Annotated in this window: 103 protein-coding genes, 5 tRNA genes, 1 pseudogene and 1 riboswitch (2 of these 110 cut by a window edge); of the genes and pseudogenes, 36 read left to right on the forward strand and 73 right to left on the reverse strand. The window is 55.5% G+C overall.

Going from position 1 to position 115,343, the window contains the following annotated elements; genetic code table 11:
• Both O146_RS0106475 and O146_RS0106480 read right to left on the reverse strand, forming a co-directional pair.
• Positions 1 to 331 carry the 5' portion of a DUF6912 family protein gene (locus O146_RS0106475; protein ID WP_021353662.1) on the reverse strand. The gene continues 176 nt to the left of window position 1, outside the view, so only the first 331 of its 507 coding nucleotides appear in the window; the start codon lies at positions 329 to 331; the stop codon falls past the left edge of the window.
• Position 332: 1 nt separating this feature from the next.
• A complete protein-coding gene (locus O146_RS0106480; RefSeq protein WP_023018248.1) occupies positions 333 to 743 on the reverse strand; it encodes an HAD family hydrolase in 411 nt (136 codons plus the stop codon).
• A gap of 150 nt (positions 744 to 893) precedes the next feature.
• On the opposite strand from O146_RS0106480, the gene O146_RS0106485 reads away from it, so the two are divergent.
• On the forward strand, positions 894 to 1,319 hold the full coding sequence (locus O146_RS0106485) for a hypothetical protein (protein ID WP_027017988.1): 426 nt from the start codon (positions 894 to 896) through the stop codon (positions 1,317 to 1,319).
• On the opposite strand, the gene secA is transcribed toward O146_RS0106485, so the two are convergent.
• The 8 genes from secA to O146_RS0106525 all read right to left on the reverse strand — a co-directional run bounded on the left by secA (position 1,316) and on the right by O146_RS0106525 (position 10,904).
• Positions 1,316 to 3,910: a preprotein translocase subunit SecA gene (secA, locus tag O146_RS11340; RefSeq protein WP_023018250.1), complete on the reverse strand. Its 2,595-nt coding sequence runs from the start codon at positions 3,908 to 3,910 to the stop codon at positions 1,316 to 1,318. The genes O146_RS0106485 and secA overlap by 4 nt on opposite strands.
• Positions 3,911 to 4,082: 172 nt before the next feature.
• Positions 4,083 to 4,760: a ribosome hibernation-promoting factor, HPF/YfiA family gene (hpf, locus tag O146_RS0106495; RefSeq protein ID WP_021353658.1), complete on the reverse strand. Its 678-nt coding sequence runs from the start codon at positions 4,758 to 4,760 to the stop codon at positions 4,083 to 4,085.
• Between the two features lie 136 nt (positions 4,761 to 4,896).
• Positions 4,897 to 5,544, reverse strand: a complete 648-nt coding sequence (locus O146_RS0106500) for a ComF family protein (protein ID WP_051619308.1) — start codon at positions 5,542 to 5,544, stop codon at positions 4,897 to 4,899.
• A gap of 24 nt (positions 5,545 to 5,568) precedes the next feature.
• The gene (lpqB, locus tag O146_RS0106505) at positions 5,569 to 7,407 is read right to left on the reverse strand and encodes an MtrAB system accessory lipoprotein LpqB (RefSeq protein WP_021353656.1); all 1,839 of its coding nucleotides are present in this window, start codon (positions 7,405 to 7,407) and stop codon (positions 5,569 to 5,571) included.
• Complete coding sequence (gene mtrB / locus O146_RS11345) at positions 7,397 to 9,016, reverse strand: MtrAB system histidine kinase MtrB (RefSeq protein ID WP_024272876.1); 1,620 nt, start codon at positions 9,014 to 9,016, stop codon at positions 7,397 to 7,399. Before mtrB ends, lpqB begins: the two co-directional genes overlap by 11 nt.
• Before the next feature lie 108 nt (positions 9,017 to 9,124).
• Entirely contained in the window at positions 9,125 to 9,829 is a 705-nt protein-coding gene (mtrA, locus tag O146_RS0106515) for an MtrAB system response regulator MtrA (protein ID WP_021353654.1), read from the reverse strand.
• Positions 9,830 to 9,858: 29 nt separating this feature from the next.
• Positions 9,859 to 10,500, reverse strand: a complete 642-nt coding sequence (locus O146_RS0106520) for a dTMP kinase (protein ID WP_021353653.1) — start codon at positions 10,498 to 10,500, stop codon at positions 9,859 to 9,861.
• Positions 10,500 to 10,904 carry a DUF4259 domain-containing protein gene (locus tag O146_RS0106525; protein ID WP_021353652.1) on the reverse strand — a complete coding sequence of 135 codons (405 nt, stop codon included), beginning with the start codon at positions 10,902 to 10,904 and terminating at the stop codon, positions 10,500 to 10,502. Before O146_RS0106525 ends, O146_RS0106520 begins: the two co-directional genes overlap by 1 nt.
• Before the next feature lie 340 nt (positions 10,905 to 11,244).
• Between O146_RS0106525 and O146_RS0106530 the strand changes: the two genes are divergently transcribed.
• On the forward strand, positions 11,245 to 12,261 hold the full coding sequence (locus tag O146_RS0106530; RefSeq protein WP_027017992.1) for a hypothetical protein: 1,017 nt from the start codon (positions 11,245 to 11,247) through the stop codon (positions 12,259 to 12,261).
• A gap of 81 nt (positions 12,262 to 12,342) precedes the next feature.
• Here the strand turns inward: O146_RS0106530 and manA are convergent, their stop codons facing one another.
• From manA to O146_RS13010, 3 genes and pseudogenes are all read right to left on the reverse strand, one after another.
• A complete protein-coding gene (gene manA / locus O146_RS0106535) occupies positions 12,343 to 13,608 on the reverse strand; it encodes a mannose-6-phosphate isomerase, class I (protein ID WP_027017993.1) in 1,266 nt (421 codons plus the stop codon).
• A gap of 108 nt (positions 13,609 to 13,716) precedes the next feature.
• Positions 13,717 to 15,099 (reverse strand): phosphomannomutase/phosphoglucomutase, encoded by a 1,383-nt coding sequence (locus O146_RS0106540; RefSeq protein WP_027017994.1) that lies wholly within the window; start codon positions 15,097 to 15,099, stop codon positions 13,717 to 13,719.
• A gap of 408 nt (positions 15,100 to 15,507) precedes the next feature.
• Positions 15,508 to 15,933: pseudogene (locus tag O146_RS13010) on the reverse strand (DUF3499 domain-containing protein); the annotation flags it as partial.
• A gap of 107 nt (positions 15,934 to 16,040) precedes the next feature.
• On the opposite strand from O146_RS13010, the gene O146_RS0106550 reads away from it, so the two are divergent.
• On the forward strand, positions 16,041 to 16,514 hold the full coding sequence (locus O146_RS0106550; RefSeq protein ID WP_023018258.1) for a metallopeptidase family protein: 474 nt from the start codon (positions 16,041 to 16,043) through the stop codon (positions 16,512 to 16,514).
• 39 nt (positions 16,515 to 16,553) lie between these two features.
• Here O146_RS0106550 and O146_RS0106555 read toward each other — a convergent pair whose 3' ends face one another.
• The 3 genes from O146_RS0106555 to O146_RS0106565 all read right to left on the reverse strand — a co-directional run bounded on the left by O146_RS0106555 (position 16,554) and on the right by O146_RS0106565 (position 19,342).
• Positions 16,554 to 16,880 (reverse strand): WhiB family transcriptional regulator, encoded by a 327-nt coding sequence (locus tag O146_RS0106555; protein WP_021353645.1) that lies wholly within the window; start codon positions 16,878 to 16,880, stop codon positions 16,554 to 16,556.
• 280 nt (positions 16,881 to 17,160) lie between these two features.
• The gene (gene manB, locus O146_RS0106560) at positions 17,161 to 18,231 is read right to left on the reverse strand and encodes a mannose-1-phosphate guanylyltransferase (RefSeq protein WP_023018259.1); all 1,071 of its coding nucleotides are present in this window, start codon (positions 18,229 to 18,231) and stop codon (positions 17,161 to 17,163) included.
• A gap of 208 nt (positions 18,232 to 18,439) precedes the next feature.
• Positions 18,440 to 19,342 carry a glycosyltransferase family 2 protein gene (locus tag O146_RS0106565; RefSeq protein ID WP_023018260.1) on the reverse strand — a complete coding sequence of 301 codons (903 nt, stop codon included), beginning with the start codon at positions 19,340 to 19,342 and terminating at the stop codon, positions 18,440 to 18,442.
• 53 nt (positions 19,343 to 19,395) lie between these two features.
• On the opposite strand from O146_RS0106565, the gene O146_RS0106570 reads away from it, so the two are divergent.
• The 4 genes from O146_RS0106570 (at position 19,396) to O146_RS0106585 (ending at position 25,393) form a co-directional block, all read left to right on the forward strand.
• Entirely contained in the window at positions 19,396 to 20,991 is a 1,596-nt protein-coding gene (locus tag O146_RS0106570; protein WP_023018261.1) for an LCP family protein, read from the forward strand.
• 90 nt (positions 20,992 to 21,081) lie between these two features.
• The gene (locus O146_RS0106575) at positions 21,082 to 21,792 is read left to right on the forward strand and encodes a TIGR03089 family protein (RefSeq protein WP_023018262.1); all 711 of its coding nucleotides are present in this window, start codon (positions 21,082 to 21,084) and stop codon (positions 21,790 to 21,792) included.
• A gap of 128 nt (positions 21,793 to 21,920) precedes the next feature.
• Positions 21,921 to 23,099, forward strand: coding sequence for an acetyl-CoA C-acyltransferase (locus O146_RS0106580; RefSeq protein ID WP_023018263.1), 1,179 nt, complete (start codon positions 21,921 to 21,923; stop codon positions 23,097 to 23,099).
• A gap of 2 nt (positions 23,100 to 23,101) precedes the next feature.
• Complete coding sequence (locus O146_RS0106585) at positions 23,102 to 25,393, forward strand: 3-hydroxyacyl-CoA dehydrogenase/enoyl-CoA hydratase family protein (RefSeq protein WP_023018264.1); 2,292 nt, start codon at positions 23,102 to 23,104, stop codon at positions 25,391 to 25,393.
• Between the two features lie 96 nt (positions 25,394 to 25,489).
• On the opposite strand, the gene O146_RS0106590 is transcribed toward O146_RS0106585, so the two are convergent.
• Positions 25,490 to 26,665: an acyl-CoA dehydrogenase family protein gene (locus O146_RS0106590; protein ID WP_023018265.1), complete on the reverse strand. Its 1,176-nt coding sequence runs from the start codon at positions 26,663 to 26,665 to the stop codon at positions 25,490 to 25,492.
• A gap of 167 nt (positions 26,666 to 26,832) precedes the next feature.
• On the opposite strand from O146_RS0106590, the gene O146_RS11355 reads away from it, so the two are divergent.
• Entirely contained in the window at positions 26,833 to 27,477 is a 645-nt protein-coding gene (locus O146_RS11355) for a TetR/AcrR family transcriptional regulator (protein ID WP_081820600.1), read from the forward strand.
• 100 nt (positions 27,478 to 27,577) lie between these two features.
• Here O146_RS11355 and O146_RS0106600 read toward each other — a convergent pair whose 3' ends face one another.
• The 4 genes from O146_RS0106600 to lepA form a co-directional block, all read right to left on the reverse strand.
• Positions 27,578 to 28,459, reverse strand: coding sequence for an HpcH/HpaI aldolase/citrate lyase family protein (locus tag O146_RS0106600; RefSeq protein WP_027017998.1), 882 nt, complete (start codon positions 28,457 to 28,459; stop codon positions 27,578 to 27,580).
• A 97-nt stretch (positions 28,460 to 28,556) separates the two neighbouring features.
• A complete protein-coding gene (locus tag O146_RS12615) occupies positions 28,557 to 28,715 on the reverse strand; it encodes a hypothetical protein (RefSeq protein ID WP_153246426.1) in 159 nt (52 codons plus the stop codon).
• 27 nt (positions 28,716 to 28,742) lie between these two features.
• Positions 28,743 to 30,194 (reverse strand): M20 metallopeptidase family protein, encoded by a 1,452-nt coding sequence (locus O146_RS11360; protein WP_081703829.1) that lies wholly within the window; start codon positions 30,192 to 30,194, stop codon positions 28,743 to 28,745.
• A gap of 225 nt (positions 30,195 to 30,419) precedes the next feature.
• Positions 30,420 to 32,267, reverse strand: a complete 1,848-nt coding sequence (lepA, locus tag O146_RS0106615; RefSeq protein ID WP_021353631.1) for a translation elongation factor 4 — start codon at positions 32,265 to 32,267, stop codon at positions 30,420 to 30,422.
• 104 nt (positions 32,268 to 32,371) lie between these two features.
• On the opposite strand from lepA, the gene O146_RS0106620 reads away from it, so the two are divergent.
• From O146_RS0106620 to O146_RS13100, 4 genes are all read left to right on the forward strand, one after another.
• Positions 32,372 to 32,908: a type II toxin-antitoxin system PemK/MazF family toxin gene (locus O146_RS0106620; RefSeq protein WP_021353630.1), complete on the forward strand. Its 537-nt coding sequence runs from the start codon at positions 32,372 to 32,374 to the stop codon at positions 32,906 to 32,908.
• A 271-nt stretch (positions 32,909 to 33,179) separates the two neighbouring features.
• A complete protein-coding gene (rpsT, locus tag O146_RS0106625) occupies positions 33,180 to 33,446 on the forward strand; it encodes a 30S ribosomal protein S20 (protein ID WP_021353629.1) in 267 nt (88 codons plus the stop codon).
• 296 nt (positions 33,447 to 33,742) lie between these two features.
• The gene (locus tag O146_RS12620; protein ID WP_021353628.1) at positions 33,743 to 33,907 is read left to right on the forward strand and encodes a hypothetical protein; all 165 of its coding nucleotides are present in this window, start codon (positions 33,743 to 33,745) and stop codon (positions 33,905 to 33,907) included.
• A gap of 316 nt (positions 33,908 to 34,223) precedes the next feature.
• Positions 34,224 to 34,358 (forward strand): hypothetical protein, encoded by a 135-nt coding sequence (locus O146_RS13100; RefSeq protein WP_021353627.1) that lies wholly within the window; start codon positions 34,224 to 34,226, stop codon positions 34,356 to 34,358.
• A gap of 302 nt (positions 34,359 to 34,660) precedes the next feature.
• Here O146_RS13100 and O146_RS13105 read toward each other — a convergent pair whose 3' ends face one another.
• The 19 genes from O146_RS13105 to O146_RS11370 form a co-directional block, all read right to left on the reverse strand.
• On the reverse strand, positions 34,661 to 34,792 hold the full coding sequence (locus O146_RS13105; protein ID WP_274542794.1) for a hypothetical protein: 132 nt from the start codon (positions 34,790 to 34,792) through the stop codon (positions 34,661 to 34,663).
• Positions 34,793 to 35,281: 489 nt separating this feature from the next.
• Entirely contained in the window at positions 35,282 to 35,932 is a 651-nt protein-coding gene (locus O146_RS0106645) for a LysE family translocator (RefSeq protein ID WP_027018000.1), read from the reverse strand.
• Complete coding sequence (locus O146_RS0106650; RefSeq protein ID WP_051619309.1) at positions 35,929 to 36,360, reverse strand: ankyrin repeat domain-containing protein; 432 nt, start codon at positions 36,358 to 36,360, stop codon at positions 35,929 to 35,931. Before O146_RS0106650 ends, O146_RS0106645 begins: the two co-directional genes overlap by 4 nt.
• Before the next feature lie 12 nt (positions 36,361 to 36,372).
• A complete protein-coding gene (gene holA / locus O146_RS0106655) occupies positions 36,373 to 37,329 on the reverse strand; it encodes a DNA polymerase III subunit delta (RefSeq protein ID WP_021353623.1) in 957 nt (318 codons plus the stop codon).
• Positions 37,330 to 37,348: 19 nt separating this feature from the next.
• Complete coding sequence (locus O146_RS0106660; RefSeq protein WP_027018002.1) at positions 37,349 to 39,079, reverse strand: ComEC/Rec2 family competence protein; 1,731 nt, start codon at positions 39,077 to 39,079, stop codon at positions 37,349 to 37,351.
• 7 nt (positions 39,080 to 39,086) lie between these two features.
• Complete coding sequence (locus O146_RS0106665) at positions 39,087 to 39,935, reverse strand: ComEA family DNA-binding protein (RefSeq protein WP_027018003.1); 849 nt, start codon at positions 39,933 to 39,935, stop codon at positions 39,087 to 39,089.
• A 167-nt stretch (positions 39,936 to 40,102) separates the two neighbouring features.
• A complete protein-coding gene (locus tag O146_RS0106670; RefSeq protein WP_023018275.1) occupies positions 40,103 to 40,912 on the reverse strand; it encodes a DegV family protein in 810 nt (269 codons plus the stop codon).
• Complete coding sequence (locus O146_RS0106675; RefSeq protein ID WP_021353618.1) at positions 40,913 to 41,590, reverse strand: histidine phosphatase family protein; 678 nt, start codon at positions 41,588 to 41,590, stop codon at positions 40,913 to 40,915. It abuts the gene before it with no gap.
• A complete protein-coding gene (gene rsfS, locus O146_RS0106680; protein WP_021353617.1) occupies positions 41,587 to 42,045 on the reverse strand; it encodes a ribosome silencing factor in 459 nt (152 codons plus the stop codon). Before rsfS ends, O146_RS0106675 begins: the two co-directional genes overlap by 4 nt.
• 197 nt (positions 42,046 to 42,242) lie before the next feature.
• Positions 42,243 to 42,887: a nicotinate-nucleotide adenylyltransferase gene (gene nadD / locus O146_RS0106685; RefSeq protein WP_244266815.1), complete on the reverse strand. Its 645-nt coding sequence runs from the start codon at positions 42,885 to 42,887 to the stop codon at positions 42,243 to 42,245.
• Entirely contained in the window at positions 42,880 to 43,032 is a 153-nt protein-coding gene (locus O146_RS12625) for a hypothetical protein (RefSeq protein ID WP_155896244.1), read from the reverse strand. Before O146_RS12625 ends, nadD begins: the two co-directional genes overlap by 8 nt.
• A gap of 26 nt (positions 43,033 to 43,058) precedes the next feature.
• The gene (locus O146_RS11365; RefSeq protein WP_027018005.1) at positions 43,059 to 43,508 is read right to left on the reverse strand and encodes a hypothetical protein; all 450 of its coding nucleotides are present in this window, start codon (positions 43,506 to 43,508) and stop codon (positions 43,059 to 43,061) included.
• Between the two features lie 53 nt (positions 43,509 to 43,561).
• Complete coding sequence (locus O146_RS0106700; RefSeq protein ID WP_021353614.1) at positions 43,562 to 44,863, reverse strand: glutamate-5-semialdehyde dehydrogenase; 1,302 nt, start codon at positions 44,861 to 44,863, stop codon at positions 43,562 to 43,564.
• Between the two features lie 95 nt (positions 44,864 to 44,958).
• Positions 44,959 to 45,867 carry a D-isomer specific 2-hydroxyacid dehydrogenase family protein gene (locus tag O146_RS0106705; RefSeq protein ID WP_027018007.1) on the reverse strand — a complete coding sequence of 303 codons (909 nt, stop codon included), beginning with the start codon at positions 45,865 to 45,867 and terminating at the stop codon, positions 44,959 to 44,961.
• A gap of 74 nt (positions 45,868 to 45,941) precedes the next feature.
• Positions 45,942 to 47,180, reverse strand: a complete 1,239-nt coding sequence (proB, locus tag O146_RS0106710; protein ID WP_021353612.1) for a glutamate 5-kinase — start codon at positions 47,178 to 47,180, stop codon at positions 45,942 to 45,944.
• Positions 47,181 to 47,236: 56 nt separating this feature from the next.
• Entirely contained in the window at positions 47,237 to 48,766 is a 1,530-nt protein-coding gene (obgE, locus tag O146_RS0106715) for a GTPase ObgE (RefSeq protein ID WP_027018009.1), read from the reverse strand.
• A gap of 131 nt (positions 48,767 to 48,897) precedes the next feature.
• Positions 48,898 to 49,176: a 50S ribosomal protein L27 gene (rpmA, locus tag O146_RS0106720; RefSeq protein WP_023018278.1), complete on the reverse strand. Its 279-nt coding sequence runs from the start codon at positions 49,174 to 49,176 to the stop codon at positions 48,898 to 48,900.
• 20 nt (positions 49,177 to 49,196) lie between these two features.
• A complete protein-coding gene (gene rplU, locus O146_RS0106725; RefSeq protein WP_021353609.1) occupies positions 49,197 to 49,502 on the reverse strand; it encodes a 50S ribosomal protein L21 in 306 nt (101 codons plus the stop codon).
• A gap of 242 nt (positions 49,503 to 49,744) precedes the next feature.
• Positions 49,745 to 53,341: a translation initiation factor IF-2 N-terminal domain-containing protein gene (locus tag O146_RS11370; protein WP_051619310.1), complete on the reverse strand. Its 3,597-nt coding sequence runs from the start codon at positions 53,339 to 53,341 to the stop codon at positions 49,745 to 49,747.
• 297 nt (positions 53,342 to 53,638) lie between these two features.
• Here O146_RS11370 and O146_RS0106740 point away from each other — a divergent pair, with 297 nt between their 5' ends.
• Complete coding sequence (locus tag O146_RS0106740) at positions 53,639 to 54,364, forward strand: hypothetical protein (protein WP_027018010.1); 726 nt, start codon at positions 53,639 to 53,641, stop codon at positions 54,362 to 54,364.
• A gap of 302 nt (positions 54,365 to 54,666) precedes the next feature.
• On the opposite strand, the gene ndk is transcribed toward O146_RS0106740, so the two are convergent.
• The 4 genes from ndk to O146_RS0106760 all read right to left on the reverse strand — a co-directional run bounded on the left by ndk (position 54,667) and on the right by O146_RS0106760 (position 59,968).
• On the reverse strand, positions 54,667 to 55,077 hold the full coding sequence (ndk, locus tag O146_RS0106745; protein WP_021353603.1) for a nucleoside-diphosphate kinase: 411 nt from the start codon (positions 55,075 to 55,077) through the stop codon (positions 54,667 to 54,669).
• Between the two features lie 93 nt (positions 55,078 to 55,170).
• Positions 55,171 to 55,536: a DUF4233 domain-containing protein gene (locus tag O146_RS0106750; protein WP_081703827.1), complete on the reverse strand. Its 366-nt coding sequence runs from the start codon at positions 55,534 to 55,536 to the stop codon at positions 55,171 to 55,173.
• Between the two features lie 86 nt (positions 55,537 to 55,622).
• The gene (folC, locus tag O146_RS0106755; RefSeq protein WP_023018282.1) at positions 55,623 to 57,221 is read right to left on the reverse strand and encodes a bifunctional tetrahydrofolate synthase/dihydrofolate synthase; all 1,599 of its coding nucleotides are present in this window, start codon (positions 57,219 to 57,221) and stop codon (positions 55,623 to 55,625) included.
• Positions 57,221 to 59,968: a valine--tRNA ligase gene (locus O146_RS0106760; RefSeq protein WP_035000637.1), complete on the reverse strand. Its 2,748-nt coding sequence runs from the start codon at positions 59,966 to 59,968 to the stop codon at positions 57,221 to 57,223. The genes folC and O146_RS0106760 overlap by 1 nt, the downstream gene beginning before the upstream one ends.
• A 104-nt stretch (positions 59,969 to 60,072) precedes the next feature.
• On the opposite strand from O146_RS0106760, the gene panB reads away from it, so the two are divergent.
• From panB to O146_RS11375, 3 genes are read left to right on the forward strand one after another with little or no spacing between them, the layout of a single operon-like run.
• Complete coding sequence (panB, locus tag O146_RS0106765; RefSeq protein ID WP_027018014.1) at positions 60,073 to 60,903, forward strand: 3-methyl-2-oxobutanoate hydroxymethyltransferase; 831 nt, start codon at positions 60,073 to 60,075, stop codon at positions 60,901 to 60,903.
• Positions 60,904 to 61,797, forward strand: coding sequence for a pantoate--beta-alanine ligase (gene panC / locus O146_RS0106770; RefSeq protein ID WP_081820602.1), 894 nt, complete (start codon positions 60,904 to 60,906; stop codon positions 61,795 to 61,797).
• Positions 61,790 to 62,521, forward strand: a complete 732-nt coding sequence (locus tag O146_RS11375) for a hypothetical protein (protein WP_021353596.1) — start codon at positions 61,790 to 61,792, stop codon at positions 62,519 to 62,521. Before panC ends, O146_RS11375 begins: the two co-directional genes overlap by 8 nt.
• A gap of 140 nt (positions 62,522 to 62,661) precedes the next feature.
• Here O146_RS11375 and clpX read toward each other — a convergent pair whose 3' ends face one another.
• On the reverse strand, positions 62,662 to 63,996 hold the full coding sequence (gene clpX / locus O146_RS0106780) for an ATP-dependent Clp protease ATP-binding subunit ClpX (protein ID WP_027018016.1): 1,335 nt from the start codon (positions 63,994 to 63,996) through the stop codon (positions 62,662 to 62,664).
• A 178-nt stretch (positions 63,997 to 64,174) separates the two neighbouring features.
• Between clpX and O146_RS0106785 the strand changes: the two genes are divergently transcribed.
• Positions 64,175 to 66,598, forward strand: a complete 2,424-nt coding sequence (locus O146_RS0106785; protein WP_027018017.1) for a sensor histidine kinase — start codon at positions 64,175 to 64,177, stop codon at positions 66,596 to 66,598.
• Between the two features lie 66 nt (positions 66,599 to 66,664).
• Here O146_RS0106785 and O146_RS0106790 read toward each other — a convergent pair whose 3' ends face one another.
• From O146_RS0106790 to O146_RS0106810, 5 genes are all read right to left on the reverse strand, one after another.
• Positions 66,665 to 67,336 (reverse strand): response regulator transcription factor, encoded by a 672-nt coding sequence (locus O146_RS0106790; RefSeq protein ID WP_021353593.1) that lies wholly within the window; start codon positions 67,334 to 67,336, stop codon positions 66,665 to 66,667.
• Positions 67,337 to 67,671: 335 nt separating this feature from the next.
• Entirely contained in the window at positions 67,672 to 68,301 is a 630-nt protein-coding gene (locus O146_RS0106795) for an ATP-dependent Clp protease proteolytic subunit (RefSeq protein ID WP_021353592.1), read from the reverse strand.
• A gap of 38 nt (positions 68,302 to 68,339) precedes the next feature.
• Positions 68,340 to 68,942, reverse strand: coding sequence for an ATP-dependent Clp protease proteolytic subunit (locus tag O146_RS0106800; protein ID WP_023018287.1), 603 nt, complete (start codon positions 68,940 to 68,942; stop codon positions 68,340 to 68,342).
• 198 nt (positions 68,943 to 69,140) lie between these two features.
• Entirely contained in the window at positions 69,141 to 70,529 is a 1,389-nt protein-coding gene (gene tig / locus O146_RS0106805) for a trigger factor (RefSeq protein ID WP_027018018.1), read from the reverse strand.
• A gap of 92 nt (positions 70,530 to 70,621) precedes the next feature.
• Positions 70,622 to 70,695 (reverse strand) — tRNA-Pro (locus tag O146_RS0106810).
• Positions 70,696 to 70,845: 150 nt separating this feature from the next.
• Between O146_RS0106810 and O146_RS0106815 the strand changes: the two genes are divergently transcribed.
• Positions 70,846 to 73,155, forward strand: coding sequence for an NADPH-dependent 2,4-dienoyl-CoA reductase (locus O146_RS0106815; RefSeq protein ID WP_027018019.1), 2,310 nt, complete (start codon positions 70,846 to 70,848; stop codon positions 73,153 to 73,155).
• A gap of 11 nt (positions 73,156 to 73,166) precedes the next feature.
• Here the strand turns inward: O146_RS0106815 and O146_RS0106820 are convergent, their stop codons facing one another.
• The gene (locus O146_RS0106820; protein WP_027018020.1) at positions 73,167 to 74,912 is read right to left on the reverse strand and encodes a pyruvate dehydrogenase; all 1,746 of its coding nucleotides are present in this window, start codon (positions 74,910 to 74,912) and stop codon (positions 73,167 to 73,169) included.
• Positions 74,913 to 75,090: 178 nt separating this feature from the next.
• A tRNA-Gly gene (locus tag O146_RS0106825) sits at positions 75,091 to 75,165 on the reverse strand.
• 225 nt (positions 75,166 to 75,390) lie between these two features.
• On the opposite strand from O146_RS0106825, the gene O146_RS0106830 reads away from it, so the two are divergent.
• Positions 75,391 to 76,215, forward strand: coding sequence for a hypothetical protein (locus O146_RS0106830; RefSeq protein ID WP_051619311.1), 825 nt, complete (start codon positions 75,391 to 75,393; stop codon positions 76,213 to 76,215).
• Positions 76,216 to 76,312: 97 nt separating this feature from the next.
• On the opposite strand, the gene O146_RS0106835 is transcribed toward O146_RS0106830, so the two are convergent.
• From O146_RS0106835 to O146_RS0106850, 4 genes are all read right to left on the reverse strand, one after another.
• Entirely contained in the window at positions 76,313 to 76,507 is a 195-nt protein-coding gene (locus O146_RS0106835) for a PspC domain-containing protein (protein WP_021353174.1), read from the reverse strand.
• Between the two features lie 12 nt (positions 76,508 to 76,519).
• A complete protein-coding gene (locus O146_RS0106840) occupies positions 76,520 to 76,996 on the reverse strand; it encodes a ribose-5-phosphate isomerase (protein WP_021353173.1) in 477 nt (158 codons plus the stop codon).
• An 83-nt stretch (positions 76,997 to 77,079) separates the two neighbouring features.
• Positions 77,080 to 77,352: a hypothetical protein gene (locus O146_RS12840; RefSeq protein ID WP_021353172.1), complete on the reverse strand. Its 273-nt coding sequence runs from the start codon at positions 77,350 to 77,352 to the stop codon at positions 77,080 to 77,082.
• 2 nt (positions 77,353 to 77,354) lie between these two features.
• A complete protein-coding gene (locus tag O146_RS0106850; protein WP_018120926.1) occupies positions 77,355 to 77,966 on the reverse strand; it encodes a mycothiol-dependent nitroreductase Rv2466c family protein in 612 nt (203 codons plus the stop codon).
• Between the two features lie 274 nt (positions 77,967 to 78,240).
• Between O146_RS0106850 and pepN the strand changes: the two genes are divergently transcribed.
• Entirely contained in the window at positions 78,241 to 80,796 is a 2,556-nt protein-coding gene (pepN, locus tag O146_RS0106855; RefSeq protein WP_027018022.1) for an aminopeptidase N, read from the forward strand.
• Here the strand turns inward: pepN and O146_RS0106860 are convergent, their stop codons facing one another.
• The gene (locus tag O146_RS0106860) at positions 80,797 to 81,543 is read right to left on the reverse strand and encodes an SDR family oxidoreductase (RefSeq protein WP_051619312.1); all 747 of its coding nucleotides are present in this window, start codon (positions 81,541 to 81,543) and stop codon (positions 80,797 to 80,799) included.
• A gap of 45 nt (positions 81,544 to 81,588) precedes the next feature.
• Positions 81,589 to 82,833, reverse strand: a complete 1,245-nt coding sequence (locus O146_RS0106865) for a cystathionine gamma-synthase (protein ID WP_242722571.1) — start codon at positions 82,831 to 82,833, stop codon at positions 81,589 to 81,591.
• Positions 82,834 to 82,971: 138 nt separating this feature from the next.
• Between O146_RS0106865 and O146_RS11380 the strand changes: the two genes are divergently transcribed.
• The 4 genes from O146_RS11380 (at position 82,972) to O146_RS12185 (ending at position 86,709) form a co-directional block, all read left to right on the forward strand.
• On the forward strand, positions 82,972 to 84,021 hold the full coding sequence (locus O146_RS11380; protein WP_021353168.1) for a mechanosensitive ion channel family protein: 1,050 nt from the start codon (positions 82,972 to 82,974) through the stop codon (positions 84,019 to 84,021).
• On the forward strand, positions 84,002 to 84,490 hold the full coding sequence (locus O146_RS11385; protein WP_051619313.1) for a globin domain-containing protein: 489 nt from the start codon (positions 84,002 to 84,004) through the stop codon (positions 84,488 to 84,490). The genes O146_RS11380 and O146_RS11385 overlap by 20 nt, the downstream gene beginning before the upstream one ends.
• Before the next feature lie 147 nt (positions 84,491 to 84,637).
• Positions 84,638 to 85,447, forward strand: a complete 810-nt coding sequence (locus tag O146_RS11390) for a hypothetical protein (RefSeq protein ID WP_155896245.1) — start codon at positions 84,638 to 84,640, stop codon at positions 85,445 to 85,447.
• Positions 85,448 to 85,704: 257 nt separating this feature from the next.
• Positions 85,705 to 86,709 carry a hypothetical protein gene (locus tag O146_RS12185; protein WP_051619314.1) on the forward strand — a complete coding sequence of 335 codons (1,005 nt, stop codon included), beginning with the start codon at positions 85,705 to 85,707 and terminating at the stop codon, positions 86,707 to 86,709.
• Between the two features lie 105 nt (positions 86,710 to 86,814).
• Here O146_RS12185 and ald read toward each other — a convergent pair whose 3' ends face one another.
• Positions 86,815 to 87,903: an alanine dehydrogenase gene (ald, locus tag O146_RS0106895; RefSeq protein ID WP_027018025.1), complete on the reverse strand. Its 1,089-nt coding sequence runs from the start codon at positions 87,901 to 87,903 to the stop codon at positions 86,815 to 86,817.
• A gap of 242 nt (positions 87,904 to 88,145) precedes the next feature.
• Positions 88,146 to 88,258, forward strand: a riboswitch (TPP riboswitch).
• On the opposite strand from ald, the gene thiC reads away from it, so the two are divergent.
• From thiC to O146_RS0106910, 3 genes are all read left to right on the forward strand, one after another.
• On the forward strand, positions 88,246 to 90,087 hold the full coding sequence (thiC, locus tag O146_RS0106900; protein WP_208853944.1) for a phosphomethylpyrimidine synthase ThiC: 1,842 nt from the start codon (positions 88,246 to 88,248) through the stop codon (positions 90,085 to 90,087). (Overlaps the previous riboswitch by 13 nt.)
• 167 nt (positions 90,088 to 90,254) lie before the next feature.
• Positions 90,255 to 90,503, forward strand: a complete 249-nt coding sequence (locus O146_RS11400) for an antitoxin VbhA family protein (RefSeq protein ID WP_023018302.1) — start codon at positions 90,255 to 90,257, stop codon at positions 90,501 to 90,503.
• A gap of 155 nt (positions 90,504 to 90,658) precedes the next feature.
• Positions 90,659 to 91,243 carry a Fic/DOC family protein gene (locus O146_RS0106910; protein WP_255342460.1) on the forward strand — a complete coding sequence of 195 codons (585 nt, stop codon included), beginning with the start codon at positions 90,659 to 90,661 and terminating at the stop codon, positions 91,241 to 91,243.
• A 66-nt stretch (positions 91,244 to 91,309) separates the two neighbouring features.
• Here O146_RS0106910 and O146_RS11405 read toward each other — a convergent pair whose 3' ends face one another.
• The 8 genes from O146_RS11405 to O146_RS0106950 all read right to left on the reverse strand — a co-directional run bounded on the left by O146_RS11405 (position 91,310) and on the right by O146_RS0106950 (position 100,868).
• Positions 91,310 to 92,242 (reverse strand): trypsin-like serine protease, encoded by a 933-nt coding sequence (locus O146_RS11405; protein ID WP_023018304.1) that lies wholly within the window; start codon positions 92,240 to 92,242, stop codon positions 91,310 to 91,312.
• A 63-nt stretch (positions 92,243 to 92,305) separates the two neighbouring features.
• Positions 92,306 to 93,370, reverse strand: coding sequence for a DUF418 domain-containing protein (locus O146_RS0106920; protein WP_021352964.1), 1,065 nt, complete (start codon positions 93,368 to 93,370; stop codon positions 92,306 to 92,308).
• 196 nt (positions 93,371 to 93,566) lie between these two features.
• Positions 93,567 to 94,268, reverse strand: a complete 702-nt coding sequence (locus tag O146_RS0106925) for a DUF8185 domain-containing protein (protein WP_027018027.1) — start codon at positions 94,266 to 94,268, stop codon at positions 93,567 to 93,569.
• Complete coding sequence (locus tag O146_RS11410) at positions 94,268 to 94,876, reverse strand: acyl-CoA thioesterase (protein ID WP_023018306.1); 609 nt, start codon at positions 94,874 to 94,876, stop codon at positions 94,268 to 94,270. Before O146_RS11410 ends, O146_RS0106925 begins: the two co-directional genes overlap by 1 nt.
• A 53-nt stretch (positions 94,877 to 94,929) precedes the next feature.
• The gene (gene ettA, locus O146_RS0106935; protein ID WP_021352961.1) at positions 94,930 to 96,600 is read right to left on the reverse strand and encodes an energy-dependent translational throttle protein EttA; all 1,671 of its coding nucleotides are present in this window, start codon (positions 96,598 to 96,600) and stop codon (positions 94,930 to 94,932) included.
• 118 nt (positions 96,601 to 96,718) lie between these two features.
• On the reverse strand, positions 96,719 to 97,279 hold the full coding sequence (locus O146_RS12190) for a single-stranded DNA-binding protein (RefSeq protein ID WP_023018307.1): 561 nt from the start codon (positions 97,277 to 97,279) through the stop codon (positions 96,719 to 96,721).
• 241 nt (positions 97,280 to 97,520) lie between these two features.
• Positions 97,521 to 98,522, reverse strand: coding sequence for a GDSL-type esterase/lipase family protein (locus O146_RS12195; RefSeq protein WP_051619315.1), 1,002 nt, complete (start codon positions 98,520 to 98,522; stop codon positions 97,521 to 97,523).
• Positions 98,523 to 98,588: 66 nt separating this feature from the next.
• Complete coding sequence (locus O146_RS0106950; RefSeq protein WP_027018028.1) at positions 98,589 to 100,868, reverse strand: bifunctional copper resistance protein CopD/cytochrome c oxidase assembly protein; 2,280 nt, start codon at positions 100,866 to 100,868, stop codon at positions 98,589 to 98,591.
• A gap of 109 nt (positions 100,869 to 100,977) precedes the next feature.
• On the opposite strand from O146_RS0106950, the gene O146_RS0106955 reads away from it, so the two are divergent.
• Positions 100,978 to 101,051 (forward strand) — tRNA-Arg (locus O146_RS0106955).
• A gap of 153 nt (positions 101,052 to 101,204) precedes the next feature.
• Here O146_RS0106955 and O146_RS11425 read toward each other — a convergent pair.
• Entirely contained in the window at positions 101,205 to 101,687 is a 483-nt protein-coding gene (locus tag O146_RS11425) for a DUF3800 domain-containing protein (RefSeq protein WP_051619316.1), read from the reverse strand.
• 277 nt (positions 101,688 to 101,964) lie between these two features.
• On the opposite strand from O146_RS11425, the gene cmrA reads away from it, so the two are divergent.
• The 5 genes from cmrA (at position 101,965) to O146_RS11430 (ending at position 105,822) form a co-directional block, all read left to right on the forward strand.
• The gene (gene cmrA, locus O146_RS0106965; protein WP_027018029.1) at positions 101,965 to 102,762 is read left to right on the forward strand and encodes a mycolate reductase; all 798 of its coding nucleotides are present in this window, start codon (positions 101,965 to 101,967) and stop codon (positions 102,760 to 102,762) included.
• Between the two features lie 83 nt (positions 102,763 to 102,845).
• Positions 102,846 to 103,526, forward strand: coding sequence for an oligoribonuclease (gene orn / locus O146_RS0106970; protein ID WP_051619317.1), 681 nt, complete (start codon positions 102,846 to 102,848; stop codon positions 103,524 to 103,526).
• A gap of 49 nt (positions 103,527 to 103,575) precedes the next feature.
• Positions 103,576 to 103,651: transfer RNA gene (locus tag O146_RS0106975), tRNA-His, on the forward strand.
• 307 nt (positions 103,652 to 103,958) lie between these two features.
• Positions 103,959 to 105,482 carry a molybdopterin-dependent oxidoreductase gene (locus tag O146_RS0106980; protein ID WP_027018031.1) on the forward strand — a complete coding sequence of 508 codons (1,524 nt, stop codon included), beginning with the start codon at positions 103,959 to 103,961 and terminating at the stop codon, positions 105,480 to 105,482.
• A 70-nt stretch (positions 105,483 to 105,552) separates the two neighbouring features.
• Positions 105,553 to 105,822 carry a hypothetical protein gene (locus tag O146_RS11430; protein ID WP_051619318.1) on the forward strand — a complete coding sequence of 90 codons (270 nt, stop codon included), beginning with the start codon at positions 105,553 to 105,555 and terminating at the stop codon, positions 105,820 to 105,822.
• Between the two features lie 3 nt (positions 105,823 to 105,825).
• Here O146_RS11430 and O146_RS0106990 read toward each other — a convergent pair whose 3' ends face one another.
• Together O146_RS0106990 and brnQ are read right to left on the reverse strand one after the other, a co-directional pair.
• A complete protein-coding gene (locus tag O146_RS0106990) occupies positions 105,826 to 107,076 on the reverse strand; it encodes an NAD(P)/FAD-dependent oxidoreductase (RefSeq protein WP_027018032.1) in 1,251 nt (416 codons plus the stop codon).
• Between the two features lie 51 nt (positions 107,077 to 107,127).
• Positions 107,128 to 108,510, reverse strand: coding sequence for a branched-chain amino acid transport system II carrier protein (brnQ, locus tag O146_RS0106995; RefSeq protein ID WP_027018033.1), 1,383 nt, complete (start codon positions 108,508 to 108,510; stop codon positions 107,128 to 107,130).
• Between the two features lie 159 nt (positions 108,511 to 108,669).
• On the opposite strand from brnQ, the gene O146_RS0107000 reads away from it, so the two are divergent.
• Positions 108,670 to 109,659, forward strand: coding sequence for an ornithine cyclodeaminase family protein (locus O146_RS0107000; protein ID WP_027018034.1), 990 nt, complete (start codon positions 108,670 to 108,672; stop codon positions 109,657 to 109,659).
• A 23-nt stretch (positions 109,660 to 109,682) separates the two neighbouring features.
• Complete coding sequence (locus tag O146_RS0107005) at positions 109,683 to 110,351, forward strand: GntR family transcriptional regulator (protein ID WP_027018035.1); 669 nt, start codon at positions 109,683 to 109,685, stop codon at positions 110,349 to 110,351.
• A gap of 3 nt (positions 110,352 to 110,354) precedes the next feature.
• Here O146_RS0107005 and hrpB read toward each other — a convergent pair whose 3' ends face one another.
• Complete coding sequence (gene hrpB / locus O146_RS0107010; protein ID WP_027018036.1) at positions 110,355 to 112,781, reverse strand: ATP-dependent helicase HrpB; 2,427 nt, start codon at positions 112,779 to 112,781, stop codon at positions 110,355 to 110,357.
• 115 nt (positions 112,782 to 112,896) lie between these two features.
• A complete protein-coding gene (locus O146_RS0107015; RefSeq protein WP_155896248.1) occupies positions 112,897 to 114,045 on the reverse strand; it encodes a L,D-transpeptidase in 1,149 nt (382 codons plus the stop codon).
• A 396-nt stretch (positions 114,046 to 114,441) separates the two neighbouring features.
• On the opposite strand from O146_RS0107015, the gene O146_RS0107020 reads away from it, so the two are divergent.
• A tRNA-Lys gene (locus O146_RS0107020) sits at positions 114,442 to 114,514 on the forward strand.
• A 149-nt stretch (positions 114,515 to 114,663) separates the two neighbouring features.
• Here O146_RS0107020 and O146_RS0107025 read toward each other — a convergent pair.
• Positions 114,664 to 115,343 carry the 3' portion of an enoyl-CoA hydratase-related protein gene (locus O146_RS0107025; protein WP_035000638.1) on the reverse strand. It continues 112 nt past the right edge of the window, so the window shows 680 of its 792 coding nt (coding positions 113-792); its start codon lies off the right edge, out of view; its stop codon occupies positions 114,664 to 114,666.

The following is a 115,343-nucleotide window of genomic DNA, read 5'->3' on the forward strand; positions in this document are numbered from 1 at the left end:
CTGCGAAATCCCGAATCTCGATAGTTGCGGGATCCAGTTTGACGACTGGTTCCCCCATCTCGGGGTCCGGTGTACACGACGAGTCTGGGACATCTGCAGAAATCACCACCCGGCGATGCGGGAGTTCGGAGTCGCCGGTAGTCAGCAAGCGTAGGGAAGCTTCCGCGGCGGAATCAAAAGCGATCATCGCAATCTCTTCTTCTTCACCGGAGTCGAAAAAATCCCGCAATGCGTCCGTTACGGCAAACGCCCAACCGCCTTGGGCCGGGAATTCGCCTTTCTCAGCGCACTGCTTAAGCAAGCTAAACGTTGCAGGCAGGTAGATGCGCATTCTAGAATTCTCCGTCGATATCGAAAATTGCCTGTACTTCTACACCTGAGCGGTCGAACTGGGTATACAGCACGCCCACCATGCCGTAGCCGACCGAGGCACGCACGTTATCGATGCCGTCATCGACCATCACGCAGTCATTCAGAGGTAGATCCATAGCAGCAGCAGCATGTTGGAATGCGCCCATTTCCGGTTTTTCCATGCCGATCTCACCGGACAATAGGACAGCATCAACGATGCCGCGGTATTCCCATTCACGAATAGCCTCTGCCTCTGGCCCTCCTGGGTGATTAGACAGAATTGCAGTGGCAACGCCGTTTGCACGGGCTGCGCCTAATAGGTTGCGCCAGCGGCGCTGATCTTCTTCGGAGCCATCCAAAACTCCAGAATAATCCAGGATTAATCCACGCATATATTCTTCCTTTTGCCCAGGTTATTTCGTTGTTTCGCCCTAGGATTCGGGCAGTGTTGGCATTTTTTGCCGATACTTCCACACAGGTCGTCGTCGACCAGGCACACTGGATACCATACCTGTTTCACATCTTTTTCGGGGAGGGAAAGCATGCTCGCTGCGATACCGGGCTATGCGCACCTGCGAGTGCATATTCCAGATGAGCCAGAGCACAATGGAGACAATGACGGTACCACTATCGACGTTTTGCACCAGTATGCACCGTTGTTGCAAATTGCCTTGGAAATTTTAAGCGGGGTACGCCCGCCGCATCAAATACGTAGCATGCGTTTCGGTGCGGCGGTGCGCATCCATATCGGCGCGCAGCAGCGCAGGGCACGGGCTGAGCAAAAGAACAAACTTTCTGGCCCGGTGGCGGTTAAGTCCTTACACAGCAGACCATCGTCTACCCAACCCGATGGTTGGGAACTATTTGGTACTGCCTTAATTGGGGACACCACGACCCGCCGCCGTTACGGGTTTACCGCGGTGTGCGGCGACGATCAGTTGTTAAGCCTTCGGGTACTGGCTTCTTAACCACCCATGATGCTGTTGGTGGCGCCGCCACCGGCAGATTGAATCGGGGTGCCAGGATCATTATTTTGCTCGCTCTGTTGGGCGAAACGTTTACGCAGCATGAACAATTGGCGCACGGTTTCTTCCTTAATGCCTTCATTCATGGCGTTAAACATGTCGCCGCCTTCTTTCTGGTATTCCACCAGGGGATCGCGCTGAGCCATGGCTCGCAGGCCAATTCCCTCTTTGAGGTAGTCCATCTCATAGAGGTGTTCACGCCATTTCTGATCAATAATCGGCAAGATGATCATGCGCTCGGTGTTGCGCATTTGTTCATCACCACCGATTTCGGCGACTGCTTTTTCCAGCTCGTCATATTCCTTCTGCGCATCGGCGGTCACGGCTTCGCGAAGCTGTTCTGCGCTGAGTTCGCCCTTAGAGCCATATTCACTGCCGTCGACAAGTGCTTGCCAAGCAATCGTCGGCTCGTACAGGGTGTTCAAGGCATTCCACAGCTCGTCGAGATCCCAGTCTTCGACGTAGCCAACCGCCGTAGCGCCGGTAACATAAGCGCTGATGGTGTCGTCAATCATTTTGCGCACGTGAGCAGAGATGTCCTGTGAGGTCAGAATCTCGTGACGCGTTTGGTAAACCACCTTGCGCTGCTCGTTGAGCACCTCGTCGTACTTCAACACGTTTTTGCGCATTTCGAAGTTCTGGTTTTCTACCATCGCCTGCGCGCCCTTGATGGAGTTCGAGACCATCTTCGCCTCAATCGGAACGTCGTCTGGCACATTGAGGCGATTCATCATGTTTTCCATGGACTGGCCGACGAAGCGCACCATCAGCTCATCACGCATAGACAGGTAGAACCGAGTTTCACCTGGATCACCCTGGCGGCCGGAACGACCACGCAGCTGGTTATCAATACGGCGGGATTCGTGGCGCTCGGTACCCAGCACGTACAAGCCACCGGATTCACGGACCTCGTCGCCGCGGCGTTTACTCTTCGCCTTTTCGTCTTCGATTTCGTTGTCCCAGGCCTCCTGGTAGGCCTCTTCGTCGTCGAACGGATCCAGGCCGCGCTGACGCAGACGCATATCGAGAATGACCTCGGGGTTACCGCCCAGCACGATGTCGGTACCACGGCCAGCCATGTTCGTCGCGACGGTAACGTTGCCCGGCAGGCCCGCACGCGCGATGATATTGCCTTCTTCTTCGTGGTACTTCGCGTTCAAGACGTTATGCTCGATGCCCTTACGAGTGAGCAGCTGCGACAAATATTCAGAGCGCTCCACCGAGGTAGTACCCACCAGGACGGGTTGCCCGGCAGCAACGTGTTCGGCGATGTCTTCCACGACTGCGGAGAACTTTGCTTCCTGCGTTTTGTAGATGCGGTCGGAGTGATCCACACGCTGGTTTGGTTTATTCGTCGGGATCGGAACAACGTCCAGCTTATAAATCGAGTTCAGCTCGGCGGCTTCCGTTTCTGCAGTACCGGTCATGCCGGAAATCTTGTCGTATAAACGGAAGTAGTTCTGCAGTGTGACTGTGGCCAAGGTTTGGTTTTCGTTTTTGATCTCGACGTTTTCTTTTGCCTCGATCGCCTGGTGCATGCCTTCACTGAAACGGCGGCCAGCCAAGACACGGCCGGTGAAGCCGTCGACGATCATGACTTCACCCTCGCGGACGATGTAGTCCTTGTCGCGCACAAATAGCTCTTTGGCTTTCAGCGCGTTATTCAAAAACGACACCAGCTGCGCGTGCTCTGGAGCGTAGAGGTTGTCGATACCCAGCTGGTCTTCGACGTATTCGACGCCGTCTTCACTGATACCGATGGTGCGCTTGCGGTGATCGACTTCGTAGTGCTTGCCTTCGCGCATGCGTGGTGCCAACTGGGCGAACACGGAATAGAACTGGGAACTGCCATCAACGGGACCGGAAATGATCAGCGGGGTGCGGGCTTCGTCGATAAGAATCGAGTCCACCTCGTCGACGATGCAGAAATTGTGTCCGCGCTGCACGGCATCTTTCAACTGGCGCACCATGTTGTCGCGCAAGTAATCAAATCCAAGTTCGTTGTTGGTGCCGTAAGTGATATCGGCGGCGTAGGCTTCACGGCGTTCTTCGGGGCGCATCTGTGAAAGGATCACGCCAACTTCCAGGCCCAACCAGCGGTGTACACGGCCCATCATTTCGGCGTCACGTTTGGCCAGGTAGTCGTTGACCGTGACGACGTGGACGCCTTTGCCTTCCAGTGCGTTGAGGTAGGCCGGGAGTACGGAGGTGAGGGTTTTACCTTCACCGGTGCGCATTTCTGCGACGTTGCCGAAGTGCAGGGCGGCGCCGCCCATGATTTGCACTAGGAAGTGCTTCTGGTCCAATACGCGCCAAGAGGCTTCGCGGGCCACCGCGAATGCTTCCAGCATGATGTCGTTGAGGTCTTCGCCGTCGGCTAGCCGTTTGCGGAATTCGCCCGTTTTGTCCTTCAGTGCCTCGTCAGACAGTGCGGCGTACTCGTCTTCGAGGGCCATGACGTCTTGGGCGATTTTCTTCAGGCGTTTGACGGTCTTGCCTTCACCAGCCCGGAGAAGCTTAGAAAGTCCAAACACAGGTGTGCCATCCTTTAAAGTCACGAATAGGTTTTGCTCTGAGCTATTCTACGCGCGCAGCAACAAAAAATTGCCCTAGGCCGATGTTAATGAGCAACACACTTGGGAATCATCGGCCTGGGCGGGCAAGGTAGCTGGCGATGCGCCAGCCATTAATACGCTGTGGTAGCGATTAGCTCTCGTCGCCTTCGGTCAGAGAGATCAAACCGTAGTCAAAGGCGTGACGACGGTAAACTACCGACGGGCGGTTGTTTTCGGCGTTGATGAACAGGTAGAAATCGTGTCCTACCAGCTCCATTTCGGATAGAGCATCGTCGACGCTCATTGGAACAGCGGCGTGCTCCTTCTCGCGAACGACCTGGCCCGGCTCAATGTCCTCGACGGAATCAGCGTATGGGTCAATATCGTACTTCGACTGCTGAGCCTGTTCTTTAGCTTCAGCTTTCGCCGCTGCAACCATCTCAGCTGCTAGTTCACCGGTACCTTTTGGTGCGCGGTGACCGGACTTAGCGGCTTCGCGACGGACCTTCACCTTACGCAGGCTGCGGGACATCTTCTGAATAGCGGTTTCCAGAGCCGCGTAGAAGGAATCTTCCTTGGCCTCAGCACGCAGCAGGTGACCCTTGCCCGTGGCGGTGATCTGAATGCGGGAGCCTTGATCCTCACGACGAGGGTTCTGCTCTTGCTTCAGCTCCACATGGAAGAACGTCAGCGTGGGGTCCAGCTTTTCGATGCGGGAGAGTTTTCCGTTAACGCGCTCCGCGAAGTGCTCCGGCACCTCAACATTGCGGCCAGTGATGGTGACCTGGGCTTCTGGGGCTTGAGCGTCGTTGTTTACGTCGAAAGTCATAACTGTAATCTTTCCCTTTCATCTCGGTTGCTCTACTTTTATTGTATCAACCGCGAACTAGTTTGACCTGGGTTTGGACTGGGAATTAGCACTTAATTGGAAAAAGTTTTCAGAGCTTTCCTGGCTTCTCCTAGCTTTACGCAGCCGCCAAAACCACACACCCAGCAACGTCTGCACCAGCATAAGTAAGCGTGTCGACAGTCGCGGCCAGTGTTGCCCCGGTGGTTATCACGTCATCCACAACCACCACCTCGGCCCCGCGTGGCACAGAGCGCACCAGCTGAACATTGCCGCGGACGTTGTGCAACCTGTCGTCGCGGTTGAGCCCAGACTGATCCGGCATCGACGACGCGAGGCGCACTGCTTGTCGCGTCGGAAAGCCGCTAGCTGTGCATAACTGGGTGATTGGATCACCACCACGTAGTCTCGCGGAGTGAGTTCGTGTGGGCGCCGGGACGAGTGTTAATCGATGCGAGAATTCGCCGCGCGCCTGCAAGGTTTCTACCGCTGCCCGTAAAACCGCAGCAATATACGGACGGATTGCACGATTATTGCGTTCTTTCATTTCTAAGATGACTTCGCGGTGCGGGCCACCATAGCCACCACAAGCATAGACAGGCGCGAGCACATCAGCTTTCGGGGCGATACGACGAGGCGGCTGGGCCAGCAGCGTACGGCATTGCCGACACAGTAGCTGCCCAGGCACACCACAGCCAGCACACGCGCGTGGCAAGACCAATTCAATAAAACCGGCACGACCAGCACGACGACGAAATTTCGACATGATCCCCCCATTATTGTCAGCCGGCTAGTTCGCCACCACAGGAACCGAACGCTGCCCCTGCAAACCAGGTACTTCCCGCCAGAACGATGTCTCGCTGCCACTGGCTGGAAGCTGCAGCGTCGCATGCGCATCAGTGATATACAGCGTTGAACCAGAAGCCGCTACGGCCACCACCGGTGCGGTCACATTGCCCGAAGGCAACGACGACACCGCCGAGCCATCCTGTTCTACACGCCACACCGGCGTATCAGCCGCAGACGTCCCCACCAACAACGAGCCATCCGGCTGCCAATCCAAACTCAACGCGGTACCACCGATTTCGGTGGCCATCTCATGCACATTCACGATCTTGCGCTCACCAGAAGTCGTGTGCTGTACAACCCCGGTATACACATGGCCATCGATAATCATTGCCGCAACTGCACCACTATTAGACAAGCGCAATACGGAAATCTCGCCGTCTATATCATCCAAGGCTGAGGTATCCACGCTGCTGGTAGTCAGCTCGCCAGAGCTCGTAGCACGCACCACACGCACAACTTTTTTGTCCTGCGTAGACACCCACACCGCGCCGCCGGTCCGCTCCAATGTTGGGCGAGTAATGAACTCACTAGACAGCGCTTTTTCCAGCTTGCCGTCAAGCTCACCGATAAATAGCTGGGATTCGCCACGGCCTGCAGAGTGCGCCACCCCGGTGTTCTTTGCTCGCACCACGGCAACCGTTCCATCAACCCCGATATCGGCGGCACTGATATCCCGTAATTCGCCTGCTGCGTCGTCAAGCGGCACGCGCTGATCTGAAGCAACACGCACCAAAGAACCATTTGCTAAAGCATATAGCGAGCTCACTCCATCGGTCGATGATTTGGGATTCAACCCCGCAAAATCATCGGTCGACAAAGTTTCCAAACCATCAGCCACCGGAACATCATCAATCAAGACTGAATATGGCCCGGGAACCGAAGCTCCCGCCAACGTCCACACCAATTGTGCGGCAAATTGCATACGCTGCTCAGAGCTCAACGAGGACATGCCGGAGAAATTATAAGTGCCCTCATCAATCCCCAAAAAAGTGGCATCTTCCGGCAGATAATCTTTCGTCGCTGGGGCCAAACGTGAGCTAGCACCTTCTACTAGCATCGTTGCCAACGACGCGCCCAGCGATTCTTGCTGCGAATACAACCAGCGCCGATCAGAAACCAGCACGCTGGCAGTGGAATCAAAAAAGTACAGCGACTGCGGCTGATACTGGTTCCGCAGCTCATTACGCTCAATCACTACTCCGGATGGCAGTGAGGAAATCCGCCACTGATTGTCCACCAGCTCCATTTCCACGCTAGTCTCATACAAACCATCTTCGGGCAGATACTTTCCGCCATCACCTAATTTGCCAATGACAGTACCGCGCACGTCGAACTTCCGCTTCGTGGAATCCGCTGGCCCAGACGCAGTGTTGAATTCGATTCGGTCCACAATCAACATGTCGTCGTGGTGTGGCTGCCAGTTGCCCTCGGCATTCTCGGTGAGGTACCGCTTGGCGGCCCGGTAATCACCTTCTGGGCTAGCCGAGGCCCGATAAAATTCCCGTAATAATAAATCTGGTTCTTGCCCATCAGTCGGACCAACATTCATATCATCATCCGGGTTGGAAGACGCCTCAAACGGGCGCAACGCTTGCGGGCCGGTATCACGTGGCAATGAACTACATGCCGCCACAAACCCCAGGCTGCTTGCCACTATCAGCGCAAGGCTTCCACGTCGGAAAACCTGCACACCGCGCTTGCCGACGCCACCATGCTGGGTATCTGCGGAACTCCGTCCAAAGACGCCACATTGGTGGGTACGTCGCTGCTTATTCTGCATTACCATCACCACCAGTACCAGCGCCAGAATCAGCCTCAGCACCAGCGTCGTCTACGTCGTCAGTTAATTCCGGTTCGTCGGCGCCCAGCATCACCGCCAGCTCCAAAGGAGCAGGGTCGACTGGACCACGCGGAGTACGTGGCAAAACTAACCGAAACGTCGACCCCACACCCAGCTCACCGATGGCATCCAAAATACCGCCATGCAACTGGGCGTCCTCGCGAGCGATTGCTAAGCCCAAACCGGTGCCGCCAGAATGGCGCTTCCTGGAAACATCTGCTCGCCAAAAACGGTGAAAGACTAAATCCTCCTGGCCTTCTTTCAACCCCACTCCGCGGTCGGCGATGGTAATTGCGATAGCGTGATCATTTGCCGCAGCATTCACCAGCACCGGATTGCCCTCCGAATGGTCTATCGCATTCGCCAACAGATTCCGCAAAATCCGCTCGATACGCCGAGAATCACCAGCAATCGTCAATGGCTCATCCAGCCCGGTAAACCGCACACGAACATTCAACTTATCTGCTAAATGCTCCACCTGGTTCCAGGCTGATTCCAAGCTAGAACGCACATCAATCTGCGTTTCCGACAAATCCGCGACCCCGGCATCATGGCGTGAAATCTCCAACAAATCGCCCAAGAGATCTTCGAACTTGTCCAGTTCGCGAGTCATCAGTTCCGACGCGCGCCGGGTGTGCGGGGCCAGCGATTCAGAATCGGAAGCGATCATATCCGCGGCCATGCGCACCGTCGTCAAGGGTGTACGCAATTCATGGGAGACGTCGGAGGTGAATTGTCGCTGAAGATTGCCGTATTCTTCCAACTGATTAATCTGGCGCACCAATTTGTCCGCCATGTCATTAAACGACATCGCCAACCGCGCCATTTCATCCTCACCTTCGACCACCATTCGCTCACGCAGGTGACCTCCCGCTAGTCGCTGCGCAGTGCGTGAGGCGGAACGAATCGGCAAAATCACCTGTTGCGTAGCCAACCAGGCAATCCCCACCAGCAACACCAACACAACCACGCCGGCCGTGGATAGCAATCCGCGCAACAGGGCCATCGTGGATGCTTCCGATTCCATGGACAGCGCCAAATACACCTGTGCACCCGGGATATCAGATTCTGTCGGCGAACCAATCAGCAACGCATCATAGACGGTGCCATCGGCACGTTCGACGGGCGTGAACTGATAAGAAACTTGCCCTTCAGAGACGTACCTGCGCAATTCTGCAGGTACCCGAAAACCTTCCGGTGCCGTGGTCAAAGAGCCATCACCGTTATCGACGACGATGATCGTGTCGTAAATCGTGGCTAAATCGGTAGATTCGCTACTCGAATGCGAAATCGACGCGCGCGCAGAGGTAATGCGCACTTGCACGCTGTTTGCTGAACCAGTGGCGTTGATCTGTTGTTCCACAGCAAAGCGTGCACGATCAATCTCCTGGCTAGCGACGTCGAGCTTCTGATCCACCAATCGTTGCGTGATCACCGAGATCAACGCAAAAGCCAGCACCAGCATAACGACCAATGAGGAAACGAAGATAGATACAATTAGTCGCACCTGCAACGAGGTACGCCAAAACTCCACCAACCTGATGCGCAGGTGGCGGAACCGTTTCTTGGCTGCAAACAAAGATTTCTCGGAGTCAGCAGGCTTAACCGGCTTAACCGCCTCAGCGGGCTTTGCGGATTCGTTCACGCTCCTTCACGCCTAAGCGGTAGGCTTCTTGCCCGTTTTATAGCCCACGCCACGTACCGTCAATACAATCCGCGGATCCTCGGGGTCTTTTTCAATCTTCGCCCGCAAGCGCTGTACGTGTACATTCACCAACCGGGTATCCGAGGCATGCTTATAACCCCAGACCTTTTCCAGCAATGCTTCCCGGGTATGTACTTGGCCAGGCTTACGCGACATTTCCAGCAGCAAATCAAATTCGAGTGGAGTCAGCGAAATCTCTTCACCGTTTCGGGTCACCGTGTGTTCACTGACATCAATGTGTAGATCACCCACGACGATTGTCTCCGGAGAATCCGCTTTTGGCTCCCCAGGTTCTACCGCTGGGCGCAAGCGAGCACGGATACGCGCAATCAATTCTTTATGTTTAAACGGCTTAGTGATGTAGTCGTCAGCACCCGATTCTAAGCCCAACACGACATCAACGGTGTCGGTTTTTGCTGTCAGCATCACGATCGGCACAGACGACTCGGTACGGATCGTGCGACAAATATCTACCCCGTTCATGCCCGGCAACATCAGATCCAGCAGAATCAAATCCGGTTCGTGCTCACGAAACGCCGGCACAGCCTCGTTACCGTCAGTCACCGCGATAGGATGAAAGCCTTCAGATTCCAGCACGATAGTCAACATTTCGGAAATCGCGGGGTCATCGTCAACTACCAGAATGGTTGCTGCCATCGTCGTGTTCTTCCTCCGAGAGTGGTGTTTCAGGCCAGTTCGGCCCGGCGCGCTTCGATCGTTGCCATTATCTTATCGATGTCTTCGCTGACTAGCCATTGACTTGCCCAATTTGTCGCAGCAAGTTTGTGATATGCGGCATTTGTTTTGGTTTGTAGGCTGCTATCGCGCTCATAGTGATCACGTTCGCGGCTGGCATCCGCCTGCGCTCGGGAATGTGCGCGCGCAGCAGCGACGTCGACTGGAACATCCAACAGAATCTGTAAATCTGGTTTCGGCAAACCCAAGCGTCCGAATTCGAGTTGTGCGACCCAGTCCGTCACTGTTTCTTCGCCTGTACGCGCCCAGCTATAAGCCGCACTTGAGGCGACGTATCGATCGAGTATCAACACCGAATCGCGGTGGGTACCGTCGGCAAGGTAGCTCCGCAATTTCTCGCGGCTAGCCGCGCGATCCAGAGCGAAAAGGGTGGCCATGGCATAGACGGAATCACTGAGATCACCCATCCGCCCATATAAAGCCTCGCGAGCCAACTGCGCATGGATGGAGTTGTCGTAATCTGGGAACCCCCAGACATCCACGCTGATGCCGCTTTGTCGGAAACGACGGGTTAGCTCTGTGACTGCGGTGTTTTTCCCGGCACCATCGATGCCTTCGATCGCGATAAGCATTAAGACAGAGCTTCCAAAAATGGGTCGAGGTCGAAGTCGACATCCAGCTCGCCCAACAGTTCTGCGGCGGCTTCAGTGAGTTGTTCGTCGCTGCTCCCCACCAATTCGCGAACGAACGGATAAGCAGAGACTATTTCGCCGGCGAAAAATGGTGCACCGCTCCAGATTGCAGCGATCGTGGCAGCTGCATAGCCGTTACTAATTTCGACGTTGTTGGCGTTGTTGCCTGCAGCTAACAGGCAGGCATCGCGGACCGACTCGACTACATCTTCGTCGTCAAGATCTACGAGTTCATCAAGGAAATCCTGATTGTTTTCGTCAGAGAAGATTGCTTCGTCCCAGGATTCTGCATCCTCCCACGATGCGGGCTGTTCCCATGCTGCCGGTGTTGTTGAAGAGGCCACTGCTTACTCCATACCTTTGTGATGTTGTGTCGAACTGATTCAGCTGATCTAGTCTGGTTCAGCTGATCTAGTTTGGCATATTTACTCAACATTTCAGCAACGCAAGCACTGTCTGGGTCACCGGAGTACATCTGAGTTGCCGAAATGCACCTGCGTCGCGGGAGTACATATGAGTCGCCGGAATACATAAGGGGAGGGCGCATATAAAAGCCGACCCTGAACTATCGAGTATAAGCTGTCTCACAATATCGACTTTGCGACGCCAAGGCCTTACTACTTTGGAATGAAGCTGTTATGGTTTGTTATCAAGTTGCAATCAACGCGGAAGGTCATGTGTCCCATGAGCCAGGAAACCCGTAGGGCCATCGCTTTCATCGGTAGTGGCTGTCTTGCTGCGGGCATAATTGGTTTCGGAGTCTGGCAGTTTTCAGAACCGGCAAACTTTTCGACGGCATCACAAGTACAAGAAGCAGGACACACGCAAACTTCGACGACTACCATCACAGAATCTGCCAGCCCAGCCGATTCCACTACAAACTCCGCATCCCAAGACGACGGAAACGCCTCGCGTCAGACTCTCCCTGGCTCGGATTCGACCCTCGGCCAACGGCCTGTCGCACCACAGAACCTTGCCGAAGCCAACGAGCAGGTACTAGCACCACGGGGCACAAAGCCCTCCCGCCGAGCCCAGATTGACGCTGCCGACCCCTTTCTACCCCCTCACGCTGTTCTCCAAGAAAACCCAGACCCGGTCCAGCCGACAGTTGTTTACCGGCCCCGCGGGTTTGAGGCTCTGCAGCCGCAGCAACAACAGGGTACCCAGGGTGGCTCCGGCAGTCGCGAAAACCAAGAGCCACAAGAACCCCTCGTAATCGCAGAACCAAAGCCGGCACAGCAGCAAGCACCAAAGCCGAACTCTCCAGCAGATAACGTCGCCGGCGCAATCCCAAAATTGGCAGATCTTGATCCGCAGCCTCTGATCAACGAGACCCTAGATCGGGCAGGTCTAACGCCCAACAATAAGCAACAGCCCGGAAATCAGCAGCCCGCAGAAAGCACGGGCACTGATGCACGGGTTGCAACCGATCCACAGGCTGCACGCGTACAAAGAGCCCAAAACCAGCCAGCCCAACCAGATCCGGTGGCTCCCCCCGCTCCCGGCGCAGAAACGCAACGCCACCAGCAGGGTAACCATGCCAGCAACCACGCAAGCGATGGCCCCCATGATGCAGTCGGTTCTAATAGCGCGAGCGCAGCTGGAGAAAACCACCCACAACCGCAGGGGCTGCGCGATGCTATCAGTGAAGCTCTAAAGAACTCAGGCTCGTCCCTTAGCTCGTCTTGGTTGAGCAACTAACCTGGCCCACTACCTGAGCCACAGCCTGGGCTGCAGCCGCTAGCTGTAACCTAGCCACACTAAAAAATCCTCGCTACCGGATCAAACGCGGGCGATAAACAACTCGGCACCGGATTCAGCACCGGCGCGCGTTCCGTCGTGAACACTCTCATCAGCATCCACGAGGACAAAGCCATTGTCAGCCGCCCCCGCCGGTAGCCACACCGCTTCTGTCGGCCGCAGCATACGCCCGTTGCATTCCACCGCACCGCGGGTCACTAAAGCAATCGCCGGCCCCCCATAGTCACACCGTACCCTGGGGTGCTGGCTGGTTAACTGGACGCGTTCCAGCAAAAAATCTTCCGTATGCGAGGGATAATTGTACTGCCCCTCAGCAATGAGTTCCGGTTCCATGATCGGATCCCGCACACTGGAAAATTGCAACAATGACAACAGCTCCGGCACATCAACGTGCTTTTCTGTAAGCCCTCCACGCAACACATTGTCCGAACTAGCCATGATCTCCACACCCAAGCCAGACAGGTAAGCGTGTAATTGCCCCGCTTCCAAACGCAGTGCTTCCCCTGGTTGCATGGAAACATGATGCAATAACAGAGCGCTTAGCACCCCAATATCACCCGGGTAGCGACGCTGCAAGTCCACCACCGTGCGCAGGCTGTCAAGCATCCACTCGGAGTAGGATTGCCAGCTAGATTCGTCGGCAAGTACCTCGCAGGCTTTATCCACGATCGCGCTTATCAAGTGCTTACGTTCATCTTCGGCAAGCGTCACCCAACAGCGAAACAGCGTATGTAGCTGTGCTGCTTCGTTGTCCTCTTCCACGTTCTCCAACAGCTCGGCATATGGCTCCAGCTCAGGACAATTCAAAACAGAAAACAGTTTATGGGTGGAGCTCGCTTTCCGGAATCCCGCTAATCCACGAAACGGAGTCAACGCGACAATAAGCTCAGGCTTGTGGTTGGCATCCTTATAATTACGCCGCGGATCATCCAGGGCCAGGCCAGCAGCGTTTTCTCGCGCAAACCCCTCTTCGGCTTCTGCCAGACTAGGGTGTGCCTGCAGCGAAAGCGGCTCACCGGCCGCCAACAGCTTCAGCATGAAAGGCAATCGGGAACCCCATTGTTTTTGCACGCGCGCGCCCAAATGATACTCAGGATCTGCCGCGATTATCTCATCCAAGCCCTTAAGCGCACCGTCAGGCTGCGCCACGTAAGCAGGGCCGGTCGCATGCGCTCCAAACCAAAGTTCGGCCACTGGATCACCGGTGGCTGGTTGCCCAGCCAACTCTGGGATCAAGGTAGTCGAGCCCCAAGGGTAATGGCGAATAGCCGGTCGAAGTGGCTGCATAGATCGAAAATTTTCCTTCTACTGCGGGGTGGTAACTGAGGTCCTGCTACAGGCTAAAGCTGCGGTGAGAAAAGCTGTTGTAACGAAGCTGCTGTTCCGTAACCGTGGCTAGGACACCAACCCAGAGATTTCGTCGACAAGCGCGGAAACTTGCTCGGGTGTTTCCGCCTCTACGTTTAGACGCAGCAGGGGCTCTGTGTTCGACGCACGCAAATTGAACCAGGCAGCGCTACCTTCTAAATCCACAGTCATACCGTCCAATTCGTCGATCTCAGCGGCCCGGTCCGCGAAAGCCGCGCGGACTTTCTCCCGGGCAGCTGCTTGGTCAGTAACCGTGAAATTGATCTCCCCGGAAGCCGAATAGTGCTGATACGACTCCATCAGCTCCGAAAGCGTACCCTCATAGGTGGCCAACGCCGCAAGCATGTGCAACGCAGCCAGCATGCCGGAATCAGCATTGAAAAACTCACTGAAATAATAATGGGCAGAGTGCTCGCCGCCGAAAACAGCATTGTGCTCCGCCATTTCCGCTTTGATAAATGAGTGCCCCACCTTTGTGCGCACCGCGGTTCCGCCAGCTTTCTCTACCAGCTCCGGGACCATCTTCGAGGTAATCAAATTATGGATGATCGTCGCCCCTGGGTAGCGCTGTAGCATACGTTCAGCAATCAGGGCACAAATAGCTGAAGGTGAGACCGGCTGCCCCTTTTCATCAACCAAAAATACCCGGTCGGCATCGCCGTCAAAGGCCAGCCCTAAGTCCGCGCCCTGTTCAATGGTGAAACGCTGCAAATCTACGAGGTTTTTCGGGTCCAGCGGGTTGGCCTCGTGGTTCGGGAACGTGCCATCGAGCTCGAAATACAAAGGGCAGATATCAATCGGCAGATCAGCAAACACCGCAGGCACCGTGTGGCCTGCCATACCGTTTGCTGCATCAACGGCCACCACCAACGGACGGGTGCTAGAAAGCGGCACGAGTTCGTTGAGATAACGCGCGTAATCATCCAGAATCTCGTGCTTGCTAATGGTTCCCCGTTGTTGCGCCGGGGCACCGTTGGTGCCGTCGTCGGTGTGGTTCGCCAAATAATCAGTAATGATTCCGAGCCCGGTATCTTGCCCTACTGGTTTGGCTCCAGCCCGACACAATTTGATGCCGTTGTAGGAAGCTGGGTTATGCGAAGCAGTAAACATCGCTCCAGCACACTCCATTTTTCCAGCCGCGAAATACAATTCATCGGTAGAAACCAGCCCCAAAGCCGTAACATCCAAGCCGGATTCTGCTACTCCTTCAGCAAAAGCCTCTGCCAATTCTGGGGAGGACGGGCGCATGTCGTGGCCAACCGCGACACGAGTCTCGTTGCCGTGGTTTTTCAGGAAATCTGCAAACGCGCGTCCAACGTTACGAACGAAATCCGCGGTAATCTCGGATTCCACCAAGCCGCGAATATCGTAGGCCTTAATGACAGAGTTGAGGAATTGTGCAGAATACATATAGGCCATTCTAACGGTCTCGCCGAGAAGCGTGCCGATGACTAGCCAGAATTAAGCCCGCGGTTCCTCCGAGGAATCGTCGGGCCACAACGCTGCAAAATCTGTCGTCGAAGAGTCACGCAACTCCGCCAGCATGGAATCAACGGGGTCCCCACCATTTTCGCTGGTGGATTGCTCAACAGCGCCCTGGCCATCCACAAAATCAGCAGCTTCGTCGGCAGCGTCTACCTTGTGGCCAGCGCCCGAATTGTCTGTAGATTCTGTAATTTCTGTGACCTCGGCTGCACTTGCGTCATGGATGAGATCTTGCTTGCCGACGCCCGCCCGCTGGCTTAGCGCGTGTCGGCTGCCATTCACGTTTACAGAAGGAGCGGTTGCCTCACTAGCGGAATCTTCGACAGAGTCAGTTTCTGGAACCACTTGCAAGTGCGCACGGCGCTGCTGTTTTTGTTCCACCACCCGTGGAACTCGGTGCACCGGGTGATTAGAGCGCTCCGGATCTGCCGCATCTGCGAATGCCGAAGTATGCGCAACCGGGCTCGCGTCCGGGTCTTCCACCAGACCACTAGTAACACGCCCGTTTTCCCGTACTGCCGCGGCAAGAGCGACCAGATCTTCTTCGTCGTCAATATCTATATCCCCGACGCGCACAATCTCCCACCCGATTGGCGCAGTGATTTTTTCCGAATGTTTCTGACATAAATCCCAACTATGTGGGTCAGGTTGCGAGGTCAACGGGCCAACTACCGCCGTAGATTCGGCATACGCATACGTCAGGGTTGCGAGTGCAGGCTGACCACAGCCAGGACGGGAACAGCGACGAATCTGGTTCACGCTCCCAAGTTTAAAGACTCATCGATCACACACGCAAACGGTAGTTCCGCAAGAATTTTCGGCGTGGCGCAACTAGTGCGCAAGCACACGAGTTCTATGCTGATTCCATGAGCAACAGCGCACAACTACGCCCCTACCGCAACCGCCATGGCCGTGGCTTGCGTGGCGTGGTGTTGCCGCAGCAAACCCCACGGTTTCGTTCACGTAGCCAGCAATTCGACATGGCTGCATTGGATGCCTTTAGCTCCATCCATGCTGCGTTCGCCCCGCAGCTAGAATCATTAGATCTTGCGGTTGATACCGTGCCACGAATGAACCTGGGCTCCGACTTAGCGCTGATCGATGATGAAATCTTCAGCGATGGGCCGGTGCCACTGGGACGGGTGCTACAACCAGGAATTGATGCACAGGGGCAACCCACGCGTGCACGCATTGTGCTATTTCGCAAACCCATAGAACAACGCGCAGCCACCAGCGAACAACGCCAGCAATTGCTACAAGAAATTCTGACGGTGCTGGTGGCGACTTATCTCAACCTTGATCCACACGATGTGGATGCACGCTACCCCTGGGGGGATTAACTCAGATACGGCCACACGGGCCATATAACCGCGAAAATGCTAGCCGATATCTCGCTTCAAGCGGCGACGCTCACGGTCAGATAGGCCACCCCAGATACCGAAGCGTTCATCGTGCTCTAAAGCGAACTCCAAGCACTCATCACGCACCGGGCAGGCCTGGCAAATACGCTTGGCTTCGCGGGTAGACCCACCTTTTTCCGGAAAAAATGCTTCCGGATCCGTCTGCGCGCACAGCGCCTGGTCTTGCCATTCTTGTTCTACCGCACCGAAGAGCTCTTCGATCGATAGAGCTGCCGCGCCGCCACGGAGAATGGCGTTTTTAGCCATATCGTCCACGCCGTGTCCTTTCTCCGTAGTTCCGTTCATATACTTCCAAAGATTAGACAATGAGACACTAAATATCGTCAACCCAGAATCCACTATCAGAACAGAAACCAGCAGAAAACCCCTGCAAAAGACCTCACCAGTCACAGCAGTAACAAAACCGCGACAAAGGGGGTAAATTGCAGGGGTACTATATATAGAGCCGGATCGGTTCTGAAAAACTAATCGGCAGGTGGGCGTTCATTCGTCACACAGAAGCAGAGCTTCTCTTCAGGCGTCGGCGTGTCGCTACCAGAGCATTCAGAAAAAAGTCGGAAGCGTTCTAAGCATCAGAGCTGAAGCGAATCCCAGTGTCCGGAATAATCACACCCGGCCACACACGCATGCCCGGCGCCAGTTCACACCGCGCACCGATCTGCGCTCCCTCTCCGATCACGCAGCCATCGACAATCGCATTTGCCCCAATATGTGCCCCATCTGCAATGATCGAATTCCGAATACGAGCACCCGGCTCAATTGTGGCACCAGCGAAAATCACCGAAGAGTCGATACGGCAGCCACCGCCGATTTCAGCCCCGCGCCCCACTGTGGTTCCTCCGAGCAACAGCACTCCTCCTGCCACTCCAGCGGCCGGATCTACCAGTGCCTCACCAGTCCGGCCTTCCAGTAGCGGTGAGCCCACGATTCCACGCACCAAATCCGACGAGCCCTGCACAAAATCATCCGGACGGCCCATATCTCGCCAGTACGCGGCATCAACATGGCCAACGACACTGCGGCCTTCGTCGAGAAGCCGCGGGAACGTTTCGCGTTCCACTGAAACATTGCGCCCGGCGGGAATCGAAGTGATCAAATCTTTCTTAAAGACGTAACAGCCCGCGTTGATCTGATCAGTCGGTGGATCTTCCGTTTTTTCCAAAAATGCCGTCACCTGGCCGTTGGCGTCCGTCGGCACGCAGCCGAAAGCACGAGGATCTGATACTCGGACCAAATGCATGGTCAAATCTGCATTCTTTTCTTCGTGCGTACGCAAAATTCCGCGCAAGTCGGTAGCTGCCAATACATCGCCGTTGAAGACCATGACGTTATCGCCACGCAGCTTGTCATAGACATTGCGGATACCTCCGCCGGTACCCAAAGCTTCTTCCTCAACGACGTATTCAATTTCTAATCCGAGTTCAGAGCCATCACCGAAATATTCCTCGAAAACCTCGGCCCGAAAGGACGTCGACAAGATCACGTGGTTGATTCCAGCAGCCTTGATGCGCGCCAATAAATGCTGCAGGAAGGGGTATCCGGCAGTCGGCAGCATCGGCTTCGGCGTATTGATGGTCAACGGACGCAGGCGCGTGCCCCGCCCGCCGACCAGAATCACGGCGTCGGTATTGCTCATGGCCCAAAATATATCTGTTGCGTGCGTCGATTCTGTGCTCACACACCGGGGCTCGCCCGATCAGACTCGAGGCCACATCTTCAAGGCTTCACAGCCAGGGATTCACAGCCAGGGGTTCACGGCCAGGGCCGACTGCGGCTGACTGCGGCCGGTTGCGGCTAGCCAGGCCCGAATGGCAGGACCGAATGGCGGGGCTGGGTGGAAAGTTTTAACCACGCGTCAAAATTTTGGCGCGCAAATACAACCCAGCGCGCAGGACTGCCCGCACCGGAGCTTGATACCAGTGTGGCAGTCGGTCGCAAAGATAACGGGCAGCCGATTGATGGTGCACGCGCAACATCGTCGCGGATACGCTTTCAGCCTCGGTGGAATGGCCTTGTGCATGACTGATCCGCGCCTTCGGACAATACACGTTGCTGTAGCCGGCACGGGCGAAGCGATCGCCAAGGTCAGTGTCTTCAAAATACATGAAATAGCGCTCGTCAAAGCCCCCAACCCGGGCGAAAGCTTCTCGCCGCACTAATAAGCAGGAACCAGACAGCCAACCAGCTTCGCGTTCCGTTTCCATATCCTCGCCTTGCCGGTAGCGCGCAGACCACGGGTTTGCAGGCCAGATATCCGCGAAAATCGCATGCCCAATGCCGTCTAGCAGGCTCGGTAATGCGCGAGCCGAAGGGTAGGTGCTCCCATCGCTTTCAATGATGCGTGGTCCGATAGCAGCAGCGTTCGGGTGCCGAGCAGCGCAGAGCAGAAGTTCGTCAATCGCTCCATCGTGGAACACCACATCTGGGTTAGTCAGCAGCACGAAATCGTCGGCAAGCGGAACTGGTTGTGTGCCACCAAGCGGAACACTCCCCACAGCCTGCACCCCGGCATTCATACCCGCGCCATAGCCTAGATTGCCACCAGTGGGATAAAACACCACATTTTCAAAGTCTGTAGCGGCTTGTTCAGGTGCGCCGTCGGTGGAGCCATTATCAGCCAGCACCACTAGAACTTGACGCTCGGTGGCCCCCGACAGTGAGTCCAACAGAGCGCGCAGGTGCTTACCTGGCGAATAAGTCACGGTGATTACCGGCAAACGGGATGCATGGTTTATTTGTTCAGACACAATGCGCTTTATGGTAACGGAAATGTGGCAGTTATGCCCTAAGCTTGAACAGCGTGAATGATCGTAATCGCTCCAGCAGAGAGATTCAGCCCGCCCCGAAATCCCGCTCAACAGTTAAACAGCGCGGTCCCGGTGGGCTTAAGGTCATTATCGCGTTGCTATCTGCCATCACGGTGTTAATCACCGGAGTGGGCTATTGGACGGTCGGTCGCGTTGGTTCCACTCTGACTTCTGCCGGCAACTTGGGGCTGAGCGATACCTCGCAGGGTTCCGGGGAACAAGCCCCTGATGGCGCAGTCGATATTCTCCTGGTCGGTTCCGATTCTCGCACAGACGCACACGGCAACCAGCTCAGCCGCGAAGAACTCGAGCGTCTCAATGCGGGCGAGTTTGCTGGCGAAGACAACACCGACACCATCATGCTGATCCGGGTGCCGAACGACGGATCCCAAGCAACGGCGATTTCCCTGCCCCGCGACACCTACATTCACGACGACGAGTTTGGCAACATGAAACTCAACGGGGTGTACAGCGCGCACAAGCAGGCATACGAAGAATCCGTTCCTGATACTGAGCACGATATCGATCAAGAACGGGAGGCTATGGCAGCCGGACGCTCCGGGCTGATCTCCGCAGTAGCAGATCTCACCGGCATTCAAGTTGATCACTACGCTGAAGTCGGTTTGCTGGGCTTTGTGCTTCTTACCGATGCTGTTGGCGGCGTCGATGTGTGTTTGCAAGAGCCAGTTGATGACCCCATGTCCGGAGCACATTTTCCTGGAGGAACTTCCACTTTGGATGGTCGCGACGCCTTGGCCTTCGTCCGTCAGCGCTACGGACTACCGCGTGGCGATCTCGACCGTATTGTGCGTCAGCAGGCGTTTATGGCCTCCCTAGTCAACAAGGTGTTGGAAACCGGCACATTGACTAACCCATCTACTCTGAACAAAATCTCAAACGCGGTGGAGCGCTCGGTCGTTATCGACGAGGACTGGGACGTCATGAGCTTTGCCACCCAACTATCAAATTTGGCCGGCGGCAATGTCACGTTCACAACCATCCCGGTGACCTCAATTGATGGAGTTGGCGATTTCGGCGAATCCGTCGTGACCGTTGATACCGAGCAAGTCCACGCGTTCATGGACCATTTGCTTGCCGACGATACGGCCGACGAAGAAGGCACCGACGATGATCCTGCCGGTGGTGGCCACGAATCCGTAGACGAAGGCGGCGAAGCACTCGTCGAGATGGTAGCTGCGGGGGCCCAGCTGCACATCCTGAACGCCCAAGCTCCAGCCGGAACTGCTGCAGCGACCGGTGCATGGCTGGACCAGCACGGGTATACCGTGGTTAATACTGCTAATGCGAATGAAGGGTTGTACTCGGTCTCGCAGGTTGTAGCCGCCAATCCGAGTGATCCACGCGCCCAAGCTCTCGCGGATCAACTGGGTATTTCGACGATAACGTCGAATGCGAACCTGGAACCAGATTCCATCGTCGTGGTGGTTGCACCGGATTACAACGGCCCCCTGCTTGAGGAAAAACTGGGGCAAGACGATGCCGACGCCGCTGTGGGCGAAGACTTCGGCAGCGTCGTCGATGCACCAGAAATCGATGCCGGCGGTAACGGCCCACGCTGCGTTCATTAGCAGCAGATCTGTCATAATTCAGCGGAATCTCCACCGGCGATACACAGCTAGCACACTGCATGCCCGCAGCCTGATCCCTAGGATGGGGGCATGGATATGTTGTCTCATTTGCTTGCCGATGACCCCGCGAGCCCACGGCTGACCGTCTATAACGAAGCCGATGACACCCGCATGGATTTTTCTGCTCAAACCACCGAGAATTGGGCATCCAAAATAGCGAATTTCCTGCGCGAAGAATTAGATCTCGACGAAAGCTCGGTAATCCTGTGCGACCTCCCAGTTTCCTGGCACACCGCGATGATTGCCTTGGGCGCGTTGGCTGCGGGAATTTCCGTACGCTTCGCTACTGACGACACCGCAGCCGACCATGCAGCCGCAGACACGACAACTGATTCGGTGACTGATTCGGGTGCCGAACCTGCAGTGTTTTTCACCAGCGCTGAAAAGGTAGCCGAATACGCTAATCATGGGGATGTAGTCGTCGTCACGAACGACCCCTTTGGACGCGGCTTGGAAGAAATGGGTGAACCGGTCCCAGAAGGCGTCATTGATTTCGGCCCAACGGTGCGTTTTTATGGCGATTTTTACCCTGGCCCCACCCGCCCGCTGGCAGAGATCGTGCGTCCCACTAGCGATGCCCAGCGTTTGCTGTCGACCGGTTGGACCGATTGGGATTCCTTCACCCGCCAGGTGCTTTCTCCCTTGGCCGCTGGCGGCTCCGCCGTGGTGGTGGCGGGCATGGCCTCTACGGATCGGCTAGCCGAGATCGCCGAGAATGAAAAAATCACCGCACGGGATTAGCCCTGATCGTTGCCGAAACCTGATTTGTGACATAGACTACGCTCCATAACGAATAACCATTCGTAAACGCTGTTTCAGCTGTTTCAGTTAATTCAGATGTTTCAGATGTTTTAACCGCGAGGAGTCGCATGTCAGAGATCTATATCGCCAGTGGTGCCCGCCTTCCGATTGGAAAGTTCCAGGGCTCACTCTCCAAACTCTCTCCTACCGAAATGGGCACCATTGCTGCAAAAGAAGCAATTGCGCGTGCCGGAATCGACCCCACTGCCGTTGAATCCGTGGTGGTGGGCAACGTAGTTCCCAACGTCCCATCAGATGTTTATCTTTCCCGCAAAATCGGCATCGAATCCGGGCTGAAAGATTCCTCCATCGCCTTCAACGTCAACCGCTTATGTGGCTCCGGCGCCCAGGCCATCATTTCTGCTAGTCAGCAAATCCTCACCGGCGACGCCGAACTAGCTCTGGCGGCAGGCGTGGAACACATGAGTTCTGCACCATACTCCGTCGAAGGCATGCGTACCGGTGGCCAAAAAATGGGGGACGGCCGTTTGCAAGACTGGATGCTCGGCGCGTTGTCTTGCCCATTCGGCACCGGCCACATGGGCGTGACTGCAGAAAACGTCGCCAAGGCCTATGGCATCTCCCGGGAGCGCCAGGACGAATTCGCTGCGGAATCTCAGCGTCGCGCCGCCGCTGCCCGCGATAACGGCGTGCACAAAGAAGAAATTGTGCCAGTCACCCTGCACACCCGCCAGGGCGAGGTCACTTTCGACTTTGACGAACACGTACGCGAAACCTCACCAGAAGCCCTGGCCAAACTGAAGCCGGCTTTCCAAAAGGACGGCACCGTCACGGCTGGTAACTCCTCTGGCATCAACGACGGCGCGGCTGCCCTGCTCCTGGGCACCGAGTCCGCCCTGAACCAGCACGGTTCTCAACCACTAGGTCGCGTGGTCTCTTGGGGCATCGGTGGCGTCGACCCCACCAAGATGGGCTTGGGCCCAATCACTGCCGTACCCAAGGCACTGCAGAAGGCCGGTTTAAGCCTGGACGATATCGACCTTATTGAATCCAACGAGGCATTCGCGGCACAAGCCATCGCCGTACAAGATGAACTGGGCTTCGATCCAGAAAAGACCAACGTGCACGGCGGCGCTGTAGCCCACGGACACCCGGTAGGCGCATCCGGTGCAATCTTGACTGTCAAGATCCTGCACCACCTGCGTGCGACCGACAAGAAATACGGTCTGGTCACCATGTGCATTGGTGGCGGACAAGGAATTGCACTGATTGTGGAGGCTGTATAAACATGACCACCAAGATCATCACGAACCCAGAACCAACCACCGTAGATGCCCCAGTGAAAAAAGCTGCCGTCATCGGCGCCGGCTCCATGGGCGCAGGCATCGCGGCTCTGATGGCCAGTGCTGGAATTCAGGTCACTCTGCTGGACATGGCCGACGAAGGCGATTCCCATGAGGAGCGCAGCGCACGAGCCTACAAAGGGATTGAAACCCAGAAAAATCGCAAAGGCTTTGTGCACCCCAAGTTCGTGGAAAATATTTCCGCTGGGAACACCACCGAAGACCTGGACAAGCTGCATGAATGCGACTGGGTTGTCGAGGCCATTTTCGAGGATCTCGACGCCAAGCGCTCGCTGTATGAAACCGTCGCCCCTCATTTGAACGAGCACGCGCTGCTGTCGTCAAATACTTCCACCATCCCCTTGGCAGAACTAACGGCAAAGCTGCCTGACGTCCTGGCCAGCCGTTTTGCCATCACACACTTTTTCAACCCGCCACGCGTGATGCGCCTGGTCGAAATCGTCGAGGGCGAAAAAACCAGCGCAGCTACCCTGCAAACGTTGAATACCGCTGCTGAGCAGCAACTGGGCAAGGTCGTGGTTGACTGCCGCGATACCCCTGGTTTCATCGCCAATCGTCTGGGCTGTTTCTGGTTGGGTTCCGGCGCAGAACTGGCGATGGAACAAGGCATTTCTTATGAGCTTGCCGACGCCGTATTCTCCAAACCTTTCGGCATTCCTCGTACAGGTGTTTTCGGTTTGTTGGACTACATCGGCCTCCAGCTGGTGAAACCAATCTGGTCCTCGCTGACCAACGCGTTGCCAGAATCCGACCGGCTGCACCAGTTCAATCTGGGAAAAAACGATGTCATCAATGGTCTCGTGGATCGCGGACTCACCGGGCGTACCGGTGATGGCGGCTTCTACCAGGGCCGGGACAAGGTGATCCAAGCAGACTTCAGCTATGGCGAGCGTGAGACCCCAGAAGATCCTGCTACAAAGCACAAGGATGCTGCCGCAGTCATCACCGAAGATAGCCCCGGTGGCCGCTATGCCCGCGATCTATTCGCTGCGACACTAGGCTACTGCTTGGAAACAGCAGAAGAAATCGCCGATACCGTCGAGCTAATGGATAAGGCCATGGTTTTGGGCTACGGCTGGAAGCAGGGCCCTTTTGCTTTGGCAGATTCAATCGGTCTAGAAAAGGTGGCAGAACTTTACGACGAAACACCTTCCCTGCTGCAGGCTGCCATCACAGCCGGAGGTTTCTACCCAGAAGTCGGCAAGGTGCTGGCCACCGACGGATCTGTTGCAGAGACCAAAGATCGCACTGGTGTGGTCACCGTTAAGGAATTGCTCGCCTCAGGCCAAGCCAAGACCGTGCGCGAAGCCGAAAAAGTCCGAGTGCATCTGTTAGATAATGGCGTCGGCATTCTGGACCTGCAGACCTCGCTAAACTCACTAAGCCAGCCAGCTCTGAACTCGATTCGTTCGATCGTGGACGATGCCGACCAGCTGGGTATCCAAGCATTGGTTGTGGGCAACGACGAGCAACGTGCATTTTCTGCGGGGGCAGACCTGACATCCATTGCCAAAGCAGGTGAAAGCGACGATACCCAGCGCATTGATGATCTAGTGCGCAATGGCTCGCAGGTAATGCGTATTCTGCGTAATGCACCATTCCCCGTCGTTGGTGCAGTCCGGGGAGCTGCCTTAGGTGGTGGCTCTGAGCTTTACCTGTCCTGTGACCGCGTCGTCGTCCATGCAGATACCAAGGTGGGCTTCCCGGAACGCAACGTCGGCTTGTTCCCGGCTTGGTCCGGTACCGTCTCCCTACTGGAACGCATGCAGTGCCTGTACGACGATTACCACCAGCGTGCGTTTGACGTGATCACCGATGCTAAACCACTACCAAATATGTATTTTGCAGCAGAATACGGCTTTATCCGGGAAGGCGATGCCATCTTGATGTCGCCGGATCACGTACTGGGTTATGCCATTGAGCAGGCCGCAAGCATGATCGACGGCTATCAGCCACGTGAGGACACCACGATCGCTTTGTACTCTGGCGCTACCCCGCTGGATGAGGGCTGGCCGATTGCGGGAATGACAGACAATGATCATGTCATTGCCCGCCAGCTGGCGAAGCACTACACCGCCGCTGACGGTGTCAGTGAACTAGGCTTCGACGAATTCGCTGACCGGGAAGTCGAGCACGCCGTACCGCTGATTGCACTGCCAGCAAACGTGGAACGCGCTATGCACATGGCGAAAACTCGCAAGCCGCTGAACAACTAGGCCTGGATAGCACAGGCACAGCGCCGTTCTTGCTAAGGGCTACACCTACTACACCGTAGTAGGTGTAGCCTCCCGAGGTAGCTAGCGTTAAGCACGTTATTTAAACGCGCCCACGCCAGTGATCTTTTTACCAATGATGAGTGACTGCACCGTGTCGGTGCCTTCGTAGGTGTGATAAGCCTCGATATCAGCAAAATGACGGGCAATATTATTATCTAACAAAATGCCGACGCCACCGAGCATGTCACGGGCATCAGCAGCGACTTTGCGAGCGCCACGAGTACAACGCAACTTGTTAAAGGAAGCCTGTTCGCCGGTGAGCTTGCCAGAGGCATTGAGTTCAGCGATGTGACGATTCAACAGCATCATTTGGCTGATCTCCAACTGCATATCTACCAAACGCTGCTGAATGATCTGGCTTTCAGACAAGCGACGCCCAAACTGGATACGCTCGTCTGCGTATTCTCGCGCTTTTTCATAACACGCAATGGCCGCACCCAACGCAATCCAAGCCACCCCAGTACGCGTAGCCATCAGCACGGCTGCGGTGTCTTTGAACGTTTTCGCGTTTTGCAGTTGGTTTTCTGCGGGAATGCGCACATCCTTGAGCTTGATGTGTGCCTGGTGGATAGCGCGCAATGAGATCTTATTTTCGATAACCTGCGCGTCGTAGCCCTTCGCATCCTGTGGCACGATGAAACCAGAAACCTCGCCGTCTTCAGTGCGGGCCCACACTACGGAAATGTCCCCGCCCTTACCCAGGCCGATCCATTTCTTCTCCCCGTTGAGCACCCACTCATCGCCATCGCGGGCAGCCGTGGTCTCTAGAGCAATCGAATCCGAACCGTGGTCTGGTTCCGTCAACGCGAAAGCACCCAGTAGCTCACCCTTGGCCATCTTCGGCAAATATTTATCTTTTTGTTCCTGCGAGCCACACATATCAATTGAGCGCATCGCCAACCCCGCTTGCACCGCCAGAATCGTGGCGACGGAGCCATCGATACGGGCGACTTCCATCAGCGTTAAGCCAGAACCCAAATGCGACAAAGTTTCATGACCGGGCACATCCAAGCCGTCGGTGAGCAGATCGCGTTCTACGATTTCTGGAATCAAATCAAACGGAATTTCTGCACGTTGCCAGTAATCGTTGATGACAGCCTCAACCGGTTCACGCAAGCTTGCTGCCCGCTTCCAGGCGTTGAGGTCGGCTTCTGGGATATCGTTGAATACACCGAGCAGGTCTGTGCCTGTCGCAAGCGGGTTGGTGGACATGGTTCAGTCACTCCTTAAAGCGAATCATCGTTAGTATTAAGAGTGACTCACATCGCACTAATAGTCAAGCGGAATGCTCGTAACATTTTCTGGCATGCTTAACTAATAGTGCGTCGTCACCAATAGTGCGTCGTCGCCAACCAGACTGACTAGGAGGCATATACCTCATGGCAAATCCAAAACGTCGAGCACAAATTGCCGAAGCCGCAATGCAGCTTTTCGACGAGCGCGGTTACCACGCCACCGGCATGGAAGACATCGCCACGGCCGTCGGCATGCGGGCCTCCAGCCTGTATAACCACTACAGGTCAAAACAAGAAGTACTGGCGGATATCGCGATTAGCTCTATGGAGGCATTGCTGCGCTTCCATGCGACTGGCTATTCGCCTATGAAAACCAGCGCCGACAAGCTTTTTGCCAGCATGAAATATCACACCATATTCCATGCAGAACAAGCTCAGCGAGCACGCATCGTCAATAACGAAATCCGTGCTTTGCAAGAGCCTTCACGGTCCATCGTCGTACAGATGCGACGTGATTATGTGGCCCGGTGGATGGCGATTGTGCGCGAAGGTATCGATTCTGGGGTCTTTGTTGCCGACGACATCAAGATCGTGTCCTGGGCGCTCATTGATATGGGCATCGGTGTCTCGCAATGGTACGCCGATGGTGGGCGACTCAGCAGTGAAGAGCTCGGCGATATGTACGGCCGCATCGCCTTACGTCAGCTGTGCAAGCCCAGCGCGCATAACGTCCACGACACCTCCAGTCCCAATAGCCAATCCCCGATCACGGACAATGAGCACGACTAAATCCCGCGCCCAGGTCTACAGCGGCTTAAATATTTAAGCTTGCAGCCTTGTGCGCGGGACTCCTTAGCCCTGAAAATTCTTGCCGACTATTACTTACCTACTACTGCTTACCGGCCTTAGCCAGCAAATCCAGTGCACGACGATAGATCGGGGCATCAACATAGTTACCGGATTCTAGCTCTACCGAAGATTCCTTACGCGCTACAGCTTCTTCAAATTTCTCCACGGCCTCACGTGCCCAGGCGATAGCGCTATCTGATGGCTTAAACGCCGCAGTAACAATCTTGCACTGCGATGGGTGGATACACAATTTGCCGCTAAAGCCCAACGCACTGGCGTAGTGGGTGGCATCCACCAGCCCATCTTCGTTAGCAACGTTGAAATACGGAGTATCCACCGGTGGCGATAACCGGAAAGCGACGGAGGCGGTGGCCAGCGTCGAACGGGCGAATAGCAAAGCATCCCGGTTCGAGTGGTTCACACGTAGCTGCTCGGAATAATCGCCCGCACCAAAGGCCAACTGGGACACTCCACGGGTGGAAGCAATCTCCGCAGCGTTAACAATGCCGCGGGCGGTTTCTACCAAAGCCACGATTGGTACCGGAGCGCCGTCCGAGTCTTTCAATAACTGCTTGGTTTCTGTCATCGCCTTGGACTCGTTAACCAGCGGCTGCATAACAAAATCCAGTTGATCAGATACCGCCTGAAGTGCTTCCAGGTCCTTCGGATACTCCTGCGAGTTCACGCCATTAATACGCACACCAATCAACACCGGCTTATGCGCGGCAATGATATCTGAGCTCTGGCCAGAAGAGTATTCCTCGATAAACGAGACAATATTCTGCCGAGCACGCGCCTTGTTCTCTGGTGCACAAGAATCTTGCAAGTCGAAAACGATCGAATCGGTCCCACAATCTACAGCCTCTTGGAAGCTATCAGGGTGGTCACCGGGAACAAACAGAGGCGAAACGAGTGAAATCATATCTTTGAGTCTACGTGAGGAAGATCAACAATACGGCTTTAGGATTCAGATTTCCCGTCCCTGACTTAACCAGGCACATACCAAAATTCGCAGGCCGCTAGTGCGCGTGAATCATCCGGATCAAGCCACCATCCACAACATGTTCATCACTGCGTTCTGGTTGCAGCGCATACGCGGTTAGCTGCTGAAATTGTGCTTCTTGTTGAGCGGAAAGCCCGCAGCCCGGTGCGGGCTGCTGCGAATCTGCGTGCCACATGGCTAACAGCATAACGGGCCAGGCGGGTTAACGGCCATTCCGGATAGCACTCGCTCGTCCTTTCGCTTCCCGCGCGGCGCGCACGCTTGCGGAAGGATGCTTATCTTCTGTCGCCAAACGTTCAAACGCCAAGGCAGCTAATGCCGCGGCCTGATCCCCCAGGATCGAATCATTGAAATTAATCTTCGGTGAGTGATTCCAATCGCGCAGATGCTCCGGCTTGTCCGGATTTGCGGTACCCAAGAACATGAAAGTTCCTGGCACCTGGGCCAACACAAAACCGAAGTCTTCCGAGGCCATCATCGGCGCCTCAAAGGGTTGCACGGCCTCTTCCCCGAACATTTCGCCCCATACAGAGGCCGCGAATTTGGTTTCCCGAGGATTAGTCTTCGTCGTTGGGTACAGCACCTGGAAATCAATATCTACAGAACAGCGATGCGCGGCGGCGACGTTACCGGCTACCTCGGCAATCATTTGGCGTACCGCATCAATCTTTTCATCACGCAGCACCCGCACGGTCGCACCCAAAGTTGCGGTGTCTGGAATCGCATTAAACGCTCCTTCTCCGGCTCGCACGTTGGTCACCGTCACCACAATGGGATCCAGCGCATCAAAACGACGGGTGATAGCCAGCTGCAAGGACGTCTGAATCTCTGCCAACGCTAACACAGGATCAATAGCATCATGCGGGCGAGAGCCATGCCCGCCTTTACCAGTGACAGTAATGGTCAAGTTCGATGATGAAGACATCATCGGCCCTGGCACATAGTGGAAAGTGCCGTAATCCTGCGGGCCAACATGGATACCGTAGGCCGCAATTGGGCGCCGACCAGCAGCATCCAGTACGCCTTCTTCAATCATGGGCGCTGCCCCACCCGGGCCTTCCTCGCCCGGCTGGAACATGAAAATCACGTCACCGGCTAGTTCTTCCCGGTAGCGGCACAGGATTTTCGCTGCTCCGACCAAACCTGCGGTGTGTAAATCGTGGCCACAGGCATGCATGTAATCATTTTTCGAAGCAAAAGGCAGGTCCAGACGCTCACGTACTGCCAAAGCATCCATGTCGCCACGCAGCAACACGGACACGGGGTGCTCGCCTCGCTTCCCGCCACGCAACACCGCGATCACAGAAGTCAGTTCCCTGCCAGTGGTAATTTCCAACGGCAAACCCTCTAGCTCACGCAGTACCTTTTCTTGGGTGCGTGGTAGATGCAAGCCGATTTCTGGATGCTCGTGGAGGTCGCGGCGTAGTTCTTGCAGCTCACTGATGATTTCGCTGGCGGCACCACGGAATAATTCCCCGACCGGTTGGCCACCAACAGTAGCCCGCACGAATTCCAAAGGGTCTTGTGCCTGTGCCGCGCGCTGCGGAAGCCCTTGCCCCTGAGCCTGTGGCTGCCCAGGGCTAACTGGGCGCCCGACGCGCCCTGGGCTGGCGGAACGGCGATTGTTTAGCGGATTAAACTCTGGCTGTTGCAATTCTGGGCCGGGCACGTGAAGTAACACTTCCTTCGCTAAGAAACCACACCGCGCACAAGACGTCTCAGGAAACTACGCGTGCGCGACGCGAGTCGGTAAAACACTTATGCCCTTCCACAATAGTGAATTTTGGGAGCAGTTACCGACTGCGTCTCATTAGCACCAGCCATCGGTCACTAGACGCGACTAATAGCAGTGCCTAACAGCGGCACCTAATGGCAGCACCTAATCACCATCAGTCGACAGTGCCGCCACGAAAGCTTCCTGTGGCACGTTCACCGACCCCAGTGACTTCATGCGCTTTTTACCGGCTTTCTGCTTTTCCAACAGCTTCCGCTTACGCGAAATATCGCCGCCATAGCATTTCGCCAACACGTCCTTACGCATCGCACGAATGTTTTCACGGGCAATAATCTTCGCGCCAATAGCCGCCTGCACCGGCACTTCGAATTGTTGGCGCGGAATAAGTTCTTTCAGCTTCTTCGTCATCTTGTTGCCATAGTGATATGCATGCTCGCGGTGCACGATTGCACTGAAAGCGTCGACAGGATCACCCTGCAACAAAATATCGACCTTAACCAGATCCGCCAACTGCTCACCGGCCTCCTCGTAGTTCAACGAGGCATAGCCTTTGGTGCGAGATTTCAGCATGTCGAAGAAATCAAAGATGATCTCACCCAACGGCATCGTGTAGCGCAACTCGACTCGGTCTTCAGAAAGGTAGTCCATGCCACCCATTTGTCCACGCTTGGACTGGCATAGCTCCATGGTCGGCCCGACGAAATCCGCTGGCACAATGATGGTCATTTTCACGATCGGCTCATAGACCGCATCGTGCTTACCCTCTGGCCAGTCCGCAGGATTGTGCACATACTGCTCGGTGCCGTCTTCTTTGACCACGCGATAAGTCACCGAAGGCGCGGTGGAAATCAAGTCCAGGTCGAATTCACGTTCCAGACGGTCGCGGGTAATTTCCATGTGCAGCAGCCCCAGGAATCCGCAGCGGAAGCCGAAGCCCAGCGCGACGGAAGTTTCTGGTTCAAAGGTCAGTGAGGCGTCGTTAAGCTGGAGTTTTTCTAGCGCATCACGCAGGTCAGGGAAATCTTCCTGCGAGATCGGAAACATGCCCGAATAAACCATCGGTTTGGGTTCGTCATAGCCCTGCAGTGGTTCCTCGGCTCCTTTGTTGGCCCAGGTAATGGTATCGCCAACTTTGGTCTCACGAACGTCTTTTACACCCGTGATGACGTAGCCAACTTCACCAGGGCCTAAGCCTTTACAAGAGGTTGGCTTTGGCGAAACGATGCCCATATCCAGAATTTCCAGGTCTGTCCCGGTATTCATCATGCGTACTTTTTGCCGTGGCTTCAACTGGCCATCGACCACCCTGATATAGGTAACGACACCACGGTAGACGTCGTAGACAGAGTCGAAGATCATTGCGCGGGCGGGCGCGTCGTCTGGATAATCTGTGTGTGGTGGCGGTGTCAGTTCGACGACTTTGTCCAGCAGCTCAACCACACCTTCGCCGGTTTTTCCGGAAACATGCAGGACATCTTCTGGTTCACAACCGATGATGTTCGCCAGCTCTAGGGCATATTTCTCTGGATCTGCGGCAGGCAAGTCAATCTTGTTGAGAACTGGAATGATCTCCAGCTCGTGTTCCATTGCCAAGTACAAGTTCGCCAAAGTCTGCGCTTCGATGCCTTGGGCTGCGTCGACAAGCAAAATGGCTGCCTCACAGGCATCCAGGGCCCGGGAAACTTCATAGGTGAAGTCGACGTGGCCGGGAGTGTCATTCATCTGCAGCACGATTTCTTCACCCTTATGCGGGCCGGACGTCGGTACCCACGGCAAGCGCACAGACTGCGCTTTAATCGTGATGCCACGCTCACGCTCAATGTCCATGTTGTCGAGGTACTGATCGCGCATATCACGCGCATCAACGACGTTGGACAATTGCAGGATGCGGTCCGCCAGGGTGGATTTACCGTGGTCAATATGCGCAATGATGCAGAAGTTGCGCAGGCGCTCGGTTTCGGTGAACGTCTGCGCTGCAAAATTTTTCGACATTACTTCCTCGGACTACCTCTCGTTGTAAACTCCCACCAGCCTACCGAACCACGCCGCAAGGAAAATAGCCAGGACAGCTAAGCGCAATAGCTAGGATGACTAGTATGTCTGCAGCACGGCGGAAAAATAAACGCTGGTCGCCATCCAGCCCCAACGAAGACCTGTTGGAAAAAGGTCTGGCACTAATTAACCAGCGCCTAGGCATGCAGAACACCGTGTCGCGCTCAGTGGCGCGTGCCGCAGCAAAAATTCAAGTATGGAAATCCCGCGCACTGACCCGCACAATTTTCTACGCCCCCGATATGGATGGACACGCTGATTCCGGCGAGGTCGTATGGGTTTGGACACCCACCGACGGCATCGATTCCCCACCACGCGAACGCGCAGTGTTGATTGTTGGGCGGACGAATAGCAGCGTGCTGGCCTTGTTAATCTCGCCGAATCCTACGCATGATCACGATCCGCGGTGGACCAGCATCGGCACCGGGGAATGGGATGAAGCAGGTCGGCCCTGTTGGATTCGGGTGGATCGCGTGCTCGAGATCCAAGAGCAATATTTGCGTCGGCAAGGCGTGTTATTTCCTAGACGACGTTTTGAACGGATCGCCAACCGGCTGCGCAACGAACATCAATGGAATTAGTCGGTACGCGATACAGCGTGACGTGGCAAGGCAATAGACAAGACACGGCGAAGTGAAATGAAGTGGGATTATCGGCCTAATTCTGCTAGGCTCTACAGGGTTGCTCGTCTGTCGAGCTGCACCAAGCGGGGCGGTCAGGACCTTGGGTCCGCCCGATAACGGTTTGGTGACGCGCATCTAGGGTCAGTTTCGGCTGATCGTAATGCTGGAAATGCTTAGGCAGAATGAGTTTTCACGTCAATGTCTATCGACTATAAGAGGTATCTTCACCATGGCAAACATTAAGTCCAAGCAGAAGCGCGTAATCACTAACGAAAAATCGCGCCGTCGCAACCAGCACGTTCGTTCCCGCGTTCGCACCATGATGCGCAACTTCCGCTCCGCTGTTGAAGCTGGCGACAAGGCCGTCGCGGAAGAGAAGCTGCGCGTAGCTTCCCGCGAGCTGGACAAGGCTGTTTCCAAGGGCGTTTTCCACCGCAACACCGCCGCTAACAAGAAGTCTGGCATGGCCAACCTTTTCAACAAGATGGAAGGCTAAGCTAGTTTCTAGCTCAGTCAGTTTCTCACTGAATAGCTGCTAGTCTTGCGCGGTCACCAAAAAGAACCGGCCTGGGTTACTGCACACCCGGGCCGGTTCTCTAGTTTTACAGTCACAACGCTTGAAACTATCCTTAACTTTAGCGGTTAACCTTAGTTTTGCACATGATACGTAAAACATATTTGATATTTCCCACCAAAAGCCCTTAAAATTGGGAGCGCAATGCAAGGATAAACCCGTCTATCTCCGGGATTTTGAATTGCGCAACATTCATAAGGACATCAAGGAGAAGACTTATGCCTTTGCCTAAAGTAAACCCAATGGACCCAACCAACCCACTCGTTGCCGATGCACAGGCATCCAGCGTCGGTAACTTCATCGAGGCTATCGGCGTTAACATCGCCAATGTAATCTCTGGCTTCGCCGAGGCTTTCATTCAGGCCTTCGGCTCCAGCTTCTAATTTAGGCAAATAAGCCTAATGCCTTGGTCTAAATTCACTTAGACCAAATCTGCCCGTCAGCGCTTAAGCGTTGGCGGGTTTTTCCTATTCACGGCATTTTTCTACTTCTTATGTAAATATTAAATTAGCAAAGCATAATATTACTAGATTGCGGTTTTTATCACAGTAGAATCTTTCGACCTGGGATTTTTCAGTTTCTTACTGGGAATCATTTGCTCAATATATTTCCCTGCCCCTAGAGTTGGGGGCGCAATACAGGGCGAGCCTAGAACAACAAGCGTTCGACCTGATTCATCTCTACATTTAAGGAGTCCCCATGGACAAGCTTCCTGCAGACGCACCAACCACCACCGGCATCCTGGCTTTCATCGAACAGATCGGCGTGGGCATCGCATCCGTCATCTCCGCTATCGCTGAGCCTTTCATTCAGCTTTTCGGCTCCAGCATCTAATTTAGGCCAAGGCCAAAACAACCGATTGGGAACCCCTACCCCAGTCAATGCCTAAGGCGGCTAACACAACAGTGTTAGCCGCCTTCACAATTACCCAGCAAGCAACTCAACTTGCCCATCGCGCCAGCCCCTGGGTCAACAACTCCAGGTACAACAACACATTCCTAAAGGAAAGTGTTGCAACGACTCTCTGAACTCACGGCGCAGCCTTAAATGCAAAAACTCCCCAGCGGAAAACCGCTGAGGAGATCTCAAAGTAACGGCAGGAACTTAGAGCCCCACCGCAGCTGTTAAACAGTCAATTACTTGGAGGAGCTCAGAACGTTGGTGAAAACGCCGGAAACGCCAGCGAATACGAACTTAGCAGCCTCGATGAGGTAACCAGCAACGCCGCTAGCGGTGGTGGACAGGTTAACTAGAACATCGTTGATCATGGTCAACAATCCTTTCATATGAAACGAACGGTACGTGACATAGCTTAACAAGCTACAGTCCACCGCCCATAACCCAACGAAAATATATAAATCCATAAGGCTCGCGTTAAACAAAAAGGTTTTTCTGCAAGTAAATGCGAAGAAATCAAATTAACTGCGCTAAAAATCCCGTTTGAACTGTATGAACTCGAACGTAATATTTTTTGTTTTCCACTTTTTATTTTCGTTACAAGCTACCCCCAGATTAGTGCGTTACAGATTCAGATGCCCCATATTTTTGGGGCATAGTACGCTGTCTAAAAGAATCCTATCCCCCGATAGAAATCGGTTTTAGTTACGATCTCACTGCTTATTGCTTAAAAAGGCATGAAAATGCACCCAACCAATCCAGATTGGGCGCATCCAGAGTATTTTCAACGGCTTCCAAGCATTACTTGGCTCCAGATTTTGCAGGTGCCCTATGCCCTCTTTCGCTCTTGGCTCTATAGCCTAAGCCCAAATCATTGTCACAAGCCCGTTAATAGCCAGAGAGCCGCCAATAACCATAAACAGCACTCCAGAAGCAATATCAATCCACGGCCCGGCGGCTAATACACGACGACGTACTGCCTTCGTCGACAAGAAGAATGCCACAACCACAAACAACAAAAACGCTGAAAGTGTCAACGCCGCAATCACAGCAATGGACAAACCAATCGATGGGCTTTGCGGCAACAACGGCGCCACAATTGCCGCTAGGAACAGTACAATCTTCGGGTTCGCGATATTCGTCAACCAGCCAGTTTTAAACGCAGACTTTAACGAGCCCAAACGTAGCGCAGCGTCGGCCAGATCCACCGGCTTGGTGCTACGGTCGCGCCAGCCGGCCATAGCCATATTCCGCCCCATCCAGATCAACGCGATACCACCAATCAGCTGTACAAAGGCCAGCACAGACGGATAGGCAGTCAAGATCGCAGCCGCCCCAAACACCGTCAGGCTAGTCCACATCACCACCCCCAGCTGAATGCCTAGCGCAGCAGCTAATGCGTGCGTCCGCGATCGCGTCGCCAAGCGCATGATCAAAATCATGTCCGGACCGGGGCTGGCAGCTCCAGCGAGATTCAGCGCTAACAGGCTAGCCCACTGTGCCAGCGTCACTTGGTATTCTCAAAACGCTCGAGCAAGTCCGCACGCTCAAACATGCGCGCAGTATCCACCGCCGTCGGGTACCCGTGGTTCGGATCTGCCCCGGCTGCGAGCAACGCGTCTACCACCGCATCTTCCTTCTTGAACACCGCGCCAGCTAATGGAGATTGGCCGCGGTCATTGAGCTTGTCGACGTCTGCCCCACGCTCAGCCAAGCCACGCACCAAATCAGCGTGACCATGATAGGCAGCCATCATCAGCAGGCTGTGGCCTTCATGATTAACCAAATCCGCGTTCAGACCATGCTCAATGTATTCGAGCAACGTGGTATCACCGGCTCGTGCGAAATCAAAAAGCTTAGTGGCGAATTCCTGCAACTGCAGATCATCTGCTGGTTCCGGTTGTTTCGTAGCGTCTTTTTCTGTGTCTTTTTCAGTCATAGCGCCACAATTTTAGCGCGCAAGCTCCGAAATTTTCCGCACCGCTGATTCCAACGCGTACTCGGCGTCGCCTCCCTGGCCTTTCACCTCAGCATCCAACTCAGCAATAATCATCACCGCCTGCGATACATTTTCGCCCCGCCACCGGCGCGCCACCTTCAATGATTTATCCACCAGCCACGGAGGCATTCCCAATTGTCCAGCGAGTTTTTGCGCATTACCGCCATGCTCTGAATACAAACGCGCCACCGTACCCACCTTGCTCGCCAACGCATAGGCCAGTTTCACCGGTGGTTCTCCCAACTGCAGGGCGCGTCGCACCGAAGCCACTGCTTGGGAAGTGTGGCCGGCTACTGCAGCATCTGCGATATCGAAACCGGATACCTCTGCCACGCCTTGATAATACTCGCGTACTGCGGCCTCGGTGACGTTTCCATTGGTATCGGCAACCAGCTGACTCACCGCCGAGGCAAGTTCACGTAAATCCGATCCCACCCCTTCCAACAGGCTGTGAGTAATTTCCGGGCCCACCCGCACGTTGTGTCGCCGGAATTCCTGGGTCAGCCAATTGGCACGCTCAGAGGGCTTTAGCTTGGCCACGCGATGAGTCTGCGACAATTTTTCAATCTTTTTCATTATCGCCTGATTTCGCCCACCACCGGCATAGACAATGATGATGGTGACCGAAGGCGCTGGGTTCACACACGCATCCAACAACAAATTCAATGGTTCTTTTCCAGCGGTTTCTGCATTGGTGACCACCACAATCCGCTCATCGCCAAATAACGACGGGCTGGTGGCTTCAATAAGCTCCGGGCCGGTAATATCCCCGGCGCGCAACGTAGTTTGGTGAACCTGCTCGCCATCAGCGGCATTATTGCGGACTTCCGCCGTCAAGTCTAAGCGCACGCGCTCCGCCAAAAATTCTTCGTCTCCAATAATTAACTGGACGCTGGAATTCAATGCCATGCTTCCTATCGTGCCACAGCTAGAACTTGCCGCTTTCGGCGCGCTGTGAGCCATCGACGTACACGGTTACTGGACCGTCTCGATTGGGGAACATAATCGGGATGCCCGCAGGGGTTGCGGTCGGCCGATCGGCCTTTCTTCCCGACGGATCGGTAACCACAATAGCTTCTGTGTTGCCGGGAATAGTCTCTGCAGCAATCTGGCCGGAATAATCTGTGATTTCTGCAAGTTCATCAATTACCAGCACGTTATCCGGAGAAATTTCTGCTGGCGCCGGTGGACGTTGGAGCCAGCCCGCAAACAACATGCCCGTAATACCGACAGCAATGGTGGTCCGCACCAAGCCCGCCAGCAAGGCTACGATTATCCAGCCATATGTAATCGCAGCGGCCCACGGAGTGACCTCGATGGTTGCCAATGGAAGGTCTTGTGCCCAGCTCGCAACGCGGTAAATCCACCACACAACGGGTTCTGCGAGTTTCAGGGCAACAGCTTCTGCTGGAAAAGGTAGTGGCAACACGGCCAGAATGGTGGCAGTCAACCCAAGCAATAAGGCGATGCTGACCACGGGGGTAACCGCAACATTGGCGAGCACACTCACCACCGAGACCCGGCCGGCCATGAGCGCCACGAGGGGCATGGTCACAATATCCGCGGCAATAGAAACCGCGAAAGCCCGGACGACCACATCAGGTAGTCGAATTCGCGCCAACGGCCGGTACAACAAGGGCACTAACGCGATGATTCCCGCGGTCGCTGCCACCGACAACGCAAAACCGAAAGTCACTGCCAAATCGCTGTCAATAAGCAAAAGAGTGATCACCGCAATGCTCAAAGCATGAATCGGTGGCATGCGGGAGGAATTCACAATGGCCGCAACTCCGACGAGACCGGTGATGCTTGCGCGCAACACAGATGGTGCCGGCCCCACCACACTGGCGTAGAAAGCCAATACCACTAGCGCTGCAATCGATTGGCCTACCGGACCACACCGTGCGACACGGGCGAGTATTACGGCAGCAGCCACAATCGTCGCCACATGCAAGCCACTCACTGCGGTGAGATGGCTTAATCCAGCATCGATATACATTTGGCGTTGCTGATCTGTCTGCGCACTTCTATCCCCCAGTACCATTCCCGGAACCAGGGCCGCGGTATGTTCACCGAGAAATTGTTGACTAGCTGCTTGCAAAGAATCAGAGATATTAGCCGCAAATTTGGCAAAACCGGTAGGAGGTTGTACTTCCAGGATCTCGCCACGGGCTACCACCGGGGCTAATCCAGGACGAGCAGATTCTTGATATGTAGCATCAACCAATATCTGGGATCCGGGAGCTATTCCAGCTGGCTGTTGTGCTGTTTGTCTGGCGGTTTGTTGCACGGTGTCTGCATCCATGCCGGTGGTAGCCGGTTTAGTGAACAAAGCCAAGTTTGGCGCAAGACCATCTACCTTGACTGGAAAATAGTATCCGCCAAATTCTAGTGCCGTACCACGCCCGGCCACCGTGGCCGACAATTGCTCCGGATAAGAAAAAGCTGCTGCGCGACGCTGGCGGGTGGCTGCCATAAACAACGCTGCACCAGCCGCGGCTACTACCAGCATTGCGTGTTGCCAGTGCCCAGTGAATATGCACACCGCACCAACCACCACGAGTAATACAACCGCCCAACCTGGGCCTCCGGTTAAGATCACCAACAGCGCAACCGCCCAACTCGTCAGTGCACTAGGCAGCAAACGCAGATCTTGCATGGCTGGTTTATACCGTTACTTCATCTTTTAGCCGGGAAAACTTCGCCGGACCAATCCCGGGCACCTCTAAAAGCTGATCTACAGCAGCAAAGCCACCATTCGCATCCCGAAACTCTATGATCGCAGCAGCTGTAGCTTCGCCTACGCCATGTAACGACGTCAGCTCAGCAGCCGAGGCAGTATTCAATGGAATCGGACCAGTATTTGCACCTGGCCCTGTACCGGTGCTGCCGTTTCCTCCGCTGCTCTCGCTGTTCGGTGCAGCAGCTAAAGGAACAGGATCATTCGGACCAAGCACTACTAACTGTTGGCCATCACTGAGTCGTTCTGCATGATTGATGCGAACCAAATCTGCTTCCGGCAACACACCCGCCACCGCCAGCGCGTCAGCGGCACGGGAACCTTCGGGAAGGGTCATTATTCCCGGGTTATGCACTAACCCCACTACCGAGACCACGATCTCTTCAACTCCGTGGGGACCCGCGGTGCCATCACCGGAAGTCTTGGCGCCTGCTGAGGCTTCCCCGGTTGTATCGTTCCTTGCAGTGGCATCACCCGCTGCTCCAGATCCTGCAGTGTCATCCCCTGCAGAGTTCCCACCGGAGGCTGCAGCAGACCCTGCTGCCAGCGCAGCGAAATCCGGCTGCTCCGAATCCGACTTCCCCGAACCTAGTTCATCCGAGCTCAACGCCCACCACAGCACGCAGCCAATCAGCGCAAACACTGCCGCGGCAATCGCTGCGGTTTGCGACAAAGAAAACCGTGGTTTGGGATAATCCACCGCCATGAGGTCTTCTTCTCCAGTCGGGCGGGTTAATTCCGCAATACGTTCTTTTAGGCGTGCTGTTGGGCTCATGGCCGCGATATTAAAAGTACAAAAGAAGAAAAAGAATACGGCCGCCAACAAGCCTGTGAAAAATTACCTGACAGGTCAACACGCTGCAGCGTTCTGTGGATAACTAACGCACAAACAACGCTATTCTTATAAAACCGTGCTAGTAAAAGCGAGCTAATAAAAACAGGCTAATCTGCCACGGTAAAAACAGCAGAAACCCCGATCGCGCCGGTGCCGACATGCACTCGCAACACTTCACTCATCTCCATGACCATCACCGAAGAACCAGGAGCTAAGGCGTCGACAAGCAAGTCATATAACGTCTCTGCTGCCTCTTCTGCCTCGCTATGCTGCACCGCGATAAACGCCGGCTCGCCAGCAGCCTGCTGAGAAATCAGCTCAACCAACTTGTTAAAGGCTTTGGTTTGGGTGCGGGTTTTCCCAACCAACTCCAACTTGCCTTCCTTAAACTGCATAATCGGCTTCGTCGCCAACAATGCGGTCGACAACATTGCCGTTGTCGTCGACAAACGACCTGAACGGCGCAGATCATCAATCCGGTGCAAATACACCCAAGTAGCAGAACGCGACAGGACCCCCAACGCAGCGTCATGACATTCATCGAGGTCAGCGCCCTGTTGTGCGAGTTTCGCGGCCGTCATCACTGCCGCGCCCATTGCCATCGCGATCGCCGGTGAATCGATAAGGCGGATCTCATCATCGTCGAAAAGCCCCACTGCCGTCTGCGCAGAGTTCCACGTTGCAGACAACTCTTTTGGCAAATGCATCACCAGCACGCCGTCCCCCCGGCTGCGCTCTACCAACCGACCATAAGTTGCCGCCAACTCCAATGACGACAACCCCGCTGTGGAACGCTCTACCGAACCATCCTTGGCAGTTTTCTCCATCACGTGCAGATCCAACACAGTGATGCCAAGTTCTGCGATAACGTCCTCGCTCAAACTAGCTGAGGAATCCGTAACCACCTGAACCGCCATTTAGTCCCCTCGACCCATATTCCAGCCTTCAAGAAACCACCGGGCACTACGCGCATCAGCCGTAGTCGAAAACCGCGGACTAGACTTCGCAGCATCCGAGTGCAATCCCGGGCGCGCGACCAGCTTGGCCCAATGTGTATTCTTCAGGCTCGTCAGCATGGGGAACTGCTCCACTTGCAAATCCAATAAAGCACAAGCCAACGCGGAAATCGCGCCATTGTGAGCAACCAACAACACCCCACCGTCGTCCCAGTCGGAATACTCTTCCATCAGCTCGTCAACAACCGGACGGATACGCTTGGACACATCCACGCGAGATTCGCCTCCCGGTGGAGTCCAGCGAGCATCATTGCGCCATTGCGCACGCGCTCCCGGATACTGCTCGTCAACCTCGGTACGAGCCAGACCTTGCCAGTCACCCAAATGAGTCTCGCGCAAGCGTTTATCGGTAGTGACTTCCAGCCCCAAACGATCAGCAATATGACCGGCAGTGGTGGCCGCACGGCTTAAATCTGAAGCAACGATACGCGTGATGCGGACGTCGGCAAGCGACTCCGCTGCCTGGCGTGCCTGGGCGTGACCGCGTTCAGAAAGCTCGGTGTCCAACTGGCCCTGCATCCGCCCGCTGGCGTTGTAGGTCGTCTCACCATGGCGGACGAGATACAGAGAGCGGGTCATGAGCGCTCCTCGCCCACCACCGGAATATCATCGATAGCCTGGGCAGAACGCACCTGCGCACCGTCGAACTCAGAATAAGTACCCGGACGTGAATATTCCACGCCATCGACTTCTACCAGTGGGCAATCGCCATACAAGCGGTCCAGGCCATAAAAATCGCGTTCATCATTGTGCTGGACGTGCACGACAATATCGCCATAATCCAGCAACACCCAGCGATAATCACGCTGGCCTTCCCGACGCAACGGCTTCCGGCCAGCGTCTTTCAGGTCTTCTTCAATCTCGTCGACGACAGCCTTAACCGCGCGCTCCGTATCCGCCGAAGCAATAATGAACACCTCGGTAATGCCCAGGACATCAGAAACGTCCATGGCAACGATATTGGCCGCAGATTTCTCATCAGCGGCGCGAACGGCCACACTCGTGAGTTCGCGAGCGGTATCAGTAGCGGTCAATGCGCACCTTCCTCTTTCTGGCAATAATTTCTTCTGACAGTAGTTAGCTCTGGCAGTAGCTTGTTCTGGCAGTAGCTTGTTTTGGGAATAACTTGTTTTTGACAGCGCACAGCTTCGTGGACTGTGCAGTGAGCGCCAAAGTTGGTCAAGCCCATGAATGGTCTAGTCACAGTTTCGCACGAACTAGCCGGTTTGGGCTAGTTTTCCGCATATAAATTGTTCTTCGAGATATACTGCACCACCCCATCCGGAACCAAATACCACACCGGGCGGCCCTGTCCAGCGCGCTCGCGGATATCGGTAGACGAGATCGCAAGCGCCGGTACATCCACCAAATCTATGCGACGCTCATGAATATCCGGCAGCATCGCCTCAGACAACTCGTAGCCCGGGCGGGTTACCGCCACAAAACGCGCCATCTCGAACATCTCCTCCCACTTATGCCACGACACGATATTCGCCATGGCATCAGCACCCGTGATAAAAAACAGCTCGGCTTCCGGGTATTTTTCCCGCAAATCCCGCAGCGTATCGACGGTATAGGTAGCGCCAACACGGTCAATATCGACGCGGCTCACCCCAAAGCGCGGATTCGACGCAGTAGCAATCACCGTCATCAAATACCGCGCCTCTGCCGGGGTGACTTGCTTATCTGCTTTTTGCCAGGGCTGACCAGTAGGCACGAACAAGACGGTGTCCAAGCAAAACTGGTCCGCCACCTCACTTGCAGCAACCAAGTGACCGTTGTGGATCGGATCAAAAGTACCGCCCATGACGCCAATGCGCTGACGGGAACCGAGCATGCTAGCACGACAAACACCGCGATTATGAGGTTTAGCCATGCACAATCCATTCTGCTAATTCATCGACCACGAGGCCATCGTTCGGATAATCAATGAGGAAATAATCACCGTGAATACCAGCTTCATCCCGCAAGGCAGCTACTGCAGAGAGCGGGGTGAGATCACAGGCGAAATCATCAGTCATACAGTAATTAATGCGCCGCACCGGAGCTAATTCCGGGCGTAACGACGGCGGCACCACTGCGAACCAGCAATGAGCCCGTTACCAACCCGTGGACTGCCCACGATAGAAGGATCGTCAGCGCCTAATTGCGGATTTCCAATATAAACCGCCCCGCGTAATTGGTTTTTCTGGTGCAAATATTTTTCCAGGTGGCTGAGCACAATCGAACCTTGCGAATAACCAAACACAATATAATCCGGGTGGCAGCCTGTGGAATCCTCAAAATCTTCCACGAAACCAGGTGCCTCGTCGATACCTGACCGCAAGCTCCCCACCACACCAGAAATTGCTTCATGCGCGATTACGCGCGGCGGGGTTTCCCGCAAAGTTTCTCCAAGACTGGCGGAAAACTCGAACGCATTCGGGTCACTACCGCGCTCAGCGAGCCCCGTGCAGCAGTAATCGCCAGCCTTGTTGCAGCACGGACTCGTAAGCATGAGGCAGTCATACCGGGGATTATTCCAGCTCACATAATCAAATGCGAGCTGACTTATGGGCGGGTGTGACCAGTGCCCTGCAAAATCCACTTGCTAGAGGTCAGCTCCGGCAAAGCCATGGGGCCGCGAGCGTGCAGTTTCTGGGTGGAAATACCAATCTCTGCACCCATGCCGTAAACCTCACCATCGGTGAAGGCAGTGGATGCATTCAGCATCACTGCAGCGGCATCGACCTCATTGGCGAACTTCTGCAAAATATCTGCATCTTGCGCGGCAATACCTTCGGTATGTCCGGTGCTCCACTTCTGAATGTGCGCGATAGCACCATCGACACCACCGACAACCTTGGCGTTAATGTCCATGGACAGGGATTCTTCTGCCCAATCTTCCTCAGTAGCTTGCACCGCGTTTTCCACACCGAAAGCGGAGAGCTCTTCGACATCACCATGAATAGTTACTGCAGCATCCTGTAGTGCGCGTACAACCTGTAGCTTGTCTTCATCACTCAATGCGGAATCCAGCAGTACAGTCTCGGTGGAGTTACACACCGAGGTACGACGGGTCTTTCCGTTAACCACCATCGCGATGCCCTTGTCAAGATCTGCCGATTTATCAATATAAAAATGGCAGTTCCCAGTACCGGTTTCGATGGTCGGTACAGTAGCACCCAACACAACCGCGTTAATCAGGCCAGCACCACCGCGTGGAATAACGAGATCCACAAGGCCACGAGCAGTAATCAGATCCTGCACGGAGTCACGGGTCTCACAAGGCAAAAGCTGCACGGCTTCACGTGGGTGACCCAATTTTTCCAGAGTGTCCTGCAAAAGTTCCACCAACTGCTTGTTGGACTCACGAGCGGACTTTGAACCGCGCAACAACGGCACATTACCTGACTTAATGGCCAGGCCAAATGCATCCACAGTGACGTTAGGACGAGCCTCATAGACCATGCCCATAACACCAAGCGGGACACGCACCTGCTTCATCTCAATGCCGTTGTCCATGGTGGAACCTTGCAGAATCTCGCCTACCGGATCCTGCAAGCCAGCGACCAGACGCAAGCCATTAGCGATACCCGCGATGCGCTCTTCATCCAAACGCAAGCGATCTAACAGCTGATCACTCAGGCCAGCTTCTTTACCATTGACGATATCGCGCTCATTAGCGCCAAGAATAATAGAAGTGTTATCCAGCAAATGCTGGGCCGCAGTTTCCAAAATTTCATTCTTCTGCGGAGTTGAAAGTTGGGCAATCACCGGGGCCACGTCCTTAGCGGCACGGGCCTTGGTGAGAACCTCTTCGCGCTCCTGGGCGCGTTCGGGCGACAAGTTTTCTGTAGCTTTGTCAGTCATGTCGCCCAGTATACGTATTTAACAGCCTGCTTCCAGGCTTAAATAAAACGGCTGTCCGGCTTAGTAGGCCGCTGAAATTATGAAGGCTGCTGAAATTAATAGCCTGCTGCAACATCAACTTCCGTCGGCATCTTCTCGCCAGCCGCGAAAGCTTCCATATTTTTCAGCATGTGCGCGCCGATGCGCTTACGCACCGAATACAGCGGGTTCGCCAAATGTGGAGTGATGACGCATTCCGGGATCTTCCACAACGGGTGCCCATCCGGCAATGGTTCAGGTTCAGTGACATCCAAACCAGCACCAGCGATGACACCATCACGGAGTGCGTCGACAAGATCATCGGTGTTGACCAAAGGTCCACGACCCACATTCACGACGACGGCGCTATCTTTCATCTTCGCAAAAGCATTGGCATCCACAATATGGTGGGTTTCCTCGGTCAACGGCATCAGCAGCACAAAGTAGTCCGCGCGCGGCCACACCGAATCCAACTCAGTGCTTGGCACGGTCTCATCCGCACCTTCAACGGGGTTACCGGAGCGATTAACCGCAATAATCTCCGGGCCAAAGCCAGAGAGCATGTTAATTAATTCCGCGCCAATTCCACCCGCACCGATAATGGCAACGGTAGAATCTTCGCACAAAAATCGCGTCTTAGCTTCTAGCTCCTCCTGCAACCAAGTTTCCGCCTGCGTGGACGGTTTGTGTGCATGCAGTTGCGCCAAAAGAAGCGCAATCGCAGACTCTGCCACGGTCTTGTCGTACAGGCCGGCAGCATTTGCCCACCGGGCCGACGACGCCTTCATCTGGTCGACGAAAGCATCCACGCCGGCCAGGTGCAGCTGCACAAAACCAAGGGATTCTGGAATCTCCGGCAGCTCATCCGGCTTACCGTTAAACAACATGCAGTCCGCGTCGTCGATGTCGTCGACAAGCGTGTGGCCGGCGTCTTCTAGGGTCTTTTGTACTTTATCCCAGCTGTGCGGGTACATAAGAAACTTCATGGCCCCCAGGTTACCGGGATTTTCGGCGAAGCAACCAATCCTAGCTTCTTCGCCACAACTTCAAGACACCAGTTTTACAGACGCGAAGCGTAGTTCGAGAGGTAGTCAGCATGCACAACCGGACGTTGCATTTCCTCCGGCATGTCTTCGGTCTTCTTACCCATGATCGACTTCAACGCCGACGACGAGTAGTTGACCTCGCCACGGCCGACGACCTCAGAATTCGGTCCAACGATATCCACAATTTCACCGGCACGGAATTCACCATCAACATCGGTGATACCGACTGCCAGCAGCGAATTACCGCCACGAGTAACTGCCTTGAGCGCACCTTCGTCCAAACGCAAAGTTCCACCGGAATCGGCAGAATAGAGTGCCCAGAATTTCCAAGCGGACAAACGGCGTTCTTCACGAGTGTGGAATACGGTACCAACTCGGGCATCTTCCAACGCCGGGCCAATATTATCCGCCGACGTGAGCAGCACCGGCACGCCGCCGCGCGCTGCCAGGCGAGCTGCCGATACTTTCGAGGCCATTCCGCCAGTACCAACCTTGCCGCCGTCACCAGCGGCAACGCCTTTCAGGTCTTTACCAGTGACAACTTCGTCGACGAAGTTAGCATCTGGCTCCGCCGGATTCTTGTCGTACAAGCCATCGACGTCGGAAAGCAAAAATAGCGCATCCGCGCCAGTCAAGTGGGCCACGATTGCCGATAGGCGGTCGTTATCACCAAAACGCATTTCGGAGGTCGCCACCGTGTCGTTTTCATTCACGATCGGTACCGCACGCAAAATACGCAAACGATCGATAGTACGCTGCGCGTTCCGGGTGCGGTCGCGTCGGCCAGCATCCGAGGCAGTCAACAAAACCTGCCCGCACGTACGGTTGTAGCGGGCGAAAGAGCGCGACCACTCATAAGCCAAATGCACCTGGCCAACCGCAGCAGCTGCCTGCTTGGTGGCAAGGTCCTGTGGACGTTCCGTCAAGCCCAGCGGCTTCATGCCAGCGGCGACAGCTCCCGAAGAGACCACAATAACGTCGGAGACTTCCATACGCGCCTGCAACGCATCAACAATGTGATCGATCTTTTCCGGGGAGACGGAAAAATCATCCGTCAGCGAGGAAGAACCGATCTTGACGACGACGCGCTTGGCTTTCGTAATCTGCTCACGCAAAGCAGATTCGTGGCCCATGGCCAAGCTATCTTGTGCTTCTTCCGGCGGATCCGGGAACTTCGCTTCCGGCGAATTATCCTGGTACGGATCCAACGGGAGGTGGGCATGAATGTCACGGTCATGGGCGTTGTGAGGCATACTGCTTAGTCTACAAAAATCCGCGCGCGATCTCACCCATCACACGATCTGAATGCTTAACCCTGCCAACGCTCGCGATCTGATTGTTCTTCGTCGACGTCTCCATAAACCAGTTCGTCGATCAGGCCGCGTCGCGCCTGCGAAGCACGCTTACGCTCTGCCGCGGTAGCACGATCCGTGGTTTCCAATCGAGCATCACGTCCACGACCAGCCAAAGTTGGATCGCCGCCGATCATCGGTTCCCACTCGAAAGTGATCTCGCCGATGGTCACCGGGCAGCCTTCCACCGCGCCTCTGCGGAAAAGCTCTTGTTCCACACCGGCGCGAGCTAAACGGTCAGACAAATAACCAATCGCTTCGTCGTTTTCGAAGTCCGTCTGGGAAATCCAACGCTCAATCTTCTTGCCTTCGACGATGAAGCCACCTTCCACCTGTGGGTCTTCGCGCACTGTGAAATCAGCATGATGGCCGCCCTGTTTCGCACCACGCCCCATAACAGCCTGCGGGCGGATAACTTCTGGCGCCGGTTTTTCTTCTCCAACTGGGCGCTCTGCCCGGTCTGCATCCACAATTTCTGCGAGTTTATAGCGCAATGCATCCAAGCCCTGCCGCGCGACAGCTGAGATGATGAACACCGGCCAACCAAACTGTTCTTCCAGGTCCTCTCTGACAAATTCTGCCAACTCACGGGCTTCTGGCACATCGGCTTTATTAAGCACAATCACTCGTGGGCGTTGCATGATATCGCCCAAACCTGTGTCTTCTTCCAAAGCATCTTGATATTGCGCTAGTTCATGTTCCAAGGCTTCAATATCCGATACCGGATCACGACCTGGCTCAATAGAAGCTGTATCGACGATATGGGCTAGTACAGCGGTACGCTCAATGTGGCGCAAAAACTCCAGACCGAGGCCTTTGCCCTGGGAAGCACCGGGAATTAGGCCGGGCACATCAGCAATAGTAAATACACTGTCACCAGCAGTAACCACCCCTAGGTTCGGGCTCAAAGTGGTGAATGGATAATCACCAATTTTCGGCTTTGCTGCAGACAGAACGGAAATCAGAGACGATTTACCGGCCGACGGGAAACCTACCAGCCCCACTTCGGCAACCGATTTCATTTCTAAAATCAGATCATGTTCCTCCCCGGGCTCGCCTTTCAGCGCGAAACCGGGCGCTTTCCGGGAGGCATTAGCAAGAGCCGCGTTACCCAGGCCGCCATATCCACCTTCCGCAGCCATGAACCGGGTGCCAATTGTGGTCAAGTCCGCCAGCATCTCGCCTTTCGCATTGCGCACGACCGTGCCCACGGGCACCTCCAAGACTAAGTCTTGGCCACGCTTACCCTGGCGATGATCTCCTTCACCGTTGCCGCCGCGTTCTGCCTTGATGTGCGGTCGGAAATGGAAATCTAACAGTGTGTGCACCTGGTTGGAGACTTCCAGGATAATGTCGCCACCATGGCCGCCATTACCGCCGTCGGGGCCACCGAGAGGTTTAAATTTTTCGCGGTGCACCGAGGCACAGCCGTGCCCGCCGTCGCCTGCAGATAGGTGCAGGGTTACTCGATCGATAAAACGAGACATGGCGCGGGCCCTTTCTAGAAAAATGTTGGCGGTGCGTTAGACCATTATTTAAGCAAAAAACGCGCAGCCCCACATTCAGGTGGGAACTGCGCGTTGGAACCGTGTCGGTTCCGACGAGAAGCTCAGGCTATTTATGCGCTGGCTTCTGCGGCTACTTCTTGTGCCGGAACGATGTTGACGACCCGACGTCCGCGCTTAACACCGAAGCTGACGGATCCAGCTTCGAGAGCGAACAAGGTATCATCGCCACCACGGCCGACGTTCTCACCTGGGTGGAACTTGGTGCCACGCTGGCGAACGATGATCTCACCAGCGTTCACTTTCTGTCCGCCGAATCGCTTAACGCCGAGACGCTTGGCCTCGGAATCGCGACCGTTCGAGGTGGACGATGCGCCCTTCTTGTGTGCCATTGTGCTATCCCCTTAGTGCTTTACTTAATTCCGGTGATCTTGACGACGGTCAGTGGCTGACGGTGGCCCTGACGACGCTTGTAACCAGTTTTGTTCTTGTACTTCAGGATCCGGATTTTTGGACCCTTGGTCTGTTCTACGATTTCAGCGTTGACAGATACACCGCTGAGCTCATCAGCCTTGGTCTTGACGGTTGCGCCATCGGCGAGCAGAACCGGGGTAAGAGCCACGGCATCGCCTGGCTCGCCCTCAAGCTTCTCAACCTTGACGAGGTCACCTTCAGCAACCTTGTACTGCTTTCCGCCGGTCTTGACGATCGCGTACATGGAGGGTTACCCCTTATCTATACTCGACTCGGAACATACCCACCGCACACTGCCAAACAGCCGCGGTGCGTAAGCCCCAAGATGGACTTTAATTACTTAAGCGTTACTTGCCACGCTATCCATGTGCCAACTAGATAGCCACCTAGATACGGCTATCTAGCAGCTGTCTGGATAATGATGCGCAGGCTCATAACAGCGACTGTCCAAGACTACCGTGCACACACCCAAAAAGACAAACCCAACTATTTCTTTACTGGGCGTCGCACAACCCGACGCCGCCGTGTGCTTTTGCGCACAGCCGCGTCTTTAGCACTGTGTTGATGTTTCTCACCACCGGTGCGGTGCGTGCTATCACTCGCGTCGCCAGCCTGCTGCTGCGTCGCTGTCGCCTGCGAGTCATCGCCTGATTGGGAAGCCACCGCAGAAATCCGCCGCACTACTCGACGACGCTTCATAGACTTACGCACTGCCTCCTCAGCAGCCCCTACAGCCCCTGCTGTTTCTGTAGCCTGTGCAACTGTGTCCTCGTGCTCCTTGCGGTTCGTGAGGATTCTCTTGGTCGGCGCTGTCTGATTGCTTCCCTGGGTGTCATCCCACCGGAAATCCGCCCTGCGCGGACGGTGATCAGAACGGGAATTACCACGAGTACGACGGCGGCGGCGCGGACTGGACTCAAACTCTGCAACCGCTTTCTCGTAGGCGTTCTTATCACCTACAGGTTGCGTGTCTCCGACGTTTTGCTTCTCAGCGCCGTTCTTTGCCTCAGCGCTGTTTTTTGCCTCAGTGTCGATTTGTTTCTCAGCGACGTTACGTGTCTTAGCGCCATCTTGTGCGGCAACCGAAGCTTGCGACACAACATCATGAGCACGCTTGTTCCTACGATTCTTGCCACGCTTAGCACGGCCAGATTTCGCCGAGCCAGTTGTTGGCTCATCCGAACGATCCGAAGTTCGAGCCTTTGGCTGTTGCTTGCCAATCACGCTAGCCGCCAAATTTTCAAATTCTGCGGCTGCAGCACGCTCTCGTTCGCGTTTGCTCTTCGGGCTCTCGTCCTCATGCACGTCTACTGAAGTCGACGCAGTCACGTCCTCATCATCAGCCGCATCCGCATCATCACTTGCGCTAGCACCATCCGCGCTAGCGTCAGAGCCTGCCAACAGTACGCGATCACGACCATAGCCATTGTCTGGCTCATGATCGTGCGCCTGTGCCGCAATTTCGGCCTGTTTCATGGCATCAACAGGATCACTGTTGATCAGCACTCCCCTGCCCGAACACGTCGGGCAGTCTGCCGCATAAGCTTCCAATAAGCCGGTACCAATACGCTTTCGGGTAAGCTGCACCAAACCTAAGCTGGTGACTTCCGAAACTTGATGACGGCTACGATCCGAAGTCAAACGCTCTTTCAACCGACGCAACACCAGATCCTGGTTTTCTTCCAAGATCATGTCAATGAAGTCAATGACAATCATGCCACCCAAATCTCGCAAACGGATCTGGCGCACAATTTCGTCTACAGCTTCCAAGTTATTGCGCGTGACAGTCTCCTCCAGGTTACCGCCCTTGCGCTTACCAGTGAATTTCCCGGTATTAACGTCAATAACGATCATCGCTTCCGTCCGGTCGATGACCAACGAACCACCGGATGGCAACGGCACATTACGCGACAAGGCCACTTGGATCTGTTCATCAATGTGATATGCAGTAAAGGAATCCTGGTCGTTGAAAGCCTTTGGGTCGTGCTTTGTAATTCGCTTCAACAAATCCGGAGCCACGGACTTCACATAGGAGTAAATGACTTCATAGGCCCGATCACCGTCGACAATGAGCTCAGTGTAGTCCTCGTTAAACAGATCGCGAACCACCTTGACCAGCATATCTGGTTCTTCGAAGAGAGTTACTGGCTCGGTTGATGCAGACTGCATCTCATCTTCCATGCGCTGCTTAATATGCAGCCACTGGTTGTGCATGCGGTCCACATCAGCAGCAATGGCACGCTCCGGCACGCCTTCGGCAGCCGTGCGGATGATCGTGCCACCATCTTCCGGTACGACGCGCTCCAACATGTCTTTCAAGCGTTTCCGCTCTTCCGCCGGAAGTTTCCGTGAAATCCCAGCATTACGCCCGCCTGGCACATACACCAGGTACCGGCCAGAAAACGAGATATGCGCGGTCAGACGCGCGCCCTTATGGCCCAACGGGTCTTTCATGACCTGCACCAACACTTGGTCGCCAGGCTTCAAGGCCGCTTCAATACGACGCTGGTGTCCGCTGAGGCCGCGTGCTTTCCAATCAACTTCCCCGGCATAAAGGACTGCATTGCGTCCCTGCCCAATATCGATGAACGCTGCTTCCATGTTGCGTAACACGTTTTCGACGCGACCCAGGTAGATATTTCCGATCATGGAGCCTTGGTTTTCCGCATTGACAAAATGCTCGACCAACACGTCGTCTTCGAGCAGACCGAGTTGAGTAACCGTACCTGGCCCGTCCATGCGTGGACGCTCGCAGACAACCATTTTGCGCGTGATCGCTGCTCGACGCTCTTGGAATTCACTTTCGGAAACTATGCGTTCTGTCTTGCGGCTTTCTTCCCGCAGCTCGTTGCGACGACGGCGCTGTGCTTCCAGACGGTCGGAGCCGCGCAAACCACGTGGCTCGTCAATCTTTTCGACGGTGTGCTTGTTGTCCGCAGCTTTGTCTTTATTTTTGGCATCACCGGTGTTTTTCGCGTCACCAGAATTTTTTGCGTCGCCGGAATTTTTTGTGCTGGCAACTGCTTCTTCGACACTGCCTTGTGAACCTTCGTTCGAGGACTCCTGGGCACTCTCATCAAAACCGCCGTCTTTCTGGGAAGCGACGTTGCTTCCAGCAACATGGCGATTATCATCACCCTGATCAGCGTCAGCAGTCTGCACCGATTGCGCGCTACCACGCCCACGCGATCCGCCACGGCGACCACGGCGGCGTCGACCGCGGGAATTAGTGCTGCTCCCACCGCGATTATTCGCGGAGTTGTCGTTACGCACCGCGTCATCACCCGTTAGGCCATCACCCGTTAGATCATCGTTGCCCGCTAAGTCATCTCCCACCAAATCATCGGAAGCGACTGAGTTGGATGAATGAGCCGTCGCATCGCTTGCTGCGGTCCGCGCACCATTTCTCCTTACACCGCGCGAGGTTTTTCCAGCACGGTTACGTCCCCGGTTATCGCCGTTTTCTTCAGGTGCACCGGTTGCATCCTCGGCTTCTTCCGTAGCGGCGATGATGTCGTCAATCTCAGATTCGGCAACGTCCGGACCAACGTCCGGTGCACGGAATACCGGAACGTAGACATTCATCCTCGGTTCTGCTGGGGCGGGCACATTCGGAGCTGGCTCAGGCTCATCAGCTACCGAAATGTTTGGCAGATCCGCAGCAACTTTTTGCACGATCTGGTTAATTTCATTTTCCACGTTTTTGCGCACCCGGTGGCGCAATTTCTCTTCCGCTTCGTGGTCTAGCGTCGAATCTGTTTGCTTTGGTTGCTGCGCTTTCTTGCCATGCGTATTTTCGCTCTTATCGGCCGTTTTGCCTTCGGCTTCGCTCTGTTCAGCCTTGCCAGCTGTGCCCGAATCGGCTTTGCCTTTGCTCGCGATATAATCCAGTACGGCAGTGACCTCGTCCGGTGCCACATTCGACTGGGCACGCTTAGAAATCTGCAAATCCGCTAAAACTCCAATGAGCTCCCGCGAACTCAACCCTAGATTTTTCGCCAACGTATACACGCGGGTCTTTTCCGGCCATGCCGCGCTTGTCAGCGTCGAAGCTTTTTCAATTGTCTCTTTGGTGAAATTCACCGTTATCTTTTCTCCTGAGCTCGTCTTAAACCCCGGGCGCAGCCACCTGGCCGCTGCCGCGCAGGGCATCGAAAATATTCAAATATAAAGCCCACACCGGGCTCGTCATACAAAAACTGTGTGCCGTAACGTTCTTCCAACCGCACTCGCGGGAACAACACAGTTGGCATTATGTCACAGAATTCTTGCCGACGGATAGCCGCAAAGCACAACTTCGCCCACAGTTTCCTCCCGCTAGCTGCGTGCCATCTGAACAATCGAACTCGGCAACTCGGCGATTTTGATTAAAATAAGGACATGCTCAGTAGAAAGGGTCACCACCGTTCGATAACTACACAACTGCTTTTCAACGCTGGCGCCGCCGTGCCCGCAGGGCTTGGTTATTCGTTGCTACTGCACGAGCACTGGTTAGCAGCGGTACTCTGCTTCGCCTGTGCCATCGGATCCGGTGTCTGGCTGTTCCATGATTACCTAGTCTCCGTTTCCACCGAGGAATACCGGGACACCGATTACACCCCGCAGCAAAAACTCATGCTGTACCTTCCAATATTCCCGTGGAGTGTCATTCTGCCGCTGCCAATCGCCCAGTTAGACGGCGTTCTTCATCCAGCTGCCTCCATTGCGGTGACGGCGGCGGTGGCGACCATCGGCTTTGCTTTCCAGATCCTCGGCACCAATATCGGTCCGCGTCGCGTCGGCAAGCGTCGAATCCAACAGGCCCTGCGGAAAAGCGATATGGAAGAAATCACCAGCGAGCGACTCGAACTGGTCGCACGCCATCCGAAGGTACTGCGGGACCTGGCGGCCGTCGGAGCCGGGGATAATGTGTTCGTCATGGTCGCAGAATTTGCGGGCGCCATCCACCGGGACACCGATGAAGTGATCACTGAACTGGAAGCATTGCGGAAAGCGCACCTGGTCGAGGCCAAGAAAATTACCGTGCGCGAGCAGCCGCACAAGTGGCAATATAGCTTAACCCCCACCGGTATTCAGTGCTTGCAGCACTACCAGCAGGGGCGTTAGCGAAGTTCAGTGTTACAGGGGATTGCGGTTGCGCTCCCGCTAGCACGGGGTTTGTTAGCACGGGGGTGAGCAGCGCTCAGCGCCACCCTTGGCATAGACGCTGGCGGCAATCCCTAGCTACGGTCATGTGTCTTTTTTACAAATAGTGCTACGAAATCGCCGGTTTTGCGGCCACTATTTGCAAAATTCGCACATAAACTGCGTCGGGTTATATAAGTGCACGGAACGAACACACCGAGTGGATACAGATTCTTGGAACCGGAACCCACTGGTTACAGATCCTTGGAACCAGATCCCGCTGCTTACAGGTTCGGGAACCAGATCCCGATCTCGCGCTCTGCGGATTCTGGGGAATCAGAACCGTGGACGACGTTTTCTGCAACGGACAACGCAAAATCACCGCGGATGGTGCCCGGGGTGGCCTTGCCGACGGGATCGGTGCCGCCAGCCAGCTGGCGCCATGCGTCAATGGCGCGGTCGCCTTCCACGATGCCAGCGATCAAGGGCGCGGAAGTGATGAAATCCACCAGCTCACCGAAAAATGGCTTATCGGCGTGCTCAGCGTAGTGCTTTTCTGCGGTTTCACGGTCTGCCACACGCAAATCGAGTTCTGCCAGACGCAGTCCCTTGCGCTCAATGCGGGAGATGATCTCTCCCACGTGGCCATTCTGTACACCGTCAGGTTTGATCAAAATCAGAGTACGTTCAGTCATGGTCTCTAGTTTACAACTTGTTTCAATGAAAACTTCTTCGGTCTAGCACTTCCCAGCCGACACCAACCCCCGGAAATTCCACGACTAGCGCAGCTAGTCTGTACCCAAATGCTGAGTGGTTAGCAAGCCACGCCGCATGCGTTCCAACAACATCGAGCGCAAATACAGCATGAACGCCCAGACAGCAATGAACAACAGCATGATGACGCCAATGGACCAGTGGATGAAAAACGTCAACAACCCGAGCGCTTGCAGCACCAGAATCATGGGGATAGCCCAGGACTTGCGCACGAAAAAGACTGCGAGCACATGCAAAGCCCCGAGCACCGTTACCGCGACCCAGTTCGGCGTCGTCCAATACACGCCACCATCAATTTTTAAAATGACGGTAAGACCCAAAAAGATGCTGATCGCTTGCATGATCAGCGTGCCCGACATCATGCCGGCCAACCCACGCATGGGGTCTTTTACCGGCGCTTTGCCCGGGCCCAATGGGCCGTACTCGGCAGCGTGGCGGTTATTGTCGTGGCGGGAAGTCTGATCTGTCACGACGGTTCCTTTCCAAATAACGTGCGCGCTTCCCCAGCGGTAACCACCGAGCCGGTGATCACGATGCCAGAGCCCGATTGCACCTCGGCATCTTCTGCCAATTCCACGGCCAGCGCGTAGGCACCAGGCAGATCGTCGATAGTGTGCACGCGCTCTTCACCAAAGATTTCCACGGCGTATTCCGCCAGCGTATATGCGTCCAGAGCTCGCGGAGAACTGTTTTGGCTAATAACCACTTCATCCAGATGCGGTTCCAAAGCCAGCAATACGCCCTTGGCATCTTTGTCGTCGAATACGGCTACCACGCCGATGAGACGCTGGAAATTAAAATCACGCGAGAGCGCCGCACCCAGTGCCTGCGCACCATGTGGATTGTGCGCTACATCGATGAACGTAGTCGGCGAGGTGCGCACGCGTTCTAAACGGCCCGGCACCGACACGGTGCGGAAGCCTTCCCGCACAGTATCCAGGTCAAGCCCGTGCCCGGCGCGAGCTCCAAAGAACGCTTCTACCGCTGCCAGTGCGCACGAGGCGTTCGCTGCCATGTGACTACCCGAAAGAGGGATGAAGATCTCTGGGTATTCCCCACCAAGCCCGCGCAGGTGCAATTGCTGCCCACCTACAGCGACGGAGGTTTCCAGCACCCCAAATTCGCTGTTATAGCGCGCTACACCGGCTTCCACTTCGACGGCACGGCGCAGAATCACGTCCATGGCTTTCGAGTCTTGTTCTCCGATGATCGCGATGTTCTCGGAGGGCTTCAACACGTCGTCCAGGTCATCACGTTGTTTGATGATCCCGGCTTTTTCCGCCGCGATTTCTTCGATGGTCTCACCCAGGTAGTTCTGGTGGTCCAAGCCCACCGGCATGACGACGGAAACTTCCGGGTTCACCACGTTGGTGGAATCCCAGGTCCCTCCCAGGCCAACTTCCACCACCGCGACTTCCACCGGAGCATCCGCAAACGCGGCATAAGCCATGGCAGTCAGGATCTCGAATTTGGATAAGCGCACGTCGAAATGCGCGTCGGTCATCTGCACAAACGGCTCAATTTCTTCCCATTGGCGCACGTATTCCCGCGCAGGAATCGGGTTACCGTCCAAGCAGATGCGCTCGGTAACCGTCTGTAAATGCGGCGAGGTGAACATGCCAGTGCGCCGATGAAAACCACGCAGTAGCGAATCAATCATGCGCACCGTCGAGCTTTTACCGTTGGTACCCGCGACGTGGATAACGTGGAAGTTTTCTTGCGGGTTGCCCAATAAATCCAGCAGGTACTCTATGCGTTCCAGGCTCGGATCGATCTTCGTTTCTGGCCAGCGGGTATCGAGTTCCGCTTCCACCGCAGCCAGCGCGCTGAGTTCTTCTGGCGTGGCTTGCAGCGGGGCTGGCGCGTTGCGTTCTTCATCCGGCAATCCCAGGTTGAGTTTCAACCCGTGCTCGTCGACTTCCACCGCATCGCCGGCCAAGGCGGCGAGGTCCTGATCTAACTCGCTGCTCTCGGAATGGTCTGTGTGTTGGTGACCATTGCCTGTGTTCTGGCGCTCATGGTCTGCGTGTTGACGATCATGGTCTGCGTGTTCGTTTTCTGTCACTAGCCTAGTGCCTCCAGACGCGCGCCGATGCGGTCAACTTCTTCTTGTGCCAGCTGTTGGCGGTCTTTGATCTTGTCGACGACATCTTGTGGTGCCCTGGCCAAGAATTTCTCGTTTTGCAGCTGGCCACTGGTCTGGGCCAGTTCCTTTTCTGCCTTTTTCAGGTCCTTCTGCAGTCGGGCACGTTCTGCTGCCACGTCCACGGCACCAGAGGTATCCACCGCAATGGTGATCGTGGCCTGGCTGAGACGCACCTCAACGGAAGCAGACTCGGTGAAATCTGCGCCTGGTTCTTCCACGTTTGCCAGGTTGCGCACCAGGTTTTCCTGTCCAACCAAGTCGGCAGCAGCAAAATCCAGCTTTCCGGGAATCTTCTGCGACGGCTTCACGCCCTGGTCCGCACGGAAGCGACGCAGCTCGGTAATCAATACCTCGGCATCGGCAATGCGACGTGCAGCAACCTCATCAACCGCGACCCCACCGTTGGTATCAGCTGCGGTAGGCCAATCTGCTACCACCAGAGATTCGCCACCGGTCAGCGCCTTCCACGTCACTTCGGTCACAAACGGCATGGTTGGGTGCAGCAAGCGCAGCACCACGTCCAGCACCCGTCCCAGCACGATCTGGGTATTCCGGCCTTGGGCAGACTCCCCCTCGCGTGGGATCTGGGTTTTGGCGATCTCGACGTACCAGTCGCACAGCTCACCCCAGGCGAAGTGGTAGAGCAGCTCGTTGGCTTTCGCGAATTGGTAGTCGTCCAGATACTTGTCTACCTGCGCGCGTACTTGTTCGGTGCGGTCCAAGATCCAGCGGTCGGCGTCGGTAAGCTCACTGCGCTCGGGCAGCTCGCCCATACCCGCACCGTTCATCAACGCGAACTTGGTGGCGTTAAACAATTTGGTGGCAAAGCGCTTCGAAGCCTCTGCGGCCTCATCACCCACCGGCAGATCCACGCCTGGGTTTGCGCCACGCGCCAAGGTAAAGCGCAAAGCGTCGGCGCCGTAATCGCGTACCCAGTCCATTGGGTCAATGCCGTTGCCCAGTGACTTCGACATCTTGCGGCCGTGCTCATCACGAACCAAACCATGCAGGTAGAGATCCTTGAACGGCACCTGTGGCCGGCCGTCAGCAGCCGTGCCGAAGGTTTCCGGGTCCTGTTGAGCTGCGAAGGTGCCGAACATCATCATGCGGGCAACCCAGAAGAACAAGATGTCGTAGGCGGTGACCAGCACCGAGGTTGGGAAATAGCGCTCCAGGTCAGCGGTTTTATCTGGCCAGCCCATCGTGGAAAATGGCCACAGTGCAGAGCTAAACCACGTATCCAATACGTCGGGGTCTTGCTCATAGCCTTCTGGGGCTTGCTCATCAGGGCCGACGCAGACGATGTCACGCTCGCCGTTTTCATCTTCTGGCCCGTACCAGATCGGAATGCGGTGGCCCCACCACAACTGGCGCGAGATAGTCCAGTCGTGCATGTCATCAACCCAATCGAAGTAGCGCGGCTCCATCGACGTCGGGTGAATCTTGGTATCGCCTTCACGCACGGCATCACCAGCCATCTGTGCTAGCTTGTCCACCTTCACAAACCACTGCAGCGACAAACGCGGCTCAATCGGTTCCCCGCTACGCTCTGAATGACCCACCGAGTGCGTATACGGGCGCTTCTCCGCAACGATGCGGCCTTGCTCCGCCAAAGCCTCACGCACTTTTACGCGGGCTTCTTCACGGCTCAACCCATCAAACTGGGTACCGGTACCAGCGATATGGCCGGTGGTATCCATGACCGTGGGCATGTCCAGGTTGTGACGCAAGCCCATCGCGTAGTCATTCGGATCATGCGCCGGGGTGATCTTCACGGCACCGGAACCGAATTCTGGATCTACGTAATCATCGGCGATGACTTCCAGCTCCAGATCGTCCCGGAATGGGTGCGGGAACTTCTTGCCCACTAGGTGGGTATAGCGCTCATCATCCGGGTGTACGGCCACGGCGACGTCGCCAAGCATGGTTTCTACACGGGTAGTGGCGACGATGACGTGATCTTCGTCGTCGGCAAGCGAGCCGTAACGCAGCGAAACCAGCTCACCGTCGACGTCTTTGTGTACGACCTCGATGTCACTGACCGCTGTTTCCAGCACCGGCGACCAGTTAACCAAGCGGTGCGCACGGTAAATCATGCCCGCGTCAAACATCTGCTTGAAAATGTGCTGCACGGCGCGCGAGAGCCCCTCATCCAGGGTGAAGCGCTCGCGCGACCAGTCGACGGAGTCACCAATCGCACGCATCTGCTGTTGGATGGTGCCGCCGTATTCTTCCTTCCATTCCCAAACCTTGGCAATGAAATCTTCCCGCGAGTAATCCCAGCGAGATTTGCCTTCCTGCTCGCGCAGCTTCGCTTCCACCTTCGTCTGGGTAGCAATGCCTGCGTGATCCGAGCCCGGCAGCCACAGCGTGGAAAAACCCTGCATGCGCTTGCGACGGATAATCGAATCCATCAACGTGTGATCCAACGCGTGCCCCATATGTAACTGCCCGGTGACATTCGGTGGCGGCAAAACCACGGAATAAGCAGGCTTGTCCGCATCTTCGTCCGGGCGGAAATAGCCCTTCGACTCCCAAGCGTCGTAAAGATCTTTCTCTACCTCGCCTGGCTGCCAGTTCTTCGCAAGCAGATCGCTACGGTCGCGACCCGGCGCGGCATCGGTTGCAGAATTACGGTTATCTGGGTTTTGCTGGTTCTCCGTCATCACGGCGACTATTCTAGCGCCCACCCGCAACCTGGGCCGCAGCGCTACAGGAGTTGCCCAGTAGATCCCCAGTAATAATCCGCCACACTGCTAAAATCCGGCCTATGTCTACCCAACCGTCTCTTCCTGCAAAACGTCTGCGCACCCATTATTTTTCTCGCGCAAAAGCCAACGGCACCCCTTTCACTGCACTGACCAGCTACGATAGCCTCACCGCCAGCATTTTCGACGACACCGAGATTGATCTGCTGCTGGTGGGAGATTCCGCGGCCAACGTCGTGTTCGGGCACAGCTCCACTTTGCCGATCACCACCGAGGAACTCATCAGCCTGTCCGCTGCGGTGGTGCGCTCTACCCGCCGCTCATTCGTTGTCGCCGATCTGCCCTTTGGCAGTTACGAAACTTCGCCAGCCCAAGCCGTGGATACCGCGGTGCGGTTTATGAAAGAAGCCGGCGTGCAGGCGGTAAAAATCGAAGGTGGTGTGGAAATAGCTCCAACCATCAAAGCGCTTGTCGACGCCGGCATTCCGGTGTGCGCACACATTGGTTTTACCCCGCAAGCCGAACACGCGCTCGGCGGCTACCGGGTACAAGGCCGTGGTGAGGCCGCCGCGCAGCTACACGCAGACGCCCAGGCAGTGGCAGAAGCGGGGGCTTTCGCCGTCGTCATGGAAATGGTACCCAGCCAACTAGCTGCTCAGATCACCCGTGACTGCCCTATCCCCACCATCGGCATCGGTGCAGGTAACGAGTGCGACGGCCAGATCCTGGTCTGGACTGACGCCTTCGGTCTGGGCACTGGAACGCCGCCGCGATTCGTGCGCCAGTACGCCAATCTTGCCGACGAGCTACGCAAAGGTGCTCGCGCTTACCGCGAGGATGTTGCAGCCCGTACGTTCCCGAATGACGCCGAATCATTTAGTGACGAGAATTAAATGCAGGTCTTCCACACTATCTCTGACGTACGCGAGTTTTGCGTAAAAGCACGCTCGGCTCCCACGGTGGGCACAGCTTCCACAGCCGACTCGACTGCCACGGTGGGTTTGGTTCCCACGATGGGCGCACTGCACGACGGGCATGCCAGTCTGGTGCGCGCCGCACGCGCCGACAACGACATCGTCGTCGCATCAGTATTCGTTAACCCACTGCAGTTCACCGACCTGGGTGATTGCGACGACTACCGCAACTACCCACGAAACCTGGAACAAGACGCAGAATTCCTACGCACGCTCGGCGTCGATGCGGTCTTTGCTCCCAGTGTCGACGAAATGTACCCGGGTTTTTCTGCATCTCCAGACCAGCACCCACAAATCTGGGTACGCACTGGCCGCATGGGCGAGATTCTAGAAGGTGCCTCCCGGCCTGGACATTTTGATGGAGTCGCAACCGTCGTCGCCAAACTGTTTCAGATCATCCAGCCAGACCGGGCCTATTTCGGGCGCAAAGATGCCCAACAGCTGGCGATAATCCAAGCCATGGTGCGGGATCTGGATATTCCGGTGACTATTCACGCTCTTCCCATAGTGCGCGGTGTAGACGGGGTGGCAGAATCCAGTCGCAACTTACGCTTAAGCGCGCCACAGCGACGCGCTGCCCAAGCCCTATCTCAAACCTTATTTGGGCTTCGCGACGGCGAATTCACTAGCGTAGAAGCAGCTAGAGACCATCTAGCAAGTTGCGCAGGGGTGGAGCTAGATTATTTCCGTGTTGTCGACCCAGCAAATTTACGGGACGTTCCTGCCGATACCCGCCCAGCGCTAGCCTTGACCGCAGCCTGGGTAGGCCCGGTTCGTTTGATCGATAACTTGGCTTTGGAGACGTATGAATAATCGCGACGATTCCGCAGAGCTGTCTGCCATCATCAGCGAATTTCTCCGCAATGGTTACGAGCACGCAGATTTTTCGTGGCTCGTGAATTCAGCTGCCGAAGGGAATGCAGACGCAACCGGGGTGGCGGGTGACAAAATAGCCCGGGAAAAACCAGCCAGTAACGAAACAAACGTCGACAAGCACGAGTTATATGCCCAGGCCATCACAGCCTGCATGGAAGCGATTACGCCCCCGGCAGAAGCACTCAATGTCGATTCACCTGTGCCCGCAGAATGCATGGCACACATTGTCTCCGCCCTGTTTACCCAGTTAGACACGCACCGCGAGGCTGTCGCCTTGTTAGCCGCAGATTCCCTACACCCGGTGCTAGAAACCGGAACTACCACCACCATGATGGAATCATCGGAGCTTGGGCTACATCTGGACCGGGTATTGCTACGTGGCCAAGAAGCCGGCGCATTTCGGCCCGGTATTTCTGCCAACGACGTGTTTTACATAATCATCTCGCTGAGCTTGTTCCGGCTCAATCACCGGCACCTGATGGCCACAACTGCCCAGGTCGATACGCTTTCAGCAAGCAATTCGGTGGGAATTCGGCGACTCGTCATCGATGCTGTGTTGTCGTTTTTGACCTCGAATATCGAAGATTCCGAGCACGAATCCTATCTATTCACCAGCGACGAAGAACACGACGGTGGCGGGCTCGGGGTGTACTGGGACTAAACCCAGCCACAGCCTAGCCCTAACTGCAGGCCAGCCCTAGCCACAGCCTAGCCCTAGCTGCAGGCCGCAATCTGAGCCCCTACCCCAGGGGATAGTCCGAGCCCAGCCTGGGCATGGTTTTGCGCTAGGACTGGTGCTTGCTATGCCGATTGCATGTTTTCGGAATAACGCAGTTCGGGATCATCGTCGCCACGTACCGCGGCAGCAGTGACAACCACCTGGTTGATGTCTTCCCGATCCGGCAAATCGTACATCACGGGAACCAACAGGTCCTCCAAAATCGCGCGCAAGCCACGGGCACCAGTGCCGCGGTCAATCGCCAAATCTGCGATTTCCCCTAAGGCGTCGTCGTCGAAGATCAGCTCGGCACCGTCCATAGCGAACAAACTCCGGTACTGCTTAACCAGCGAGTTCTTCGGCTCAGTGAGCACCTGTACCAACGATGCACGATCCAGGTTTTCCACCGTAGCTACCACCGGAAGGCGGCCAATAAACTCTGGAATCAGGCCGAATTTCACCAGATCAGCGGTACGCACCTGCGAGAACAACGCCGCGTTGTCGGTGTCTTTGCGGGAGTCGATCTCTGCGCCAAAGCCCAAACCTTTCTTGCCGACGCGCTCCGCGATTACTTTGTCCAGGCCATCGAAAGCGCCCGCAACAATGAACAACACATTGGACGTATCCAACTGAATAAATTCCTGGTTGGGATGTTTACGCCCACCCTGCGGTGGGATGGAAGCGGTCGTGCCTTCCAAGATCTTCAGCAACGCCTGTTGCACGCCTTCACCTGACACATCTCGGGTGATCGAAGGGTTTTCGCTCTTGCGTGAAATCTTGTCAATCTCGTCGACGTAAATAATGCCACGCTGCGCGCGCTCCACATCAAAATCGGCAGCTTGCAACAACTTCAGCAGGATATTTTCTACATCTTCACCGACGTAGCCAGCTTCCGTTAACGAAGTAGCGTCCGCAATCGCGAATGGCACATCCAGCATGCGTGCCAGCGTTTGTGCCAGGTAGGTTTTGCCCGAACCGGTAGGGCCCAACATCAAGATATTGGATTTCGCAATCTCGACTTCTTCATCCGCATGGATGGAATCGGCCCGCCCGCCATATTTCGAGCCCGAGGTTTTCTGTCCCCCACCGGCACCGCTGTGGGTAAATTCGTCGGCGCGCATGCGCTTGTAATGGTTATAAACTGCCACCGACAGGATGCGTTTGGCCTGGTTTTGGCCAATGACATAGTTATCCAGGAACGCAGAAATTTCCGACGGCCGTGGCAGACGCTTGGCATCGTCGGATTCCTGTGCGCCCGGCTCGTTAGCGATTTCTTCTTCGATGATCTCGTTGCACAGTTCAATGCACTCGTTGCAGATATACACACCGCCACCGGCGATGAGTTTTTTCACCTGTTTTTGGCTCTTCCCACAGAAGGAACACTTCAGCAGATCAGCGCTTTCTTGCATACGTGCCATAGGATCTTTTACGTACTTCTCGTTTCGCGGTCGTGGACAGGTGCGTGAGGATATTTCTGGCGCCACAAGGCAGCCAGATTATTGTCTCTAGTGTAATCACCATGCACCGTTTCGCTGGTAGCCACACGATGGTAGAGCCGATGCCACCAGTCCGAACTCATGATGCAAAACTTACTGTATGGCTACTCCCCGCACCGCTTTCGATATTGGCCCTGCTGCCGGCACTGATTCTGCTGCTGGTTCTGCTTCTGCCGCCGACACTGCTTCTATCGAACACGATGCACACTCTGCACACGATGCACGTTTTTCGCCTACGCTCTTGCGGCGAATCCGGCGTGCCATGGGCGACGATTCCGTCGAACTCACCACCCTACGAATCTGCTGCACCGCAATGGCGGTCGCGCTGTTGGTCTACCTGGGATTGCAATACGTCACCTACGGCTCCAACTACATCGGCGACTGGTACGGCTACCTCATAAGTATCGGGCTGGCCCTGAGCGGGATATTCATGCTGGTATCGGCAATCGTCGGCAAGCTGGTCTGGTTGCGTTATTCCCTGTATACCAATGCACTCGTGCTGTTGGTAGCTACCCTGGCGTTTCCTGTGGCGTATTACACTATGCCCGACCTGGGTCCTGCAGTGCTGCGATTTACCGATTTCACCGGCGCTTTGGCCATCAGTGTGGTTTTGCTCTCCCCGACTAGACGAGCGGTACTGGTTGCAATCTTGATTCAGGTCTTCCCCAGTGCATTACATTCCCTCGTCTACGGGCGCACGAGTATTCCAGAGCTGTTAGCGATCACCGGGTTTGCGGTACTCATGAACTTGATTCCGTTTGTGCTGGGGGCAGTTACGTTGATGCGCGTTGCACGCACTATCGACGAGACTGAACAGAAGGTGCAGGATTCTTTGGCTGAATCCGAGTCCAAGCATGCAGCAATTGCCGAGCGCAGACGCCTCAATGGTCTGGTCCATGACCATATTTTGGGTTCGCTCTCAGCCATCGCCCGCGGGCAAAATATGCAGGCCGACGCCGTACGTTCGTTGCCTTCTCGCCCCGCGACTGGCGAAGACATTACGCTGCAACAATTGCTTGCCGACGTCACCTGCAGCGTGCAGGATCTCACCCCAAATTGCTCCATCACAATCAATGGGCAAGACGCACACAATGGCAGTTCCGACCTTGGTTTTTCTACGATCAAAGATTCTGCAGCCGAAGCCATCCGTTTGTCTGTCACTGAAGCTGCACGTAATTCCCGGAAGCATGCTGGCGACTCGTGTCAACGTCGCTGCGCTATCAACATCACCGATGGTGAGCTGGTTTTTGAATTTTCTGACGACGGTCGCGGTTTCGATATGGCAACGCGTAATCCGCAACGGGCGGGCATCAACGTATCGATTTTGCACCGCATGCGCAGTATTGATGGCGGCGATGCCCAGATTGTCTCTTCGCCTGACAACGGCACAACCGTCACCGTGCGCTGGTGCTTGCGCACCGCAGAATCCCAATTCAATGAGCGCATGGCAGCACAAGCAAATGATTTTTCCGAAGATCAGCTCACAGCCGCAAAGTTAGAGCAACAGCTACTGCAGCCAGCACAAGTTTCCCGATCATGGGCTTGGCCATACCTAATTCTGGCCGTCATCAGCATCGTTTCTGCAATGTGGGTGAACTCCGGCGAGTTCCTGATGGCGATCCCAGCAGCCGCCGTCGCCATTGCTACTTTAGCCCTGCTTGTCTTAGACAGCTCACCCCATATTGACGGCACCAAACGCTTCGTCTTCACGGTCGGTTTTCTTATGTTAGGTCCGTTAAGCATGTTGCAGCGCGTCGATTATGCGGCTGGCCAAGAAAATTTGTGGGCATTGTCGATCATTAGCTTGCTCTGCTGCATTCTGATTTTGCGCGGGCAAATCTTGTGGGGAGCCGGCTGCTTCGTTGCCAGCGCGGCGTTAATGAAAGCCTGCACCTTGCTCACCGCCGGTGCAATTGCTAGCCCACCTCTGGCAGATATTTTGGTGCAGGTAAATCTCGTCATGGCAGCCACGGTGGTTTTTCTTGCTACCAACACTTTGCTGAAGAACCTGCCCCGGCTGCGTATGGAAAAACGCACCGCCTATGCAGAGGCGGCACGGGTACGGCAGATTCAGTTAGTGCACAGACATTGGCATGAACGCATTGAGTTGCACGCGGCGCCGGTGTTTGAAGCTGTGCAGCATTTCCAGACTCCCCCACCGTTGTTGCGGGAAAGGGCCCGCCTAACAGAATTAGCGATCCGCGACATGCTGCGTGCGCCATTGCTGGATCGCCCCGAAATAAAAACTGCTGCTTGGGATGCACGGAAAGCCGGCGCTACGGTATTGCTGCTGGATGATCGGAGTGAACGCGATTCCAGCATGGTCGGCCGTAAATCCGATGGCCGAGATGTCGGCGCCGCGCTGGAACGGCTTGTGCCTTTGGTGCTGGAGCGTCTGAACTTCGCGGGACCAGACAAAGTAACCATCCGTATTTTGCCGCCTGGGCGCAAATATTTCGCCACGATCACCACCGACAGTACTGGGATTACCCGGGTGCCATTCCCGGAGGTCTACGACGGCTGAAAACCTGCTAGGCCCCCGCGATCCTGGCTCTCGGCGGTTAGATTACGAAGCACCCAAATGCGAGTGTTAGTGCGGGTCAGTCGGCCCGGGTAAGAATCCATCTTCTTGGGCACGCTGGTATAAATCCAGCTTCGTAAAGGTATCGCGTCCGACGCTCGAGTACTTCTGCCGAACGCGGTTTAAATAATCGTTAACCGTGTCTTGTTTCAAACCAGTCAAACGAGCAACTCGCTTCGCTGGCTCACCCGAAGCATATAATTCCAAGACTTCGCGCTGTCTATCGGAAAGGTCCACGGATTCAAGTAAAGGATCGCTATCCATCGCAGCGGCCATTTCCGTAGAGATCGTCGGGCACCCACCCAGAGTGCGACGAATAGCGGCCACAATTTCTTCCGATGGTTGTGTTTTGCTCAATACTTCCGCGACGCTGGTACTGAGTACTTGCCGCAGCAAATATGGGCTTTCCAAGGACGAGACCACAACGATATGCGGGGTGAGCTCTTCGATCTTTTCCACATTTTCTACCGGTCGACTGTCATCCGATAAGCGAAGATCAAGCAGAACTAAGTCGACTTTCTTCTTTTTACCTAAGACACTGAGAAGTTGCGGCACGCTGGGTGCGCTGGCGATAACGGTGAAATCCGAATAACTACTAAGCATGGCCTCTAGGCCTTGCCGGGTGAGTTCGTGGTCTTCCACAATCGCTAAACGATAGGTCTTGGAACTAGAAGGTGTCATACCTGTTGCCCTGTGCCTTTGTGTGGTCGTTTCTCTAAGTGTGTATTAGGCGGATCATCGTGTCCGGTTTTTGGTTCACGGAAACCGGCGCTGGTGAAATGATTGCCCCCAACAGAGTTTAGAGGTGCTCACAGCAATCTACGAGTACGACTGACACCACAGCTACCCCCATTTTTTGGGTGTAACACCCATGGGTTGTCTCAGGTGAGTAATACAGGCAAAGATCTACTACCCCAAAAGCGTGTTGGCCAAAATGCAGCAGCACCCTCCCGTCGAGAAACGATCGGAAGGGTGCTGTCGTGCAGGTACAGCCGAAATTGAATGATCGGCAGATTTTAGTCGTGATTAGCCTTGCGGTAATCAAAGACACGATCGATAATTCCGTATTCCACGGCGTCTTCCGCGGTCAGAATCTTGTCACGGTCAGTATCAATGCGGATCTGTTCTGCGCTCCGGCCGGTGTGCTCTGCCAAAGTACGCTCCATCAAAGTACGCATACGCTCAATTTCGGCAGCCTGAATCTCCAAGTCAGAGACCTGTCCTTGCGTGCCCTGCGTAGCAGGCTGGTGAATCAGTACACGAGAGTTCGGCAACGCCGCGCGCTTGCCTGGTGCGCCCGCAGCCAGCAGCAATGCCGCCGCAGAAGCAGCCTGACCCAAGCACACCGTCTGCACATCACAGCGGACAAAACGCATGGTGTCATAAATCGCCGTCATAGCCGTGAAAGAACCACCTGGCGAGTTGATGTACATCGTGATGTCACGGTCGGGGTCCTGAGACTCCAGAACCAACAACTGCGCCATGATGTCGTTAGCTGCGGTGTCATCAACCTGGGACGCTAAGAAGATGATGCGCTCTTCAAACAGCTTGTTATACGGGTTAGTTTCCTTCGTGCCGTTCGCGGAATGCTCCAAGAACGACGGCAGCACGTACCGCGAAGTTGGCATCTGGGATTGGTTCAACATGAAAGTAGTTCTCCTCTTACCTGGTTCGTGGTTCGTGCTTAGTTAGTAACAGTGCCGCCCTGAGCAGCAGAAATGACATGGTCCACCATGCCGTATTCCAAAGCCTGCTGTGCGGTGAACCAACGGTCACGGTCGGAGTCCTTGGTGACCTGTTCAAAAGTCTGGCCAGTGTGCTCCGCAATCAGCTGTGCCATCTCACGCTTGGTCTGCGCGAATTGTTCTGCCTGAATCGCGATATCAGCGGCGGTACCACCAACACCGGCGGATGGCTGGTGCATCATGATGCGCGCGTGTGGCAAAGCAAAGCGCTTGCCCGGTGCACCGGCAGTGAGCAAGAACTGCCCCATGGAAGCTGCCAGCCCCATGCCGTACGTACGCACGTCACACGGCGAATACTTCATGGTGTCGTAAATAGCCATGCCTGCGGTTACGGAACCGCCTGGGGAGTTGATGTAAAGAGAAATATCGCGGTTTGGATCCTCCGCGGAAAGCAACAAAATCTGTGCGCACAGCTTGTTGGCGATTTCATCGTCCACCTGGGTACCCAGGAAGATAATGCGTTCACGCAACAAGCGCTCGTAGACAGAGTCGCCCAGGTTCATGCCCGTCGAACCTGCCTCGCTCGTAATTTTGTCAGACATTAGTGTTTCCAACTCCTGTTAGTCGTCGTACTCAATGACACCAGCGTACTCGCCGTCCGTAGGCCCGTCAGCTGTGTTCGCTGTCAGCGTTTACATGCACCGCACCTACGCAAAACCCGCCAAGCTCAGCTACGTTAGCCAAACCCGGCGGGTGTGGTTTTTCGAAGCATCATATGCTCCGAAAGTCACCGAGAGAGATTACTTCTCCTCGGAATTTTCCTGTGTCGCTGCAGCGTTGTCGGCAGCTTCGGCACCTTCAGCGTTTTCTTCTTCACCGAAGTAGTCCTTTGGATCAACAGCATTGCCGTCGGTATCTTCTACCTGGACATTGCAGATAGCCATCGCCAGTGCCTTGCCACGACGAACATCAGCGAACAAGTTTGGCAGCTGGTTAGCCTGCTGCAACTGCTGCATAAATTGTCCTGGCTCCATGCCGTAGGAACGAGCGGTGAACATGATGTGCTCGGTGAGTTCTTCCTGGGAAACCTCCGGCTGCTCCTGCTCGGCAACCGCATCCAAGAACAACTGGGTACGTACAGAATCCTCGGCAGATTCCCGCGCTTCCTTGTCGAACTGCTCGCGGGAAGTTCCCTGTGCTTCCAAAAGCTGAGCCAGAGCCTTCTCGTCGCCACCAACCTGGCCAAGTACCTGGTGGTACTGGTTGTGCACCTGGTCGTCGACCACGGTCTTTGGAAGCTCGAATTCGACCTTTTCCAGAGCTGCCTTCAGCACCTCGTCGCGGATTTCTGCAGCCTGCTGGGCCTTCACGGATTCTTCAGCCTGCGTGCGGATAGCTTCACGCAACTCATCGGCAGTATCGAATTCCGAAGCCATCTGTGCAAAGTCATCGTCGAACTCAGGCAGCTTACGTTCCTGGGTCTTCTGTACGTGCACGGAAACTTCTGCTTCCTCGCCAGCATGCTCACCGGTCTGCAGCTTCGCGGTGAAGGTGTTGTCTTCGCCGGTCTTCATTCCACGCAAAGCGGTGTCCAATCCCTTGACCAGGTTTCCAGAACCGATCTGGTAGGACATGGACTCAACCTTAGCGTCTTCAATTTCTTCACCATCGATCTCTGCAGACAAGTCAATGACTGCAAAGTCGTTGGTCTTCAGCTGACGCTTGGTTTCCTTCAATTCGCCGAAACGATCACGCAGCTGATCGATCTGCTCATCAGTAGCCTCATCCACGGACTTCAGCGGAGCAACGGAGACCTTGAACTTGGAGAAGTCTGGAACCTCAATATCTGGCTGAACATCAACTTCAGCAGTGAATTCTACGAATTCATTGTCCTCAATCTGCTTGATATCAACCTCAGGCTGACCGATTGGGTTGATGTCATTTTCCTTCATGGCCTGTTCATATTTAACCGGCAGCATGTCATTGACGACCTGCTCCAAAACAGGGCCACGGCCAAAACGCGCGTCGATCAGCTGACGAGGCGCTTTACCTTTACGGAAACCTGGGATAGACACCTGCTGCGCAATGGCCTTATAGGCTGCATCGATTTCCTTGTCGAGCTCAGAGAATGGGACATTCACGGTGAGCTTCACGCGGGTATCGCTCAGCTTGTCGACGGTTGTCTTCACGAGTAACTCTCCTGGTTTCTCATCGAGGGATAGTGCTAGTAATTATTTTATTAAACAGAGGCCCAAAGCACTCACAGCCTGGACCCCATTTGTCGGGGCGACAGGATTTGAACCTGCGACCTTCTACTCCCGAAGCAGATGCGCTACCAAGCTGCGCTACGCCCCGTGACCACTCACGTGCACCAAGTGCACATGAACACGCCCACAAAGTCTACCCGCCTTATTTTCGTCCCGCACAGCCGGGGTCGCCTATCCCATAGCCAGCAGGAGCCTTGGCGGGTTTTTGTTATGCAGAACACACGCTAGAGTGTTATTTATGACACAATTCGCGAGCGTTTCCTTGGCTTCCTCTGCAATCAACACCACGCCTAGTGCCATACCTGGTTCCCCCAACGACAACTATTCGCGACTACTCGCTCCGATCACCGTCGGCAAGAAGCGTTTCCGTAATCGCGCAATTATGGGGTCAATGCACACCGGCCTCGAAGACGACCCAGCGAATGCACCGAAATTAGCTGCGTATTTCGCCGAACGCGCACAAGGCGGCGCAGCAGCTGTGGTCACTGGCGGCTATTCCCCAAACCAGCTGGGAGTACTAAGCCCGTATGCACAACCATTCAATAATCACGAAATGGTGCAAGCACACAAGCAAGTCACCGCCGCCGTGCACGAACACGGCAGCCTGGCGTTTCTACAGCTACTGCACGCTGGCCGCTACGCCTTCCATATGGAATCAGTCAGCGCCAGTGCCACCCAGGCGCCGATCAGCCCTTTTCCGTCTCGTGCGCTTTCTGACGAAGAAGTTGCCCAGACCGTCCAAGATTTCGCGAATGCCGCCAAACTCGCCGCACAGGCCGGTTACGACGGCGTACAGATTATGGGTTCAGAAGGCTATTTGATTAACCAATTCCTCTCTTCACGCACCAACCAACGCGACGACCGCTGGGGCCAGCAACGCAGCCTTTTCGCCTTGGAAGTAGCACGGGCAGTGCGGAAAGCCGTGCCCGCAGATTTCCTGGTTGATTTCCGCATGAGCATGCTGGAATTGGTCGAAGAAGGCCAAACCCAAACCGAAATTCTAGAACTCGCACGTGGTTTGGAAGAAGCAGGCGTCGACATGCTCAGCACCGGTATCGGCTGGCATGAAGCTCAAGTGCCGACGGTCATTACCAGCGTGCCCCGCGCAGCCTTCAGCTGGGCCACCGCGCTAGTCAAAAAGCACGTCAATATTCCGGTGATCTCATCCAACCGCATCAACACGCCAGAAGTCGCCGAACAAGTATTGGCCGGAACCTGGGACGATACCGGCGTGGAAACCGATTTCGTCTCGATGGCCCGGCCGTGGCTGGCGGATCCAGAATTCATCAACCGCGTGCAAGCTGGCCACGCAAACCAGATCAACCACTGCATTGCGTGTAACCAGTCCTGCCTGGACCATGTTTTTGAAAACAAACGCGCAACCTGTTTAGTTAACCCTCGCGCGGGCTACGAAACTCAACTGACCTTGCAGCCGATCAACGGTGGACACGTTGGTGCTGGCGAGCCTGCCGGTAAGGCGTACCCGGAAAAGGCTGCCCCGAAAGCAGCGGTCATCGGCGGCGGTGTCGCTGGCCTATTTGGTGCTGAAGCTTTGGCGAAACGCGGCTATTCCGTCGAGGTATTTGAGGCTGCCGATACCGTCGGTGGGCAATTCCGCTTGGCTATGCAAATCCCAGGCAAAGAAGAGTTCCACTATTCCCTGCAGTCAGTACTTGCCCGTTTGGATGCACAGAATGTAAAAATCACCGCCTCTACCCCAATGACCGCGCATGAAGCTTTCGCTGCAGGCTTCGACGAGGTAGTGATCGCCACTGGCGTGCGCCCGCGCATACCGGAGATTCCGGGCATCGAACAGGCCATGGCCGGCGAGTTCGACGTCGACGTCATCACCTACGCGGAATTGTTGTCCGGCGCCAAACAGGCAGGCAACAAGGTGGCAATTGCTGGTGCAGGTGGTATCGGTTTCGATGTTGCAGAGTATTTGGTGGAAGCTCCAACGTCCGCAGATATCACAGCCGAGCCCACACCAGCGACCATCAACGAATGGGAATCTGCCTGGGGTGTAAGCCGCCGTGCAGATCTACCTGGCAATCTGGAACGCCCGCACCCGCCACGGGCGCAACGTGAGATCACGATGTTGCAACGCAAACCTTCCCCGCAGGGGCTGGGCCTCAACCGCACCACCGGTTGGGTGCACCGTATTTCCGTGGCCGCGGCCGGAGTAAAACAGGTCAGTGGTGTTGCCTATATGAAGATCGACAACGACGGGCTGCACCTGAACGTGCCAGTCAGCGACGCCGTCAAGACCAGCAAGGCTATCCGGAAGGCACAGAAGGCGGGAGATAAAGCTAAGGTCGCCGAGCTGGAAGACGACCTGAAAAATAACCGCACCGACACCGTGCTGGACGTCGACACGATCGTATTGTGCACCGGCCAAGAGTCAGTCGTCGAAGCAGACTTCGAGAGCTTAACCGAGGACCAGCGCTCCCGCGTGCACGTCATTGGTGGCGCGGATGTTGCCGCTGAGCTAGACGCGGCACGGGCTATCCGCCAGGCCGTCGAACTCGCGGCCGAACTGAAACGCTAAATAGTATGCGCTTACGGACGCGGAATGTTGCGCAGGTTAGAGCGCGCCATCGACAGCATCTTGCCCACGCCACCGTCAAGCACAGTGCGGCCAGCTGCCAAGGCGAAGCCCTTGAGCTGATCAAATTCCAGTGTTGGTGGCATGGACAGCGCATTCGGGTCGGTGATGACGTCGATCAGCACCGGACCGTCCATCTCCAGGGCCTCTTTTAGCTGCTGACGCGCCTTCTTCGGGTCCGTGATGCGCACGGAAGGAATGCCCAGGGCTTCGGCAGCACCGGCGTAATCAACGCCATCGTGGTCGGTACCGAATTCCGGCATGCCTTCGACCAGCATTTCTAGCTTCACCATGCCCAGCGAAGAGTTATTGAAGACCACAGTTTTCACCGGCAGATTATTGCGACGTACGGTCAACAACTCACCCATCAACATTGCCAAGCCACCATCACCAGAGAAGCTGACCACCTGGCGGTTGCGGTCTGCTTGCTGCACGCCAATGGCTTGCGGCAGCGCGTTGGCCATGGTGCCGTGCTTCCAGGAACCAATCACGCGGTTACGGCCGGTGGGGTTAATATAGCGAGCCGCCCACACGTTGCACATTCCGGTATCGACGGTGACCACGGCGTCGTCGTCCAGCAGCTCATCGATCTGGTCGGCGAGGAACTCCGGGTGGATCGGGGTGTGCTTCTCGACGTTTTTGGTGTATGCCTCCACCACTTGGCTCAACTCACGCTCGTGCTTTTTCAGCATGTCATCCAGGAACGAGCGGTCAGTCTTTTTCTTCGTCTTTTCCAGCAGCGCGTTGACGGTTGGTAGCACGTCGCCGCAGATAGCGTGGCTGAGTACCGCGCGGCGCCCCAGGTGCTCCGGGTTGTTGTCAACCTGCGCGATCACTACATCAGAGCCATCTGGCAGGAAGTCCACGTATGGAAAGTCCGTGCCCAGCATCAGCAGCAGATCCGCATCCTGGCAGGCATCGTAGCAAGCGCCGTAGCCCAGCAGGCCGGACATGCCGACGTCGTAAGGGTTGTCATACTGAATAACTTCTTTGCCGCCCAACGCGTGGCCGATGGGGGCGTGCAGGTGGGCCGCTAGATCAATAATCTCGTCGTGCGCACCGGCAGAACCAGCACCGACGAACAGCGTGATCTTTTCTGCTTTATCAATGGCTGCAACAAGCTTGTCGACGTCAGCAGCATCCGGAATCATCTGCCCTTTCTTGCGGGCGATTACTCCACCGCTCACCGGTTCATCGACCTTCTCCGCCGCGATATTGCCGGGGATCACCAGCGTGGATACTTGTTTGTTGCCAATCGAATTCTGGATAGCGGTGTGCAGGATGCGCTGGCCTTGCTTCGCGGAATGCGCGACTTCGATATAGCCGGAGCATTCCTTCAACACCTGCTGTGGGTGGGTTTCTTGGAAGAAGCCGGTGCCAATTTCTTCACTCGGGATGTGGGTGGCCAGTGCCAGGACGCGGGCGCCGTTGCGGTGGGCGTCGTAAAGCCCCTGCACCAGGTGGGTATTTCCCGGCCCACAGGAGGCGGCGCACACGGCGAGTTCGCCAGTAACGAGGGATTCTGCGCCAGCGGCGAAAGCTGCGGATTCCTCGTTGTGGACATGGATCCATTCCATGTCCTTGTGGCGGCGAACGGCATCGACAATGGGGTTCAGGCTGTCACCGACGAGGCCGTAAATGTGGCGCACGCCTTGTTTGGCGAGGGTGTCGATAAGGAAATCTGCGTAGGTTTTCGACATGTAGTCAAAGCTCCTTGGAATGCACTGTTTATGAGCAATTGTTCAACAGCATTCCAGCCTACGCCGATTTGGTAGCAGAAAAATCCCGTGAGACTGATCTTACAACTGAGTGCTTATATCTCTACAGAGATTTTCTCAGTGCTACTAGGTTACTAGCGATCAGCCCCACGGGATTACGTGGAGGGAATGACGGGAATCGAACCCGCGTCTTCAGCTTGGAAGGCTGAGGTATTAGCCACTATACGACATTCCCACGCACCTTTGCGGTGCGTTCAATAGCCTACAACATAATCTCGATAGCGCCAAACTCCTCCTCTTTCCAGCAGTTATGCCCCATTAATCGCCTATTTAAATCGCTCAGCACCATAACCCCACTGGTGCAACCACATCATCACTGGCACCACCTCTGCGCAGACACAACCACTGCCGCGCAGAATCGTTAGAATGGCGACAAAACATTTTGGGAGTGAGAGTAAGCATGGAATTTCTGTTGATCGTTCTGCTTGGCGTCGGCATCGCGTTTTATTTCGCCAGCCGGAATAACAAGAAGCAAATAGAACAAAACAACCAGAATGAGCTGGACGACGCGCGTGCCGACGCACAGCGCTGGATCGACCGCTTAGGTTCGCAGGTCTACAGCATCGACGGCACCGATACCGCCTCGAAGCAAGCCATGTCTGATGCCTCCGAGCGCCACAACGCGGCAGCCTCGGCGCTATCTTCTGCCACCACCGTGAAGCAAGCCCGCTTGGCCCGCGAATCCGCACTCGAAGGCATGCACTATGCCAACGCGGCGCGCGAGATCATGGGCATGTCCACTGGGCCGGAGATCCCACCGCTGGAAGGCCAACGCAATGCTGGCAAGGTAACCGAGCGCCGCGAGATTGACCACGAAGGTGAGCACATCATTGCTTCGCCGAAAGCCAGTGATGATGCCCCGCACTACTACCCTGGCGGCAAAGTCGCTGGGCGTCCGGTACCAGCTGGCTGGTATTCCACACGCTGGTGGGAACCTGCACTGCTTACCGGCGTCTGGGCCATGAGCTCGGCGATGATGTTTTCCATGATGTTTTCCGGAATGGCAGGCGTTGGCTATGGTGCTCAAGATTTTGAATCTGGGGCTGGCGAAGGCCTAGATGGTGCTGGTGCCGACGGGGCCGATGGTATGGACGGCGCAGATGGCGGCGACATGGATGGAATGGATGACATGGGCGGCATGGACGATGCAGGTATGGACGACGGCGGTGGTCTATTCGGAGGCGGCGATGACGGCGGCCTGTTTGACCTCGGCTTCGACTTCTAAAACCAAGGCCTAAGCTAAGCAAGCACCCCATTGTTGGTTCAACAATGGGGTGCTTGGAGTTTTTAGCTGACAACAAATTCTGAGCTAAAGCAAATATCTACCATTTGGGGTAAGCCAGCCACTGAAATAGATACACGAAGATCATAGGGGCCCCTACCAGACAAGCTAGGACATAGCACCACCTCACAGTATCGGCTTTGACCCCGTACGTTTCCGCTACGCCTGCACAGACTCCTGCTATTTGTTTGCCGTCGTCTGTACGGTGCCACTTATTTTCTACGGGAAGCTCCATGAGCAGCCTCAGTTATTCGGCGCTTGGCACTTCTGGGGCTACACCTGTGCGCTCGTATTCCGCCAAAATGTCAATGCGGCGCTGGTGGCGCTGCGCTGCCGACCATTCCTGATCCAAGAAAGCATCGACGATCTGCAGTGCTTCTTCCTCTGAGTGCATGCGCCCACCGATACCGATCAGCTGTGCGTTGTTGTGCTCACGCGCCAAGCGTGCGGTTTCTGGTGACCACGCCAATGCGCAGCGTGCACCTTCGACCTTATTAGCGGCAATCTGCTCACCGTTTCCAGAACCGCCCAGTACGATGCCCAGCGAGCCCGGATCATTAACGGTGCGTGTAGCTGCGTCGATGCAAAACGCTGGGTAATCATCGTCGGCGTCATAGGTGTGCGCACCGCAATCAATCACCTCATAGCCAGCTTTGTTCAGGTGTTCTTTGATCAGGTTTTTCGTCTCAAAACCTGCGTGGTCTGCTCCAAGATAAACGCGCATACACACAATAATAGCCGCCTGGCAGAAACCAGACGGCTAAATTTTTAGGCGTGGCGTGGTGCACACCCGAAGAGAACGAGTGTTTAGCGCACTGGAGTCTCTGCCCCCGCATCGGAATTGCGGTTAGTAATCATGCGGTAGACCAACCAAATGCCCAACGCCAGCAGCAGCCACGGCAAAAGCTTGAACACGACGGCCACGGTAGAAGCCAGGCCGGTGATCACGGCGACTACAGACGCAAGCAAACACACGCCTGCAGAAATCAAAGCCACTAGGGCATTCTGCCGCCAAGAATAAAAGGCAGCGGCACCGCCCAGAGCAGCGATGATCAGAGAAGTAATAAAAGTACCAAACATAGTTACACCTGTGGGTTTTCGGTTCGGGAACGTTTCAGTTCGAAGAAGTATGGGTACTGTCCTAAACGCAGCGCAGCGTCGAAAAGTTCCCCGGCTTCTTCGCCTTCTGGAACACGGGTAATAACTGGGCCGAAGAACGCCGCATCACCCAATTGCATTACCGGAGTTCCCACATCATTACCGACCAAGTCGATGGCCTGCTGGTGGTATGCGCGCAACTTCTCATCGACCTCGTCGCTATTTGCCAGTTTCGCCAGCTCAACATCGGCGTCGATATCTTGCAAAGCCTGCACAATCAAATCGTCGTAAGCGCCATAGCCTTTTTGACCACCGTTGCCCTGCTTATGAATCAAGGTGCCCAAGGCCGTGTAATAGGCATCAACCTTGTCAGGGTGCTGATCTTTCAACGCGGCAGCAACGCGGGCTGGGCCCCAGTTGGCCTTCATCATCTCGGCATAATCGGCCGGAATATCTGCGCCCTCATTCAGCACAGACAGAGAAAACGGCATCCACTCGACCTGCACGTCGCGGACTTTCTCGACTTCCTTCATCCAGCGAGAAGTCTGCCATGCAAACGGGCAGGAAGCATCAAACCAAAAACGTACGGTTTCCACTGTGTTCTCCTTAATTTTTCATTCGGGGCTTTTCCTACGGGGCAAATTAGCCTGCGCACGATGCCTAAATCATGTGCGATCGTGTGCACTGATCCGGTCATCATTTATCCAGTCATAGAGTAAATCCGCCACCACTGATCCTACGGAGACATTAAGCTAGGTGCGAACAACTTCATGACCTAATAGTTCTGTGGCACTGGCCGCAACATCGACTGGCCGTAGCATGGACCAACCGCAGTATTTACTACAACGCAGAAGAAAGGTAATTCATTCCGTGACTTCTCTTAATTTAACGCGCGATGAAGCCCAGCAGCGCTCGCAGCAGATCAAAGTGCACAACTATAAGGTGGCGCTGGATCTGACCGTCTCCGAGAAATTCTTCACCTCCCACACCGTCGTCGACTTCGAAGTCCGTGAAGGACAGCAAGCAGATACCTTCCTGGATTTGCGTGCCGACGAAATCGTGGAGCTTTTTATCGACGGCACCGAGAAGCCGACTGATTACGACGCCGAGCACGGCATCCCGCTGCAGGGGCTGGAACCAGGACGTCACAGCGTCGATGTCACCGCGCGCATCCCCTATTCCCGCACCGGGCAGGGTCTGCACCGCTTCGTCGATCCGGCTGATGACCGGGTTTATCTATACTCGCAATGCGAAACTGCCGATGCGAAACGCATCCTGGCGTGCTTCGACCAGCCGGATATGAAGGCGACCTACGATTTCTCTATCACCGCCCCGCACGACTGGACCGTGATTACCAACGAGACCTCCACGGTTACCGATAATGGCGATTCCCGCGAGTGGAACTCACGGATCGGCTACCAGCTTTCCACCTACCTGATCGCTGTGTGCGCCGGCCACTACTACCAGGTCAGCGACGAATGGACGGGCACGCTCACCGCGCACCCAGAAACCAGCGAAGAAGAGCGCGAAATTACCGTGCCGCTGGCACTGTTCTGCCGCCAATCACTGGCCAAACACCTCGATGCCGAGCGCCTGTTCACCGAAACCAAGCAGGGCTTTGATTTCTATCACCGCAACTTCGGCATTGCCTACCCATTCGGTAAATACGACCAGGTGCTGTGCCCAGAATTCAACATGGGCGCGATGGAAAACGCCGGCTGCGTCACCCACCGCGACGAGTTCGTCTTCCACAACAAGGCCACCCACTACCAGTACGAACGTCGTGCCGATACCTTCTTGCACGAGATGGCGCACATGTGGTTCGGCGACCTGGTGACCATGCAGTGGTGGGATGACCTGTGGCTCAATGAGTCCTTTGCCACCTGGGCCTCGGCGATCTCGCAGGCCGAAGAAACTCAGTACGACACCGCGTGGGTCACCTTCGCGAACATCGAAAAATCCTGGGCTTACCAGCAGGATCAGCTGCCGACGACGCACCCGATCTCCACCGATGCCTCGGACATCGAGACCGTCGAGCAGAACTTCGACGGCATCACCTACGCCAAGGGCGCTTCGGCGCTGAAACAACTGCAAGCTTATGTCGGCCGCGAGGAATTCTTCGCCGGTGTGCGTCGCCACTTCGAGGCACACAAATTCGGCAACGCCACTTTCGAAGATCTGCTGGGCCACTTGGAGGATGCCTCCGGCCGTGACCTGAGCTGGTGGGCGCAGCAGTGGCTGAAAACCACCGGTGTCAACACTCTGGCTGCCCGCACCGAGGATGATGGCAAGACCTACACATCTTTTGCCGTGCACCAAGCCGGCGAGACCCTGCGCACCCACCGCATTGCCGTGGGCCTGTACCGTTTCGACGAACAGTCGCAGAAGGTGGTGCGCACCAAGCGCGTCGAGCTGGATATCGACGGCGAGTTCACCAACGTCGACGAGCTGGTCGGCACACCAGTTGCAGACCTCGTGCTGGTCAACGACGACGACCTAACCTACTGCCTACCGGAACTCGACGAGCGCTCCCTGGCCACGCTATTGCAGCACATCGACAAGATCGCCGATCCGATGGCTCGCACGTTGTGCTGGTCTGCCGCCTGGGAGATGACCCGCGACGGCAGCCTGAAGGCACGGGATTTCGTGCAGCTGGTCGCCCGCGGTGCGCAGGCAGAAACCGAAATGGCGGTGCTGGAACGCATCACTGGCCAGGCTGTCACCGCTCTCACGGCCTATGCGGACCAAGACTGGGCAAAGGCCGAAGGCGCACAGTTGCTCGGTGAAGCGTTCCAAGCGGCCGCAGAAAACGGCAGCGAAGACCGCGCCTTGATCTTCATCAAGACTCTGTCTCACCTGCCGTTGGTTGATTCCACCCGCGCATACCTGCAAAACATCCTGGATAACGACGAGGACGCCGGCCTGCGCTGGAAGGCACTGACCGCGCTGGCTGCCGATGGCGCCATCGGTGAGGAAGCCGCCATACGCGAAAAGATCGCCCAACAGCGTGAGCTGGACAAAACCTCGTCTGGCGCGCAGGCTGCGCTCCAGGTCGAGGCCGCTATCAACAGCGACGAGAATAAGAAGCGCATCTGGGATGAACTGCGCACCGGCGAGTTGGGCAACTTGGAAGCCCGCTTCAAGATGCTGGGGCTGACCTTTACGGGTTCGGCGAAGCACCTGAAGCAATTCAACGAGGCATACTTCGCCGACGCACAGAAAGTCTGGGCGGAATTCTCCCCAGAAATGGCGCTGGCGGTATTGACCGGCACCTACCCAACGTGGGACAAGACGGAAGAAGGCTTGCAGCGTGCCGACGACTTCCTGGCTGGCGATATACCAGCCGGCTTGCGTCGACTCGTGCTGGAAGGCCGCGATCGCACTGCTCGTGCCCTGCGCAACCAGCGCATCGACCGTGGCGAGTAATTAGCGGTCTGCTAGCTCAATGCGTGGGCGCACCCGCAGCTCGGTGAACTGCGTGGTGGGCCCAGCCTCCACGCAGGAACGCACGGCACGGGCTACTTCCGCTGGGGCAATCATGTGCTCGGCGTTGTAGTCGCCCATCAAGCCTTCCAACATCGCGGTATCCGTAGGGCCCGGCGCGACGGTAGTCACGCGGATATCGCGTTCGTCCTTGCGCAAGCAGTCAGCTACGGCATACAGCGCATGCTTGGTGGCTGCGTAGACGACATTGTTCGGGTGCCCTCCGTGGCCGGCTCCGGAGTTGATGTAAATGACATCGCCTTCGGTTTTCCGCAGGGCTGGCAGCAACTGGCGGGTCAGCTCTGCGGCAGCGAAGACGTTAATGTCGAAGTGCTTGCGCCAATCGGCCGGGGTGGCATCGTCGACCGATTTCTTTTCTGCAATCGCCGCGGCGTGCACGACGACGTCGACTGTGTCCAGGCCGAGGACGTCGGCAAGCTGAGTGCCGGGCTGCGCGTCGTCGGCAAGCAATTCTGCCACCAGATCAGCCTGCACCGGGGTAATGTTGGCGCATTCCGAAAGCGCGCCCAACCCTGCTTGGTTGCGACCCAATGCGTACACCTGGTGGTCTTTGCTCAAATCAGCAGCGATCTCACGACCCATACCACCGGTTGCCCCGGTAACAACAGCAATCTTGCGTGGCTGTTCGGACTGGGCTTGTTCTGGCTGGGTTTGTTTTTCCTGTGTCATGTCGACTCCGTATTTTTAGGTAAGTTTTTCGGCTGGATTTCTACGCTATTTTTCGTCCAGTTTGTCCAATGCGTGCGTGAGATCAGCAATGAGATCGTCGATGTCCTCGATGCCGATGGACAGGCGCACCAGATCAGCTGGTGGGGAAAGTTCGGAGCCTTCGGCGGAAACGTGCGTCATGCTGGTTGGGTGTTCTACCAGAGACTCCACGCCACCGAGCGATTCTGCCAGTAGGAACAGCGTGGTGTTCAGACAGAATTGTTTCGCTGCTTCCTCGCTGTGGAAGCGCACGGACATCATCGCGCCATAGCGCTTCATCTGCTTGGTAGCGGTCTCGTGACCCGGGTGTTCACTTAAGCCTGGATAAAGCACAGATTTGATCTCTGGGCGGGACTGGAAAAACTCCGCGATCTTTTCTGCGTTATCGCAGTGCCGGTCCATGCGCACTGAGAGAGTTTTGATGCCGCGGGTGGTCAGGTAGGCATCGAATGGCGAGGCAATAGAACCGACGGCCCCCTGGAACCACAGCAGTTCGGCGTCGACGTCTTTATCAGCGGTGACCACTGCCCCACCGACGACATCAGAGTGTCCACCCAAATACTTGGTGGTCGAATGCAGCACGTGATCTGCACCCAAGCTGATTGGGTTCTGCAAATATGGGGAGGCAAAAGTATTGTCCACCACCAGGGAGGCGCCACCTTTGACCTCTGCGATGGCAGAAATATCGCTGATGGATAGCGCAGGGTTGGTTGGAGTTTCCAGCCAAATCACGCGGGTGTTGTCGCGGATCGCGCCCGCCAGCTCGTTGACGTCGCACGTGTTGACGACGGTGTAATCAACCCCCCACGGCTTAAAGACAGACTCGATCAAGCGCCATGTTCCGCCGTAGGCGTCGTTGCCTAAGATCATGTGGTCGCCTGGGCGCAGCAAGATCCGCAACAAAGTATCGGTGGCTGCCATGCCCGAGGAAAACACACGAGCGTACGGAGCCTTTTCTAAAGCAGCCAGGGTAGTCTCCAGGCTGCGTACCGTCGGGTTAGCCACGCGTCCATATTCAAACCCTCCGCGTAGGCTGGCCAAACCGTCCTGGGCGTAGGTTGTCGAGGCATAAATCGGGACGTTGACGGATCCGATGTGCGAGTCCGGCTCGTAACCAGCGTGGATCGCGGCCGAGCTAAAGCCGTTGAGGTAATCAGCTTTGGCATCGGCAGTGAGTTTGTGGTGCGCAGCCGGGTACTCCGGTGCGGGAATCCGGTGCGGGGTCAGATTATTTTCTGCAGGTGAAGTCATACCTTCCACCATAATCCAGATACGCGGACCGTATTGCGGAAATCTCCGCAACACTCACAGGAAACTTGCAGCGAAATTCCGTAAGATGGCCGAAGTTGCAGCGGAAATCGATTGCCAAAGCAAAGAGTTAAGGATGAGATGAGCACGAATATTTTTCAACTCGCATCAAATTCTGTTCCTTCGGTGCCTTCTGCCGAAGAAACGGTAAATACTGTCAACAATTGGTGGAATAACCCAGAAACCCAGGCCTGGTTGTTCCAACGTCCGATTTATATCGGCCTGATTATTGTCTTCGCGTTGCTGGCGCACTGGATTTTGGTGCGCGGCATCAACAAACTGGCCAACCACAACATGAAAAATGGTCGTAAGAAGACCCCCGAGTCTCGTTCCGAATCACGGAATTCTCATGAGATTCCAGAGCCAGATGCGGAGAAGTTGCATCAGATTGCGCTGATGGAAAAATCGCGGGAGAACCGCCGGAAGTCGCGTATCAAGACGCTTTCCGGTGTGGCGAAGTCTGCCGTCGCCATTTTTGTCTGGGTGTGGGCGGTCATTGCGATCTTGGATGTCGTCGGCATTAACGTCGGCCCGCTGATCGCTTCCGCCGGTATCGTCGGTGTGGCCCTTGGTTTTGGCGCACAATCGCTGGTTCAGGACTTCCTGTCCGGTATTTTCATGCTGATCGAAGATCAGTACGGCATCGGCGACGTCGTCGACTTGGGCGACGGCACCATGGGAGAGATCGAGGAAATTTCGCTGCGCATCACTTCCCTGCGCGATATCGACGGTGCACTGTGGCACGTGCGCAATGGTGAGATTTTGAAGGTCGCAAACCACTCCAGCGATTGGTCGATCGCGCGTTTCCAGATTCCGGTCAGCCACAGCAACGACCAAAACAAGGTTTGGAAAGTGCTTACCGAAGCCATGTCCAAGGCTGCTGCCGACGAGCGGTGCGCCAACGAGATCATGGAGGCTCCAGAAATTCAGGGTGCTTCCGAGTTCAACCCGGATTACCTGTCCTACCGTGTTTCTGTGATTACCATGCCTGGAGAGCAGTGGCACGTTATGCGTGTGATGAACGGTTTGATCATGAACGAGCTGGCTGAGGCCGGTATCAAGACTCCATACCCATACGGCATTGGTATTGCTGGCCCAGGAGGCGAGCCACTTGGACGCTCACAGTCATAGCCAAGACATTCGTTCCGGTGAGCGCCCGGGTTCTGTCTTTGAAGCCATCGGCGGAATGGAAACCTTCGAGACGCTTGTCGACGGTTTCTACGCCCAGGTTCCTGACGACGACATCCTGGCGCCGATGTACCCGGAGCAAGATTTCGCCGGTGCCCGCGACCGCTTGTTGTGGTTTTTAGTGCAGTTTTGGGGTGGGCCGAAGTTGTTTAATGAGCGTCGTGGGGCACCCCGACTGCGCATGCGTCATGCTGAATTTCCGATTGATACCGCTGCAGCGGAGCGTTGGCTCGAATTGATGGGGCGCTCGTTAGACAAGATCGATGAGAAAACGATCCCTGCAGAATACCGCACCGCGATCTGGAACCACATGCAAAAACTGGCGTATATGCTGCGCAATATGCCCGACCATCCGGCGCCAGAACAACAACCTGATCTGGGGATCGTACGCAGAGATTTGGGTCTGCAGTAATATCTAGAGCCAAACGTCGAGTATTCGTAGTACCGGCTGCGTAAGACTTGCACCGTCTGCGCAAGACAGTGGAATAGTCACAGGGCGAGAATATGGTTAGCATTAACCATATTCTCGCCCGCTTTTTCTTTTCCGGAGCTGAATATCATGTCTCAACACCGCCCCCGCCACGCGAAACCGTCCGGTGGTTCGCCCGCAGTGGAAAAGGCCATGGCTTATTCCAATGAGCTGGCGGTTTTTGCTCGGGAAAACCCCAAGCGTGTTGGCACGGGAACCGTTCTGACCGTGCTCTTGGTGCTTGTAGGCACAATTTTTGGTGCTAGCCAGATTGAGCGGCCACCACAAGAAGAGTTGGATGAGGTGGTTGCTAAAGAGATTGTCCCCGAACCTGTAACGCATATTGAACCTGCCCCGGCCGTGGAAATGATGATTCCAGCCTTGGACATGTACGCAGTGTTCGAAGATGAAGCCTGCCGGGTGAAAGACGGCGCGATTGACCCCGCGACCATGGAATATGCTTGTACCTATACTGCCGACGACCGCCCGTATTCCTTGCCTGGCACCGATGCCGATGACATCGTCGTGATCGCTGGCCATACCGGGGCTGGAGTCGCCGGGGTATTTGATGAGCTTTACGACGGCAGCAACGATGAACACAAAGTCTCAATGGAAGACAAATTGTATCTACGCACGGCCACTTCTGGTGATCAGTGGTTGGTGTATGAAGCAACAGACATGCATTCTCCACAAAAAGAGCTGCTTGCAGGTGACCCAAATATTTGGGGCGAATCTGCCACCCCCGGCAGATTACTGACAATCAGCTGCGTACAACCATTATTTCAAACCTCTATCCGCAACGCAGTAGTCGGTTGGCAATACCAAGGCGTCACAAACAACGCGCCACAGCCTGCCATGGAAGATCCAGCACCGAAACACCCAGGTGATACCGGATTTTAACCAATCCAAGGGAGCCCCTGCGGAGGATTCGCACCTGCCTTAGGGTACAGAAAATCTCTAGTACCAAATCCAATTTTTGCCTTCAACACCGACAGAATTACACCACTCGAATTTCACCCCCTATTCCCAGCTTCCTATAAGCACACCCGAATAATTGGCTTGCGGAAGTGAAGGAAGTGACTAATGTGAATATCCGAGCTGCAAATTTTCCTGTGCAGCATTTGGTTCTGTACCCAAGCCTTCCCCAGGAGCACTCTATGAAGAACTCAACCAAGCTCGCCATCGCCGCTCTGATGGCTGGTTCCCTCTCCCTGTCCTCGCTGCCTGTCGCTGATGCACAGGAGCCTGCGGCAACTACAGAAGTAAACGGCGTTACTTACTACCTGAACAAGACTGGTGACGAGCCATTCTATGTGAAGGAAGCATCGGAGATTCACAACCCGGCCGCCACGCCAGCAGACCTATCTGGTGAAGCTACTCCTGATGCTGCTACCGAAGACAACGCAGCAACTAACGGCGAGGAAGTTGGCGCCCCAGCTAAGACCAAGGTTGTCGATGGCGTTACCTACTACCTGAACGAGACCGGCGCCGAGCCGTTCTACGTCAGCGATTCCGCACTGTGGAACACCCCACGTGCACAGGTTCCAGCGAACAAGATCCTGGGCTACGTTGACCCTGCCATCGACGGTGAGTTCGGCGCTCTGCCAAAGACCAAAGCAATTAACGGCACCACCTGCTACCTCAACGAGACCGGTGAAACCCCGTTCTACGTGAAGGACCGCAACCTGTGGAACACCGCGCGCGGTGACATCAAGGACGCAAGCCAGATTTGCGAAGCAACTACACCAGGCACCCCTGGCAGCAGCAACGCTGCCGCAGCTGCTGGCCTCGTAGCCGGACTGGCAGGCCTGGGCTTGCTCATCGGCGGTGTTTGGCACTTCCTGAACAAGGATGGCAAGACCCTGGTTCCGTCCAAGGACCGCGTCAATGCTGAGCCAACCGCAGAAGAGAAGAAGAAGTCCGAAGAACTACTGAAGCAGCACGGCGCTGACATCAAGCAGAAGACCGACGCTGCCAAGGCTAACCCAGCCGAGGCTGGCAAGGCTGCTGACATCGACACCACTGGCGTAACCAAGGCTGCCCCACGTGGTATGGCTGCAGAGACCGGTAACAACACCGTTGCTCGCGGCATGGCTGCAGTTGCTGTTATGGCACTGCTCGGCGCCGTAGCATTCTTCGCACGTCGTCGCTTCGTAGCCTAATAACTACACGCGCAGCTCAAACTGCGTCGTAAAGTACGAAGCTAAAAGCGCAGAAATAACGCCCCAACCAAAACTGGTCGGGGCGTTTTCGCATCTCCAGAACTACTAATCCTTCCAGTCGAAGGCCTCACGCACCGGCTTCGAAATCAGCTTGCCGTCGCGCGTCGACAAGCCATCAGCCAAACCTGGGAAACGTTCAATAGCCTGATCCACCCCACCAGCAGCAACCGCACGGATATACGGCAGCGTCGCAGAAGTCAGCGCACGCGTCGACGTATTAGCTACGGCACCCGGCATGTTCGCCACGCAGTACATCAACGCATCACCAACGCGGAACACGGGATCCTGATGGCTGGTCTTACGGGAAGGCTCGAAGCAACCACCCTGGTCGATAGCAACATCAACCAGCACAGAACCGCGCTTCATGCGCTTGATCAAATCTTCCGACACCAACTTCGGTGCCTTGCCACCAGCAACCAAAACAGCACCAATCACCAGGTCGGCTTCCAGCAGTTCCTCTTCGATGGTCACTGGATCCGAAATTTGCGTGCGCACAGTTCCCGCGTACTGATCGTCAAAACGCGCCAAAGTACCAGCATCAATATCCAGCACGGTGGTTTCTGCGCGCAGGCCATGCGCCATCGCCACTGCAGAAGCACCAACCTGGCCACCGCCGATCACAACGACACGGCCCGCCTTGGTTCCCGGAACACCGGAAGGCAGTACGCCTCGGCCGCCGTGGTGTGACAACAGATGGTGGGAGCCCTCCAGCACAGCCAAACGGCCAGCCACCTGCGACATTGGAGTCAGCAACGGCAAGGCACCGTTTTTATCAGTCACAGTTTCATAGGCCAACGCCGTGGTGCCGGCTTCGACGAGCGCGTCGGTCAGCTCACGCGAAGCAGCCAGGTGCAAATACGTAAACAGCAGCAGATCCTCACGCAGGTACTGGTACTCTTCCTGCAAAGGTTCTTTAACCTTCAGCACCATCTCGGCAGCCCAGGCATCAGCTGCAGTATCGACGATGGTGGCGCCACGGTCGGTGTAGTCACTATCGACGTAGCTGGAGCCTTCACCCGCTCCAGACTGGATGAGCACCTCGTGCCCGTCGTCGACAAGAGCCTGTGCCGCCGCTGGGCTCAACGCCACGCGGCCTTCACTGTTCATGATTTCTGCGGGAACACCAATTTTCATAGGATTGATCCTCAATTCTGGTTGCTTTTGTGCATGTTCGTGCATCAGGCATGCATTACGAGTTTCCGACAAGGGGTGGTGCCGAAAGCTCTTTGCCTTACACTAGGGTACGTGTTGTAAGCTAGCAGCAACGGTTTTGCGAAATGCGCCACAATTTTGAAATTTCTCGATAAAGCTATCGATTTACGAAAACTCAGCGCGCCTACCTTAGGCCCCGCAGGACGCAGCCGTCGACAAGTTTACGCACCACACACGGGTGCCCTGCTGGTACAGGGCTGAGATCACGCTAATACCGCGTGAGCACCGTTCGAACCTGTTGGTTAGTACCAACGTAGGAAGGAGGTGGGCACTGTGGCGAACCATGACGCGCACACCGCTGCCCCCGAAGACGAGATTCATTTCAAGCACTCCTACTCCCCGATTCGCGAGGGTGACCTGGAAGTTCCAGAAACCGAGATTCAGCTTGATGATTCCCCCACCGGCCCCAACAAGCCTTTCCGCGTTTACCGCACCCGCGGCCCGCAGGCCGATGTGCACCGTGGGCTAAAGCCGCTGCGTTTGCAGTGGATCAAGGACCGCGACGATGTGGAAGAGTACGACGGCCGTGGACGCGATCTTGCCGACGACGGCCGCTCCGCGCAACGCCGTGGCGCCGCTAGCCAGGAATGGAAGGGTGAATCACGCCCGCCGCTGCGTTCCAAAGAAGGCAAAACTGTCACCCAGATGCACTATGCGCGCCAAGGCATCATCACCAAAGAAATGCAGTTTGTTGCGCTACGCGAACACTGCGATCCGGAGTTCGTGCGCAGCGAGATCGCCCGTGGCCGAGCGATCATCCCGAACAACATCAACCACCCGGAATCCGAGCCAATGATCATCGGCCGGAAATTCCTCACCAAAATCAACGCCAACATCGGCAACTCTGCGGTGACTTCTTCCATCGAAGAAGAAGTCTCCAAGTTGCGCTGGGCTACCCGCTGGGGTGCAGATACCGTGATGGACCTATCCACCGGCGATGACATCCACACCACCCGCGAATGGATTTTGCGTAACTCGCCGGTTCCGATCGGTACCGTGCCGATGTACCAGGCCCTGGAAAAAGTCAACGGTGTGGCTGAGGATCTAACTTGGGAGATCTTCCGCGATACCGTCATCGAGCAGGCAGAACAAGGTGTGGACTACATGACTATCCACGCTGGTGTGCTGCTGCCATACATCCCGATGACCACCAAACGCGTGACCGGCATCGTTTCCCGCGGCGGTTCCATCATGGCCGGCTGGTGCCTGGCCCACCACAAGGAATCGTTCCTGTACGAGAACTTCGACGAGCTGTGCGAGATCTTCGCCCGCTACGACATCGCCTTCTCACTGGGCGACGGCCTACGCCCGGGTTCCATTGCTGATGCCAACGACGCCGCGCAGTTTGCGGAGCTGAAGACCATCGGCAAGCTGACCCAGCGTGCCTGGGAATACGACGTGCAAGTGATGGTCGAAGGCCCCGGCCACGTTCCACTGGACAAGGTGCAGGTCAATAATGAGCACGCCCAGGCCTGGACCAATGACGCCCCGTTTTATACTCTCGGGCCGTTGGTTACCGATATTGCCCCTGGCTATGACCACATCACTTCCGCGATCGGCGCTGCCAATATCGCGATGGGCGGCACCGCAATGCTGTGTTACGTCACGCCAAAGGAGCACCTGGGATTGCCGAACCGTGACGACGTCAAAACCGGTGTTATCACCTACAAGCTGGCCGCGCACGCGGCAGACGTCGCCAAGGGGCACCCTGGCGCGCACGAATGGGACGATGCCATGTCGAAGGCACGCTTCGAATTCCGCTGGCACGACCAGTTTGCGCTGTCGCTAGACCCAGACACCGCGCAGGCCTACCACGACGAAACCCTGCCAGCGGAGCCAGCGAAAACCGCGCACTTCTGCTCAATGTGTGGCCCGAAGTTCTGTTCCATGCGCATTAGCCAAGATATTCGCGATGCATTCAGCGACGATATGGCGGATCTGGGCATGCCAGCCTTCCAAAAGCCCGTCGACGATGATGTCGCTGCTGCTGTAGCGGAAGCCAATGGCGAAGCCGTCGAAGAGAGCATGGAAGAAAAGGCCCAAGAGTTCCGCGAGCAAGGTTCGGAGCTATACCAGCACGAGGGAAGCTACGTGCCGAAGCGCTAAATTTGCGCTAACCATGCGCTAAAGGATGCCACCGCCAATCAGCGCAATAGTCTCTGAACTGGGCGCCTGAAATGAGGATCTGAGCTGGGAAAACCTCCGAGGAAGCTCCTGCATTCTAAAGCCCTTCCGGGTAAACTGAAATGCACGAGAAACTCGGAGGTTTTCTTATGTCTGTACCTTTGCGGCGTTCTGCGCCAGGGACCAAAGCAAGCACTGCGACTGCTCAATCTAGCGCTGTCATCACGGAATCAGAAGATGTTGCCGAAGCTCAAACGCTTGCTGATGCCGCACTTGGAGCAGCTGGTCATTCAGTTTCCGATCCCTATATCCGCGATCTTGGGCGGTTAATTGCTAGTGGGGAAATCTCCGGTGATGAAGCTGTGCAACGCGCCCTCGCCCACATCGATGGGTTCTAATGCCGGAACAGCGGTGGGGGTATAATAGCTGGGAAGATTACTACATTCCCGGTACCAAAACGGTCCGTAATAAATTTCGGGCCCCAGGCAAGCCGTACGGTGAGCCAAACCCGAATATATTGCACGCCAAAGAAGAGGCTGCAAGCTTTCTTCGGATGCATGAGCTCAGACTAAGGCCAATTACAGGCGATTTCGACTACGCGCATATGAAGGCAATTCACGGCTACATCTTCCAGGATGTGTATGACTGGGCTGGGGAACCTCGCGTCGGCCCACACGGGTGGATGACTAAAGAAGGCCCTAATGTTTTACACCCAGATGACCCCGATAATCCGACGATGGCTTTCACCTATTATCCGGGCACGGAAATCATGCACGAGGATGCCCGCAAGCAATACCGCAGGCTAGCCGAAAAGAATTATTTGCGCGGCCTGGAAAAACAAGAATTCGTGCAAGAATTAGCTGAAATCTGGGGCGAACTGAACGTCATACATGTTTTTCGCGAAGGCAATACCCGAACGCAGTTCATTTTCTTCGAGCAACTGTGCCGTAAAGCCGGCTACCAGATCGCTTCCGAGCGCTTTGCTGTCCGCGACGAGGCAACCATGCAGCGTGAAGCCGCCGCCGGTAGACCATATTTACGCGAGGCCTTCGTGCACGCCCGATTTTATAGCCAAGCTACCGGCAGCAATAAACGCCTAGCCGAAGTTCTCGACCAGGCGATATCACCCTTGCACTAGCATCGTTGCCTTAGCACCGTTGAGAAAGCACCGCTGGGCTAGCTCCGTTGCACTAGCACTGCCCTACTACTTCTTCGGCTTACGCGCAATACCCAAACCGACAACCAGCGCTACCAGTACCGCACCGCCGCCAAGCAGCCACCAGGTGGTGTTGCTGGAATCATCTGCAGATTCCCCAGCAGCCGAGGCAGTGCTGTCCGTGGAGGTATTGCCGCCGCCCTGCGAAACATTCGCTTCCTCAGAGCTGACGGACTCAGACTGCTCGATCATGGTCTGAATCATCCAGTCGTAGCTTTCGGCTGCAGGAGCCACCACAGATTCCGGAGAAGTTGTCGACTCTGGATCATCTGGGTTAAACGCTGCCGAAAGCACACCGTAAAGCTTGCCGTCCATGAATACCGGTCCGCCGGAATCGCCTTGCTGGAATTCCGCATCATTATCTAGGCGAGCAATTGCAGCCTGCTCACCGCCGAATAACGCGAAATTATTCAGCTCTGTGATTTTGCCATCTGCCTTGGGCAGTTTCTCGGTTTTGCCGGTACCCTCTGAAGACCAGCCATAAGATTCGATTGCGCCCTCAGCCGGGGTTTCTTGCATGATCTCCGGATATTCTTTCAAGCCAATTGGCTCCGCGGTACGAATCAACCCGATATCACCAGCTGGAGCTTTGTACCAGTCCGCAACCTTCACCCGCTTTTGATCATCTCCTTGGCCAATGCGAACGCTACCGCCCGGGGTTTCGGAGTTTTCCAGGCAGTGCCGTGCGGTCACCACCCAATAATCCGCCACCGCGGTACCGGTGCAGTTTCCGTCCTCGTCGCCGTCGTCGCCGATCTGCTCGGAAACCACGGCATTAGCGTGCACACTGTCTTCAGCGAATTGATCACTGATCAAGGCTTGCGCAGGTACGGCAGCAGCCAGTGTGGCACCAAGAGCCACGGTTGGGGCGGCGATGGCCAGCAAACGGGAGGTCTTGGAGTTCTTAGAAGTCTGAGACATAATGAGCTTCTTTCTATACGGAATCGGTATTAGTTATTAGTCGGGTTTATGCTGTCGCAGTGACTATCCACCGTGGTTGCTGCTGTGGTTATCACTTCGCTTGCCACTCAGGCCATTTACGGCCTGGGATCCTGTGCGCGCCACCTTTCCAAGCACGTATTCCAGTGGGCCATAGCGGAAGAACATTGCCCAGATACTCGTGCCGACGACCGCGACCACGACGGTGGCGATGGCCAGCTCTGGGTACTGGGTGGCGATGTGCCCACGGTTGATGATGCCGGCAGAAATCACGTGTCCCAGATACACCGTCAGGGCCATGGATCCCATTGCTTTGAGTGGGAAGACCCAACGATCAGTCTGGACGAGCAGCAGGCACAACAAGATGATGGTGAGCGAGCCCGCTATGGTTGCTAGCCCGTCGACAAGCCCGCCGCTGTGCGGCTTCGCGTCCAAAAATCCGTGCACGGCAATCCCGAGGTTGTTTCGCGTGGCGACGGCATATGCCGAATCCACCCAATCGCGTGCCAACACGCCCAACACGGAAATCACAACCCCCGCAGCAGCAGCTAGGAACCCTCTGGTGGAAAATGGCGTGACCTGCCAGTTATTGGCACGCAACCAGTGCGCAAAAAGCACACCGGCCGCCATGTAGGCCAGCCACATCACGATGGGATACGGCTCACGCAACAACGCATGCAAGGTGGTGTGCAGCGTAATCACGCGCACGATGCCAGATACTGCGAGCAATACGATGAATCCAAAGCTTACCCACTTAGTGGACCAGCGTGGGATTTGCAGTAATGCGAACACGATATACCCAATACCCAGTGCTTTGAGTACCACGATGATGGTTCCGGCGTACGGGGTAACCACGATGCCGATGAGCACGAGAATGACACCACGAATAAAAACATCGACGGCGCCGCGCTTGCTGAATATGATAGTCATCGATATTCCGGAAAGAACCGCGAATAGGGCCGACGGAAAGCCTTCGAGGAACGCTCCAGCGAAACCTTTGAGCGGGTATAAATGTGCGATGATCATCGCCAGCAAGGCGATGCCACGGGCGACGTCAACTCCGATGATGCGCCCCGTGACGGCTGGTGTGTGTTGGACAGTATCTGGCATGTCTCCAACCCTAACGCGTGTTACTGAAAATTCCTTGCAGCATTACTTCCGACTTCCAGGCAGTTCTCTGGCCGAAAGTTCAGAATGCCGAAAAAATACCGCTTACGCTGTGAAACCAGCGTGAGCGGGAATCTTTCTTTAGAAAATAACTGTTACTTTGCGTGGCGTGCCGCTGCTATTACAACCCGACTTGGGGCTAAAACAGCATTGCCAACCCGCGCGCATGGTAGACGCTACCAAAGGGAGCATCTATACGAGCCCAGCGGCCCTGTGCAGAAACCCGCAGGTGACGCGGAATATTCATGGGTGCCGAGAAGCCCGGGATTAGTCCTAAGTTTGTGCAGGCGAAAATCATCCGCATTGGGATTTCTACTTCTTCACTACTGCCAGCACTCGCAGACTGAGGGTTTACTGTGAGTTCACTGTGCATGTCGGTGGCAGTTTCCGGTTTCACGGTAAGTACCGTTTGGTTCATCAAACTCTGCGGTGGGCCCATCGGCCCAGAAAATTGCCGGGCCAGATCCCGGCCTTTATCGGCGAGTTCGCGCACTACATGCACCGGCAAATTATCCAATAATTGGAACCCCTCAGCCGGTGGCAACGCGCCTGGCCAAGAGGTATCACGGGCAGGCCCCAGATGAGTCTGTCCGGTTTCCAAACAATGCAGCAAAGTACTGGCTGCCACCACAGCACCGTCGCGGGATACTGTGCCTTTGATACGGCGGCAAGCAACCACTTCAAAAGGGGTGGTCACGAAAACATCAATGAGGTCACCATCCCCGACGTCGTCTTTGAGAACTCGAAACCGAGCCGACGCGCTCGCGTCCAAGCCAACGGCACGCGAAACCAATGCGCGTAGCCCAGGGCCACCTGCTGTGACTTCGAGGGATTCAGACATTAATCGTCGTAACCAATCTCATCGCCATAATCGACTTCGTCACCGTAACCAACTTCATCGCCGTAGTCGACCTCATCGCCATAGGAAATTTCATCGTCGTAGCTGATTTCATCACCGAGCGAGTCTAACTGGACTCCCCTAGCGCTGGGTCCAGAACCCGATTCTGCTTCTGCTTTATCAGCAGCTTTAGCCAGGGTGGATTCCAAACGCATAACTTCACGTTCTTCCTCCGTCAACGGGCGTGGCATCTGCGTATCCATATCCACAGCCACAGAGACCGTTTCCACCACGCAAGCAATACGCCCGTGTTTATCCTTGATCTCTTGGCGGGTCACAAAAGAAGAATTTCCTACCTCAACGACCTGGGATTCCACCAACAGCACCGAATTGCCTTCCGGCTCAATCGGTTTCCGGAAATCTAGGTCCAGTTTGCGCACAAAAGCAGCAAAATCTTCCATCCCAGCGGGATCAAAATAAGCCTCTTTGTACGCCAGGCGAGCCTCTTGGGCGATTTCCACATAATTGGCGTTCATCACATGCCCATAGCGGTCGAAATCCGACCAGCGCAAAGGCACGCGATATTGATGAATTGCCGGGTTATCTGCCATGGAAAACCTTGGAAACCTTTCTAGAGTGGCTCGCCTGTTACTACCGAGTAGCGTTAGCGAGTCAGCTTACGGTGGGTGACGCGGGATGGACGAGCAGCTTCCTCGCCGAGTCGTTCCACCTTATTCTTCTCATAGTCGCCAAAGTTACCTTCGAACCAGAACCATTGGCCTTCTTCCACGTTGCCTTCCCAGGCCAGAATGTGGGTACAGGTGCGGTCCAAGAACCAGCGGTCGTGGGAAATAACCACGGCGCAGCCCGGGAATTTCTCCAGCGCGTTTTCCAGCGAACCCAAAGTCTCAACGTCCAAATCGTTAGTTGGCTCGTCGAGCAAGATCAGGTTTCCGCCCTCTTTCAGTGTCAACGCCAGGTTCAGACGGTTGCGCTCACCACCGGAAAGCACCTTGGATGGCTTTTGCTGATCTGGGCCCTTGAAACCGAATGCAGAAAGATACGCACGCGAAGGCATTTCGTTCTGGCCCACGTGGATATAGTCCAGCCCTCCGGAGACGACTTCCCAGACGGTTGCTTCTGGGTCAATGTTTTCCCGGTTCTGGTCTACATATGACAGCTGCACTGTCTCACCGACGCTGACCTTGCCCGCATCTGCTTCTTCCAGGCCAACGATGGTTTTGAACAGCGTGGTCTTACCCACACCGTTGGGACCAATCACGCCCACGATGCCATTGCGTGGCAAGGTGAACGACAAATCCTTGATCAAGGTACGGTCGCCAAAACCCTTGGTCAGGTTGTCTGCTTCGACAACCTTGTTGCCCAGACGTGGAGGCGTAGGGATCTGGATTTCTTCGAAGTCCAGTTTCTTGTACTGCTCGGCCTCGGCAGCCATTTCCTCGTAGCGCTCCAAACGCGCTTTGTTCTTCGCCTGACGCGCCTTGGAACCGGAGCGAACCCATTCCAGCTCATCCTTCAAACGCTTACGCAGCTTGGCGTCCTTTTTACCAGCAACCTGCAGACGCTCCTGCTTCTTTTCCAGGTAGGTCGAGTAATTGCCCTCATAAGGGTGCAGCTTGCCGCGGTCAACCTCACAAATCCAGCCCGCAACATTATCCAGGAAGTAGCGGTCGTGGGTCACTGCCAAAACCGCACCCGGGTAGTTTTCCAGGTGCTTTTCCAGCCAGTGCACGGACTCGGCATCCAGGTGGTTAGTTGGCTCGTCAAGAAGTAGCAAGTCTGGTTCCGACAAAAGCAGCTTCGCCAAAGCTACACGACGGCGCTCACCACCGGAAAGGTTAGTGACGGGCTCATCCGAAGGCGGGCAGCGCAGCGCTTCCATAGCCTGTTCAATCTTGGAATCGACTTCCCAAGCATCCGCATTATCCAGGTCTTCCTGGAGCTTGCCCATCTCTTCCATGAGCTCGTCGGTGTAATTGGTGGCCATCTCTTCTGCAATGGCTTCAAAGCGTTGCTTCTTTTCAAAGATCTCGCCGAGACCTTCTTCTACGTTGCCGCGAACAGTCTTTTCCTCGTTCAGCGGTGGCTCCTGCTGCAGGATGCCGACGGTAGCACCCGGATCCAAGAATGCTTCGCCGTTGGATGGCTCAGACATTCCGGCCATGATCTTCAAAATCGACGACTTACCCGCACCGTTCGGGCCGACGACGCCGATCTTTGCGCCGGGGTAAAAAGCCATGGTGACGTCGTCAAGAATGACCTTGTCACCAACAGTTTTGCGTACATTTTTCATCGTATAGATGAACTCGCCCATATTTCCCCTTCGCGAAATTAGGTGGAACGACACTAAATCTTTATCTCTGACGAGAATACATGACTTTAACTGCCGCCCCACCACGGATCCCGCACGATATAGGCGTCACTGTGGCTAGCTAGTGTGCACCGACAGGCACTGCGGCGTTTTCTGTAGCTTGCTTGTTTGCTTTCTTATTATCCGTTGCTGATTGTTCGCCAAACGGAGTCGCTGATTTGTCCGCAAACCCGGATGCAGATGGGCTAGCAAGCGCATCCTGATCAAAGACGACGCCTTCGACGTTAAGAACCACCCCGCCATTATCATCACGATCTGCTTTCCTCTTGGTCAGGGCTGCGGCATAGTGTGCAAGGTCTGGGGCAATGTGGGTGGCCTTCAACACCGTTTTCGAGTGTCGCTTTTCCTCATTATCTTCCCACTGCTGGGTCACCAGTGACCCCACCAGCACTACTGGGTACCCTTTGTGCAAGCTCGCAGCTGTGTTAACAGCCAATTGCCCCCAGGCTTCAACGTCCAGAAACAGATTGTCATAATCCCGCCACCCGGATTCTTGTTCCTCGTCACGCACCGCACGAGAGGAAGCAACGCGCATATCAAGCACGCAATTTCCTCCAGCGACGCGACGCAGGCTGGGCTCTTGGGTAATCCGACCGGTGATGGTGATGTGGTGTTGCGACATAGTGTGCGCTCCCCTTCCAAATCTTTAGGTAACCAACGCGATCTGCGCTGGTAACACCTAGTGTCAGGGGAAACGATGGCCAAACCAATCACGGCGGCCGCCTGGTTGTGAATAAATACAGTTATCCACAGAAATCGCACGAATTGTGCTGGCACAGTTGCACACACAAATACCCTGCCATACCGGAAATTACGATGTGCCAGGGTGTATTACTCGCGTCACCCAAGGCTATATGCGGAAGTTAACGCGCAATTTCAGCAGCAATAGCTTGCGAACCCTTGGTTGTCGGGTGCATAGCCATGGTGTGGGTTGGCGAAGTAATATCCAGCCACACCGCAGATACATAACGCTCAGCATCGGGCGCACAGGTGTGGTGATCACGCGTTGCGGCACGAACGTCGACGAATCGCGCGCCCGCTTCCGCTGCCGCCTCCCGTTGCACATTCGCCAGAGCTGCTTCCACCTGGCGTGCGCCCGGCACGATAAAGCCCAGCGGCTGATTCGGGATCACATTGACGAAGCAAACGTGACCTTGCGGTGAGGAAACACTCAAATACGAAGGTATAGTCACCCGCGCATTCGGTGCGAGCTCACGCACCTGGTGAGTGATATTCGCTACGCGGGCTTTGTAGCGGTCAATCACTGCCTGTGGGTACGGAAATGGAATCTCATCCAATTTAAACCGCCACGGATCAAGGCCGCCCACCGCAATCACAACTTCCTCGGTAGCCGGGCCGATATTGCCATCGCGCACAGCTTGCTCCAGCTGATGCTCAACGACGCTGCGGGAAGTTGCCCCGTTACATGAGTAATCACCCAAGCTACGCCCAGTCATGCCTGCCAACTGACGTGGCCAGTTATCTGGATCCTGCCCACACCCACTCAGGCCTAATTCAACCGGCCGGACGAAACCTTTACCGGAATTACTCGAACTAGACGAAGAACCCAAACTTTCTTGTGGTGTTCCCCGCTGCAACCAGCGGAAACCACGAACGTGGCCGTTAGCGGTAAACGAATCCCCCATTGTGACCAATTGCTTGCCTGGGTTTGTGGAATCCCCTCGCACCCCAACCGCATGGCGGCTAGAGCTTGAACTGGAGCTACCATCTTCTGACGACAAACTGGAGCCTGAGCTCGAGACCTCTGCCGACGGCGAAGCACCAGCGGTACCTGGCGTAGCAGTCAAACAGAGTGCAGCAGTAGCCAGTGCGCTCAGCGCAACGGCGAGTGGGCTCTTTTTCATAACGAAAAATTCCTTGGTAGTTGACAGTCAGAGGATTGCCGGCAAGTGTTGGCGCGCTCCAAGCCCCTATTCCGGGGAGTTCCCCCAGCCGGAGCCATCCCCGCCACGTTTCCTACGGAAACGGGATTGGCCCATCTCGGATTCGTGATACTCATCCTCGATGTGTTCTCCGCGGCTCATCTTTTCCAACATCGCATTGTATAAATCTAATTCATTACCAGAATCATTATCGAATCCAAAGTCTTTTTTCGGCGTTTTTTCAGACTGTTGAACACCAACAGTTTTCTGTGCATAAAGCCGGTCGTCGTCGGCAAGGTCGTCGTCGGCAAGATCAGCGTCGACGAGGCCTGCGTCGGCAAGACCAGCGTGGGCGAGATTATGATCTGGCACCCGGTCCATCTCCGCATCGATGGCTTTTTGCTGTTCGCGGTCATAAGTAAACAGCTGTCGGAATAGCTCACCGAATACAACGATCAGCGGGAACGAACCGGCGGCCCAACCAATACCAGCACCAACGCGCTGATCCGCCAGCAAATCAATCGTCCATGGCAAGTTAATCGAGGTGTAAAACTCCTCACCGTAAATCTCGGTGAGCTGCATCATGTACACGCCCAGGTAGAGGTGAATCGGCATGGAGAAAAACAGCCAGGCCAAACGCACCAACGGCTGCTTACGCCCCGGCAAAGGATCCGGCCCCATGACTTCCCAGAAATAAATGTAGCCAGAAACCAAAAATGCCCAGTTCATGATCACGTGACCGGCGTGATCCGAAATCGCAGCCTGGTACCAATCAAAATTCAAGTACAACGCATAAAACACAAAGATGAATTGCGCGAGGTTCACTGGCGGATAGGTAATAATGGACAGCCCGCGCGACTGGCAGAACGCCCGAGTCCAATCATGCAGGTTCGGCTTGCCCGCCTCACCTGGCTCCCAAGCCGTCATGATCAGCGTCAGCGGCGCGCCCAACACCAGGAACACCGGGAAGGTCATCGACAACAGCATGTGGCCGATCATGTGCATGGAGAAGGTCGCCGGAATGATCATGCCGACGCCCGAGCTCATAATCACCGCCATGCCGAGTGATCCCAACAAGAACCAGGCAGTGCGACCACGCGACCAGTCGTGCCCGGTGCGACGCGCACGACGAACCGCATATAGGTAGCCTGCGGCCAGAAGGATTCCCAATGCACTGAACATGACGTCGAAACGCCAGATAGTCCACACATTAAGAATGTCTGGCTCAAATGGGATGTCGTAGCCGACGGTGATTTCCATCGTCGACAAGTTTGGGTCATCCGGTGCAGGTGGCGGGGTGCGCCCCATCGTTACGGCGATGCCTGCAGTCAGTGCCATCACGAGCACTTCTACAACGGCGATTCGCTGGAACACGCGTGGGCGTTGCGCTAATTGTGGGATGCTGCGCTGACGGTGAAGCCAGCCTAGGCCGACGAGGACGAGGGTGAGCACGGTTTTGGCGGTGATGATCCAGCCGTAGTTCGTCGTAAAGAGATGGTGTGGGCCAATACGCAAGGCAGCGTTGACGACGCCGGAAATTGCCATGACCGCGGCAGCAAACAGCGCCAACGTGGAATAGCGGCGAACGGCAAGTTCAAGATGCTCGCCGAGGCGTCGCGAGTGTGCGATTAAGGCGGTCAGCCCGCCGATCCACAGCACCATGAACACCAAATGCCAAAGGTAGGAGTTTGTGCCCCAATCGTGGTCACCACCAGATGCCGAGTGGCCTTCCATACCCAGCGGAACGACGGTGAGTACCGCGCCGATGAGCAAGATTGGCTGCATGGTCCAGCGACGCGCAAATAAACCGACGATGCCAACAACAGCAGCCATAAGCGACATAATCAGCCAGGATTTCGCTTCGGCAACCTGGTCTAGGGCCACATTCCAATGCGCGAAGGTACTAAAAAATGGGGTGCCGGAGACATCGGAAAACGTCATCGAGACCATCACCAGTGCGACGACGGCGACACTAAGCAAGCTCAGTGCACCAGTGCGCGCCGCCAGGTGTCCGTCGACGCTTAAGCGCGCTTGGGCAAGACCAAAATTAGGGGTGGGATCGCCTGCAGCAGAATCGGGCATCCGCGGTGGAATGAGGAATGCGGTGAGCAGATAGGAACCGACGGCGAGCGCGACCAGAATCCAAGCAGCCGCGCGGAAAAATGGCAGACCAAAGGTGGTCAGCATGCCTGGGTCTGGGATACCGAGCGCTGCGAGTGATTCTGCGAGAAATTGCGCAGAAATAATGCCGGCGGCAAGACCGGCGACCAGCAGCATTGCCAAGTACCAGGGCCAGGTGGAACGCACACGAGAGGTCGGGGTAGGCATAGGCTCTAACCTACAACCGATCGCCCGGGATTCTGAACCCGTGTGTCACTTACTTAGACAATCCGGTATAGTTTTTATGCGGATCAGCGCTCATGGGCGCGATCTACCGGCCTCCATAGCTCAGTGGATTAGAGCAACGGGTTTCTACCCCGTCGGTCGCGGGTTCGAATCCTGCTGGGGGCACTTTTAGAGAGGACAAATCAAGAGCGGACTACTGACGATAAAATTTAGTCTCTCATTCCCGAAATGAAGCCCGCCTCACTCTTTCCAACTTATTTCGGTTCGCTGGTGAACTAACTACATTTCCACGTACATCAAAAACCGGTCTCACCGACTTCATAATCTGAGAGTGATGAATTTTGGTTCATTCCGCGAATCAGCCGCTCGCGCAAGCCTATTCAACGATTCCCGCATAGCAGTATTCTCTCGATCTGCAAACTCAGCCGGACCAGAATCTGTTTCTTTCGGAGTTCCTATAGGTTTTTCTGCTGCAAAATAAAAAAGAGCTCCTTCTAATTCACGAAGGTATGAAATTAGCGCACCGACTACTCGCAGATTTTCGGGACGCTCTTCAGCAGCTAATGCGAATAACAGATCAGCCCCTTTCTTTTCCCATCTATTTGGGTCACGCCCGGCAGGTATCTCTGGAGCAAACAACTGGCGTTTCAAATGGGCAAAGCGCGCACCAAACGCTCGTGCGTTATCTACTGGAATAAAAAATCCTCCGTAGCCAAAAGCCGGACTATCAGAGAACCGCCTGTGACTTGTATGAACAAAAGCACCAGGCTGGCCTATTTCGTGAAGATAAGCCAGTAACATAATCCCCTCCCGATTTACATAGCACGGGAGCCCGTGCACTGCACGGGCTCCCGGAGTTGCTGCCCTGGGTCTTCTTGCATGTGCTCAACCCTGGCTCACAACGATAACAATAGTCTTTGCCGTCAGGAAGCGCAATTACCACCATCTCCAGCCCCGCGCTACTTACGCACCAAGGTAGGGTTGAACGCAACAAGACCCCAAGACAGCTACGCAACAGCGACTCCCCGGTGTGCCTTAATTCCGCCACTGCGGTGAGCGCGCATCGTTAAGGAGAACCATGGCTCTTCCCCACCCCCACGCCAATTCCTACGCCCTGGTCACAGGCGCCAGTCAAGGCATCGGCGAGGCCATGGCACGCGATCTCGCCAAAGCCGGGCACAACCTCATTCTCGTCGCCCGCCGTGAGCAAGTCTTGCAAACCCTTGCCGACGAACTCAGCTCCCACGGCATCACAGCCGAAGTTTTTGCCGCAGACCTGTCCAACTACGACGAAGTCACGGGTTTGTTGGAATACCTGAAAGATAAAAACGTCTCTATCGCAATAAACTCGGCTGGCATTGCAAGCTTCGGCAAATTCGTCGACCAGGATTGGGATTATGAAACCAACCAGTTTCACCTGAACGCCACCGCTGTCCACCGCATCACCAACGCGGTTGTCCGCCCCATGCTAGAGCGCGGTGAAGGCGCAATCTGCAACGTGGGTTCCGCCGCTGGCAACATTCCAATCCCGAACAATGCCACCTACGTGTTCACCAAAGCCGGCGTGAATGCTTTTACCGAGGCGTTGCACTACGAACTGAAAGGCACCGGCGTCAGCTGCACGCTGCTTGCCCCAGGGCCTGTGCGCGATGCCGTCGTGCCTGATGAGGAACAATCGATCGTCGATAAGGTCGTGCCAGACTTTTTATGGACCACCTACGAGTCATGCTCGGCCGAAACTCTGGAGGCGATGGCAAAAAACCGACGCCGCGTGGTTCCCGGCCCACTGTCGAAGGCGATGAACGTACTCAGCCAAATCGTGCCCGTACCGTTGATCGCACCTTTGGTCGGCAGTTTTTATTCCAAGATGGGTTAGTTGAGATGCTCTGATGGCACCGATAGCGTTGATTAAAACCGACTAAAACCGACTAAATATTTCACCACAGGAAATTCTTGCTTATGACCACTACTAATTCAGAAAATTCCCGGCCAAACGAAGACGCTGCTGCAGCTAATATCCCAGCAAAAAGCAACCGGCTGGTGTGGATCGACCTGGAAATGACCGGGCTGGACCCGAAGCAGCACGTCATCGTCGAGGTTGCGGCATTGGTTACTGATGCCAACCTGAACATTCTTGGCGACGGCTACTCTGCGGTCATCCATGCCAGCACAGAAGAACTAGCAAAGATGGATGATGTGGTCGTGCGCATGCACCAAGCGTCTGGCCTGGATAAGGAAATTGCGGAATCTACCACCAGCATCGGTGACGCCGAGCAGGCTGTTTTAGATTTGATTACCCAGCACTGCGAAGCGGACTGGGCGGTTCCGCTGGCTGGCAATTCGATTGCTACCGATCGCCGGTTTATCCAGGAATACATGCCTCAGCTAGACCAGCGCCTGCACTACCGCATGGTGGATGTCTCGACAATCAAAGAACTTTCCCGTCGCTGGTTCCCGCGGGCGTATTTCCAGCAGCCAGATAAAGGCCAGGCACACCGCGCACTGGCAGACATTGTGGAATCGATCCGCGAGTTGGACTATTACCGGCGCGCGGTTTTTGTGGATCCGGGTGCGGTTTCTAGCGACGACGCCGCACACGCAAAAGACGCCGCTACCGACGCTTACCAGCGGTTTTTGTAAATTCGCAATGATGCGCTAATCTAATGCGTGCTGCTTTAGAGCAGCGATGGTGGCTGTAGTTCAGCTGGTAGAGCACTAGGTTGTGATCCTAGGTGTCGCGGGTTCGAGCCCCGTCAGCCACCCCAAAGTTACGCCCTCTTGACCGCAGAAATGCGACCAAGAGGGCGTTTTCACGTAGCAGGCTACATATATCCGGAACAGAGCGTGGGCGAGACTTTCGCCAGAATAATCCCATTATTTGTTCTATTTTCTGATTATTAACCCTGCACACACAAAGAAAAGCTAAGGCTTTTCAATCATAAAACCCCAATTTACCGAGTGTAACTGAATGTCTTTTTCATTTTATAAGTGTTACGTTATAAAAGAGTAATTTCGAAGATTTTTCCCAATCACGCCCCATGATTGCTACCCCCTTGATTGAAGGAACAGCCAATGGAAATTAATCCAGATTTTCCACTCTGGCTCCGCGCCAGCCACCTCATCAACTTTGTCCTGATCGGCATCCTCCTACGTTCCGGCTGGGAGATGCTCGCCTCCATGCCTCGCCTGTGGTGGCGCAATGACTGCGCACCAGGCACCGAGTGGTTGAAGTTCACCAAGCGTGAGCTTCCCAAAGAAGAAGGCGTCTACACATCCCTAATGGATGAAAAGTCCGCTTCCCCAATTTTCACCCTTCCGGGCCGCGAAAACATCGGCTTAGGCCGTCACTGGCACGGCCTAGGCGTGATGCTATGGGTGCTTAACGGCGTCTTCTACGTCATTATGCTATTTGCCACCGGGCTGTGGAAACGGCTAATCCCAACTTCCTGGGATGTTTTCCCCGATGCCTGGGACTCGTTCAAAACATACATGTCGTTCACCGCGCCAGGCATCGAACACTTCCAGCCTTACGACGCGTTGCAGCAGCTGACGTACTCATTCGTGATCTTCATCCTGGCTCCGTTCATGATGCTAACCGGCGTCGCAATGTCGCCTGCCGTGCGCCAGTCCATGCCGTGGTACGTAAAAATGTGGGGTGGGCATCAAGGTGCACGTTCCCTGCACTTCATCGGCATGGCGATGATGTCCGGCTTCGTAATCATGCACGTCGGTCTGGTCATGCTGGTACACCGCAATCACAACACCACGAACATGGTCTTCGGCGTTATGTCCACTGAACGCGCAGGCCAGGCGCTGTTCATCATGGTGCTTACCGTCGTGCTGGTCGTCTGTTTCTGGATCGGACTTTCCTACTGGTCGCTGTCGGATCGCGTCCGCGCCCACAATTTCTTGGTGCTTACTACCGAATGGGGCCGCAAAATCTTCCTGCAGAAACTACGCCCACGCGGAGCTAAGCAGAAAGCCTACACTGACGACGATATTTCGGAATTCCACTGGACCAACGGTCTGCCACCAACGGAAGACGAATCCGAGTACTGGATCGAACAACGCGATAGCAACTGGGACGGCTATGAAATGACAGTCTTTGACGATGTCCGTGACGTCAACAAGACCATCACCTTGGATGACCTCCGTGCCCTTCCCCAGCACTCGTACATCGCCACCCACACCTGTATGCAGGGATGGTCGGCCACGTCGCGCTGGCGTGGTCCGAAACTTACCGACGCGCTCGAGCTATTAGGCGAACGCCCAGAAGGGGCCCGCTACGTATTAATAGAGTCCTATGGCCTGGCGCAAAAGATGATTGATGATCGTCCCCGTGAGCCATTTTACGCCGCTATTGACCTAGAAACTGCCTACGAAGATGACACCATCCTCGCACTGGACCGTAATGGCGAACCTATCGATAACCACCTGGGTGCACCGGTGCGGTTGCGCGTAGAATCTAACCACGGATACAAGCACGTGAAATGGGTATCGCGGATCGGCTGGATTAAGGATTACCAGGACTACCAGGATGGTCGTGGTGGAACCCGTGAAGATTCCGCACTGCAAGCCTTTAACGGCCGCATCTAGATACTCTTTTCGGTAGTGCTAGAACCTCTCTAGACGCGTAATTCTGGAAACCGTATTTCCGAGGAGAATAATGGCACCATTACAAACCACGCACTTTGCCGTTGCAGGTGTAGACAATAAAGACGGTGGCAAGACAAGCAAGAAGATTTTGCAGGCGCTTTACGACATCTTCAGCAGCAAAGGGATGGGCTATGCTGCCTTCGAATTCTCCCCGGATGCACCCGCACGGTTGATCATCAAGCACAAAGCTGACCAACAACCAGATATCGACGCACTCAACGCGCAAATGGCGAAGGTCAGCAAAGCGGAAATCTCAGAGGTGCTGTTCAAATCACGGTAGGTTTCATCCCAGCCGCGAAAACCGTTCTGGATGAATCTTTTTCATCCACTCAGGCATCGTCTCGCCCGCGATCACACCAGCTACCAACTGTGCGGTGCGTGGCGCCAGGCTAATTCCTTGCATGGCATGACCTGTGGCTACAACCACATCTGGGAATTTGCGTAAGGCACCGATATGCGGCAAACCATCCGGAGTCATCGGACGCATCCCCTGCCAGGGTTCCAGATCAAACTCGTTGACCGGCCAATCAGGAAAGAAGCTTTGCACACCTTTGAGGATGCCACCAGCACGAACATGATCCAGGCTTTCATCAATTTCGCTGAACCCCATGGTTCCTGCAACCCGCACGTGGTCCCCCATGGGTGTGGCAACTACTTTGGCATCGGTCATATACAGCGTATCGGTAAGCCAGCCTTGTCCCACTGGGAAATCGAAACCATAGCCCTTACCTGCTTGGAGGGAAATGCGCTGCCCCAGTTGCTTCACCACTTCCCCTGTCCATGCTCCAGCAGCCACTACGACATGATCCGGGTCCATAAACGCCCCGTCAACAATCACGCGAGCTTTCCCAGAGCCACGATCACGCAACCACGCACGCGAAGCAACAAACTCCACCCCGGCTTCCTGGCAAGCTTTATGCAATGCAGCAATAAACTTCGTGGGATCGAGGTGTGCATCCCCGCGTGATTCGATTCCACCCTGCACATCCTCCGAAAGCTTCGGATGAAAAGCGCGCAATTCCGCATCATCCATGCGTCGGTAGCTTAATCCCGGAAAGTTCTCCGCAAAGTGTGCAAGCTCATCCAAACGCGCATCCATGCCAGATGTGTCTTTAAACAATGTGCGCATCGTCGTAAAATCTAGGTCGACGTCGACGCCTTCGTCAACAAATTCATCGAAGGTACTAAACGTCTCCTTGGACAACTGAATCAGAGTCTCAGTGCCAGCTGCATAGCGTTTCTCGCTGGTGTGCTGCAGCATTCGCAGCAAGAAAGTATAAAACCGCCAGTCTGCAGATGGGCTGATATACAGTGGCGAATCCTTTTTCCACAGCCACTTCATCGCTTTCGTTAATACGCCCGGCGCTGGGACTGGCTCGCTCATCGTCGGCACTACCCAACCAGCATTGTGACTCGAAGCCTTAGATCCCGGCGCGACCGGGTCCACAATTGTCACGTTATGGCCTTCTTTGGCCAATCGAAAAGCACTGGCCATACCGATGGCACCAGCACCGATAACGACGATGTCTTTCATGGTTTCTGCCTTTCCTATCTCACTGTTGTTGGCTTGAGCATTTCGCTTGCGCTAGCTTTCTGCCTTCTCGTCGGCAAGCTCCTCCATCGACTGTTCTTCTACCACCTCCGGCTTTCCAGCGGTGGCTTGCGCGTAGATATAACCGATCACTGCTCCCAGCACCGCCGGGATAATCCAACCACCGTAGTCAGTAAACAGCGGGATGAACGACAACGCGGAATCGATGCTGCTCATGTCGACGTTGGCGGCACGGATCGCATCAAGAATCGCGAAAGGCGCGGTAGCGATAGTTGCGCCCACATAGACGGCGCGCGCTTTACCGAAAACACCGTCGACAAGGGTTAACAGAATCAGCACCATCGAGAGCGGATAAAGCAAAAACAGTACGGGAAGTGCGGCAGAAAGAACTGTCTCCAATCCCAAATTAGCGATGCCGAAGCCTAATGCCGCATTGATCCAGACCCACCGTTTGTACCCGACACGGGGGAACACACGGGCGAAATAATCAGCAACAGCAGTAAGGCAGGCAACGTTGGTTGTCAGGCCAGTCAAGAAAACGACAGTACCAATGACGTAAAGGCCGGGTTGACCGAGCAAGTAACGAGAAGCTTCAGCAAGCAATTGGCCACCATTATCCATGCGTCCGATAGCGTCAACGGAGCTTCCGCCAATCCATGCCAACGAAATATGCAAGATTGCCAGCGCAACGACGGTGAACAATCCGGCTTTGAAAAAGACCGTGGAAATTCCGCGGTTACTGTTCACACCCTGACTACGAATGGCTTGAATAAATACGCCAGCAAAAACCAGTGCGGCAGCGGCATCCATCGTCAGATATCCTTCGATAAACCCGGTGAAAAACGCGCCATCGGTATATGCGTCCAGCGGTTCGTGCACCTGCCCCATTGGGTTCACGATGGAGGTCACGATGATGATCAGCAACAAAATACCAAAAGCTGGGGTCAGTACCTTACCGATGCGGTCTACCAGCTTGTTTGGGTTTAAAGAGAGCCAGATAGTCGCTGCAATGAAAAGAACCGAAAAGATCAACAGCGGCAGACGATGCGCTGTGTTTTGATTCGACAGCGAGGGCAAAACACCAATTTCAAACACCACGGAAGTAGTGCGCGGAATGACGTAGATCGGTCCCAAGGTCAAAAACAGCACGAGGCAGAAAACAATCGCGTACTTATTGCTTACCCGCGATGCCATTCGGTGTACGTCGCCGCTAGTTTTTGCTAATGCGACGATCGCCAAAAACACCAGACCGACGCCAGTGATTAAGAAACCGGTCATGGGGATCCACATATCAGTACCGGCTTCTTGGCCGACCATTGGTGCGAAAATTATGTTACCGGCGCCTAAGAACATGGCGAAAAGCAGAAAACCTAGTGCCCCAAGCTCAAAAAAATTCAGTTTTTTATCTGATGTCATCGTTATCCTTCCACGTTGTACAGCAGCGGTCACGCTGAAGTATTCACTCTGCGATGGTCATGATGTGATACAAAATCTAAAAATATGCTTATTGTGATCTAGGTGAAACCTTAGAGCGCTAGCGGTACAATTGCAATGACACTTGAAAGGATGCTGCCCATGACCGAACACACTCCACCGTCTCCACAATTCATTTCCCACGACCAGGTTTATTCCGCGTTTACCCCGGCAGACGCCGTCGCCAAGCTTCGCGATACCCTGCGCAACGGCTTCGACCCCGCAGGTGATCAGTCACGTTCCGCCGTCCCAGTCGAAAATGGCGAATTCCTGATCATGCCGTCCACCACCCCATCTGCATTCGGCATCAAGCTGCTATCGGTGGCCCCTCCCGGATACCAGGAGGATCTGCCACGTATCCAAGGCTCGTACCTACTTTTTGACGGCACCACCCTGAGCCCGAAGGCACTGATCGACGGCATCGCCGTGACCAATTTGCGCACCCCAGCTGTGTCCATCTCGTGTGTCTATGATTTTTTTGTCGACGGCGCCAAGAACACCAACGCATCCACTGATCCCAGTGATTCCTTTGCCCCACTCCACGTCGCCATCTTCGGCACCGGACCACAGGGGCGGGCCCACGCAGCTACCGTAGAATCCACTTTCCCCGAGCATGAGGTATCCATAACGTTTCTGTCTCGTACAGAACCACAAGACCTGGACAATCGCTATACCTGGGTGCAAGCGGGAAGCCGCCAGGCCCGCGAGGTCACTCGAGAAGCGGATCTCATTCTATGCACCACCACCGCATCGGAACCGATACTGACCAGAGACGACGTATCTAACAATGCCGTCATTGTCGCGGTCGGATCGCACTCACCACAGGCGCGAGAACTGGCATCTGACCTCGTTGCCTCCGCCACGGTCATCGTGGAAGACATGAGTGCAACACTGCGCGAAGGTGGCGATATTATTCAGCCGCTGAACGAAGGCGCCATCAGCGAAAGCGATTTGCTTAGCTACGCTGACGTCGTCAGTGGAAAAGTGAGCGTCACACGCAATAAACCCATCGTTTTCAAATTCACTGGCATGCCGTGGGAAGATCTCGTACTCGCAGAAGCGATCGCCGAGAAAGTCTCCGCGCAGGGCTAATCAGTGGCAAGTAAGCTTGCAGCATGGCCTACGCTCAATTCCCCCAGATTTCTGCTCGCGCAACATCCCTGCGTGATCAAGTCTCCGAGTCCATCCGCGCCGGCCTAATCACCGGCGAACTCGCCCCCGGCGAGATTTACTCGGCGCCACAACTGGCTGCCCAAATGGGCGTTTCAGCTACCCCGGTACGCGAGGCCATGCTGTATTTCGAACGCGAAGGCATGGTCACAAAAATGCGCAATACCGGCTATAAGGTGACCGAGCTTTCCGCGGAAACCCTCGACGGCGCAGCCGAAGCCCGCATCCTGTTGGAAGTGCCCACCATGGCGAAAGTCGCGCGGATCTGCACCGGCGAAATCGCAGAAAAAGTCACAGAGCTACGCGCCCTGGCACATGAGCTGAATGACGCCGCCGAGCGCGGCGACCTAGTCTCCTATTTGCAGGCGGACCTGCGCTTCCATTGTGATTTCCTAGCACTAGCCGGCAATCCCGTGATCGTGGAAACCGTATCCAGTTTGCGTACCCGCAGCCGCGTGACTGGCCTGCGTCCGCTCGCCGAGGCCGGCAACCTGGTTGCCAGCTCCCGGGAGCACGAAGCCATGATCGACGCTGCGCTCGCACAAGATGCCGCCGCTATGGAAGCCATCGTGCGCACCCATATCGGGCATGTGCGCAAAGAATGGGCTGACTAATTATCAGTGCTTGCGCAACTTCGCATTCGTTTTCGCCGTAGCAGTCGCCGACCACGGGTCTTCCGGCCACGGGTGTTTCGGGTAGCGCCCGCGCATCTCCGCGCGGACCCCGGCATAGGGGCCAGACCAAAAACTTGCCAAATCATCAGTAATCGCCAACGGTCTTCCTGCCGGTGACAACAGGTGAAACTGCACCCGCTTGCCGCAATACACTGGGGATTCCACCAGCCCGAAGCATTCCTGTAGCTTGACGCTCGCCACTGGCCGCGCACCAGACCAATCTAGCCACGCGCTTCTTCCCGAAGGCACCGGCATCCGCTCCGGCGCTAACTCTTCGAGCCGAGTGGCCTCTGGCCATGGTAATAGGCGTTGCAACGCGGGATAAAGATCGATTTTGCTAATCGCTGTGCCCGCGGCAATCTGTTCTAATTCTGGTGCCAACCACATTGCTGGGTCTGCAGCAGCCACATCCGGCCACGGCGGACCGTAATATTCGTGCAGGTGACGTAGCCGGTCATAAAAATTGCTTGCCGACGCCGACCACTCGAATAATCCGAGCCCGTGTTCCCGAATGCTTTCTGCGACGGCCTCGGCAGCGGCGTCGCCAGTGACCTGCACCGGTGTCGAAGATAACTCGATTGCTCCGGCTCGTCGACGCTTTCTGCCTCGAATCTTGCCGCCGTCCACAGTCGCGGTTGTGGTTTCTTCCACTCCTGTGGCCTCCAAGGCATCTTCTTCCGTAATCCGCGCGGCGGACCGGATGATCGCGTTTCCTGCGTTCGACAACGAAATCTCTGCAACCGCAAGCCATTCTGCATCCACCAGACTGGAATCCGACAACAAGCGCGCCCGCGTGCCGCTCGCCAGAAGATATTCACGGCTAGTCCCAGCCCCAGAGCTAGGGCTAGCACCAGAGCCCGAGCCAGCACCAGAGTTAGAGCCAGTACGAAGGCCAGATGCCCCGGCCGACACCGCACGCGCTACTTGCTCCGGATAAGCAGCCGCGACCACTGCCCCGGGATCCACCGGGCCTAGGTCCGGCACCAACTTGGCCAGGCGCTGCGCCAGTCGTTTCTGTGCAGGCGCACGCGTAATATCACCGCGAGGCTCCTCGTCGAGTTTCGCGATAGTCTCCGCAGCCCCGGAACCATAACGCAACAGCGCTGCCCCAAGACGAGGGTCCGTCGGCAAGAGGGCCAATTCTTTGCTGGCGCCAATGCGCTGCAAGGTGGTGCGGGCAGCAGCCATCGCTGTGGCCGGCGGTTGGTCCAACAGAGGGAAATCATCTCCAGCGCCCCAGGTGTCTAAAAATAGGGCGGCTTGTGTCAGGTCTGCACTAAGGATCTCCGGGCTAATATGCGGCGCAAAATGCTGGTAATCCTCTTGCGAATAGCAGCGCACGACAGTTCCCTGCCCCTCACGCCCGGCGCGTCCCGCCCGCTGGTCAGCACTAGATTTGCTGGTCGACGCCGTCACCAACCCCGACATGCCCCGCTGCGCATCTCGGCGTGGCAACCGAGCCAGCCCTGCATCCACAACAGCACGCACCCCGGGCACAGTCAGTGACGATTCCGCAATGGAAGTTGCCACCACGATGCGCCTGCTATCGGTGTATAGTGCGCGATCTTGCTCATCAGTGGTTTGCTGCCCGTGCAATGGGAAAACGGGGGTGTTGGCGTCGACAAGCGTGGTCAATTCCGCGCACACCCGGTTAACTTCCCGCACACCAGGCACAAAAACCAGCGTCGATCCCGCGCTTGCCGACGCCTGCTCGGCGGCCTGTTGCGCCAAGTGGCGGTAAAAACTACGTTCGCCTGCCGCCCGACCGGGTGCCGGTGCGTAACTGATCTCCAACGGGTGAATCGCCGCCTCCGTAACATGCACCGGGGCGTCCATGAGCTGGGAAAAACGCTGCGCATCCACGGTGGCGGACATTGCGATAACCCGGAAATCTGCACGCAACTGCGCCAACTCCAGGCACATGCCCAACACCAAATCGGTGTCGAGTTGGCGTTCGTGGACCTCGTCAATTGCAACAGCTGCGACCCCAGACAGCTCAGGATCGCGCAACAAACGTCGAAGAAGCACCCCGGGCGTGACAAACTCGACGGCTGTGCCGGGTACCGATTCGCCACGAATGGAATGGCCTACGAGCTCCGGCTGGCCAGAAAGCGTGCGCAAACGATGCGCGGCTGCTCGGACGGCAACCCGGCGTGGGGCGGTCACGATGATCTTGCCGACGGAGGATTCTCGCTCGGTGGCGGCATTCTGTGTGGCGTTTTGTGCAGCTTGGTTCGCCAGCGCCGGTGGAATCAGGGTGGTTTTACCGGTTCCGGGTGGGGCTTGCACAACGACGTTGCCTTCGGCAGGCAAACTAGCAATGGTCTCGGCAACAGGCAGGCCTGCGCCGATGCGGGACAGATCAAAGATGCACGTCATAGTTATTCACGCATTCTAGGGCTGGCAGCGCCGCTGTTGGGGTTGTCCGCAACAAGGTGGTGCCGCCGCGTCTGACCAGGTGGTTGCGCCGCGTCTAACCACACGGTTACCAGGAGCCGATTTCGTTTACGTTGCCCGCTGACCAAGTTTCCCAACTGATATTCCAGTCTCCCAGGCCGTCGTAACCTGACAGGGTTCCACCATCAGTGTTTTTTACCTCGATGACGTCGCCACGCTTCACGGTGTTCATGAACCACTGGGCATCGGCATCGGTGACATTGATACAACCGTGCGAGGTATTCGTTTTACCCTGGGCCCACTCCGACCACGGCGCACCATGCACGTAGATGCCGGAGTACGACATTTGCGTCGCAAAGTTCACTTCGGTGCGATAAGCCCCCTGGCCGGTCAACCCGAAAGTCGAGGAATCCATCACGAGCTCATTATGTTGATCGCCCACGAGGTAGGTTCCATTCGGAGTTGGATATTCCGAGCGCCCCAGCGATACCGGCACGCTGCGCAGCGTCTGTCCGTTGCGGGTGACGGTCATGGTTTTGGAAGCATTGTCAACAACCGCACGCACATCATCCCCAATGGTGAAGCTGGTGGAATTGTCCTTGCTTCCCCACATACCTTTACCCATATCAACGCCATAAATATCGGCTTGCACAGTCACGGTGGTTCCTGGCTCCCAATATTCTTTCGGGCGCCAGCGCAGCTCGCTGTTGCTAATCCAATAAAAAGCACCGACGGTGTCATTGGAAGTTTCAATGGTGATCGCATCTTGCACCGCTTGGCGGTCATACACGGTGCCCGCGAAACGGAAATTAATCGTCTGCCCAATACCGACCGTCGAATCGGGCAGTGGCACCATGGCAACGGAAGATTGACTGGCCGGCTGGGGCGTCGTGAAGCTAACAGTAGTGGTGTTGCCTTCTACATCAGTTGCTTCGATGGTGTAACTGCGGTTGTAACCCAAGACCTCGTCGGTTTTCCAGGTCTTCCCATCGTCGGAAAGCACGGATTCCACCTCATAGCCGACCTCATTAAGCATCGTGACGGTCTGCAGCTTGTTTTCACCGGTGACCTCTACCGGCACGGTGGGATCAACATCAGTGGCGCCATCTTGCACGCTTACCGACGGCGGAGTCTCCAAATCCTGGCTTTCTGCTGCAGAAGAATGCTGTGTTTCAGAACTGGTATCCGCGCAGGCCGCAAGGCCCAACACCAGCCCTCCAATTGCGAGGGCGGACAATGATTTAGACCAGAAGGTCAACGCGGAACCCCTTTCGCAGCACACAGCTGCATTTTTGTTAATTTCCCTGTTTGCGCCTGCACCCAGGACCATGAAAACTCTGCTAGCGAGCCTAACCCACAATTAATGCTTTCCTGCGCTTCTGCGCAATGAGTTATGCACTTGCAACCGAATCGTTGCATAAACCGGGTGTTATTAATCAATCGTTTGCAGGCCCGGTTTTGTTAACAGCAAAAAACAGCACACATAAACCCCACAGGCAAGGAAGAAAAAGCAGGTCAACGGGTCGATTTTTCTTATTCAACAACCACTGCTAGAGTATCTATTCGTTGCGCACGGTACAGTGTTCAACAGTAAGAGTTGAGAAGATGAACACTTCAGATAATCAACACTTACGCGCCATTAGCTCAATTGGCAGAGCAACTGACTCTTAATCAGTGGGTTCGGGGTTCGATTCCCTGATGGCGCACAATACAAGCAGGTCAAGCGGTTGTGAATTCAATCACTTGACCTGCTTCTTTGTTATTACCCGGTTACCGGGGCTCCACGCCGGAGTAAACGGAGTAAACAACAAAGGGATACAGACTTACGGCTCGCCCAGGTTACTAGCCATAGTAGCTAAAACCTGGGCGCACGACGCTCCACGAAAGCCTGCACCCCCTCGCGATGGCCGTCAGTGCGCAGCAACTTTGGCTGCTGGACCGCCTCATCCTCCAACGTTTGCGACAACTGCCCCAGGCAAGCCGCATTCACTCCGCGCTTAGTAGCAGCCAGCGCTTCCGGCGAAGAGTTGTGCAGCACTGCCGCGCATTCACGGGCCACGGCCAAGGCAGCGCCATCGTCGGCAAGCTCCGCTAGCAAACCGGCGCTCTGGGCAGCAGGCGCCGGCAAAGGCTGCTGCAACAAGGCCATGCGCATCGTCACCGCACGCCCCAAAGACGCCGACAGTGTTTGCATCACACCACCGTCGGGAAGCAAACCAATCCGACCGAAGGGCAGCACGAAAAACGCACTCCGGGCTGCTACCACTAAGTCGCAAGCTAAAGCCAACGACGCCCCCACCCCTGCAGCAGCGCCTTCCACCGCTGCAATGACCGGTACCTCGGCCTCAACGACGGCTCGGATCATGGCATTGAGCTCGCCCATAGACATCTTGATTTGTTCGTCACTAGCACCAGTCAGAGATTCCCCTGCGGTCAAATCCAACCCGGAGCAAAAATGCGCTCCAGCACCGGTAATCACAATGGCTCGAACAGACCTTTCGGCTGCTGCATCCGTGATGGCTTTCGCAACCTCCC

Origin of the sequence: Corynebacterium pseudodiphtheriticum DSM 44287 (assembly GCF_000688415.1) — a bacterium.
Classification (GTDB): domain Bacteria; phylum Actinomycetota; class Actinomycetes; order Mycobacteriales; family Mycobacteriaceae; genus Corynebacterium; species Corynebacterium pseudodiphtheriticum.

What these genes read in the sequence shown, in the direction of transcription:
- O146_RS0106555 (WP_021353645.1), bottom strand. Translation starts at nt 16,880, where the DNA reads ATGAACGGAACTACGGAGAAAGGACACGGCGTGGACGATATGGCTAAA.
- O146_RS0106790 (WP_021353593.1), bottom strand. Translation starts at nt 67,336, where the DNA reads ATGACACCTTCTAGTTCCAAGACCTATCGTTTAGCGATTGTGGAAGAC.
- O146_RS0106670 (WP_023018275.1), bottom strand. Translation starts at nt 40,912, where the DNA reads ATGGCGGTTCAGGTGGTTACGGATTCCTCAGCTAGTTTGAGCGAGGAC.
- orn (WP_051619317.1), top strand. Translation starts at nt 102,846, where the DNA reads ATGACCACTACTAATTCAGAAAATTCCCGGCCAAACGAAGACGCTGCT.
- O146_RS11405 (WP_023018304.1), bottom strand. Translation starts at nt 92,242, where the DNA reads ATGTCTCAGACTTCTAAGAACTCCAAGACCTCCCGTTTGCTGGCCATC.
- O146_RS0106865 (WP_242722571.1), bottom strand. Translation starts at nt 82,833, where the DNA reads ATGACTTCACCTGCAGAAAATAATCTGACCCCGCACCGGATTCCCGCA.
- O146_RS12625 (WP_155896244.1), bottom strand. Translation starts at nt 43,032, where the DNA reads ATGACTGATGATTTCGCCTGTGATCTCACCCCGCTCTCTGCAGTAGCT.
- O146_RS0106540 (WP_027017994.1), bottom strand. Translation starts at nt 15,099, where the DNA reads ATGTATTCTGCACAATTCCTCAACTCTGTCATTAAGGCCTACGATATT.
- O146_RS0106740 (WP_027018010.1), top strand. Translation starts at nt 53,639, where the DNA reads ATGCTCAGTAGAAAGGGTCACCACCGTTCGATAACTACACAACTGCTT.
- O146_RS0106910 (WP_255342460.1), top strand. Translation starts at nt 90,659, where the DNA reads ATGCATGAGCTCAGACTAAGGCCAATTACAGGCGATTTCGACTACGCG.
- panB (WP_027018014.1), top strand. Translation starts at nt 60,073, where the DNA reads ATGTCTACCCAACCGTCTCTTCCTGCAAAACGTCTGCGCACCCATTAT.
- mtrA (WP_021353654.1), bottom strand. Translation starts at nt 9,829, where the DNA reads ATGGCAGCAACCATTCTGGTAGTTGACGATGACCCCGCGATTTCCGAA.
- O146_RS0106600 (WP_027017998.1), bottom strand. Translation starts at nt 28,459, where the DNA reads ATGATTTCACTCGTTTCGCCTCTGTTTGTTCCCGGTGACCACCCTGAT.
- clpX (WP_027018016.1), bottom strand. Translation starts at nt 63,996, where the DNA reads ATGGCACGTATGCAAGAAAGCGCTGATCTGCTGAAGTGTTCCTTCTGT.
- O146_RS0106840 (WP_021353173.1), bottom strand. Translation starts at nt 76,996, where the DNA reads ATGCGCGTTTATCTTGGAGCAGACCACGCAGGTTTTGAGACGAAAAAC.
- O146_RS0106860 (WP_051619312.1), bottom strand. Translation starts at nt 81,543, where the DNA reads ATGACACAGGAAAAACAAACCCAGCCAGAACAAGCCCAGTCCGAACAG.
- O146_RS0106520 (WP_021353653.1), bottom strand. Translation starts at nt 10,500, where the DNA reads ATGCTTATCGCGATCGAAGGCATCGATGGTGCCGGGAAAAACACCGCA.
- holA (WP_021353623.1), bottom strand. Translation starts at nt 37,329, where the DNA reads ATGGCATTGAATTCCAGCGTCCAGTTAATTATTGGAGACGAAGAATTT.
- O146_RS0106650 (WP_051619309.1), bottom strand. Translation starts at nt 36,360, where the DNA reads ATGACTGAAAAAGACACAGAAAAAGACGCTACGAAACAACCGGAACCA.
- O146_RS0106815 (WP_027018019.1), top strand. Translation starts at nt 70,846, where the DNA reads ATGACACAATTCGCGAGCGTTTCCTTGGCTTCCTCTGCAATCAACACC.
- O146_RS0106800 (WP_023018287.1), bottom strand. Translation starts at nt 68,942, where the DNA reads ATGTCTGACAAAATTACGAGCGAGGCAGGTTCGACGGGCATGAACCTG.
- hpf (WP_021353658.1), bottom strand. Translation starts at nt 4,760, where the DNA reads ATGACTTTCGACGTAAACAACGACGCTCAAGCCCCAGAAGCCCAGGTC.
- O146_RS0106485 (WP_027017988.1), top strand. Translation starts at nt 894, where the DNA reads ATGCTCGCTGCGATACCGGGCTATGCGCACCTGCGAGTGCATATTCCA.
- O146_RS11355 (WP_081820600.1), top strand. Translation starts at nt 26,833, where the DNA reads ATGGCAAATCCAAAACGTCGAGCACAAATTGCCGAAGCCGCAATGCAG.
- O146_RS0106785 (WP_027018017.1), top strand. Translation starts at nt 64,175, where the DNA reads ATGGCTACTCCCCGCACCGCTTTCGATATTGGCCCTGCTGCCGGCACT.
- O146_RS11365 (WP_027018005.1), bottom strand. Translation starts at nt 43,508, where the DNA reads ATGCTTACGAGTCCGTGCTGCAACAAGGCTGGCGATTACTGCTGCACG.
- O146_RS0106980 (WP_027018031.1), top strand. Translation starts at nt 103,959, where the DNA reads ATGGAAATTAATCCAGATTTTCCACTCTGGCTCCGCGCCAGCCACCTC.
- O146_RS0106750 (WP_081703827.1), bottom strand. Translation starts at nt 55,536, where the DNA reads ATGCGTGGGTTGGCCGGCATGATGTCGGGCACGCTGATCATGCAAGCG.
- lepA (WP_021353631.1), bottom strand. Translation starts at nt 32,267, where the DNA reads ATGTCGAAAAATTTTGCAGCGCAGACGTTCACCGAAACCGAGCGCCTG.
- O146_RS12840 (WP_021353172.1), bottom strand. Translation starts at nt 77,352, where the DNA reads ATGTTTGGTACTTTTATTACTTCTCTGATCATCGCTGCTCTGGGCGGT.
- O146_RS11380 (WP_021353168.1), top strand. Translation starts at nt 82,972, where the DNA reads ATGAGCACGAATATTTTTCAACTCGCATCAAATTCTGTTCCTTCGGTG.
- O146_RS0106660 (WP_027018002.1), bottom strand. Translation starts at nt 39,079, where the DNA reads ATGCAAGATCTGCGTTTGCTGCCTAGTGCACTGACGAGTTGGGCGGTT.
- O146_RS13100 (WP_021353627.1), top strand. Translation starts at nt 34,224, where the DNA reads ATGGACAAGCTTCCTGCAGACGCACCAACCACCACCGGCATCCTGGCT.
- O146_RS0106835 (WP_021353174.1), bottom strand. Translation starts at nt 76,507, where the DNA reads ATGGAGCTTCCCGTAGAAAATAAGTGGCACCGTACAGACGACGGCAAA.
- O146_RS0106675 (WP_021353618.1), bottom strand. Translation starts at nt 41,590, where the DNA reads ATGACCCGCTCTCTGTATCTCGTCCGCCATGGTGAGACGACCTACAAC.
- lpqB (WP_021353656.1), bottom strand. Translation starts at nt 7,407, where the DNA reads ATGCAGAATAAGCAGCGACGTACCCACCAATGTGGCGTCTTTGGACGG.
- O146_RS12195 (WP_051619315.1), bottom strand. Translation starts at nt 98,522, where the DNA reads ATGAAAAAGAGCCCACTCGCCGTTGCGCTGAGCGCACTGGCTACTGCT.
- O146_RS0106550 (WP_023018258.1), top strand. Translation starts at nt 16,041, where the DNA reads ATGAGCAACAGCGCACAACTACGCCCCTACCGCAACCGCCATGGCCGT.
- O146_RS0106820 (WP_027018020.1), bottom strand. Translation starts at nt 74,912, where the DNA reads ATGTCGAAAACCTACGCAGATTTCCTTATCGACACCCTCGCCAAACAA.
- O146_RS0106530 (WP_027017992.1), top strand. Translation starts at nt 11,245, where the DNA reads ATGAGCCAGGAAACCCGTAGGGCCATCGCTTTCATCGGTAGTGGCTGT.
- O146_RS12615 (WP_153246426.1), bottom strand. Translation starts at nt 28,715, where the DNA reads ATGTGGCACGCAGATTCGCAGCAGCCCGCACCGGGCTGCGGGCTTTCC.
- O146_RS0106705 (WP_027018007.1), bottom strand. Translation starts at nt 45,867, where the DNA reads ATGAAGTTTCTTATGTACCCGCACAGCTGGGATAAAGTACAAAAGACC.
- panC (WP_081820602.1), top strand. Translation starts at nt 60,904, where the DNA reads ATGCAGGTCTTCCACACTATCTCTGACGTACGCGAGTTTTGCGTAAAA.
- O146_RS0106665 (WP_027018003.1), bottom strand. Translation starts at nt 39,935, where the DNA reads ATGAGCCCAACAGCACGCCTAAAAGAACGTATTGCGGAATTAACCCGC.
- nadD (WP_244266815.1), bottom strand. Translation starts at nt 42,887, where the DNA reads ATGGCTAAACCTCATAATCGCGGTGTTTGTCGTGCTAGCATGCTCGGT.
- rpmA (WP_023018278.1), bottom strand. Translation starts at nt 49,176, where the DNA reads ATGGCACACAAGAAGGGCGCATCGTCCACCTCGAACGGTCGCGATTCC.
- O146_RS0106585 (WP_023018264.1), top strand. Translation starts at nt 23,102, where the DNA reads ATGACCACCAAGATCATCACGAACCCAGAACCAACCACCGTAGATGCC.
- O146_RS0106580 (WP_023018263.1), top strand. Translation starts at nt 21,921, where the DNA reads ATGTCAGAGATCTATATCGCCAGTGGTGCCCGCCTTCCGATTGGAAAG.
- O146_RS12620 (WP_021353628.1), top strand. Translation starts at nt 33,743, where the DNA reads ATGCCTTTGCCTAAAGTAAACCCAATGGACCCAACCAACCCACTCGTT.
- O146_RS0106480 (WP_023018248.1), bottom strand. Translation starts at nt 743, where the DNA reads ATGCGTGGATTAATCCTGGATTATTCTGGAGTTTTGGATGGCTCCGAA.
- O146_RS0106920 (WP_021352964.1), bottom strand. Translation starts at nt 93,370, where the DNA reads ATGCCAGATACTGTCCAACACACACCAGCCGTCACGGGGCGCATCATC.
- O146_RS12190 (WP_023018307.1), bottom strand. Translation starts at nt 97,279, where the DNA reads ATGTCGCAACACCACATCACCATCACCGGTCGGATTACCCAAGAGCCC.
- O146_RS0106760 (WP_035000637.1), bottom strand. Translation starts at nt 59,968, where the DNA reads ATGACGGAGAACCAGCAAAACCCAGATAACCGTAATTCTGCAACCGAT.
- rplU (WP_021353609.1), bottom strand. Translation starts at nt 49,502, where the DNA reads ATGTACGCGATCGTCAAGACCGGCGGAAAGCAGTACAAGGTTGCTGAA.
- O146_RS0107005 (WP_027018035.1), top strand. Translation starts at nt 109,683, where the DNA reads ATGGCCTACGCTCAATTCCCCCAGATTTCTGCTCGCGCAACATCCCTG.
- obgE (WP_027018009.1), bottom strand. Translation starts at nt 48,766, where the DNA reads ATGTCTCGTTTTATCGATCGAGTAACCCTGCACCTATCTGCAGGCGAC.
- rpsT (WP_021353629.1), top strand. Translation starts at nt 33,180, where the DNA reads ATGGCAAACATTAAGTCCAAGCAGAAGCGCGTAATCACTAACGAAAAA.
- manB (WP_023018259.1), bottom strand. Translation starts at nt 18,231, where the DNA reads ATGAGCAATACCGACGCCGTGATTCTGGTCGGCGGGCGGGGCACGCGC.
- O146_RS11400 (WP_023018302.1), top strand. Translation starts at nt 90,255, where the DNA reads ATGTCTGTACCTTTGCGGCGTTCTGCGCCAGGGACCAAAGCAAGCACT.
- O146_RS0106700 (WP_021353614.1), bottom strand. Translation starts at nt 44,863, where the DNA reads ATGACTGACAAAGCTACAGAAAACTTGTCGCCCGAACGCGCCCAGGAG.
- O146_RS0106830 (WP_051619311.1), top strand. Translation starts at nt 75,391, where the DNA reads ATGGAATTTCTGTTGATCGTTCTGCTTGGCGTCGGCATCGCGTTTTAT.
- O146_RS0106575 (WP_023018262.1), top strand. Translation starts at nt 21,082, where the DNA reads ATGGATATGTTGTCTCATTTGCTTGCCGATGACCCCGCGAGCCCACGG.
- O146_RS0107000 (WP_027018034.1), top strand. Translation starts at nt 108,670, where the DNA reads ATGACCGAACACACTCCACCGTCTCCACAATTCATTTCCCACGACCAG.
- O146_RS11375 (WP_021353596.1), top strand. Translation starts at nt 61,790, where the DNA reads ATGAATAATCGCGACGATTCCGCAGAGCTGTCTGCCATCATCAGCGAA.
- ald (WP_027018025.1), bottom strand. Translation starts at nt 87,903, where the DNA reads ATGAAAATTGGTGTTCCCGCAGAAATCATGAACAGTGAAGGCCGCGTG.
- O146_RS11425 (WP_051619316.1), bottom strand. Translation starts at nt 101,687, where the DNA reads ATGTTACTGGCTTATCTTCACGAAATAGGCCAGCCTGGTGCTTTTGTT.
- proB (WP_021353612.1), bottom strand. Translation starts at nt 47,180, where the DNA reads ATGCCTCACAACGCCCATGACCGTGACATTCATGCCCACCTCCCGTTG.
- ettA (WP_021352961.1), bottom strand. Translation starts at nt 96,600, where the DNA reads ATGGGCGAGTTCATCTATACGATGAAAAATGTACGCAAAACTGTTGGT.
- O146_RS0106950 (WP_027018028.1), bottom strand. Translation starts at nt 100,868, where the DNA reads ATGCCTACCCCGACCTCTCGTGTGCGTTCCACCTGGCCCTGGTACTTG.
- O146_RS11390 (WP_155896245.1), top strand. Translation starts at nt 84,638, where the DNA reads ATGTCTCAACACCGCCCCCGCCACGCGAAACCGTCCGGTGGTTCGCCC.
- O146_RS0106925 (WP_027018027.1), bottom strand. Translation starts at nt 94,268, where the DNA reads ATGTCTGAATCCCTCGAAGTCACAGCAGGTGGCCCTGGGCTACGCGCA.
- O146_RS11430 (WP_051619318.1), top strand. Translation starts at nt 105,553, where the DNA reads ATGGCACCATTACAAACCACGCACTTTGCCGTTGCAGGTGTAGACAAT.
- O146_RS0106500 (WP_051619308.1), bottom strand. Translation starts at nt 5,544, where the DNA reads ATGTCGAAATTTCGTCGTCGTGCTGGTCGTGCCGGTTTTATTGAATTG.
- manA (WP_027017993.1), bottom strand. Translation starts at nt 13,608, where the DNA reads ATGCAGCCACTTCGACCGGCTATTCGCCATTACCCTTGGGGCTCGACT.
- O146_RS13105 (WP_274542794.1), bottom strand. Translation starts at nt 34,792, where the DNA reads ATGATCAACGATGTTCTAGTTAACCTGTCCACCACCGCTAGCGGCGTT.
- brnQ (WP_027018033.1), bottom strand. Translation starts at nt 108,510, where the DNA reads ATGACATCAGATAAAAAACTGAATTTTTTTGAGCTTGGGGCACTAGGT.
- O146_RS11410 (WP_023018306.1), bottom strand. Translation starts at nt 94,876, where the DNA reads ATGGCAGATAACCCGGCAATTCATCAATATCGCGTGCCTTTGCGCTGG.
- O146_RS0106795 (WP_021353592.1), bottom strand. Translation starts at nt 68,301, where the DNA reads ATGTTGAACCAATCCCAGATGCCAACTTCGCGGTACGTGCTGCCGTCG.
- O146_RS12185 (WP_051619314.1), top strand. Translation starts at nt 85,705, where the DNA reads ATGAAGAACTCAACCAAGCTCGCCATCGCCGCTCTGATGGCTGGTTCC.
- cmrA (WP_027018029.1), top strand. Translation starts at nt 101,965, where the DNA reads ATGGCTCTTCCCCACCCCCACGCCAATTCCTACGCCCTGGTCACAGGC.
- ndk (WP_021353603.1), bottom strand. Translation starts at nt 55,077, where the DNA reads ATGACTGAACGTACTCTGATTTTGATCAAACCTGACGGTGTACAGAAT.
- O146_RS0106620 (WP_021353630.1), top strand. Translation starts at nt 32,372, where the DNA reads ATGTCTGCAGCACGGCGGAAAAATAAACGCTGGTCGCCATCCAGCCCC.
- O146_RS0106990 (WP_027018032.1), bottom strand. Translation starts at nt 107,076, where the DNA reads ATGAAAGACATCGTCGTTATCGGTGCTGGTGCCATCGGTATGGCCAGT.
- O146_RS0106590 (WP_023018265.1), bottom strand. Translation starts at nt 26,665, where the DNA reads ATGTCCACCAACCCGCTTGCGACAGGCACAGACCTGCTCGGTGTATTC.